This is a genomic window from Paenarthrobacter sp. RAF54_2, from assembly GCF_052113945.1.
Lineage (GTDB): Bacteria > Actinomycetota > Actinomycetes > Actinomycetales > Micrococcaceae > Arthrobacter.
The window spans coordinates 1-115,343 of sequence record NZ_JBFRDV010000013.1; the positions used below are offsets into that span (position 1 = coordinate 1).

The following is a 115,343-nucleotide window of genomic DNA, read 5'->3' on the forward strand; positions in this document are numbered from 1 at the left end:
TCCCTATCCTTGGCCTCCAAAAGGTCCGCGATGTTCTGATGAGGGTGCACTATGGCTTTCGCCCGGGGATGGGAGATTTCCAGGTTCATGATGCACATTATTGATTCAGCGGCTAGGGTCTCGTAGATCTTGTTGAGGCGGCTATTCTCGGCTCCTGCAACAAAGGCTTTGTGGAATTCGAGATCCGTGCGAGCGATGGCTTGCCAATCTGACTTGGCGGCTTGCATCGCCAAGTCCCTAATGATCCCGTTGAGAACCTGGCAGGTCTTCTTGAGGTGCTCCTCCGGGCCATCTAGCAGTGATTTCGCGGCTGCCATCTCTATAGCTTCTCGCGCAAAGTAAACCTCTGTGACATCTTGTGGCGTGAGCTCGCGGACGAAGACCCCGCGGTTGCGTTGACTGACTAGGAGCCCTTCTTGGCATAGCCTTTGCAGGGCCTCCCGGAGGGGTCCCCGCGACGTTCTGAGGTTGGCAGCCACCGCCGATTCATTGATCTGCTGCCCCGCGCGGAAGTTTCCCTCAACGATTTGATCCCGCAGATAAGCGGCGATTAGCTGCGCTGTGGGCCTTTCCTCCAGCACGAGTACATCGTCAACGCTCATTGCTCTCCTCTAAGGCCAAAGTAGTAAGTCCAATTATCTCGCGACTGAATGTGAACTGTCAACAATCTGCGAAGGGCGTCTCTCTTTGCGCATTTTCGAGCACCGTTGACCGGAGTTCCTGGGATTTGCCGTCAGGAACGTTCTTGCTGAGGGTGACGCTGTAGAAGCAGCAATTGTGTTGGGTTACGTCAGACTGGGGTGTATTTCAACTTCGGTGTTTTGCCGATCACCGCCAGCAACTCCTCCATGATGACTTCTGCACCAAGTGCCCCATTCCGAACAATGGATGGACATCTCGCGGTTCCTGGCGGCAAACAGCTGCTGACGCTTGGTGGGCTGCCTGTGTGGTACTCAGCGGGCGACACAGAACCCCTAAGTCGAGGGCCGGACACTACAGCTGTTCCGGACTCCAGCCCGACCATGGGATCTACACCTAAGTTGGACCTACAGCGCCGAGCCAGGCTGTGGGGCCATCGACAAGATATTGAGCTCTGGCCGAATTACAAACTTGCGGCGCCGCTGTCGATCGTTCACAGCTATCCAAGGGGACTGTCTCTAGTTCCTCTGTCAAGCGACGAGGATGAGTGTGCTGCGCGGGGGACCCAGGACGTTGTCGTAGGGGCCCACCAGCGTGGTGGGTGCTCTGGCGAATAGGATCGGCTCATTGGGGCCGGTTGGCGGCTTCGGCTGCGTGATCAGGGTAGTTGAGGCTGATACATGAGATGTGGTGGGGCCGGGGGACCGGCGCTCCGAGGCGTTCCCGGGGCGAAAGGTGTTCGTTCATCAGCGCGCTGTCGACTGGGGTTTTGGAGGCGGTCGAGGTCGTTATCGGGGGAGAGGGATTTGTCGAAGTCGTTGATGTCGTTCGAACCATCGAGATACTGGGTTTGGTCGACCCTGACGACCGGACGCTCTGCTCGGGACTCGCCGATGTGCTTGAGGTGCATGTAATCTCCCTTCGGGCATTGCAGGGTCCCTGGTTTGACGCCTATTAGGCTTCCGGGTCCGGGATGCCGGCAGGGGCACGCGGAGCCATGCTCCGTGAGCACAGGACTCCGGCGAGGAGAGCGGCAGCGGAAGCCGCGATAAACCAGCCCGTGCGGTGGAGGCCGTCATCGCTAATGATCGGGCCGGCAGTCAACTGGAGCGCGGCTATAGCGAGATTGGCGCCCATAAACTGGACCGTGCGGTACATGCCGATGGCTGCGCCGACCTCGGCCACGGACGTGACAGAGTTAATAAGATTCTGGTTGCCAATGTTGTTGAAGCCGTTCGGGATGCCTAAAACTGCGGCTACGAGAAGCAGCACCACCAGCGGAGCGGTGGATCGCTCGACCACTGCAAGCAGCACGCCGCCGACGAGCAGCCCGCACGTGCCGATGACTAGGGTGCGACGGACACCGAAAAGCCGATAGGTACGTGAGCCAGCCATTGTGGAGACCATGCCGACGAGGGCCACGGGAAGCATTGTCAGTCCCGCCTCGATGGCAGTCATCCCTCTCACGTACTGCAACCACTGCGGAATACCAAAGTAGATGCTGTAGAACGTCGTATACGTAAGAAGCGTGCGGCACAGCGTCGCGCTGAGCGCATGGTTGCGGGCCAGGGCCCGGACATCGATAAACGGCTCCGGTGCCCGTCGCTCCCGGGCCACAAACAATCCCAGTACCGCGGCCCAGACCGGCAGCATCCACCAGCCGGGATCATGGCCCAGAGACAACAGAAACAGCATCGTAGACGTAACCAGCAGCACGAACAGCGCGATGCCCGGAAGGTCGAGCGTGTACAACAGCTGCCGCCCCGAATTTGGTTCACCGCCGGCAAAGCCAACGTCGGCACGCATGACCGCGACAGCGCTAAGGACGACTAGCGGCAGGTTGACCCATAAGATGGATTCCCACCCGAATGTTCCCACCAGCAACCCGCCCAAGGTGGGGCCGAGTGCCGCGAATGACTGACTACACAGCACCAATGTCATGATCGCGGTACGCGGCTGTAATCGATAGTGGTCCGCGTAGCTGCGGACCATGGTCATTGCGTTAGGCATATGGGCCGAGATCCCCATTCCCAGCACGACGTAGGCACCGACCAGCCATCCGACGTCGGGTGCAAACATCCCGGAGACTGAGCCGACTGCCACAAGCGCGAGGCCAGCCAGATACACCCGGCGTGCCCCGAACAGTGCACCGAGCCTGCCGGCCATCGGGGCCGTAACGGCGGTCGCGATGTACATACCCGAGATCACCCAGGAAATCCCGGAGGACGATCCGAACTGTGCAGCAATGCCCACGATCGCCACCGCAATCATCGACGAGTTCAGCGGCTGGAGAACACTGGCAGTAGCTACGGCACCGCTCACTTGGAACGGAACGGGGCGGTCTTGCGCGTCGGTGACGGTCACGATCGCACCTGGAGGTTTCCAGGGTTTCGATGATGTCGGCGGTGGACCAGATGGGAGCCGTTTCGCTGGAAAGTTGGAGGATGTGGAGCATCTTGGCCAGGCTGCCGGCGCTGTCCGTGGGTGCGGTCATCTCGATCGTGCCAGTCGATGATCATTTTTTCCTTCACCATCTGGGTCTGTGCCCTTCTATCGCGGGACTTTGCCGGAGCGGCGGTGGAACGCAGATAAGCCACGTAAAATAAGTCTCACAATACAGGATATCGTACTGTGCTTCGTGGAATCTGCAGTGCTCATCCGCTGCCGACATCCTGGGCTTTAGCAGATGGAGGCTCACGCCGTGGCTGCGACAAGTTCGCCTCAAGATTGCGGGGCGGCGTCGGATCGCATTCCGCCGAGTTCACGCGAACGGGCACGGGCGGGGCGCTGTTCCAGAAGCCGGCGGGGCCATTTCGCTACCGCGCGTGCTTCGAAACCGCCCCGGGCAATGTCGCCAATAAACGAGCTATTGACCTAGTCCCATATTGCAGGATATTCTTCAAACATATTCCAAGGGATTGTGTGCGCCGTCACTCTCGGACCGCAGGCATTTATTGTCAGCTGTGTCCGGCAGAGTCGGCGTTTTTCCCCGCTCGAGGGCTTCCGCCCGCACCGAGGAGGGGCAGTTCCCCATACCGATGTGTTCGCGCCAATGTGGGCCGAACACCAAGTCAAAAGGTAGTGAAACGCATGTCCGAACAGTGTCGATCGAACCCGTGCGAAACTTGTGCTGCGGGCACAGCAGACCACCCTCGTTTAGTGGGGATTATCCCGGAACGGGCCTTACTCCCCGTCAGTCGTCTGAATCCCACAAGTTGCTCTAATCTGCCGGCCACCATGCAGCGACAGGGTGGTGTGGGCTGATGAGCACACACGTTGCTGCGGGCGTACGGCTCGATAATCTGCCGATCGGCAAGTTTCACCGGCATCTGATGGTGCTGGTCGGCCTTGGCATGTTCTTTGACTCGTTCGACAACACGCTTTCATCCGCGGTTCTCGCATCGATGCTGCCCACCGGCTTCTCGACTCTTGAGCTGAACTCGCTCTTCCTGTCGTTCACGTACGCCGGCCTCGCGATCGGTGCGGCCTTTGCCGGATGGCTCAGCGACCGGTTGGGGCGAGGCTTCGCCTTCCAGTTCAACCTGGCGCTTTTCGGAGTCTTGGCTGTGGCTGCGGCCTTTGCACCCAACATGGAAGTGCTCATCGGTCTGCGATTCCTAATGAGCATCGGGATGGGTGCTGAATACGTGATCTGCTACGGCATGATCACCGAGTTCATCCCGCGCAGCCGTCGCGGCCGGTACCTGGGCGTGCTCGGAATCTTCGCTGGGCTCGGCGTCTCGTTGTCCTCTCTCATCGGCTGGCTGGTCATTCCTATCTGGTCCTGGCGTGCAATGTTCATTCTGGGCGGCGTGGGCGCACTGATCACCTGGTGGCTGCGGCGGGGTATGCCGGAGTCACCGAGGTGGCTGGAGTCGCGCGGACGGCACAAGGACGCCGAAGCCGTCTTCGAGAGGATCGCCAGGGAGTCGGGCCTTTCGAGCCAGGAGGTCAGCTCGGCCGCACCACAGATAGCCAACCTCGAGAACGAAAAGGCGGAGTGGGTGCCGTTCAAGGTGCTGTTTTCGCGACTTGTCATCCGGCGGACATTGGTTGCTTTGCTTCTGACCATCATCAGCCTGTTCGGTTCGTATACCGTCACCGGTTGGATTCCGACGTTCTTCGTGAAGCAGGGGATGACCGTGTCTTCATCGCTGGGGTTCAACGCGGCCATCATGTCCGGCTACGTCCTGGGACCGATCGTAATCCTCTTGCTCGCCGACCGCCTCGGGCGGCGCAACATCATCATGACGTACGGAACGCTCGCGGCAATCGTTGCCGCCATCTACCCGTTCATGAGGGAGCCTGCGCTGATCATCGCCATCGGCTTCATCATGACCTGCATGGTCTCGTCGTTCCTGACCCTGGCTCTGGGAACCGTGCCGGAGTTCTTCCCCACCGCCTTCCGTTTCCGTGGTGGCGGCTTCGCCCAGACAGTCGGTCGCATCTGCGTCATCTCATCCCCCTTCGTCGTCCTGTGGCTGTTCAACAGCCTTGGCATCATCGGGGTGATCCTGACCCTCTCGGGCATGTACATTCTCGTGACCCTTGTCGTCGCCGCTGCCCGTGTGGATACGTCCGCTGAGGCGTTGGCGCAGATCGCCCCGAACGGTGACACCGCTGATGCCCCGACGGCGGACGCAGTCCCGCATAATCCACAGCGATAGTCGGGATCCCGTCCTCGATCCATTGTTATCGGTTCATCCGGCGTGCGGGCCCTGCGGCCCGCACGCTGAACACCGGGCCGACCGGGCATGGGCCGTGTACCGGGCTGGAAAGGTAGCCCGGGGACGTCCCAGCCGGTCCAGAGAAGGCCCGTACTCCTTCAGCTCCGCAAGCGGGAACGACTGCCGGCTCATTTGGCCGGTGCCCGGGCGCTTAGGGGCAGCAATTCCGTTGCCTGGTCACACACGCGGCGCCGTCGGCGCTGTCCATGTTCTGATCATCGAAAGCGTTAAAAATGAAAGCCGTTGTTTTCCTGGGTGAGAATAAGCTCGAAATCCGTGACTACGCCGATCCGGTACCGGGGCCGGATGAAGTAGTGATCCGTATGAAGGCCTCGGGCATGTGCGGGAGCGACCTTCATCACCTGCACGGGCCGGCGCGCTCCGGAGCGGAGTTAGTAATCGAAGGGCACGAACCGTGTGGCGTGGTCGAGCTCGTTGGTGAGGCCGTGCGGCCTACCGAGGCCAAGGTTGGAGACCGGGTCATGGTCCATCATTACGACGGGTGCCGTACCTGCCAGTTTTGCCGTTCCGGATTCACCCAGTACTGTCCGAACGCCCGCACAGTCTTTGGCGGCCTGGACGGCCACGGCGGACACGCGGATTTCATGAAGGTCCCGGCGCATGCACTCATCAAGCTGCCCGATTCACTGTCGTTTAAGACCGGTGCAGCCATCTCGTGTGGTACCGGGACGGCCTTCGGAGCGATCAAGAGGGTTGAACTGTCCGCTGATGAAACCGTCGCCGTCTTCGGTCAGGGGCCCGTTGGGCTCAGTGCCACCATGCTCGCCAAGGCATTCGGGGCTCGGGTCATTGCGGTTGACGTCGAACCCTCCCGGCTGGAAATGGCCAAAAAATTCGGTGCCGACGACGTCATCAGTTCCGCTGAGCAAGACCCCGTGACCGCTATTCGTGAACTGACCCGCAACGGCGCCGGCGCAGACAAGTCCATCGAATGCAGCGCCAACGCCAGCGTCCGCCGCCAGGCCGTCCAGGCGGTCCGGCCGTGGGGAACCGCGTGCATGGTCGGAGTGTTCGGCCCGATCGAACTGGACAGCCAGGAACTCATTCAACTGCGCAAGACCGTCGTAGGCTCACTGACTTTCAGCAAGAACCAGCAGGAGGAATGTGCCCTGTTCGTCGCCGAACGCGGCCTGGACGTCGAGTCCCTGTTCACGAACGAGTTCCGACTTGAAGAGGCCGAGAAGGCCTATGAGTTGTTCGATCAACGCAAGATCGGCAAAGGCGTTTTCATCTTCAACTGACGGAAGTCAACGGTCATTGGAAGGAAAGTCATGACCACAACCCAGCCGGACGTCGCCCCGAACGAGCAAGCCCAAAGCTTCTTGTCCCGCGACGTGCATCATCTCCTCATCGACGGCCAGAGGTTCGCGGCCGCATCCGGAGAAACACTGACCACAACCAACCCGTCAACCGGTGAGGTCCTGGCCCGGTTCGCCGCCGGCGGTGCGTCCGACGTCGACCGGGCCGTCCTGGCCGCACGCAAAGCGTTCAACGGCCCGTGGAGCACCTGGACACCCTACGAGCGCCAGGCCTTGCTCACACGCATCGCCCAAGTCCTTGACGAAAAATTCGAGGAACTGATCCAGATCGAGGCCATGGACATGGGCGCGCCACTGTCGAGGTTGCGTAACACCAAACCCGCCCTGATGAAGATGCTCTCGTTCTTCACCTCGCAAGCGACCAGCATCAGCGGCGAGACGCTGATGAACGGTATCCCCGGCAATGTCACCACGATGACACTGAAGGCCCCGGTCGGGGTCATCGGCGGCATCATCCCGTGGAACGGTCCACTGAACAGCCAGTTCTGGATTATCGGAGCTGTCCTGGCCAGCGGGTGCACCGCCGTGCTGAAGCCGGCTTCCGAGGCATCTCTGTCGGTGCTGCGTGTTGCCGAGATCCTCCTCGAAGCCGGAACACCGGCCGGAGTCATCAATGTTGTCACCGGCTCCGGCAGCTCAGCCGGACACGCCCTGGCAGCCCACCCTGACGTGGACCGCATCGCTTTCACCGGATCGACTGAGACCGGCCGCCGCATCATCGAGGCCTCGACCGTGAACATCAAGAAGCTGCAGCTTGAACTGGGCGGTAAATCGGCGGACATCATTTGCTCGGACGCTGACCTGGATAAGGCTGTGCCAGGGGCGGCGATGGGTGTGTTCGCCAACTCCGGCCAGATCTGCTTCGCGGGCACCCGGGTCCTGGTCCAGCGGCCCATCGTCGAGGAATTCACCAGGCGGCTGTTGGAGTTCATGGAAACCCTCCGGGTCGGGAACAGCCTGGATGACAACGCCACGATGGGGCCGGTCATTTCGGAGAACCAGCTGGACAGTGTGCTCTCCTACATCGATATCGGCCGAAACGAAGGGGCCGAACTTCTCATGGGCGGCCAACGGCTCGGAGGCGACTTTGAAAACGGCTACTTCATGCAGCCAAGCGTCTTCGGGGGCGTGACCAACAAGATGCGGATCGCCCGCGAAGAGATCTTCGGCCCCGTCCTGTCAATCATGCCCTTCGATGACGTGGACGAAGCGATCGCCATCGCCAACGACAGCGAGTACGGCCTCGGAGGAGCAGTCTGGTCCGAAAACCTCTCCACTGCTCTCCGCGTGGTCCACGGCGTTCATACAGGCACAATGTGGGTCAACTGCTACGGCTACATCGATCCACTCGTCGGGTTCAGCGGCACCAAACTCAGCGGCTACGGATCCAAGGGAACTACCGCCCACATGGACAACTACCTCTACACCAAAAGCGTCTACGTGCAACTATGACCTGCGGGGCTCGAGTGCCCGTGGAGCAGGAAGAATGATGCATCACCTCGTTTCCTAGGTATTCCCCGAGCACGTTCCGCAAGCCGGTACACTCTTGCGCCAGCGTGCACTCTGCTTCGTGACACCGTTGCAGGGGCGCCCGCTGAGCGCAACCGAGGCCCAGGGGTGGCCTTTCGAAATGAGGACCGGCATAGTCGGGGTTGGTCGAAGTTCCGCATAGCGGGCCCACCCAGGCTTCCCGTGTGCTGCCGCTGGAACCTCCTGTTCGCAACCGTGACGTTCCGGCACCCCTACGCCAACTGCATTGAAGCGCTACCACCTCCGAACCTAACGAAGTCGAGTCTGGCCGGCAGGTGCCCTTTCCGAGGGCCGGAGACTACGACTGGACATAGGACGGCGGGGGCTGAACCGATGGCGATCCATTCTGTATTGCTTCGCCCGGCTGTGGTTTTAGGATTCCTGACCGGGCTCGGTCTGGCGGGTGTCTGCTTTGCGGAGAATGACCAGGCGGCAGCCATAGTCAGACATTGGGACCAGCGGTGAGATGCCCAACCATGCCCATGTCCTGTTTCCTCTGAGCGTGGCGGGGAACAGCGCCGGCGTGGTGGCCTGGATTGATCGGCAGGTTCAGACGTCAACGGCCACAGGTATCAGCGTTGCTGTGGCTGTCTTCCAAGCCGCTGGGGTTTAGCTGCGGGTGGTCCTGGCCCGCCTTGGCCGGCTTAAGTGGCGGCATTGCCAGCACTGCCGCCACTGCGAGGATGCCTGCTGCCAGTGCCGCATAAAACGCGGCGCCTGAAGCGGCCACGATGGAAGGCGGGTCATCCGCCCCTGACGACGTGTTTGCGTAAACCGAGTTGGCTATGGCGCCGAATACAGCCACGCCGAGGGCACTGCCGATGGACCGAGCGAACATGTTTGCACTGGTCACGACGCCGCGCTCATTCCAGGGGACGCTGGACTGGGCAGCGATGAGGGTGGGGGTGGCCACCAGCCCCAGTCCGAGTCCGACGACGAAGCAGCTGAGGGCGATCAACGCCACGTTTGGAGCAGCCGCGGTGAGGGCCAGCACCAGGAGGCCAGCAACGGTGACGGAAATACCGATCAGTGCCGTTGCCTTGAATCCGATACGCAGGTAGAACCGGCCGGCCTGCGAGGCGCTGATCGGCCACCCGACGGTGAGAGCAGCGAGTGCCAGGCCGGCTATCAGGGGCGACGTGGACAAGGCGCCTTTCAGGTAAGTGGGCACGTAGGAGGTCAGCCCGATCATGACGGCTCCGACGCCAACGGAAACCAGTGCTGTAGTCCTAAGAAGCGGGCGGGACACCACCCACGACGGCAGGACAGGCTCGGCTGCACGCCGCTCCACCAGGAGAAACATGAGCAGGAGCAACAACCCCACGCTGAGGACGCTGATGCTCACGGGTGAAACCCATGGCCACGCCTGACCGCCCTGGAGGAGACCAAGAATCAGCAAGCTCAGTGATACCGCCAGCAGGGCCGCGCCCACGTAGTCCACGCGGTGCTTGATGCGCTCCACATTCTCATGGAGGGTCCGGAGCAGCATCCACCCTGCCAACAGGCACAGGGGAATGTTGACCAAGAAAATACCGCGCCAGATCCCTAGAGAGGAGAAGATACCGCCAAGGGTTGGCCCCACCACTGAGGAGACCGCCCACACGCTGGCCAGGTAGCCCTGGACTTTGGCTCGCTCCTGCAGTGAGTATATGTCGCCGGCGATGGTCATCGACACTGGCAGCACCGCACCGGCGCCGAGTCCTTGCAGGGCCCGGAAAGTGATCAGGGTGGGCATGCTCCACGCAGTGCCACAAAGGACGGAACCCAGCAGGAACAGTCCGATTCCCGCCATAATGATCGGCTTGCGACCTACCATGTCTGACAGCTTGCCGTAGATGGGCACCGAGACTGCCTGGGCAAGCAGATAGGCCGAGAACAGCCAGGGGAACGATGCGAATCCGCCCAAATCACTGACGATGGACGGGACGGCCGTGGCCACGATGGTGGAGTCAATAGCTACGAGCCCCGTGGCCATCATCAGGGCGATGAGAATCGGCCCTCGTTCGGACCGAAATCCTACTGCCTGTTGGGTCACGGACATGTGCTTCCTTTCAGCTGGTAGAGCGCGAGGGCTACTCTCATCGGTGGTGGTGGGGATGTGCACATAGAAGAGTCGCACTGCTACTGCTCTGCGACGTCGTCATCTGGTCTGAACTGGGTTCTTCGACCGGTCCATCTGCACCCGGTATGTCATGAAGAAGAGCGCAGTGGCTGCAGCTCGTCCTCCCCATCACTTTCCCGGATTAGAAGGTGTTGCTGAGCTTGCGGGTGACGTCGGCGAGTGACTGGTCGTCACCCACGTTTCCGGCGAACACGATGTAGGGGATGCCCTTGGCGGGGCCGTCCACCGGTTCCCAGAGGCTGACGATGCCGGGAAGCATGGGGCCGCGGACAATGGCGTGGCGGATCTCGAGGCCGTGCGCGGCGACGTCCGAGGAGGTGATGCCGCCCTTGGCGATGACGAACCGGGGCGGGAAGGTCTTGAGCGTGCGGTTGACCACGGCGACGACGGCGGCGGAGACCGTGCGGGCGATCCGCAGGCTTTCGGCGGGGGAGTCTGTCTTGATTAGCAGGCGGCTGGTGTGGACGATGACGTCGCCTCCGTGGAGGGCTTCGACGACCTTGTCCACGGTCCGGTCCAGGTGGGACGCGGCTTCTGCTTCGCCGGCCAGGAGCTTTTCGACGTCGATCTCGATGATGCGCGCGGCGCTGTGCTGTTCGGTCAGGGCCTTGAGCTGGCGGGTGGTGACTCCCACGTGCGAGCCGACCACGATGAGGCCGCCGGCCTTGGACGGGATGTTGCTTGCGTAGGCTCCGGTGAGCTCGGTCCGGATTTCCTGGCCGATCCGGGCGCGGCAGAATGGAGGGCCTACCCGGTACAGGAGTTTCTTGCCGCGGCGTTCTGCTTCTTCTAGCCCCAGGGACAGAGCGCGGAGATCGTTTTCCGTAACGATGTCGGCCACGATCGGAGTGGAGTCGGCGGCGCCTTCGATGGCGTCGGCGATGGCCTTTTTGGAAATTGCGGGGTCCTGCACTGTGGCGCCGGCCCGGATGATGTTGAGGTCCAGGACGATGACGGAGTCCGCTGCGAAGCGCCCGTGTGACTTTTCCTCCACGTAGTCGGCCATAACGGATGTGGCGAAGCCGAAGGTTGCGTCCTTGGCGAACTCCGTCTCGGAGACCGGGGTCAGTGTCCCGGCGGATTCCCCGGTGCCGCGCGTGTAGTGGACGCCGCCGACGGTGACGCGGCCGGCGTCGGGAAATGCCGGGACCAGGACCACGCCGTCGGTGCCCTCGCCACTGACCTTCGCGACGGTGGCGGCGATGACGTCGGGTTCCAAGGGGTAGTGGCCGCGGAGGGTGGAGTCGCTGCGGCTGACAAACCCCAGCCGGAGCGTGCCCGGGGAGCCGGCAGCGGCGAGGGCGTTGCGGACCACTTCCTCATTGCGAACGGCAGCTTCGGCGGGGTCCAGGCTGCGGGTGTTGGTCAGGACATAGACGGCCGGCTTGGACTGGCCAAAAGCCCAAACGAAGTCCTCGACGTCCCACCGGGTGAGGACGGGGAGATCGGCCACCGACTGTGTACCGGTTGGGTCGTCGTCGAGCACCACCAGCACGCGGGGGCTTGTTTCCGAGGAGGCTTTAACAGCGTCGGCCACGGCCTCGGCCGAAATGGGCAGTTCAGCCGGAAAGGCGGCTAGTACATCTGCTTCGAGGATCACTTGCACTCCATTGTGTGAAGGTGTTGATTGCATATTTGCAGGATGCTTCTGCATTCCGGAAGAACATGGCCTTCAGCAAAAGCTGCCATAGGTCAGAGCCTTCGATCGAATTCGGTTAGGTACAGGCTTCTGGACGCCAACGGGCGCCACGGGTGGTGTTCGTATTGCCCGTTCGTAGGCGGTGTTGGGTCTAGAAAGTGTGCAGCACCACGCGGAGCAATTCAGTCGGTTCGATGGCTACTGAAGTCACGACCGCGAGATCGCAAGGAATCCCGGGTTGAGGTCTCCGCCAAGGTGTAGATCCGTGGTGAGGTAGATCAGTTGGGTGGCGCGTTGAGCAAGTAAGGTGAGAGGGAAATTGCGTTCAGCATCTCTTCACCCTAGAGGCCGTATTCCCCGGCGTTGTGGATGCATAGAACCATGAGTACTTGAAGGCAGCCTAAGACCCCGCGGTAATGGATCCCAGGCAGTGGTTTGCCGGCGACACCTACCTTGACGCCTACTATTCCGGCCAGCACCGTTGGCTTGACCGGCTGCACCTGGAGGACTTTCCTCCAGGTGCACACACTGCTGGCACATCGCGCCGATACAACAGGACCACCACTGCGGCGAAAGTCGTCAGGGTCTTCCGGCCTTTATCTTTGACGAAGGCCAAGGCAGTCTTCTGCTTCGTCCACTCCCCGCTAGCGTGGGGCCACGTTCCCTAACTTCCAGCAGTCACGGCGTCCTTTTGGAGGGTCGCCATGTATTCAAGCACGATTTCGTCGAAAGAGTTCTCTGGTTCCAGACCGAGGCTTCGCGCGCGCCGCGTCTCGAACGCAGATGGCCAACTTCCGACGATTGCCATAATTGCCGGATCCTCGTCCCAGCGAACGAGGGCACCGGCTTCCGGGCCCGCGAGCCGCGTGAGGGCATCCACCATGGCGCGCGGTGTCGTTGTAAGGGAGGGAAGGTTCATTGCTGTTGTGCTGCCCCACTCCTTGGACGGTTTTGCCGCAGCTGTCAGTATGCCTTCGAGTGTTTTGCGGGGCGAGGACACTGCGATGGGAAGGTCGGGAGGCACGGGGCATGTCGAGCTCTCACCATTGAGCGGTTCACGGATCATGCCCGAGATGAAGCTTGACGCTGCCGCGTTGGGTTTCCCGGGGCGGACGGCTACGGTCATGAGTCGCACACTCCGGCCGCGGACGAATCCCTTCCGGGTATAGTCGGCGACAAGCTGCTCGCCGATGAACTTCTGAACGCCATAGCTGGACTGAGGACGCGGCAGCGTGTCATCATCAACGACGCCGATCGGGCCGAGGTGAGGGTCGGCCCCGTACACAGCGAGTGAGCTTGTGAACACCACCACCGGCGGGTTGGCCATCGCGCGCCCGGCTTCCAAAAGGTTGCGGAGCGCGTCGAGGTTCGTTGACATTCCCAGGTCGAAATCACTCTCTGCGGCGCTGCTGACTACACCGGCGAGGTGAAAGATGACATCTGCTTCGCCTAGCGCGGCGGCCGCTGCATCAAGATCTCCCGTAAAGACCTCCGCCCGCGGGTCTTTTACGATGTCGGCCATCGGTGGAAACAGGTCAACGAGGACCAGCGAGTCAAGGGTGTGCATTTCCCCGTCGATGTCCACCGACTCGGCTGCGAGGAGTTCTTTGGCGAGGGCAGTACCGAGAAAGCCTGCGGCCCCAGTTATAACGATGCGAGCGTTTGTGGTGGTCATGTCTTCCTTTGGTGACGATGGCGAGTCAATTGAACATGTCGGTGGGGATCTCAAGTCCGCCGATGTTTTCGCACGATGCGATGGGCACTCAGCTGCTGTGTAGTTCCAACCTTTGCGGTAAGGTCTCGCGGCGTTCCCCGCCGCTTATCACTTGGCTTGGCTGTCCTCGTACAGTTCCGCTGCGCGGGCACGTTGGGTTGCGAGTTCAATCATGAGGTCAAGGTTTGGTGTAGGTACCTGTGCCAGTTCGGCGAGGTCGAGGGGCACGCGGAACATCGCGTCGATCTCCATGGGCCGGTTGGCCAGGAGGTCTTGGGCGATACTTTGCAGGTGACCGGACGTTGACAACTTCTGGAGCCCTTCCTGAGGGTCTCCAGGTTCGCACCCCAAGGCACGGGCGATGGCTGCGCCTTCGTCGGCCATGGCTTTGGCTGTTCCAGCTATGGCAGGCTTATCAAGCACGTTTTTCATGGGCGACGCTGTGAGGACGGCGAGGGAGCCGCCGATGAGATTCATCAGCAGCTTCGTCCAGATGGCGTCGCGGATACGCGAGGTCACCGTAACTTCGAGACCACTGGGGTTGAGGAGCGAGGCCAATTTCTCGAGCCTCGGTTCCTGCCGACCGTCGGGACGGCCGACCAGCAGCCTGTTTCGGGGGTTGCCTGCGCGGATAACGCCAGGGGCGATCACACTACAGGCAGTGTAGGCGACTGCACCCACGGCGCGTTCCGGGCCGATGTGCTCCCATAGGCTGTTTTCTGGGTCGATGCGTCGCAGCTGCGTGCCGTCAAGATTGCCCCCGTGGGCATGGAAATACCACCAGGGGATACCGTTCATAACGAAGAGAACCAGGCTGTCCTCGTGCAGAAGACCGGCAACGTCCTTGGCGATGACGGGAAGGGCCGGGGCTTTAACGGTAACGATGACGATGTCCTGGGGTTCCAGATCGCCGGGCTGGTCCGTCGCGAAGGGGTGTGAGACCAGCGTCCCTTCGTGGGTTTCCACCCGCAGTCCGTTCTGGCGGATGGCGGTGAGATGGTCACCACGGGCGATAAGCGAGACTTCGGCATCGCTGCCGGCGAGCCTGCCGGCTATATGGCCGCCTACGGCTCCTGCGCCATAAATGCAGATTTTCATGGGTAATCCTTGTCGTCGTGTAGCCGGATTGGTTAGTCGAATTGCTTTCGCTTCTGTGCGGCGGCGCCGCTCAGCATTGAGATGTCATTGCCCGTGGAAACGAAGCCGGCCCCCAGGTCCTGGTATTTGCGGATCAGGTCCGGGCGTCCGCCGAGCCCGCCGATGCCTACAAACTTCCCGTTTTTGCGGCAGGAGTCGATCACGTGGAGGAACGCGTCATGCACCTGGGGGTGGTCCATTTCGCCTGCTATTCCCAGTTCCACGCTCAGGTCACTGGCGCCTACGAGGAGCATGTCGATGCCCTCCACTGCGGCAATGGCCTCTGCCGCCTCCAAACCGGCCCGTGATTCGATCATGGCAACTGCCATGGAGGCTTGGTCGAGCTCCCTTACGACTTGATCTGCTGGAAGCGTCTGGTAGTGCAGCTGCGGTGCCGCGCCGGCCAAAGAGCGTTCCCCCCACGGGGCATGCTTTATGGCGCGGACCAGGGCGCGCGCCTCATCCGCGGACTGTACGCCGGGAACGATGATTCCCATGGCTCCGGAATCCATGACCCTGGCTATTAGGGATGCATCCAGTCCTGGGACGCGGACCAAGGGGGTTACCCCTAGGGAATTGCAGGCCATGCAGATTTGGCCGGCAGCCTCAAGGGAAAAACTGCTGTGCTCCATGTCAACGTAAATGGAGTCGAAGCCAGCCGTGCGGGCGATGGATGCGATGTCCACCGTCCGCACCAGCCGAACTGTCATTGAGTAGACAGGTTCCCCCCGTGACAGTTTTTCCTTGACCGGATTACGGAGCAGGGGTGTGGTTTCGGTAGTCATGATGTAGCAGCTCCTGAAGGAATTGGATGTTCTAGCCGAACAGCTTCGGCAGTGCTTGCGCTTCGTCCCCGAACCCGTAGATGGACTTGATTTCGAGATATTCTTCGAGTCCAAACCTGCCCATTGATCTTCCAATCCCGGACTGTTTGTATCCCCCCATGGGCGTGTAGGAATCAGTTGGCGCGCCGTTGTAGCTGACTCGTCCGGCACGGAGACCGTTCACGATGCGGTGAGGGTTGGTCCTTTCGCCACCGAAGACATAGCCACCGAGCCCATAAGGTGAATCGTTGGCGATGCGCAAGGCGTCGTCCTCGTCACGGTAGGGAATCACAGCCAGCACCGGCCCGAAAATCTCCTCCCGGGCGATTGTCATCTCGGGTGTGACATTAGTGAACACTGTGGGCTGAACGAAGTACCCTACATCCAAGCCGTCAGGTACCTCGAGGCCGCCGGTTGCGAGGACGGCGCCTTCGTCGATCCCGCTCTTGATGAGGTCCCTTATGGATTTGTACTGGTCCGCGCTAACGACCGGCCCCATCGTTGTGGAGCTCTCCAATGGGTCGCCCAGTCGAAAAGTGCGGGCCTCATCGACGAGAAACGGGACAACTTTATCGATTTTGCTCTCGTGGACCAGCATTCGCGCAGGAGCATGGCATGACTGCCCGGCATTGAAGAAGCAGCGCTGGATGGTCCAGCGAGCAGCCTTTTCGAGGTCTGCATCAGGCAGTACTACGTTGGCTGATTTGCCCCCCAGTTCCAGCGAGACGCGCTTCACGGTGTCTGCCGCGGCGGCCCCTACCTGCCTGCCAGCGGCGGTGGACCCGGTAAACGAGACCATGTCCACGAGGGGGTGGCGGGACATTGTGTCGCCTACTTCGCGCCCGGTTCCGTTCACAAGGTTGAACACTCCAGCCGGCACGCCGGCTTCATGCAGTACCTGGGCAAACAGTGTGCCGCTGGCGGCGGCGTTCATGCTGGGTTTGGCGATGACGGTACAGCCGGCAGCCAGGGCGTAGATCACCTTGATGACGCCGGTTTGGACAGGCCAGTTCCAAGGTGAAATGAGAGCGCACACTCCGATCGGCTCCCGACGCACAATAGCGTCGCCGATGCTGGTCTCAAACTGGTAGTCGCGCAGGACCTCCCGGGCCACCTTCATGTGGTCGGCCGGGCCGTTGACCTGGGCACGGTTGCCTACCGGGATACCGACTTCGCGTGCAATCAGCTGTGAGAACTCATCGGCGTGGGATTCGTAGACATCGATGATCCGGCCAATCAGTGCCATGCGTTCCGCCACTGATGTTGTGGAAAAGCTTTCGAAAGCTCTTCGCGCGGCGGCCGCCGCCAGGTCCACGTCGGCGGCAGTGCCTATTGCGACCTGGGCGAAGGGTGCTTCTCGGGTGGGATCGATCAGTTCCACATGGCGCGGTTCGGTGGGCTCAACCCATTGACCGTCGATGTATAGATGCGGGTACTGCAACATGTCTAACTCCTCCTCTGGCTGTCGAATGTTGGGTGGTCAGCTGCTGTGGGTGTAGCCGCCGTCGCAAGCGATGGTCTGGCCGGTAATGAACGCCGACGCCGGAGTGGTGAGGAAGAACATGACGCCCACCAAGTCCGTGGGCACCATTCCTCTCGGAATGCACTGCTGCGATGCGGCCCGTTCGCGGACTTCGATTGTGGGATTGACGGTGCGCTCTACTTCCGTGGCGATCATGCCCGGCCGCACACAGTTGACAGTGATCCCATAGCTGCCGAGCTCGCGAGCCAACGCGTTCGTCATGCCGATCAGTGCGGACTTTGATGTGACGTAGTGGAGGTAGTTGGGCACGCCGCGGGTCACCGAATCAGACGAAATGTTAATGATGCGCCCGAAGCCCGCTTTACGCATATGGTCAGCCACCGCACGTACGCACAGGTAGCTGCCTGTCACATTGACCTTGAGAACCTTTTCCCACTGTGAGAGCGGGATTTCATCGAATGGGCCCTTTTCGATAGCCGCAAAGATCGAGGCGTTGTTGATCAGTACGTCGATTCGGCCCCAGATGGTGATCACCGAATCCACCATCGCCTGGACGGAAGCCTCATCTGCCACGTCCACCTGAACGGCGAGACCTTTCCCGCCTGCGCTACTGATCTCGTGTGCCACTGATTCAGCTTTGTCGAGGTTCAGATCGGCAACAACGGCCAAGGCTCCAGCAGCCGCAAATTGGCGTGCCAGCTCTCTGCCGATGCCTTGGGCGGCACCCGTGATCAACACGACCCTCCCTTCAACGCTAAAGTCCCGGGCAGCTGCCGGCACACCGGAGTCGAAAGGCGTATGGGTAAGGGGGGCTGTCGTCGTCATAGTCGATCCTCGAGGCGTCGCGTGTGGGCGTGGAATGGGTCGGAGCAGTGAAAGGGGCTGGCATAGGAGCGCCGGCTGAGCAGTCACTGACTCCGTGGCGGCGCAATCCATGCACCCATCTGCGGGTGTATGTCGACCGCCCGGAAAGGTGGGCAACTTGGGCGTAATCACCCTGTGGAATAGACAATATCCGAATATACGGGATTACGTCAATAGAAAATCGATGGTGTGATTCTCATCGGGACGTAAAGCAGGATGTGGATGCCCTTAGGTAGGACCTACCGCTTGTTGAGAAAGCAGGAAATGGCCACGAAAGCGTAATCGCGGGTGCTGCCCAGCGGATTGGAACGTACCCGAGGGAAAGCCGGATCTGGAGCACTCGCGCACCAATTGCGGTGGAAAGGACCCTAAATGAATACCCAAGAACGACGTTCGGCTACGGAACACCCTCGAAGCATTGGCAAATGGTGGCTGTAGCGCGAAAACCATGCCGTTGACGGGCAGGTGCCTGCAGCCGGCACTCCATTGAGAGTACTCAGCGTCTTACGAGGATCTCGCGTTTTGAAGGAGGCGTTCGGATATTGTCGCGGCCGCCGCCTTGACGGCCAGCACCGCCTGCTCCACGTCGACGTCCCGTCGCGCTTGCTCATCCCAGGCGAAGCCGACGCTGCTCATGGCAGTTTTCTGATCGGTGAGAATAGGTGCAGCAACACTGTAGACGCCGGGGTTAAATTCGCCCATTGTCAAGAGATAGCCGTTCTTCTTGATTCCACCGAGCGTTTTGCGGAACTCGCTCCAGTTACCACCGAGCCCCGCATTCTGAATTTCTTCACTGTAACGCGGATAGATTGCCTTCAGGCGGTGGTGCGGAAGGTAGGCGAGAATGACCTTGGACACTGACCCCTTAAACAGTGGGCGTCGCTGCCCGCGGCTGAAACGGTTTACCGGGCTGTCGGACGCCCGACTTTCCGCTACGCAAAGTACTGAATCCCGAAAGGCGGTGCACAACGTCGCTGAGTGGCCAATCGTGTCGACCAAGTCCTCGAGGACGCCGCGGGAGGCAAGCAGTAGCGGATCCGTCTCCCGGATCTGAAGGTCCATCTCGATAATCCGTGGGCCCAGACTGTAGTACCCGTTACTTACAGTCGTGAGAAGCCCCGCATCGTGCAGGGTCTTGATATAGCGGTACCCAGTGGACCGCGATGTCTCCAGCGCCTCGATAAGATCGGCCGTCGACCAGATGGGGTGCTTTTCAGTGAAAAGGTCAAGGATGTTCAGCATTCTTGCAAGGCTGCCTGCGCTGTCGGAAGCTACTGCCGTCCCGCCGACGGCAACCTCGGAATTAAGTTCACTCATCAGTGAATCCCTTGCCTCCTCTGTCTGTGGTGCGCCCTATCCGGTCCCGCCGCTGCGGCCAGAAAACCGATCTAAGGGTTAAACTCTCACCATACAGGATATCGGTTATGCATCTTTGTCACCACGTGTTGTTCTGCGCTCTCACCACGACAGCAGAACAAGACCCCGCTTTTCGCTCCCGCCGGCAGATTATCGACGCTCGATACGCTGAACGCCGTTTCTGGACTTGGAATCTCTATGAGTCCGGAGAAGTACGGCGTCAGCGGTTGTAGGCGGGCATCGGGCCGCGGAGCGAGGTGCCCACGGCGTCGCAGGCTTCGACGACGTCGGTCGGCAGTGGCCCGGCGGCCACGGCGACGATATTGGCGCGAAGCTGCTCCACCTTGGACCCGCCGAGCAACATCGACCCGACGCCGTCGCGGTAGGCGAGCCAGCGCAGGGAAAGCTCGGCCAGGGAGACTCCGGCGTGCGAGGCGATGTGCGACAGCTCGCCGATCGCGTCGAACAGCTGTTTGTCCCAGTACCGCTGTGTGTAGATTTCAGCCATTTTCGAGTCACCGAAGCGGCCCTCGGCGGGTTTGACGTCGAAGCTGTGCTTGCCGGTTAGCAGTCCGCCGCCCAGCGGGTTGTAGACCATGGTGTGGATGTTGTGGGTGGCGGCGAACTCGAAGTATTCCTCTTCCAGCCGGCGGCCCACCAAGTTGTAGAGCTGCTGGGCGACGACGGGCCGCGGCGCGCCCACTTCGTCCGCCGTATAGATGACGTCCGCGATCTGCCAGGCGGCGAAGTTTGACACGCCCAGGGCGCCGATCTTTCCCTCAGCAACGAGCTCGGCCACAGTGGACAGCGTCTCGGAAAGCGGTGTGGCCCGGTCCGGCTGATGCAGGTAGAACAGGTCGATGCTGTCTACGGCCAGCCGTCGCAGGCTGCCTTCCACGCTGGCCCGCAGGCCAGCCGAGGAGAGCGGCGCATTCGAGCCGTGGTCCGCGTGCTGGATGCCGGCTTTGGAAGCCAGAATGACGCCGTCACGCTTTCCCTTCAGGAGGCGGGACAACATCTCCTCGGTGACACCCCCGACGTAGGCGTTGGCGGTATCGATGGTGGTGATGCCGGCGTCGAGTGCTTCCTCCACCATCCGGCCGGCGGTGGCCTCGTCGGCGGTGTCGCCGAACATCATGGTCCCCAGGACCAGCCGCGAGATGGGGAATTTCAGGCCCTCCACCCCGGCTCCTTCGGACTGCATGCTCATTTTTTGGTTCCTTGCTGTCGCTGTGTCGTGGGGTCTTGCCTAGTGGAAGGATCTTCCGCCGTCCGCTGCCAATGCTGCTCCCGTAACATACGAGGATTCGTGGCTAGTGAGGAAAAGAATGGTTCGGGCAATCTCGATGGGATCGGCCAGGCGGTTGAGCGCATAGTTGCCGACGTTGGCCCTGAACCCGTCTGCCATTGCAGTATCCACCATGCCTGGACAAACAGTGTTGACCCGGACTTTGGGGGCCAGTTCCGCAGCCAGTGCCTTGGAGAGCGCCACAACCCCGCCCTTTGACGCGGCGTAGGCCGTAAGGCCAGGCGCGTTTGGCAACAGTCCGGCTGCCGACGCGATCGTAACAACCGTCGCGGACGGTTCCTGTACCAGCCACGGTATGCTCGCGCTGACCACGTTGTATGTGCCCGTGAGGTTAATGTCAATAACCCTGCGCCAGTCCTTGGAAGACACCTCGGACGCCAGCCCTTGGAACATGATTCCGGCCGCATTGACGACGCCGTCAATCCCGCTCAGAGCTGCGGCAGCTTCTCCAACTGCACCAGTAACTGCCTCGTCGTCAGTTAGATCCACCGGAAAAGCCCAACCAGCAAGCTCCTCGGCGACAACCTGGAGATTTTCTTTGTCACGGTCCAGGAGGGCAACGGATGCCCCTTCCTGGGCAAAGAGCCGGGCCGTGCTTCGTCCAATTCCGCCTGCTGCGCCGGTGACAACAATCCTGCGTCCTTGCAGCCGCTTGCCCGGCTGGTCTGCGTGGTCGTTCATACTCATGCTCCCTTGTAGATTCCTTTTACATTGAATGGGCCCGCCGCGAAGGCGGGGAACTTTCGCTTCCCGGCGCGACGGCCTGGAGTGCTGGGGGCCGGAGTCCAGCACAGAATTGGGCAATAGACTTTGCTGGGCCCTTCCCAGCCGTCGGGTATCGCCTATTCGCCTGCGCGCTTGGGAATCTCAATCCCGTGAAGCACGCCCATGCGCTCAAAGTGGCCGTAGATGCGGTCCACGTAAGCACCGAAATCGGGCGATTCGACGAGTGCGAGTGGCCGCGGGCGAGGCAGGTCGACGGCTATCTCGTCTACTACTTGGCCTGGAGTTGGGCTCATCACGAAGATCCTGTCCGACAGTCCTACTGCTTCTTCCACGCTGTGGGTAATGAAAATGACCGTAGGTTTGTTGCGTAGCCAGAGCGCTTCAAGGTCAGCGCGTACTTGGAGGCGTGTGAGTGCGTCAAGGGCGCCAAATGGTTCATCGAGCAGCAGCACGGACGGCTCGTGCACGATAGTGCGGATGAGGGATACCCTTTGCCGCATTCCGCCGGACAGCTGCCGCGGATATTTGTCCATGGCTTTTTCCAGATGAAGTTGCTTGAACAGCTCTGTGGCACGCACCCGTAGCGCCTTTTTATCCAAACCGCGGATATCTGCGTGAATCAGCACATTTTCCATAGCCGTACGGAAATCCAGGAGGAGATGGTCCTGGAAGGCAATCCCAATGTCCGTGTACGGCTTGTTTACGGTTGTACCACCAATGCGGATAACTCCTTCTGTTCGGTCCAGGAGGCCGGCAGCCATGAGCATCAGGGTGCTTTTGCCGCAGCCGGAGGGGCCGACGATCGATATGAATTCACCTGGCCTGATATCCATGGTTACCGGTTTCAGGGCCTCAAAGGAGGTTCCTTTCGAACTGTTGAACGTCTTGCCAACACCTTCGATGGAGATGGGAACGCCCGCAGTCCTTTGGTGCAATACGGTGTCGCTCATTTGTAATGCCTTTCTCTTGATTGAGGACGTGCAGATTCTCCCGGACCACCGGTCTCGGGGATCGGTAGCCCGGGTATAGAACCTATTTGCAGCTGCGGAGTTCCGACTCTGGCGGAAGGTAGTCGTATGAGACCGCTTTTGAGAAGTCGAGAGGAGCTTTCAGGAGTTTGGAGCGGGTAAGCTGATCGTTGGTGTGTTCCCAGCGGTCGGGTTCAGCGCGTCCGAGGAATTTTGCGTTGGCTTCACACATCAGGGGAAGCAGCAATTTCAGTTCGTCCCGGACTACGTTGTCACGGGAGTCGGGCTGAAGTTGTTTGACGGCTGTGACAGCGCGCTCGGGATCGTCGATAGTGCTGGACCAGCCTTTCAAGCTGGCGGCCACAAACTTCTTCACGGCGTCCGGGTGGCTTTCGGCAAAACTCTTGGTGGTGAAAATCGAGTGGGCGACCGGGGATACGCCATAATCCTTAAACCAGAAGTTCTGGACTTTCGCGTTCTGCTGTTCTAGCGAGACTACCGTGTCATGCCCGCCTACCATGGCGTCAATGTTCTTTTGAAGGAGGGCTGCCGGCAAGGAGGCAAAGGGAAGGGTCGAGATGGTGACGTCGTTTTCGCTCAATCCATTTAGTTGAAGGAAGAGCGGAAAAAGGAAAGCGTGCGCGCCGCCCTGGGAGAGGCCGATGGTCTTGCCCTTGAGGTCCTGGACGGACTTGATGCCTGACTCCTCGAGGGCTTGGATAGCGATGTTTGTCACTTGGTTGTCGGTGGCCACGATTACTAGGGGTGCGCCCTGTTCGATCTGCTGGCTGATGGCGACGGCGTCGGCAACGCCCATGTCGGCCTGGCCGCTTGCCACAAGCTGAACCGCCGTGCCTGAACCTGTACCCTGTTCAATTTTCGCATCTACACCGGCGTCCTTGTACAAGCCGTCGGCTTGGGCAACTGCGAAGCCAGCTGTTGAGGCCGACCAGGAAAAGTTCATTTGGAAACGCACGGGTGTTCCAGTGCCGGCGCTGTCTGAAGCGGCAGGAGCTGAGCAGCCGGAGAGCATCAACGCTCCCGCTGCCAAGGCAGCTGTAACCAGTGCAGGAATGCTTCGTCGCATTTTTAGTCCTTCGGATCGTTTCTGAATTGCCTAATGTCTCGGTTGGTGGGCTGGAGGCCTTACCTTGTGGTTTGAGCCGGCCCGGCTTGTCTTGCTATGCGGAGCGGCGCTGCCAGGGAGTGAGCAGCCATTCGATTGCCTCGACCAGGTAGTTGACGATCACTCCGATGACGGTGAGGATGACCAGAATCGCAAACATATACTCGGTATCGAATGCGCCGCTTGCGCGCAAAAGCGCGTAGCCCAAGCCGCTGTTGGATCCCAGGAACTCGGCGACAAGTGCGCCGGTGATCGCGATGGTGGCCGAGGTCTTGATGCCGGAGAAAATTACCGGCAGTGCTGCCGGGAACCGAAGTGACCAGAAGGTCTGCCACCTGCTGGCACCCATCGACCGGGTCAGGTACAGGAGCCGGTCGTCGAGGATGCGGAAGCCGCTGATGCTTGCCATCAGCAGGGGGAAGAACGTTATAAGGATCACCAGGCCGATTTTGGTGTTGATGCTGAACCCGAGCCAGACCAGGAGCAGCGGCGCTACTGCAATTTTTGGCACAAGCTGAAGGATGATGACCTGCGGGTAGAGCAGCTGCTTTGCAGTCCGCGATAGTGCAATTAGCAAGCCCAGAGGTACGCCTATCACGATACTAAGAACCAGGCCGACAACGATCACGACGAGGGTCGACTGGGTATGCGTCCATAGGCTAGCGGCGTCGTGTACAAGCCGTTCGATTACATCGACAGGCCCGGGCAGCAGATAGGCGGGAATCTTAAACAGCTCGACTACTGCAGCCCACAGGGCAAGGATTGCTACGAAGACCAGCAACGGCAGTGCCGACCAGGCGACTGAACCAAGGCGGCGCCGTGTCGCGGCGGCTTTTCGTTGCTCGGGTTTGGGCGCATCCAGAGTTGGCCGAGGGCTTACGGCAGACTCTGTATGGGCAGGACGGTCAACCGTCAGGTTTTTCCTTTGCATGAACCTTCTCTTCCTTGAGCGGAACGCGAACCAATATCTGAGCCCAAGGCGCGTGGCGGGTTGCTATGCCTCGACTGCTGATGAAGGGTGAGATTCGTAGGGCCTATAAGCCCTTGGAACAGTGACTTCCTGAAGAACGGGGAGCGTCTTCTGTTGAACCGGGTGTGGTGTGTCCGTAATCACTTGAAGCTCGATGATTGAGAATATCCGGCATTATCGGAATTAGTCAACAGGGTCCGCGTGATTCGTTCGGGACATCCTTCAGGTGCAGTGCCGCCTGCTCGCGCTCGACCGCCCCAGTGCCCGGGTCCCTGATCTACCCTCCCGCGCGGTCCTCCCGCTGCGGCGCCGGACGGTCCATGCGGCCGATCTTGCGACTAATTCATACTATTTACAATATCCAGAACTGTGAGATAGTGTTCACAAAGGCGCCCGGTTCGGCACGAATGCAGCGGCCGGGCCGGGCGCCAATCCATCGGCTCCCGTCGGGGATGACATCAAATTTTTGTGAAGGAGCAGGATTATGCGCGTCAGCAAAGCAGCCGACACCGGCAGTGAAGCGGTCGGGACCATGCGTGAAGGGAAACTGGACCAGAAACACCTGTTGTTCGGTGAAGATGGGTCGCCCAACAATTACGACCTGAACATCGGTGTTACAGGCAGTGGTGGGTGGGGTACCCCCCGGCACAGGCACACCTTTGACCAGATCCGTTACGTCATTGAGGGTCGCTTGCCTTACACGGAAGAGAACGTGCTGGAGCAGGGCTGGGTCGGTTATTTCCCCGAAAGCGTCTACTATGGGCCCCAGGCCCGCGCCGAAGGCCTGCGGACGATGGTCCTGCAGGCTGGCGGCGCGAGCGGCCAGGGCTATCTGAGCGCCGCGCAGCGCGAAGCGGGTAACGCCGAACTCGCCAAGACCGGTGAGTTCAAGAAGGGTCTCTACCACTTCACGGACGCTAGTGGCCAGCCCCAGACGCTTGATGGTTCGCAGGCAATTTTCGAGCACGCCACCGGCCGTAAGCTCGAATTCGCAACCCCGCGATACGAAGACGTCATCGCCATCAATCCTGAGGCTTATGACTGGCTCCCCTCAGGTGATGAAGGTGTCTCAGAAAAGTGGCTTGGAACTTTCACTGAGCGTAAACTGCGCACGGGCTTCTTGCGTCTCGAACCCGGTGCTGTTTACCGCGCCGGCCAGTTCCCCTCCATCGAGATCCTCTTCCAGACCAAGGGTCAGGTCACCGCGAGCGGTGAAAAGTACGGTCCGGAGACCGGCTACGAATTCCTCGCCAACGAAGGCCCGGTCCCCCTTGAGGCCATCGAACCCACTGAGTTCCTCCGCGTAGTGCTCCACACTTTCTAAGTCGATCGACGTAGGGCGGGGCCCATGGGGCCCCGCCTTTCGTTGACCGGCGATTCCCTGACTTACGAGAAGGAACTCATTGTAATGACTGATGCCTCCAGTGGCGCGACGCTGCGCGACCAGGAAATGCTGCAGGGAGACAGCGCCAACGGCACCGCTTCGATGCAGGTTAGTGGCGACCCCGTCAGCGGGGTCTCCGCTCCAGCTACTGTGCTGCTGAGGAAACTCGCAAAGGCAGGAGTTTCAACTGACTCTTCTTCACGCAGGCGTGCTGAATATTCCTACGACGCCTCGAACTACCGTGTCGAACCCCTCGCGGTCTCCTTTCCCCGGAGCGTTGATGATGTCGTTGCCGCCGTCGCAGCGTGCCGGGAGAGTGGTACCTCTATCATTGCCCGGGGCGGCGGCACGTCCATGGCCGGCAACGCTATCGGCCCCGGTCTCGTCCTGGATTTCTCGCGGCACATGAACCAGGTCCTTGCCATCAATGAAGAGGCGGGAACGGTGGAAGTCGAGCCCGGCGTCATACTCTCGGTCCTGTCCCGAGAGGTGGAGCGGGCTACGGATGGCCGCTGCACGTTCGCGCCCGATCCTTCATCCAAGAACCGCGCCACCGTCGGCGGAGCCATTGGCAACGACGCCTGCGGCAACCACTCTGTCCGTTACGGCCGGACCTCGGACCACGTATCCGAAATTGACGTCGTCACCTCCGATGGAGCTCTGCTTACGGCGACCGAAACAGGACTGCGTGCCACCGATCCCACAGACTCCTTTTCCGCCGCCAGGGCAGACGCGCTCTCGGCGTCGCTGACCCAGCTGGCACAAGAGAACCTGAGCACCTTCCGGCTGGAACTCGGTTGCATCCCCCGCCAAGTCTCGGGCTATCACTTGGAAAATCTACTGCCCGAGAAGAAATTTAACGTCGCCCGCGCCGTCGTCGGCTCCGAGGGCACCTGGGCCGTAGTCGTGGGCGCCCGCATGAAACTCGTACCAAAGCCAGCCGCAGCCCTGCTTGTCTGCCTCGGCTACAACGACGTCGTCGACGCCGCACGCGACATCCCCACCATTCTGGACTTCTCGCCTGCCGCCGTCGAAGGCACCGATGAGGCCATTGTCGCGACCATGCGACGCCGGCGCGGTGCCGACTCCGTCCTGGGCCTGCCCAAGGGGAAGGCCTGGCTCTTCGTCGACCTTGACGGCGATGACCTCGAATCAGTGCACGACCAAGCCGAGCTGCTGCTTGCACGGCTCGCCGCAAACAGCCGGCTCGTAGACGGCCGTGCCGCCGCAGACCCCGCCGAACGTGCCTCGCTCTGGCGTGTGCGGGAAGACGGGGCGGGCCTGTCCTCCCGGTTGGCTTCGGGCGGCGAGTCGTGGCCGGGATGGGAAGATTCCGCCGTCGCACCCGAGAAACTGGCCGACTACCTCGGAGACCTGCGTGAACTCCTGGCCGGACACAGCCTCACCGGGGTTATGTACGGGCACTTCGGTGCCGGCTGCATGCATGTGCGCATCACCTACGATTTGCGCAGCGAGGAAGGCCGGAAAGTCTTCCGCGCGTTCACCAGGCAGGCCGCGGAACTTGTTGTCCGGCACGGCGGGTCGCTGTCCGGCGAGCACGGTGACGGCCGTGCCCGGTCCGAACTGCTGCCTCTCATGTACTCGCCCGAAGTAATGGCAGCCTTTTCCGAATGCCGCCGCCTTTGGGACCCGCTGGGCATCCTCAACCCAGGCTCCATGACGAACCCGGACCCCATTGATTCACACCTCGCTTTGGAGGGAATCCCCGACCGGGAATGGCGGACGAGCTTCGACCTGCGCCCGATCGCTTCCGCGGGAACCAACCCATGGGTGCACGCCGTACAGGGCTGCATCGGCGTAGGAAGATGCCGCGCAGACAGCGGCGGGGTAATGTGCCCCAGCTACAAGGCGACCCGCGATGAGAAAGATTCAACCCGCGGCCGCGCCCGCGTCCTGCAGGACATGGTCCGCGGCGCCCGCACGGTTGAAGAGGGGTGGAAATCCGAAGAGGTGCGGGAGGCACTGGACCTGTGCCTGTCGTGCAAGGCCTGCTCCACGGACTGTCCCGCAGGGGTGGACATGGCCACCTACAAATCCGAATTCTTCGACCACTACTACCGAGGCCGACTGCGCCCAATAGCGCACTTCTCCCTCGGCTGGCTCCCGCGCTGGCTCAAGCTCACAGGGCACATCTCCGGGCTGGTCAATGCCGTCCTGGCGACGCCGTTGGGGAAAATCATCTCAGCAGCAGGTGGGCTCACCACCAAGCGCGCGCTTCCTCGCTTCGCAGGGGCGGGGGAGTGGCGGCGGGGAGTCGCCGCCGCCGGCGTCCTTCCTGCAGGCCAGGCCCGCGCCGGGAACTCCATAGTCCTGTTCGTCGACACATTTACGCGCGGCTTCCGGCCGGAGGTCGCCGGTGCTGCCGCCCGCGTCCTCGCCGGATCCGGCCGGACCGTCGAATGCTCGGCCGATGCCTGCTGCGGTCTGACCTGGATCTCGACCGGCCAACTGGGCACCGCGAAGCGGCTGCTGTCCAACGCCGCGGAAGCCCTCGACGACGGGACCGACCGGCCGATCGTCGTCGTCGAGCCCAGCTGCGCAGCGGCTCTCCGGAAGGACTTGCCCGAACTGGTTCGCACCGAGCAGGCCAAGCGCGTCGCAGCGCGAATCCGCAGCTTCGCCGCGTACACCGCCGACCACGTGGCAGCAGGCTGGATGCCGTCCCCGGCAAACCCCGTTCCTGAAGAAGCCGTGCTGCAGACACACTGCCACGAGTACTCGGTCTTCGGATCCAAGTCACAACGCAAGATGCTCGAGGCAGCCGGCGTAGCCAATGTTGTCGATGCTAACGGCTGCTGCGGTGTTGCAGGGAACTTTGGCTTCGAAGCAAACCACTATGACGTGAGCATGCAGGTCGCAGAGAATGCGCTCGCACCGGCTCTCAGAGCCGCCGGCCAGAGCACTGTTGTCCTGACTGACGGCTTCTCCTGCGCCAGGCAGGTAGACCAGCTCGATCCAAGCAGACCAGGCCTGCACCTCGCCCAAATCCTCGACCCGGGAACGGCCATGGCCGCCACCGCCGCTACTACCACCAGAGACCACCACACCAAGGAAACAGAGGAACTCTCATGACCACCAATGTCAGCGGCCTCAGCATCTCCGGGCGAGCACCCGAAGTCATAGCCAAGGTCAGCACCGGCGTCTTCATCGACGGAGAGTGGGGAGAAGCTGCCTCCGGCGCCCGCTTCAAAGTGGTTAACCCGGCGACCGAGGAAGTCATCGCCACCGTCGCCGACGGCGGCCCCGAGGATGCACAACGTGCCATCGAAACAGCAGGCCGTGTGCAGAAAGACTGGGCCAAGACCAGCCCCCGCGAACGCAGCGAAATCCTGCGCCGCGCGTACGACCTCGTCATGGCCCGCCAGGACGACATCGCCCTCATCATGACCAGCGAAATGGGCAAGCCTCTAGCCGAAGCCAAAGGTGAGATCGCCTACGCCGCCGATTACTTCCGCTGGTTTTCGGAAGAGGCTGTCCGGATAGGCGGTGACCACACGACATCCGGTGACGGAAAGACCCGCGTCCTTGTTTCCCGCGAACCTGTTGGACCCGTTGTTCTCGTCACGCCGTGGAACTTCCCGATCGCCATGGGCATGCGCAAGATCGGGCCTGCCATCGCAGCTGGCTGCACGATCGTGTTCAAACCCGCAGCTTTGACCCCCCTCACCTCCCTGGCGCTCGTCGATATTCTTATCGAAGCCGGACTCCCGGCAGGCGTCCTCAATGTCGTGTGCACGACCAAGGCATCCTCGGTGGTCTCACCCTGGATGTCCAGCGGCATCGCCCGCAAAATCAGCTTCACAGGCTCTACCGAGGTCGGTATCCGCCTTCTCGAGCAGGCAGCCAAACACGTCATGCGGTCTTCTATGGAACTCGGGGGCAACGCCCCCTTCATTGTCTTCGAAGACGCCGACCTCGACCGAGCTGTCGAAGGCGCCGTAGCGGCGAAAATGCGCAACATGGGCGAAGCATGCACGGCCGCAAACCGAATCTTCGTCCAGCGGCCCGTCGCCGAAGCATTCGCCCGGCGCCTCGCCGCGCGAATGGGCTCCCTTTCGATTGGTGATGGCGCCGAACCCGGCACCGACGTCGGTCCGCTCATCGAGGAAAAAGCCCTGAGGAAGGTCCAGGAGCTTGTCGACGACGCCGTCAAAAAGGGTGCGAAGGTCTTGACAGGCGGCAAACGTCCAGACCGGCCGGGCTACTTCTACGCACCCACCGTTCTCTCCGACGTTTCACCCGAAGCCGACCTCATGACCGAGGAGATCTTCGGACCCGTGGCACCCGTCATCCCGTTCGACACCGAAGAAGAAGCCATCACCAAAGCAAACGACACACCCTACGGCCTCGTGGGCTACCTCTTCACCCAGGACGTGGACCGCGGCTTCCGGGTGGGCGAGGCCCTGGAGGTCGGCATGCTTGGGCTCAACACCGGCATCGTCGCCAACGCAGCCGCACCATTTGGTGGCGTCAAAGCATCAGGCATCGGCCGCGAAGGCGGCAAAGTTGGCATCGATGAGTTCCTCGAATATAAGTACATCGCCGTCCCACGCCAATAATCAGTGCTCCCGAGGTGCTGGAAATGACTGAAACCAATCTCCCGACCACCGTGGTGCCGTAGCCAAGAGTGTGTCAGTTAGGAAGATCACGTTGAAGGAACATGCGAATATCAGCCTGTTGCCTGAACCATCCCGTCTGAAGAAGGCATTCGTTCCGGTATCGAGCAAACCGGAGTCGCGGCAAAATTGGGGCAGCCTTCGGCCGGGCGACCGTGTCACCGTTTCAGAATCCCCGCAAAACRTCTTCCAGGCGATCGTTGATGTTCTGACCCAGGATTCAGCCGTTATTTGGGTCCTTCCTGAAGCCCGGCAGTTACCTCACCAAGCGCATCAAGCTGATTGCCCTTAGGAAGGTCTTGCCATTATCCCATACTGTGAGATATTCTGTGAACTGCGGGTAAGGGCCCTGTTTTGCGCCAAGTCCCAATCTTGCGTTCGCATCCCCTCGGATCCTTGGCCTTTTCAAGGTGCCATGGACCGAGTCTTCATTTACCTGAAAAGGGACATAAGCATGTCAAAAAAAATTGCAATCCTGCATACCAGTTTCGTTTTTGTTTCAGTCGAGCCAATAATTAATGACCTTATTGCTGAATTGATACCCGATGCTGAAGTCCTGCATTTCGTAGACTCAGATGTATTAGCCACGGTTGTGCGTGAAAACGGGATTTCGGATCATAGCGAAGCGCGGATGGTGCATCTGGCGCAAGCGGCCGAAGAAGCGGGCGCCGACATCATTTTTTCTGCCTGCTCCTCTCTAGGCCCAGCGCTTGACGCCGCGGCCCGCAAGGTTCACACGCCGGTTGTTAAAATTGACGAGGCGATGGCAATACGGGCTGCTGCCGAGGGCAACCGGATTGGCGTCCTGGCTACAGTGCCAACAACCCTTGGACCGACCTCGGATCTGATCCGGACGAAGGCGGGCGAGATCGGGCGCGACCTCGCCATCGAAACGAGATTGTGCGATGGGGCCTTCTCCGTTCTCATGAGCGGAGACCGGGGAAGACACGACGACATGGTCATCGAGCAGGCGGTAGACCTCGCGAAGCAGGTGGACATGATCGTGTTGGCGCAAGCATCGATGAACCGCCTTGCTCCCGTCCTCGAGGAAAAGACAAAGATTCCGGTGCTCTCAAGTCCACGCCTCGGCGTTGATTTTCTGGCTCGTCGCGTCGCCGAGCTTTCCCCGTGACTCTTCGTACCAGCCATGGCCGTGCATTCAGGCTGTAAACCATACCCGCATGAGGAAAAAGAGCTTCTTGCGGAGAACGACAAAGGACGGAATAGCGTGTTGACTGAAGATCAATTATCAGATCGGGCACAACAGTTGAAGGCTTTGCACGAAAGCCAAGAGATCCTTCGGCTTGTCAACGTGTGGGACGCCATCAGTGCCTCGACCATCGCTGCGTTGCCGGAGACGAAGGCCATCGCGACTGCCGGCCACTCCATCGCTGCGATGTATGGTTTTGAGGACGGCACGATGCCCTTGGAATTGGCCCTAGCCGGGATCAAAACGGTCATAGGAGCGGTTGACCTTCCTGTCACAGCGGACCTTGACGATGGTTACGACAATCCGGCAGAGACCATCCGGCAGGCTATCGGTCTCGGCGTCGTGGGAGCGAACGTTGAAGACCGTCTTCGGCCTTTTGACGAAGCAGTTGCCCGCGTGCAAGCCATCGTCGCCGCGGCCAATGCAGAGGGCATTCCGTTCCAGTTGAACGCCCGTACTGATGCCATCATGTTGGGCGGCGGGCGCCCCATCCAGGAGAGCGTTCAAGACGCTGTCACACGTGGCCGCGCATTCCTGGATGCAGGGGCCGCGTTGGTGTTTGTTCCAGGAGCGCGCACCCGCGAGGTCATCGAACCTCTGGTCGAGGGCCTTGGCTGGGGGAAACTGTCTGTGGGCGGTGGAGCCCCCGGATCGCTTCCTGCCGCCCAGATGGAAAAACTTGGCGTAGCCCGAGTTTCGTATGGTCCTTTTACTCAACGTGTCGCTCTGCGCGCGCTTCGGGACCTTGCAACCGACCTGTATGCGAAAGGTGTCGTTCCCAACGATACCCCGCAACTAAATTAGTGCATGGCGCGCGATGTCCGCACTTGCCTCACTCAACATTGAACGGCTGCGCTTCTTACATTGGGTGACTTTTTAGCCCAGGTGGGCCCCGACATTTAGCCCTGAACGGCGGGGGTCCCAGCTCACGACAACTCATTGTCTGGCCGGATATTGAACTGTGCTGGAGCCGGCGGCAATTTCGGCCACGGAATTGGCGCCGGCTCTAACCTCTTTCTTTTAATCGCAGTGCTGCTGTGTAGCCAGCCTGGGACATCGTCCTGCGCCAATCACCCGGACCTCCGCCACGGTGCCAGCACGGAACGTCGCTGGCACCGCTGACATGGCGGCCATTATCGCCGGCGAACGCAATCAGACAGTGGTTGAGTAACTGGCGCGGGCGAGCATGGACAGCGTCTGCTTCGGTAGGACCAGGCCCCAAACGATAGGTGTCCCGCGGCTGGGCACCGACTCTATCGGCTGGCGCTGCTGCACCGACGGCTTTCCTGTCGCCTTTCAACGCACTCACGGCACTCCTGCGCACCCCATGTTTTTGGAATGGACGTCCGGAAGCCGAACTGGCACAAATCACCGAGGCCGCGCCCCTGCCTCAGGGAACAGGGTTTGGGCCCGTCACTGCCGCCGCCTGTTTAAGGCCGGGACATTGAAGACCTCCGCCAGCTTAGACAGCTGCTCGGAGGTCTTCAATGTCGTCCAACAGTAGGTCAGCGCTGTACGAAAGTGTTGGCAGGTGCGTTGTCATCGGTTGAGATCATGATGCTCTTGGTTTCGAGGTATTCGTTGATAGCCTCGATTCCTTGCTCCCGTCCCAGGCCGGAGCCTTTCATTCCCCCAAACGGCACCATGTAGCTGTATGAACGGTACGTGTTAACCCAGACTGTCCCCACGTGGAGTGCTTTTGACATCCGCATGGCACGTCCGATGCTCTTCGTCCAGACACCGGCGACAAGCCCGTAAGCAATGTCATTACCAATCTGCACAGCCTGTTCTTCATCCTCAAACTCGATGATTGAAAGGACCGGCCCGAAGACCTCTTCCTGGGCAATGCGCATATTGTTTGTCACATCTGCGAATATGGTCGGCTCGATAAATTGACCGCCGGTCAAGCCAGGGCCAGTTGCCGGCTTTCCCCCAAGTATGCATCGTGCCCCGTCGGCCTCGGCGATATCGATGTACTGGAGGACCTTCTGGTACTGCGGAGGAGTGGCAATGGGACCGACATTGGTCTGTGGATCCATGGGATCACCGAGGCGGATGCTGCGGGCGACGTGGAGGAGCTTTTCGGTGAAGACCTCCTTGACGGAACTGTGAACAAGAAGGCGGGAGCCTGCCGTGCACATCTGGCCAGCGGCTCCAAAAATTCCTGACACGACGCCGGCAGCGGCCAAATCGAGGTCGGCGTCCTCGAAAACGATGTTCGGTGATTTTCCACCTAGCTCCAGGGACACCCGCTTCATCGAGCGCGCGGCCGTCTCGTATATCTTTGCTCCCGTTGCGTCAGAGCCGGTGAACGTAATCTTCGAGACCGCGGGATGCTCAACCAGCGCCGAACCCACTTCGGGTCCTAGGCCGGTGACAACATTGAATACGCCATCAGGGAGACCGGCCTCCTTCAACAGCTTGGCGAATTCAAGGGTGCTGGCAGAGGCAAACTCGGATGGCTTGACCACGACGGCGCAGCCAGCTGCCATCGCGGGGGCGCTTTTAACAGTGGCGAACCACAGTGGCGAGTTCCAGGCGGTCAAAGCGGCAACGACGCCGATGGGTTCGCGAGTTGTAAAGGCGACGGTGTTAGGTTTCGCCACTGGAATTGAGGCACCCTCCACCTTGTCTGCCAGACCAGCGTAGTAATACCAGCAGTCAGCGATAGCCTCCAGTTGGCCGTGCATTTCGGCAAGCAGCTTTCCATTATCGCGTGCTTCGATCTCCGCCAGCTGCTCCGCATTCTTGGCGACGACGTCCCCAATGTTCCGCAGAATTTTACCGCGGCCGGATGCAGACAGAGTAGCCCAAGGCCCCGTTGTCATGGCTCGGTGGGCAGCGGTAGCAGCGCGGGTTACATCGTCGCTGTTGCCGCGGGCAATCTGGGCCCACGGCTCACCCCGATAGGGATCAATGGTGTCGAGCCAGAGCCCACCTTCAGGATCAATCCAATCGCCGTCGATATAGTGCTGGTACTTAGTCACTCGTTTGCTCTCCTATGAGTTGAGTCTTGCGCACGTGCATGTCCTGACCTGGCGGGTCCAGTGTGATTTTTCGGCGGGCAAGTTAGCGCCGTGTTCGCAGATTCAGGATATCCCATATTGTAGGATACTTATAGCCATCTCGCGCAAGGAAATATTGCAAATTTCTCTCAGTTGAGGTCACGTTCGCACCGCTCGTTAGGGTCGGCGCCCCGCCCGTTCGTCAGGATCGAATGGCGAAGCTGCAGGTTGCTTCCTGCCACGTCGAGGATTTGCCGTGGCGCGAATGAGCTCCCTGGCCGTTCGCGCAAGCCGATATCTCGCCCCTGACTGTGGATTCACGCCTGCGGCAAGCGTAGCCTCAGCAGGCGATCGTCGTGCGCGCCGGAAGTCCAAAGCCCCCTGAGGCTCTTCACCTGGCCGATGCTGTCGTCCTTAAAGGAGCTGTATGCCTGGCTGGAATGCTGATGCTGCTGCCTGCCCGCTGGAGTCCGGTTCGATGACGTTGGTGGAAGGTTCGTCCTTCTGCATATCGTCGCGAAATGGCGATATTCATCCGGAGTATCCCCACGGTGTCTTTTACGAGGACACGCGGATCGTGTCGGGTTGGAACCTGACGATAAACGGTGAGCCGGTGGAGCCTTTGGCGGCCACCTTGAAGGAACCGTACAGGGCCCTATTTGCGGGACGCGTGCGAGGATCGGACGGCCATGTTGAGACCCCGCTTGTTGTTGAACGCCTTCTGAGGTGGGTGCTGGAATCCCGGAACGGATCACCCTCCGCAACTACTCGACGTTTCCAGCCCGTTGCAGGGTCAGTCTGAGAGTCGAAGCAGACTTTGCTGACCTCTTCGAGGTGAAGGAAGCAAGGTTCCACCGGCGTTGGGACGAATCACGTGAGGCAACAGCAGAAGTGCTGACCATAGGGGCATCCTGGCAGGACATCCGGAAGCATGTGGTCATCTCGGCGCCTGGCGCTGAGTCATCCCCGGACGGAATTGCCTACCGCATTGTAGTTCCGCCGCATGGATTTTGGAGTACACGCATGAGTGTCGCTCCCGGCGCCCACGCGCAAGGGCAGGGCGCGCAGTTCATTCGCAGGACGAAGCCCTTTTGGAGACGCGACCCCGCCTGACTTGGCCGATAACCGATGTTCTGTCGTCGGGACGGTCGGAGGGTCTTGTCATGATGCTCATTGTCTTCTCCGCCATGTTAACAATGAAGGAGGTGCAGCCCTCGTGTTGGATGTCTCATCGTTCTGCCGGGCGGAGTGTTGCCGGATTTTGGTTTGTTCGACCGATCGGTGTGAGTCGTGCCCTGGCCGCCGCCTCATCCCGGCAGAAGGCTCCAAGCGGGCGAAAATGCTGAGACTTAGCAGGCGGTCTCTAGTGTGTGCCGGCTCCCATTTTGCTGGTGCCGATCCGAATGCGCATAGCAGCGTCGGGTCCTTTTCTTCGGTGGCGGTGGAGCAAAAAAGAAGTGTGAACAATGTCCACACTTTCCGCTCCGGATTGGCCCGTATAGCCGCCGGACTGGCCCGTATTCCGCATGTTTTCGGGAGTTCCCAGTGTTCGCAAGGCCTTGAATCCCGTTCGAGTCCCACCTCGGGCACTGTGTTGTCGCAGGTCAGGGGCCTATATGGCCCCTGACTGTTGACAAAACCCCCAAATCTGTTGGCACGGATCTAGCATTTTTATGTGGCTAGTATCCGGAAACGCGTCAAAAAGGACGGCTCTTCGTCCTTCATGGTGGTCTGGCGCGACCCCAAAATCCGGAAGCAACAGGGCATCACTGTCGACTCCGCGCATGAGGCTGAAACTCTGAAACGGTTGCTCGATGCGAATGGACAGTATTTCGAAATCGCGCAGCAAGCACTGCTGGACAACAGGGCGAAAATTCCGACTGTTGGCGAATTGATCCAGGAGCACATTGACCTGCTGGTCCGGCCGACGAGCGGGACCGTGAAGACCTATCAGACCATGCTCGACCTCCATGTGAAGAAGGTCATCGGTCACGTCCCTGTCGACAAGCTCGACTACCGGATGATCGCGTACTGGGTGAAGTCGATGATGGCCAAAGGTCGGTCATCCAAGACGATCAAGAACGTCCACGGGTTGATCTCTGCATCCATGAACACCGCGGAGATGCTGGGGTACATCACCCGCAATCCATGCCGGGGTGTGCGGCTGCCCAGCGTTGAGAAGGCCGAGGACGAAATGATGTTCCTCACCCACGCCGAGTTCGGGTTGATCATGGACGGCTGTAAACCATGGCCCTGCTCTGGCTCGGACGGCAGTGGGAGCCACCCGATCGCAGACATGGGGAACGAGCGGTCTCGGCTTCATCGCAAATTCGCGATGTGACACAGTTCCTACAGGCTGCATGTGAAGAATCGGCCCGGCAAGCTGCCGGACAGAACAGACATGATCATCCCGGGAGCAGACAAAGGACCGGTTCGCGTCATTGTCCGGCAGATGCCGAAGGAGTTACCGCTGTCCTTCTGCCGGAGCGGGGACTTCTTGAAGGCCGGATAACAATTCCAAGCTCATAGCAATTGTGGATATTCGCTCTTCCACGCTGGCGTTTGGCGCAGCGGCTACTTTAAGGCCGCGAAACCCTGTCTGTTCTCCCGGTCCTGCGGCGAGGAGGCATTCCTGGATCCGTCCAGCCGTCATCAGGGAGAGGGGCTCCAGCAGTCCGTCCGACGGTCCGGGCGAACTCGTCTCCGTGCCTGGGCCGGATGCGGCAGGAGCCGGGGGGACATGGACGTCTGCCCATGCAGGCCCGAAGCGTGTGTCTGCGTATGCGCAGCCGGAAAGAACGACTCCTGCCAGCAATCCGGCATCGCGGAGGTACGTGATGTGGTCAAGTGCGGCCTCCGGTCTCCGCTGCTCAATGACGGAACGTCCCCAATTGATGGACATGCCCACGGTGCCGCCGGATGCATTGGCGCGATGAACCGTTTCGGCTTCAGCTTCCAGGGTCAGGAAGCCCTTGGAAGGCGTTTGGCCAGCAACGTAAGCGTCACAGTGTTCGAGGACAACCCGGGCTCCCTGCCAGTCCCAGGAGCAGATCTCGGCCAAGGATTCGTTCAAGGCGGTGACTGCGGCTTTGCCGCTGGAGGCCACAGGGGCTGAGTGGATTTCCACCGCCGTGACGGCCGGGCGTCCAACTCGTGAATTCAGCCTGGTCACGGCCTGCAGGGCTTCATGAACGAATCCAATGGCAGCGCGGCGGCCCGCTGTTGAGGTGGACGCCAGGCCGAATGCGGGGTCTGCTCCGAGCCTGGCCATGGTTCCGGGGATGGTTGTCACCACATAATCTGCGTGTTCGGGAAGCTGCTGAAGGAACCAGTCCTCGTCGTCCTTATGAAGGGCTCCGGTGAACGGAACTTCCAGGCCAGCGACGTTTGGCAGCGCCAGAACAGATTTCAGGAATGTTCCTTCGGCGACCGGGTCCCACACAATCAGGCTTGGTGCAGCTGCATACGCTCCGATGAAAAAGGCATTTTGTTCGTAGTGTTGAGGCATTGTCGCTCCACGTTTTAGACCGGGCGAGGGGTGATGTGACGAGCTGAACGGGAGGTGTTTACTGCAGGTAGCGGAACGCGCTCCATGATGCTGTGGCAATCAAGCAGCCGCGGCGGTGCCGTGCGGCGAAGCACGGTTGCCTCACGGGACCCATCTTGAAGACTGCCTGGCCGCCGCAGCCAAGGCATACCAACTGATGCCGACGCCGCGCTTGCCAGGACCAGTCTTTCGCCCCGTATTCCAAGGCGTCCCAGTCCGTTCCGTCCAACAAACTCAGCGCGCGTCTCATTGCTGGCGCCAGGAGGCAGAAGGATTGTGTTCAACGGCTGACCGGTTCATGGGCCCTCAGCAACGGCAGTTCTTCGCGGCGCGGAAGGCCTTCCCAGTCGCCGGGGACGAGGCAAACGAATGCGCCGGCACTTGCCGCGGTCTCCAGCCGTTTCTGCGGCTCCATTCCGCTAACCAATTCAGCCAGATAGCCCGCAACGAAGGCGTCACCGGCGCCGACGGTGTCCACGGCATCGATGCGTGTGGCCTCTTGGGAGAATTCGGTGCCATCAATGAGTGCAAACGCTCCGGCTGCGCCCAGCTTGATGATTACCTGGCCAGGGCCCAGCGATGCGATCCTTCGGGCGGCCATCTCAGCGCCACTGCCATAGGGTGCTGCGCCTACGGCGAGTTCAGCCTCCTCAAGGCCGGCAAAGACAATATCCACTAAGGCGATGATGTCCCGATAAGCGCTTCCAGCGGCTGCTTCGTCCCAGAGCCGGGAACGGTAGTTCAGGTCGAAGGACACGGGAACGCCGGCCGCCCTGGCGGTACCAATGGCATAGTGAAGCGTTATGGCGGCTTGTGGTGATAGCGCGGGGGTTATGCCGCTGACGTGGAGCAGCGCGGCCCCGGAGATGAGTTGTTCATCGACATCGTCCGGGGCGATACGGGATCCTGCGCTGCCTGAGCGGTAGTACATGACTTTTTGGGAGGTGGACGTCCGACGCTCCTTGATCATCAGGCCCGTGGGGGCTTCGTGATCCACAGTGATGCGGACATCCACGCCTTCAGCCCGGATCTCCCGTTCCACGAGTTGACCCAGGGAATCGTCACCGACCCTGCCACACCACACTGATTGGACGCCCAAGCGTTGAAGGCCGATCGCGACATTTGATTCCGAGCCTCCTATGCCCAGGCTCATGCTTGATACATGTGCCAAGGGTCCGGGTTGGTCCGCGGCCATGAGGGCCATGGTTTCGCCCAACGTGACTACATACGGTCTGCGCTTCATGCGGCAGCACGCGCTTCGTCAACGAGGGCTCGAAGGCGACGCGCCCTGTCCGTCAGTTCTCCGAGGTCCCCGCCGCTGAAGGCATCACCCAGCAACGGGCCTCCCAGGCTGACTGCCAAGGCTCCGGCTTTGATCCAGGCTGGGACGTCCTCGATCTCTACCCCGCCGGAGGGAACCACTTGGATGTCCGGGAAAGGGCCACGCAGTTGCGGAACATATGCTGGACCCACCGCGGATGCGGGGAAGATCTTGACGGCCGTGGCGCCCAGTTTCCAGCTGGCATGCAGTTCGGTGGGCGTCAATCCACCGGCAAAGATGGGGACGTCCCGCTGGACGCACGCAGCGATGATCTCGGACTGGGTCGTGGGGGTCACGATGTACGCGGCGCCGAGGTCCAACGCCGTTTCGGCGTCAGTGGCCGTAGTTACCGTTCCGACGCCGATTTCCACACCGTCGCCGAATCGATCCCGCAATAGTGGGAGTTCATCGAAGACGCCTGGTGTGCTCAGCGTCAGTTCGATGCTCAGCACACCGCCCTGCTGGAGTGCGTCGATCACCGGAGCATACTCCCGTGCGTGCCGGGCCCGAAGGACAGCGACGACGCCGGTATCGCGGAGCATCGCTGACAGGTCCGGACGGATGGGAATCTCCTTGGTATCGAGCTGGAGCATGATGTTCCTTCGTGGTGTGGGGTGATCAGTCATGGGTGATCAGTCAACGAGCGCTGGGGTGCTAGGCGTCGGTGGCGGAGAGCTGGTTATTTACGACCATTGTTTGGAGAAGGGGCCGGTTTGGGCGGGCGTCCTCGGGATCGGTCAGATCCCGGTTCAGCGTTTCCGGGGACATCCGTGTGGCAATGAAGCTTACGGCCATGGTCAAGGACATGTAGATGGCGATCGGGATCCAGGAGTTGCTGAACATTGCCAGCAGGCCTGCGCAGATCATGGGAGCGACGCCGCCGCCGATGATGGAGGAGAACTCCCGGCCCAGGGTCACGCCTGCGTAGCGGTAGCGGCTGCCGAAAATCTCGGGGAAGTAGCTCATATGTACTCCGACCACGCCTTGGCAGGCGAGCATGAATCCGATGATGATGACCATGACGATTGCTGCCGGGGAGCCCGTTGTCAACAGCAGGAACGCGGGGGCGGGGAAGAGGATCAGGGCCCCGGTAATGAGGGAAACAACGCGCCTGCGTCCGATCTTGTCGGACAGGATGCCGAAGGATACTGCCGCCACGCCACCGCAGAGTGAACCGATGAGAAGTACGGGTGGAATGAATTTCGGGTCGGTGCCCACGACGGTGATGAGGTAGGAGGCCATGAAGACTTGGATGGTGTAGGACTGGGTGCTGACGCCGAAGTTCATGAGGATGACGCGCAGGACGTTGGCCTTGCCGTTCTTGGCGACTTCCTTGAGCGGTGCGGGCGGGACTGTGCGGGTTTGCTTGATTTCTTCAAAGACCGGAGACTCGTCGAGTTTGCGCCGGATGACAAGGGCGGCAATGGTGACGAAGATGCTGGAGAGGAACACGAGCCGCCAGCCCCAGGTGAGCATGTCGTTCGGTGCCAGTGCTTGGGCGGCGATCCATACGAGGGCACCTAGTGCGGTACCGGCTGCCGCGCCGACCATGATCAGTGATGCAAAGCGTCCCCGGGTACCTGGAGCAGCCGACTCTGTCAGCAATGTGGCACCTCCGGATTGTTCTGCGCCGGCGCCGAAGCCTTGGGCGGCCCGGCAGACACACAGGAGGATCGGTGCCAGGAGTCCCACTTGGTCGAAGGTGGGCAGCAGGCCGATGACCAGCGTTGCGCCGCCCATGAGCAGAAGGGTTACAACGAGGATCCATTTCCGGCCCAGTCTGTCGCCGAAGTGGGAGAAGAATATTCCACCCAGGGGCCGGAAAAGGAAGCCTACGGCGAAGGTGGTGAAGCTTGCGAGGAGCGCGGTCGCTGGGGAAATGTTGGGGAAGAAGAGTTTGCTGAAGACCAAGGCCGAGGCCGTGCCGTAGATGACGAAGTCATAGAGTTCCAGCGTGGTACCGATGAGACCTGCGACGGCGGCCTTCCGGACCTTGGTTTGGTCCACGGGCGTTGGTGGGAGGTTTGCTGCTGTCGTCATTTCCATACTCCTTTGAATGGATGTTTCTGTGATGCTCTCCGGCGGCATCCGTGCCGTGCGGGGGTGTTTAGTAGCTGATCAATACTTTGAGATTGCGCGGATCGTTGACAGGAGCCGTGAGGGCCGCTGCTGCGTCGTTGAGTGGATAGGTGGCCGTGATGATGGACCGCAGGTCCACTTTCCCGGATACGGCCAGGCCGATCGCCGTCGGGAACGCGTTGGCGTACCGGAACGCCGTCACAAGGTCGATTTCGTAACGCTGCAGGTAGCCAAGCGGAATGCCGTCTACTGTGGGCCGGGCTTGCCCGACCACCGTGGCGCGGGCGCCCGGACCCAGTGTGTGGATGCCATCGACGAGTGCGCGGATGTTTCCGGAGCATTCGATGAGGCGGTCCATGTCTTTGAGGTCAAGTGGTTCCGTGGAGGTGTTGATGGTGCGTGTTGCTCCCAGCCGGGCAGCGACGGCGAGCCGGTCGTCGTTGACGTCCGTGACAACGATTTCGCTGGCGCCCTCGGCCGCTGCGACCTGGGCCACGAGAAGGCCAATGGGTCCGGCACCAGTGACCAGCACCCGATGCCCGCTCTGGACCTGCGCGCGTTCGACGGCCCAGACCGCCACGGCGAGTGGCTCGATCGCGGCTCCGATTTCGGCTGGTACGGCTTCAGGTAGCGCGTGGAGGGTGGCGTCGGCCACCACCACGTGGCGGGCAAAGAGCCCGTCCGTGGGCGGGGAACCGAAGCAGATTCCAGTTGGGCACACGTTGTAGCGGCCGGACAGGCATGCCGGGCACTCCCGGCATGGCATGGCCGGTTCGATGACGACGGCGGTACCGACGGCGGTGCGGGCCTTTCCGCCGGCGGCAATCACCACGCCGGCGCCCTCGTGGCCGAGGATGGTGGGTTGGCCAAGGACGTTGCTGCCATTGCGACCCTCTGCGAAATAATGCATGTCGGAGCCGCAGATTCCACCGGAACGCATCTCCACCAACACGTCGTTCGGGCCAAGCGGTTTCAATTGTTTGTTCTCGATGCGGATATCGCCGGCGCCATGCAGGACGGCTGCTTCGGTGGTCGTTGGCAGATCCGTGCGATGTTCCGAAAGGATGGTTTGGGTGTTCATGGGGTGCTCCGGTGGGCTGCGTGGGGGCGGGATGTCGGATTGCCGGCATCGGCGATGGCGGCCAGTGGGCCGTGGGAATGCAGGATGTCGATAAATTCGCCGGTGCGTTCGATGAAGTCAGTGCGCTCGGCAAGTTCCTCGCCGAGGAGATGGTGATCGGCCAGGACACTTTCGGCCAGCTCATGGCCGGAGCGGGACTGGGCCGCCAGACCGGACAGGAGGCGACGGGCGGGATCTTCCATGGCATCTGCATGTTCCCCGGGCTCGAAGCCACCCAACGGTGCGAGGCAACTCAGGTAGGCCGCTGTGGTGAGTGCCAGAAGCTGCGGCATGGTCCCGGCGTCGAGCATTTTCAGCGCCGGCAGCGGAATACGCTGCCTGAGTTTCACCGAACCGTCGGAACCGACTTGGCTGGTGCGGTGGCCCAAAGCCGAGTTGCGCCAGCGTGAGAAGAGTTGCTCCTCGTAGGCGCCGACGTCCACCCCGGCGGGAACGTTGACGCTGGGCAGGTACTCGTCGCGCAGCACCGTACGGGCTGCCTGTTCGATGTGGGCCTGCGCTACCGATTCAGGGATAGTGGCGGCGCCTGAGAGTGCACCCAAGTAAGCGATCAGGGAGTGGGTGCCGTTGAGGAGCCGGACCTTGAGCTGTTCATACCCGGCGACATCGTTGGAGAAAACAGCACCTCCGGCTTCCCACATGGGCCGGCCCGCTATGAAGTTATCTTCCATGATCCACATGGAGAAGGGTTCCGCCGGGACCGGGATGGCGTCGATGTAGCCGCGTTCTTCCGCGACAAGGGCTCGGTAGTGTTCGGTGGTGGCCGGTACAATCCTGTCCACCATCGATGACGGGAAACTCGCATGGGCATCGATCCATGCCAGCGTTTCCGTTGCTTCGGCAGCTGGCAGCCTGGAGGCAAATTCGCGGACCAGCCGCTGTGTATGGTGGCCGTTGTCCGCCAGGTTGTCGCAGCTAAGGATCGTGATGGGTTCTGAGTGTGTGCGGGCACGGTGTTGAAGTCCGCGGAGGATTTGGCCGATCGGCGTCTTGGGCGCGGTGGCATTGAGCAGGTCGTGTTGTACGGCCGGATCGGCGAGGTTCAACGATCCGGTGGAGGGTGAATAGGTGTAGCCGTTCTCGGTCACGGTGAGGGAGACAATCCTGGTCACGGAATCACCGATGGCAAGAGGCACGCGCTCCGGATCCTTGGCTGCCACAAAAGCGTCGGTGTGTACCCGGGGGATCGAAAATCCCGAGCCTTCGGGGGAGATTTCCACCACGGTATAGAGCATGTCCTGGGCGTGCATGGCGTCCGTGACAGTCGAGGACCGGCTGGAAACGCCGATGATTCCCCAGTCGCCGCCGCCGGCTTTAATGGCCGCGTCGGTGTAGACGGCCTGGTGGGCGCGGTGGAAGTTGCCAAGACCCAAGTGGACGATGCCCGCAGGAGGGGCGATGCGGCTGCTTATGAGGCCAGGTGTGCCCAGCGAGAGTGGTGGGGTCTTTGGGGATGCCATGGTTTACCAGTCCTTCATGGAGCCGTCGAGCTCACGGGCAATCGGCAGGTAGGCCTGCTTGTACGGGAAGCGGGCGGCGGCCTCTTCGTCCACCTCTACGCCGAGGCCGGGTTCGTCGCCTGGGTGCAGGTACCCGTCCTCGAAACGGAAGCTGGAACGGAACACCTCCGACACGAGGGGGTCGTAGCCCATGTACTCCTGGATGGCGAAGTTGTATGTGGCAAGGCCGAGGTGCAGCGAGGCGGAGAGATTGATGGGGGAGACATCCGAGGGACCATGCGGTGCGCCCTTGATTTGGTAAACCTCGGCAAGGGCGAGGATCTTGCGGACGTGGGAGATGCCGCCGGCATGAACCACGGCAGTGCGGATGAAGTCGATGAGCCGCTCGGTGATAAGTAGTTCCGCGTCCCAGATGGTGTTGAACACCTCACCTATCGCCAGCGGAATGGTGGTCTGCTGGCGGAGCGTCCGCAGCAGGCGCTGGTTCTCGGCGGGCGTCACGTCTTCAAGCCAGAAGAGATCCACGTCCTCCAAAGACCTGGCCAGGCGGGCCGCTTCGGTGGGGTTGAGCCGGTGGTGGACGTCATGCAGGAGTTTCAGTTCAGGGCCAACATGGTCTCGGACCGCGGAAAGTACCCTGGGGGCGTGGCGAAGATACGCCGAGGTGTCCCAGTCCTCCTCCACTGGACCTACGCCGCGGCCCGCCGGCTCGTAACCCGCCGCGCCCTTGGTGACGCCGTAGACCTTGTCCAGGCCGGGAACGCCGGACTGGGCGCGCACGGCGCGGAAGCCCTGCTCACGGCGCTCGTCAACGGAATCCAAAAGTTCAGGCAGGTCCCAACCGGTCGCATGCGTGTACGTGAGGATCTTGTCTCGTGCGGCGCCGCCGAGGAGCTGGTACACGGGGACGCCGAGGGCCTTGCCCTTGATGTCCCAGAGGGCGAGGTCAATGGCGCCGATAGCGGCCATGGTTACCGGGCCCCGGCGCCAGTAGGCGCCACGGTAGAAGTACTGCCAGGTGTCTTCGATACGGTCCGCGTCCCTGCCCAGAAGGGCGGGTGCAAGGTGGTCCCGCAGGTAGCTGGCCACCGACAATTCGCGGCCGTTGAGCGTGGCGTCGCCCCAGCCAACCAGGCCGTCATCGGTGGTGATTTTGAGGGTGACGAAGTTGCGGCTGGGGCTGGTAACAAGGACGTCGACGTTGACGATTTTGCGGCTCATTTGGAAATCACCACATTCTTGAGAGGTTCGCCGTTGGACAGTCTGGTGACGTTTTCGGCGATTTCGAGGGCACGATTTCGGAAGGTTTCCGCGGTAACACCGGAGGAGTGTGGAGTCATGATGACGTTGTCGAGTCGCCCGAAGGGATGGGTTGACGGCTCGCCGCGACCGTCGGTCCCGGGATACTGGTACCAGACGTCGACGGCGGCACCCGCGATACGCCGATCCTTCAGGGCTTCGTAGAGGGCGGCTTCGTCCACGACGGGTCCGCGGGCCACGTTCACGAGAAGCCCGTCCGGGCCGAGATCATCGAGTTCGGCGGCCCCGATGATTCCCGCCGTTTCTTCTGCCAGCGGGATGCTGATGACGAGGACTGTGGATTCGCTGAGGGCTTCGCCGAGCCGTTTGGTGGTACCGGCCCAGCGCAGGGCATTGGCGTTGGCGTCGATATTTCCATTGCGTGTTATGGCGATTCCTTCGGCGCCGAATGCCTTTAGCAGGTTCCACGCTGCGCCGCCGATGTGGCCGAAGCCGAGGAAGGTCACCACGGCGCCACGAAGAGTTTCTGGCTGGCTGATGGAAGTCGAATAGACCGACGAGGACCACACACCCGACCGGAGGGCGGCGTCCTGGCCGAGCAGGTTCCGGCGGAGGGCAACAAGCACAGTGGCCACGTGTTCAGCGATCGAGCTTTCGTGGTGAAAGGTATTCGCGCAGACAACACCGGAGGGTAGGGCGTCGGCCTCGATGCCGTCGTAGCCGGCGCCGCCAACGTGGACCAAGCGAAGGTTCCGCGCCGCTGCGCCCATGGCGCCAGTGAAGCGCGGGCCGACGTAAACGTCTGCGTCTTTGAGGTCTGTAAGCACTGAATGCTCGTTCCAGCTCTCATGCCAGGAAGTGACTGATCCTTCGGGCAGAGCAGCTTCGAAGGTGGAGCGGTGGGGCAGCAGGTTGGGGTCTGCGATGACGATTCTCATGGTTACTTTCCCTGGAGGGCTTGGTTTGCTGTGCGTGCGGCAAATGTTGAACCGCGGACGATGAGTTGGGAGCTGAGGTGGACAGCTTCGGTGGCGGTTGGCTTTCCAGCCATCTGCTCGAGAAGGAGCTCAAGGCCAAGGGCGCCGCTTCGGTCGATGGGGACCCGGACGGATGTCAGGCCTGGTTCGGCCGCAGCGGCAATGTCGAGGTCATCGACGCCCACAACACTGATGTCTTCGGGGCAGTGATAGCCCAGCGTGCGGGCTCCGGCCAACATGCCAATGGCAACGAGGTCGTTGTAGGCGATGACCGCCGTGGCGCCGCTGGCGACGACAGAGGCCGCAGCCGCCAGTCCGCCGTCGACCGTGGCATTTTGGTTCCCGACCGTGACGAGATCAATGCCCCAGTCGGAGCAGAACTGGGTGATCGCGGCCAGGCGCTGGCGGTTGGCCCACGATGACGCAGGGCCTGGGATGTACGCGATTTTGCGATGACCCAAAGCGTGAAGGTGCTCCACGGTCTGTCGCAGCCCCTCACCGGCCTCCATCAGGACGCAGGCGGCATGCTCGGCTTCACCGTTGATGACGACCAACGGCGCGTTGCCTGCCAAGGCGTGGATCTGGTCCGAGGGGAGGCGGGGCGAGCACAGGATGATGCCGTCAACGCCGGTGGCGAAACTCTCAAGATGTGCCCGCTCCCTGGAGGAGGATTCCGACGTGTCCGCCAGGACCATGCGGTGACGGCCATGCCAAGCCTGGTTCTGGATTGCCTTGATCAATGCAGCGAACACGGCGTTTGAGATGTCCGGAACTATGACGCCAAAAGTGCGGCTGCCGTTCACCCCGGGAATCTCGTAGCCCAGCTCATCCGCTGCGGCCATCACCTTCAGCCGCGTTTCCGCGGCCAGCCGCCCTGGATCCCCGAACGCCCGCGAAGCCGTGGCCAGTGATACGCCAGCGAGCTTTGCGACGTCCGTGAGTTTTGCCGACATGAGTCCTCCAGGTGCTCCATTGAAACCTTGCCCCTCCAGTATGGAAAGAGTTGTACAAGATTGTCAAGAGTTTTCCATGACGTGCACCACAGTCCTTGGAGCCGCTCGTGAAGTGCAGGCTGGGACCGGCAGTTTCGGAAGCTGCCCGTGGAGGCGGCCTCATGTCAGCGGGCTTCTTACACGAAGCGAGCGCCGCATTTCTGCGACGCTCGCAGTACTCGAGTTACCTATACGGACTGTGATTGCCTTCCGGTTAGGGCATGTCGAGTTGGGTTTTGTAGGCGGTGTCTCTATTGGTGTTCCAGCCGGCGATGATGCCGGCTCCGAGCATTTGGTCGCTGAGCCTGGCGAAGCGGTAGCCGGGGTCTGTGTCGAGGGCGAGTTGCATGTATTGGTGGGCTTTGCTGCCTCGGCCTTGCCACCAGTTGATGTAGCCGATCGTGGTGAGGAGGGGTGCCGCGTGCTGGGGGCTGGTTCTCAAGCGACGCAGGAGCGCCGAGCGAAGTTTCCGGATCGGTTCCGGCGCAGAGCGCCCTGGTTGCGCGGAGGTCCCGCCTGGCCATGATCGGAATATCAGAATGACAAACAGCGATGTTGCTTCTGACCGTCCATGGACAGGCAGGGGAGTCACGGCATGACGAAGCCGCCCAACTCTCCGGATCGGCGGATCGTGCTTTGCGGATCGTCTCAACCGTTGCGGAAGGGCGAACTGCTTTGGCGCCGACATATGCGCCGTTAGCGGCGGTCTAGTGTCCTGGGATCTTCAGGCTTTGGGGGATCGTTCGACTGTCCTGCGTGGGCGTCGCGCTGAGGTTTTAGTCCGGGACGAACGCTGCGGCGTTGGAATTGAGCCACTCAGGTGCGAGGTCATATTCGGCCGCCATGTCATCGACAAGGGCGTCGACGGCGGCCTTGTCGGCGTAACTGGCGTTAATATCTGCAGTGGGGCGGTTGCCAATCCCTTGAAGGACGAGTGCGGCTCCGCCGACGAGTTTGATGTCGCCATGGACGCCTTTGGCGTGCAGGCGCCGGCCGAGTTCCCGGAGGAGAGCCCGTATTTGCTCGGCGTTGAGTTCCCCGCCGCTCATGCGGTGGCCAGGCTGCGTTCGCGGATGTAGACGTTCATGGCCGCGAGCTCCTGTGGCGTTTCGGACATGGTGAGCTGCTTCATGGGTTCACGGACGTGCCGGTAGGACTCGGCGGGCATCCATGGCTCGTTGAGGGGTTTGATGCGTTTGGTCCAGGATGGTGCAGGTTGGCCAAGGCGGTGTGCGGTGTACTTTGTGATACCGGCGAGAGCGGCTGACCAGTGGGGTTCCTTGAGCCGCGGACTGCGCTGGAGCAGGGGCTTGCCGGCTTTGAGGGAAGCAGTGGCATAGTCGGCAAGCATTTTGATGGCGAACTCGAAGTCCCGGTCCGCGAGAAGCTGTGTAAAGGTTTGGGCGTAGTCGCGCCGTTCCGGGTCGTAGTCCCTGCCCCGGGGCAGGGGGTCTGTGGCTTCCAATGACAAGCCGAGCGCCGCAAGAACCGCGAGGGATTTGCCGAGTTCGGCACGGTCATGGCCGGCTTCGAGGTCCATGAGAAACTTCCTCGAGACCCCTGACCTGTCAGCAAGGGTCTGCTGCGACAGTCCGCGGTCCTGGCGCCGGGCACGGATGAGGGTGCCTACTGCGGCAGGGGTGTTGATGCTGGTTCCTGATGTCATGCCGCCTCCCTTGTCAGTTCCAGCATGTCACCGAACGGTGACATGCGCTGTATTCGTTGCTGGCCCATTCTTGGCACGCGAGGAGTCGGTCATGTCTTTTTCTGATGGATGCGCGATGAATGGCGAGGATCACTGCCTCGTGCACCCGCCGGACTGCCCCGCATTCCGCATGTTTCCGCCACCTCCCAGTGTTTCCAAGGCCTGGAATCGCCTCCGAGTCCCACCTCGGGCACGGCAGGACCCCCCTGTACGGGGGGTGCTTTCAACGGCATTCAAAACCTGACGAGTGCGTTCATCTTATGAGCCCCGCCGGTCCCCAGCTCGGGGTGCGGGGTGCGGGGGTCAGGGTCCTGGCGTATGAGCCCTCCCCTTGTTGAGGTGTGGATCCTTGGACTTGCTTTCTTCTGGGCGCGCCGGAGGAAAAGACTGACCAACTTTCATTGCTAGGACAGCTCACGGACAGTTATTCTTCGAGTGTGGAACTGACCGTGACGGCGGTGCCTGACGGAGACAAGGTTGTCTTCCCAAACGATTACCGCTGACTCGTACATTGCCGTCTTCCAAGTAGTCGCTGCTCGCGAGGCAGCTCAGTTAGGTCTTTCGCGCTCGCCGAGGTACCTGGCCCGGCGTTTCGGGCGGCATGATTGCCGCCGTCAGGGGTTCACCCGTGCCGCTTACCGAACGCATGGTCTCCGCCCGATGGGTGATGCGTTTCTCTGCAGAATCGTGAGGAGATCACCCTGTTAGTAAAAGTCCCTGATCAGGCGTCTGAAGCGGTCGACGACGCCTGCGGCACCTGACTGCACACGTCAGTGGACGCCAGCGCTGTCTAGCGGAGGATCGTTTGACAGCGCAGTGGAGCATCCTTGGGTGGTCGTGTTGAAGCATGGCTTCACGACGTCGGATGGCTGGTGCGGTTTTCGAAGCTCCCTGCGGGCATTCGCCATGCTGAGGGACCACCGGGACGCTACTGAATCCCGTCCATATGTTGAAGCTCAGTGATAAGGCCACGTTCGTTCGGTCGAATCTGACGACTTGGTTTTCCACGAACTGCGGATCCTGGCCTGCCCGGGCTAGTCGAATCAAAGGACCAACCATGCAACGCATCATTTCCTCCCGGCCCCTCGCGCTGCTTGCGGGCCTATCTCTTGCAGTCGCCGGATCCATCGTGAGCCTGCTCCCGGCAGCCGCGCCCACGGCAGCTGCGGTACCTTTGGCCACGGACCGGATTGTCAGCACGCACCAGAGCACCCCTTCGACACGAATCGTCTCGCCCGCCTTCACGACAAGTCAGACGAACGAACTCCTTATTGCCTTCGTCATGTCGGACGGGCCGCAAGCCCCGGGGGAGGCTTTCTCCTCGGTCGTCGGTGGCGGCCTCTCGTGGCGGTTGCGCGAGCGGACCAATGCCCGACCGGGCACCGCGGAGATTTGGCAGGCAGTCGCGCCGACCGTACTGACGAACGTCACAGTTACGGCCACCAACTCGGGTTCGTACCAGTCGTCGATGACTGTTGTCACGTTCGTCGGCGCGGATTTGGTCACTGACGGCGCTGTTGGAACAGGAAACGCCGCTACGGGGGCGCCCAACGCTTCCCTGACCACATCGCGGGCAGGCTCATGGGTGTGGGGAGCGGGAAATGACTGGGACAAAGCCACTGCCCGTACGGTCGGCGCCGGGCAGACAAAGGTCGACGAGTACCTCTCAAGCCAAGGCGACACGTTCTGGGTCCAGCGCCAAAGCGCGATAACGACGGCGGCACCTCCTACCGTGGTGGCGATCAATGACACAGCACCCACAACGGACAGGTGGAACCTCTCCGTCATGGAAATTCTTCCAGCCTCGACGGCAACAGGTGACACCACCGCGCCGGTGATCTCCTCCGTATCTGCCGGCACGCCCAGTTCCAGCGGAACAACCATCGCCTGGGCCACCGACGAAGCGTCCAACTCGCAAGTGGAATACGGCACGACCACGGCATACGGCCAGAGCACACTTCAGAATTCCGCGCTGCAGACCACACACTCGCAGGCGCTGTCCGGGCTCTCGGCCAGCACCCTGTACCACTACAGGGTGAAATCCGCCGACGCGTCAGGCAATCTGGCCGTCTCGGGCGACGCGACGTTCACCACGGCGAGCGGGTCCGGCACGGACCCGTCAGTGGTCGGCTCGTGGGGCCCTGTCGTCGGTTGGCCGGAGGTGTCCATCCACGCGGCGCTGACACCTGCCGGCAAGGTTCTCACATGGCAAGGCGACTTCTCCCAAGGCGGCCAGCAGTACCTGCTCGATCCGGCGACAGGCAACTACACCCAGGTACCGAGCGCCGCCGTCGATCTTTTCTGCGCAGGGCAGGCGGTCCTGTCCGATGGCCGAATTCTCGTCGTCGGCGGGACCTCGACAAAAGGTGGACTGGGTATCCGCGATGTGACGGCCTTCGACCCGGTCACGGAAACCTGGCAGACCCTGGCGCCTATGAACCACCCCCGGTGGTACCCGACGGCGACGACGTTGGCCGACGGGCGCGTGCTGGTGACCTCGGGTTCGAACGCCAGCTTGCCGGACCTCGTGACCATTCCGGAAGTCTATTCACCCACCACGAACTCGTGGACCGACCTGACGGGCGCGAACCGGAGTATCCCGTATTACCCCTTCATGTATCAGCTGCCTGACGGCCGCGTCCTCCAGGCAGGGGCGTCCGAACAAGCCACTTCGACCCTTGCCCTGAATGTGTCCACGCAGCAATGGACCACCGTGGACTCCCGTGTCCTGGACGGCGGCTCGATCGCGAACTACGCGCCGGGCAAATTCATCAAGGCCGGATCCGCCTCGGACGGTGGATTCACGGGGCAGTCCACCAATACCGCCTACGTCCTGGATATGAACGCGCCAAGCCCTTCGTGGCAAGCGACGGCTCCCATGGCGTTTCCCCGTAGCTTCGTGAACTTGACGAACCTGCCCGATGGCTCAGTCCTTGCCACCGGAGGCGGAACGGACAAATCGGGTCAGGATGTCACCAAAGCCGTGATGCAGGCCGAGGTCTGGCAACCGGCCGCGGGAACGTGGAGCTCCATGGCGCCGATGTCGGTGCCTCGCCTCTACCACTCGGTGGCCGTTTTGCTCCCGGACGGTCGGGTCTTCGTATCCGGCGGTGGCGGGGACGACGGGGTCACGGACCAGAGAAGTTACCAGATCTACTCCCCGCCGTACCTCTTCAAAGGCCCGCGGCCAACCATCTCCAGCGTACCGGGCAGCGTCCAGTACGGTTCGACCGCATTCATCGGAACACCGGACGCGACCCGGATCCAATCGGTGTCCCTGATCAAGACAGGATCCGTGACCCATGCCTTCGATCAGAACGCGAGGGCCTTGAACCTGAACTTCTCGCAAACCTCCGGCGGTCTTAACGTCCAAATGCCTGACAACGGCAACTACGCCCCTCCAGGGTATTACCTGCTCTCGATCATTGACGGCAATGGTGTTCCGTCCACAGCCGGCATGGTCCGCTTGCCGGCACCGGGCCAGGACACCACCCCTCCAACGGCGCCTGCGGGCCTGGCTGCCTCTGCCTCTGCCGGGCAGATCGCCTTGACGTGGACGGCCAGTACAGACAACGTGGGTGTCACCTCATACAGGGTTTCGCGCGACGGAACCGTGATCGGGACTTCGCCGTCGACCAGCTACACCGACAGTTCGGTGGTCTCAGGGACGACGTACACCTACACAGTTGCCGCCCTCGACGCGGCAGGCAATGTCAGCCCGCCGTCGAACACGGCCACGGCGCAAGCCGTCGCAGCACCTCCCGGCGTCACGGTCGACAAGATCGTCGCGGTCCACCAAGGCACCAGCACGACGACGATCAGCGCCTCGGGTGTGACAACCACCGGCTCCAACGAACTCGTCCTTGCCTTCATCAGTTCGGACGGACCAAGCTCCGCGAATTCAGCCCGGATAGCGAGCGTTGCCGGCGCAGGGCTGACCTGGACACTCCGACAAAGAACCAACACGCAACCAGGCACCGCCGAGATCTGGCAAGCGGTCGCCCCCGGCCCCCTTTCGAATGCGACCGTCACCGCCACACAAGCCTCGGGCAGTTGGCAAACCGCCATGACCGTCGTCGCCTTCCGCGGGGCAGACACCACGCCAGGAGCAGCACTGGGTGCGAACGCCTCCTCTGGCGCGCCGACGGCCACCCTCACCACCACCAGGGCCGGTTCCTGGGTTTGGGGCGTCGGCACGGACTGGTCCAACCCGGTATCCCACGCGCCAGGGCCGAATCAGACCCTCGTTGACCAGTTCCTGGCGCCAGCGGGAGACACGTACTGGGTCCAACGACAGAACTCCGCCTCACCGACGAACGGCACGCCTGTGACCATCAACGACACGTCCCCAACAACCGACCGGTGGAACCTCGCGATCATCGAAATTCTCGCCGCGCCCTAGACCTGGGCGCGACGACGCCATCCCGTTTGAATTCGTGGGTGCCAAGGGTCTCCTGGCCCGCCGCCCGTTGGAAGGCATAGAGGACCCCAGAGGGATCATCGTGTACCTCGCCGACCGGATCTGACCTACGCAGACGCGGCGCAACTCACGACTTCGCGCTGAAGATACTTCCGCGGAGCCCTGCTTTGGTGACTTTCCGTTACTCCCGAATGATGTTGTACGTGTCACATATATTTGCTTCCGGCAGCGTGCGGCCACGATCCTTGCAAGACCTAGTTTTTTAAGCGCTTGTCAGAGCGTGCCCAATGGAGGACACAATTTATGACTAACGTTCTTTGGTTTTCTGAGCTTGGCTTGTCCGACCTTGACCAGGTCGGCGGCAAAAATGCATCGCTCGGGGAAATGGTCCGGAATCTCGCCTCTGCCGGGGTGAAGGTTCCGGGCGGTTTCGCGACGACGGCGGACGCTTACCGGCGCTTTCTGGCGGAGTCAGGCCTGGATGCACGGATTGAAGGCATTCTTGAGGGCCTGGACAGCGGCGACGTGACCGCTTTGGCCAAGGTCGGCCAGGAAATCCGGACCCTGATCCGTGAGACGCCGTTCCCCGCCGGTTTCGAAGACGACATCCGCACCGCCTATCAGCGCCTGACCCAGGAGCATGGCGGGGACGTGTCGTGGGCGGTACGTTCCAGTGCCACGGCAGAGGATCTTCCGGATGCTTCGTTTGCGGGCCAGCAGGAGACGTTCCTGAATATCCGCGRCATCGGGAACATCCTGCTCGCCATCAAGGACGTGTTCGCGTCACTGTACAACGACCGGGCCATTGCCTACCGCGTGCACCATGGCTTCACCCACTATGAAGTGGCGCTTTCGGCTGGTATTCAGCGGATGGTGCGTTCCGACGTCGGCGCTTCCGGTGTGATGTTCACCATGGACACCGAAACCGGCTTCACTGACGCTGTCTTCATCACGTCCTCGTACGGTCTGGGGGAGGCCGTGGTCCAGGGCGCTGTGAACCCGGATGAGTTCTACGTGTACAAGCCGGCCTTGGCGGCCGGACGGCCCGGCGTGCTCAAGCGCGGACTGGGGGACAAAGCTGTGCAGATGGTCTACACCGATTCCGACGAGGTTGGCCGGACTGTTGACTTCATTCCGGTGCCCCAGGATTTGCGGTCCCGTTTCAGCCTGACCGATGCCGAAGTTGAAGAGCTTGCCCGGCATGCGGTGGCTATCGAAGCGCACTATGGGCGCCCGATGGATATCGAGTGGGGCAAGGACGGGGTGGACGGAGAGCTGTACATCCTCCAGGCTCGTCCCGAAACCGTGGAATCACGCAAGGCCGCCGGGACCACTTCCCGATACACCCTTGCCGAGCGCTCCACGGTGCTGGTGGAAGGCCGCGCCATTGGGGCGCGGATCGGTGCCGGGCAGGTCCGGGTGCTGTCCTCGATTGACCAGATGGCCTCGTTCCAGGAAGGCGATGTCCTGGTGGCAAACATGACGGACCCGGACTGGGAACCCATCATGAAGAAGGCCGCAGCAATCGTCACGGACCGGGGTGGGCGTACCTGCCACGCCGCCATCATTGCCCGCGAACTCGGCATTCCCGCCGTCGTCGGCACCGGGTACGCATCCCAGATCCTGAAGGACGGCATTCCAGTCACCGTTAGTTGTGCCGAGGGAGAGGCTGGGCTGGTCTACGACGGGTTGCTGGAATATTCGCTGCACGAAACCAGCCTGGAGACCATGCCGGAGGCTCCAGTGAAGATCATGATGAACGTTGGCACTCCGGAGCAGGCGTTCAGTTTCGCCAAACTTCCCAACCATGGTGTTGGCTTGGCCCGGCTTGAGTTCATCATCAACCGGCAGATCGGCGTCCACCCCAACGCCCTGCTGGCCGTGGCCGGCGAGATCGAACGCCCTGCAACCCTGGATGACTTCACCGTCCGGCAAATCCAGGAGAAAACTGCAGCCTACGACGGTCCACGCGATTACTACATCAGGCGCCTGGCCGAGGGAATCTCGACCATCGCCGCCGCATTTGCGCCTGAGCCGGTCATCATCAGGCTCTCGGACTTCAAGTCCAACGAGTACGCCAACCTCATGGGTGGTCCTGCGTTTGAACCGGAGGAAGAGAACCCCATGATTGGGTACCGGGGAGCGTCCCGGTACCTTTCTGCAGCCTTCCGGCAGGCCTTCGAACTTGAATGCGAAGCACTGAAGTACGTGCGCAACGACATGGGTTTGACCAACATCAAGCTCATGGTTCCGTTCGTGCGGACCCTGGAGGAGGCCAGCGGTGTAATCGACCTGCTGGCCGCCAACGGGCTGCGCCGGGGCGAGAACGGTCTGGAGATCGTGATGATGTGCGAGTTGCCGGCCAACGCGCTCCTTGCCGATGAGTTCCTCGAGTACTTTGACGGCTTTTCCATCGGCTCCAACGACCTCACCCAGCTCACCTTGGGCCTGGACCGTGACTCCGCTTTGGTGGCCGAAGGCTTCGATGAGCGGAACCCGGCCGTGACCAAACTGCTGGAAATGGCGATTACGGCATGCCGGGCCAAGGGCCGCTATGTGGGGATCTGCGGCCAGGGACCCAGCGACCACCCGGACTTTGCCGAGTGGCTCCTGGGACAGGGCATCAGCTCGATTTCACTGAACCCTGACGCCGTCACCGAGACCTGGCTGCGGCTGGCACGCACCACGAGCACCGCGGTCTAAATGGCAGAGCATCACAGCGTGGGGGCGGGTTCACCGCCCGCCCCCACGGTGTTCTTCCTTTCGGACAGCACCGGGATTACCGCCGAAACGCTGGGCAACACGCTGTTGACCCAGTTCCCCGGTCAGCGGCTGGAACGGCGGACCATCCCGTTCATCACCACTGTGGAGCAGGCGCGTGACGTTGTTGCCTTGATCGACAAGGTGGCGGCCACCGGCCCGGTTCCCATCATCTTTTCGACGGCGGTCGGGCCTGACATCCGTGCCGTCCTCGCCCAAAGCCGTGGCCGGCTTTTTGACCTGTTCGGTACCCACATCGGCCAGCTCGAAGAAACGCTCGGCGCCGCGGCCAACGGCAAGCCCGGCCAAGCCCACGGCGTAGGAGACGCCGTCCGCTACCAATCCCGCATGGCAGCCGTTGAATACGCCATCGAACACGACGACGGTCAGTCGCTCCGTGCACTCGAGCGCGCCGAATTGATTCTCATCGCCCCGTCCCGATGTGGGAAGACTCCCACCACCATGTACCTGGCCTTGCAGCACGGCATCCTGGCCGCTAACTTCCCTTTGGTCGAAGAGGATTTCGACAACATGGCGCTCCCGAAGCCAATTCAGCCATTCGCGGGCAAGTGTTTCGGACTGACATCCCAGCCCGTCCGTCTGAGCCAGATCCGTCAGGAGCGACGACCCGGCAGCAACTATGCATCCCTGAACCAATGCACGTTTGAGTTGCGCAACGCCGAGGACATGTACCGGGCCAACAACATTCCTTATGTGAACTCTGCCTCCATGTCCGTGGAAGAAATTTCCGCCACGGTCCTCCAACGCATGCAACTGCATCACTGACGGGACAACGGCGCGAGTGACTCCCGTCCGGCGATGAGTCCGGCGACGTGCCCGGCGTCCCTGCCGACCCCACCCACGAGGCCCGATGTCAATCCGTATTGGAACGGCATGCCCACGAAGAACAGTCCTGGCAGTTGTTCCACGGCGCCCCGGGAGGTGAGCGGCCAGCCGTCTTCGTCCGCCGGAAGGCCTCGGATCCAGCCGAAGTCCGGTTGGTAGCCGGTGGCCCAGATCACGGTGGAGACTTGCAGTGTTGCGCCATCATCCAGAACAGGTTGGCCTTCACGGGTGCCACCCAGTCGTGGCAGGCGCGTGACTCCCGCCGCGTCGAGCTCTTGGGTTGAGGCCCGGATCAGCGGGGCGCCGTGCCTGGTGAAGCCGATCGCGACTTTGCGTCCGATGGGGGTTGAACGGGTCAGCAGCTTGTGGATGAGGAGCCACCAAAGCCCGCCGGCGTATCGCGTCACTGGATCCGGAACGTGGAATGGGGGAGTTCCGGCGACATAGGTGCGGTGCGTGGGCGCGAGCTCCAGGGCGATTTCGACGCCGGAGGTACCGGAGCCGACCACCAGGACGTCCCCGGGCGGAACTGAGTCCGCGTTCTTGTATTTTGCTCCGTGCATTTGCTGGATGCTGGGGTCAAGATCCGCGGCGAAGCTCGGAATCCTTGGCCGCGCATTCGGGCCCGTGGCAACAACAACGTTCTTAGCCAGGATCGGTCCCTCGCTTGATTGGACCCGGAACAAGCCGTCCTCGCGTTCGATGCCATCGACCTGGACACCATGACGTACCGGAAGTTCCCAGTTCGAGGCATACGCCTCGAGGTATCCGGCCATCGCGTCTTTGCTGGGAAAGCTGCCTCTAGCGGCCGGAAATGGCAAACCGGGGAGCGAATCGTGCTGTGCCGGCGTGAAGAGGCGCAGTGAATCCCAACGGTTCCGCCACACGTCGCCGACGCGCGGATGGGAGTCCAGGATGAGGAAGTCTTGGCCACGTTTTTTCAGATGGAAGCCGGTGGCGAGCCCTGCCTGACCGGCACCCACAATCACGGTGTTAAGTGGCTCAATGCTGTCCATCGCGAAGCCTCCTGAAGAGCGAATTCCGACTTGATTAGAATACCATTCCAGTCATTAGAATGCTATTCTTTTTCTGTGGAAATCCGGCACAATGACAGGCGAATAGCTCAAGCTGCCGCTACCAAAGCCGCCGTGGTGGAGGCCTCTCGTCAGCTGTTTCTGAGCAGGGGATACGTGGCCACCACTGTCGGGGCTGTTGCCGAGCAGGCTGGTGTGGCAATCCAGACCATCTACAACTCCGTGGGCAACAAAGCCGCATTGCTCTCGGCTGTGGTTGACGCTACGGCTGCAGGCCCGGATGCCTCCCGCTCCGTTCCGGAGATTATGCGCGAACGGACAGCGGCCGCCGCTGACGCAGCGGCAGTTATTGCACTATTGGCCGACTGGTTTGCCGAAGTTCATCCGCGGAGCAGTGAACTATTCAGCGTGATGAGGCAGGCTTCCGCCGTCGATCCTGAAGTGGCCGAAGTGCTGCGGGACCGGGCCGAGCTCCGGCTACGGAACTATGCCGAGGCGGCGGCTGCGCTCAGGAAACGCGGGGTGCTTACCTCCGGAATGAGCGACGAGCAGGYCGCTGCGGTGATCTGGTCGGTGGGTCACCCGGACACCTACAGATCACTGGTGCTGGATTTCGGTTGGGAGCCGGAACGGTACCGGGATTGGGTGCACGCAGCCCTGAAAGCCGCCCTCGCCTAGCCAGGCAGACTGGCGCCAGCTTCTCAGATGGACGCCTTCGCCGCCGACCCTCGCCCCACTGACTTGAGTCAGCCCAAACACAATGGGCGCTGCTTGCTGGCCCTCTGTTGAAATGAAGCATCTAACGATGCGTCACATAAGGTAAACCGTCAGGTAGCTCTCGGGATTCTCGAAGCGAATGATCTTACGGTTCGGGAATGCTTACAAAACCTCAGCTCATCAACAGCGGCATCGGGGTGGCCGTCGTCGGCATTGTCGCCGGCGCCTTTTTTGTGTTGGACGGCGTGCCGCAACCGGCCTCCAACACGGCAGTCCGTACCGTCGCGATCGGCGCAGCGGACCTCACTGCTGTGTCCACCGCAAGCGGTAATGTTTCGCCCGCAAGTACGACCGTCATCAACGCGCAGAATTGCACCGGACCGATCGCCACGGTCTCCGCAGTGACGGGACAGCAAGTTACAGCAGGGCAGGTGTTGGTCACCATTGATCCGACCAACGCCCAGAACGCGCTTGCTGTTGCCCAGGCCCAACTGGATTCCGCCGCGGCGCAGGCGAACCAGCAGCAGGCATCAGCCAACAACCAAGTAGCTGCGGCAAACCAAACTCTGGCCAATGCCCAACAAACGGTCGACCTGGACGCGGGCCAGCAGGCCACTGCCGTGGCAGGGGCGCAGACCGCGGTGAACAATGACAATGCAGCTGTTGCGTCTGCTCAAACCGCTGCCAGCGCCCAGCCGAGCAACCAACAGGCCCAGGCCGCCCTCAGCGCCGCCCAGGCCCAGCTGGCGAAGGACAAGCAGGCACTGACCCAGGCAGTCAACCAGCAGGCCAGCTCGGCACTCAAGGACAAAGAGCAGGTCGCATCGGCCGCGACGGCGCTCAACGCCGCGAAAAGCGGGGGTGGCGTGACCGCCAATACCACCTCTGCCCAAGTCGCCGTCGACACTGCCACCAAGAACCTGGCGTCCTGCTCCCTCGCGGCCCCGGTTAGTGGGACGGTCACCGCCGTCAACGCGGTGGTTGGTGGCAACGCCGGCAGCAGCGGCGGCTCATCCAGCTCCGCCTCCTCAGAAGCATCCAATGGATCCGGCACCACGGGCAGCGTGTCCAAGGATGCCACAGGAACATCGTCCTCCGGGCTCATCACGATCAGCGACACCGCACATCTGCAGGTCATTGCCAACTTCGCCGAATCGGACATTGCCGCCATGAAGGCCGGTGACTCCGCGACCTTCACGTTTCCGGCCCTCAAAACCGACCCCGCCGCGGCACCGGTAAAGGGCACGATCACGGCGATCGCCCAGAACGCCACCACCACCAACAACGTAGTCAGCTATCCAGTGACCATCTCGATCAATAATCCCCCGGCTGACCTCCGGCTCGGGCAGAGCGCGAACATCTCCGTGACCACTGCGACCGCCAAGAACGCCCTGGCGGTGCCTTCGCTGGCAATTACCACCACCGGAGCCACGCAAACCGTCAGCGTCCTCAAGGACGGGACCCCCACCCCGGTGACCATCACAACGGGGATTACGGATAACGGACGCACCCAGGTGCTTACCGGCCTCAGCGCAGGTGACCAAATTGAACTCCCGGCCATCTCCTCCACCTTGGACACCACCGGGACCACGGGACGAACCGGTGGCGGCACCGGCGGGTTTGGTGGAGGCGGCGGGTTTGGCGGAGCTGGAGGCGCCAGTGGCGCACGTGGAAACGGCGGGTAAGCAACAATGAACGACGCCGTCATCGAACTGCAATCCGTGAGCAAAATCTACGGCAAAGGCGAGGCCGAAGTGCGGGCACTGGACTCGGTCAGCATCTCCATTCACCGCGGCGATTTCGTCGCCATCGTCGGGGCGTCGGGCTCCGGAAAGTCCACCATGATGAACATCATCGGCTGCCTCGATGGGGCCAGCGACGGTACCTACCACCTCGATGGCATTGATACCGGGACTCTGGATGAATTCCAGTTGGCGCAGATCCGCAACAGGAAGATCGGCTTCGTCTTCCAGAACTTCAACCTGATTCCGCGTACCCGCGCCGTGGACAACGTGTCCATGCCCCTCGCCTACGCAAAGGTGCACCGCAAGGAACGGCGTGAACGGGCCCTGGCGGTACTCGATTCGGTAGGACTGGCCTCCCGAGCCGACCACAAGCCTTCACAGCTCTCGGGCGGGCAACAGCAGCGCGTTGCCATCGCCCGCGCCCTCGTGACCAACCCGGTACTGCTCTTAGCCGATGAACCAACGGGAGCATTGGACACCAAGTCCTCTCACGAGATTCTTGACCTGTTTGAATCCTTGCACGCCAGCGGACGGACCATCGTGATGATCACGCATGAAACCGACGTCGCGGCACGCGCCAACCGCGTCGTGCGGTTCCAGGACGGCCACATCATTGAGGACTACAGGCTCCGCGACGTCCACGGGCACCCGGAAGCGACGACGGTACCAGCATGATGATCGCCGAATCCGTACGCTTCGCCCTGACTGGGGTGATGGCCAACAAGATGCGCTCTATTCTCACGACACTGGGCATCCTGATCGGCATCGCATCCGTCATCATCCTGCTGGCCGTGGGCGCAGGAACCTCGAACGCCATCAAAGCCCAGATCGGCAAACTGGGAACGAACGTGCTGACCGTAAGCCGCCAAACCACGTCCGGGGGCCGCACAGTCGGGGGACAGGCAGTCACTGGGCCACGGTCCCGGGGCACCAATCTCACCGTCCAGGACATGGCAGCGTTGACTGATCCTGTCATGGCTCCCGACATCGCGGCGACAGCCCCGGTTGTCACTGCCCAGAACGTCACCAGCACGTACCAGGACGCAACCCATACCGTGGCGACCTTCGTGGGGACCACGCCGTCGTACTTTGCCATTTCGAACGACACCCTGGCAGCGGGCTCCTACTTCAGTGACGGCGACGCCGGCAGCGGCACCGCAGTGGCCGTGATAGGCAATACCGTGGCACAGGATCTGGTAGGCAGCTCAGCGACCTCGGCGGTGGGGCAGACCATCGCCCTCAACGGACAGAACTTTGTGGTCTCCGGAGTCTTGGCCCAGAAAGGGTCCTCGGGACTGAATGATCCGGATGACCTTGTGGTCATCCCCTACAGCGCCGCCCAGGACAAGTTCACCGGATACTCGCCCTCCCTGGCCTCCATCACTGTCCAGGCAAAGTCAGCGGACGTGATGAACCAGGCCCAGAACGAGGTGCAAATGATCCTCGACGCCAGGCACAATGTCACCTCTGCCAATCGTGACTATCAAGTGCGGAACCAGGCCCAGATCCTCACCACCGCCACCACCACCACGGCCACGCTGACCGTCCTCTTGGGCGCCGTAGCCGGTATCTCGCTCCTGGTTGGGGGGATCGGCGTCATGAACATCATGCTCGTCACGGTCACCGAACGTACCCGCGAGATCGGCATCCGCAAAGCGATCGGGGCCTCGAGGGGAAGCATCGTGACCCAGTTCCTGATCGAATCATTCATCATTTCCATGATCGGCGGGGTGCTCGGCATTGCTGCGGGCTACGTCGGCAGCGCCTTTCCCGTGATGGGAACCCAACCCGAGGTCCAATGGTGGACCGTGTGGCTCTCATTCCTGGTGTCCGCAGCCATCGGCCTCATTTTCGGCATCTACCCGGCCAACAAAGCGGCGAAACTCCGGCCAATCGACGCCCTTCGATACGAATAACCGGCCCACTTCCCCCAGCACGTCCAAGAGAAAATCCCAACAGGAGTCCCACATGTCCTACCCAACGCCCGAGCCCGGTTCCAACAACCAGCCAGAGCCACACCAGCTCGATAACGAACGTCCCACCGCCGGACAGCAAACCGCCGGACAGCAAACCGCCGTACTGCACGCCACCGGCCAGGAACCCACCGCCCAAGGTTGGGGACAGCCCCAGACATCGGAGCCGTTCGTGCCAAAGAAGCGGTTCAAGATGGGCCGCCTGACGCAGATCCTCCTCGCGGTGCTGCTGGTTGCCATCGGTTTCTTCGCCGGCGTCGGCGTCACTAAGGCAATGGATGCGGGACAGGCCCGTCCGGGGCGGGGCCAGTTCCAGAATTTCAACGGCGGCCAGGGGCGGAACCGCCAGAATGGGTCCCCCACCAACGGGGCCTCGCCGAGCGCCATTCCCTCGGCGCCCACCACAGCGGCGCCGTAATCACCTACGTAACTGTTACGTTCGCAGGGAAGCGGAGCCACGGTCGTGAAACACAGACAAATTGTTGCTGTTTCCTCCGGCGGGTCAGGACCTTAGAAAAGGGCCTCGGCCACGGCCCCTGTCACTTGGTGGATGACCTCGGTGCGCTCGGGGACGCTGCTTAGATCCTGACCTTTGGTGTAGACGAYAAGGGCGTAGGCGCGGCCATCCTTGTCCAGGACGCCGGCGTCGTGCAGTTCTCCGCCCAGCTCGCCGTACTTGTGGAACACGGTGACGCCGGCGGGAACGGCGGCGGGGATGAGCGTCTCATCGTTAGTGTCCTGCATGGTAGATAACAGTTCAGTGGTGTCCGCGGCATTGAGCAAGTTCCCGGAGTAGAGCCCGGCAAGGATGCGCGCCATGTCCACCGGGGCGAGTGTATTGCTCTCGGGGTCGTACTGCACGCCCAAAGAATTCGCGTACGCCGTCAGCTCCTGGTGGCCGACGGCATTCATAATCAGCGACCAGGAGTCATTGTCGCTTTGCTGGATCATTGCCTTCAACTGGAAGGACGCGGGATAGGCTGCCAGGGGCTCGTCCAGGGATGCCCCGCCGATTTCAACAAGATGGTAATACGCTTCCGCGGCCAGGACCTTGGCGGTGCTGGCGGCCTCAAAGGGCTCCTCGACCCCGTATTGATGGACGTCCTGCCCGTCGGCTCCGGCCGACACATCCATGAGCGCCACCCCGATCTGATACTCCGGGTACGCGTCGATGATGCCGTTGATCTTGGCGTCCAAGGCCGGATCAATGACGTCGACTGTTCCGGGGACAGCCGCGGCGGATGGAGCTGTGCTCCTCCTCGCAGCCGGTTTATTCGTCGTGCCACCCGGCCGGCCGATAGACGTCGAATGGGCCTGCGCGGCCGAGTGGACGCCGACAGGCAGCGCCACGGCCAGAAGAATCGCGCCCGTGGCCATTATGACCACCCGGCGGCGTCGAAACGTCAGGGAGCGGAGGCGCGCGTCGCCCATCCGGGGAGACTGTCTCCCAAGGGGCCGGGGTGTGAGTTCTTCCACAGTCGGTACGATAGCCACGGAACCTATGTCGGAGCTTTGAACTGGCTGTCAGGGGGATCTGGCCCAAGGGATACCCGCTGTCGTGCCCTACGGCTACCATCGGGTATGCGCAAGCGACTACGCGGACGAAAGCACCGACAATCCACTCAAACTGGCTGACGTACCCCGGTAATTACCGCAAGCCAACCGCATGCCGGTGGAAGGAGGAAAGGTGTCGTTTTTTCAGCTTTCGCTGATCGCCGCGGTCGCGCTACTGGGACCGCTGCTGGCGCTTCCCCGGAGATGGCATTTCCCCGTCGTTCTGGGGCAGTTACTGGCTGGCATCGCCATCGGGCGTACGGGTTTGGGTCTGGTGGACTCCTCGGATGCCACGTTCACCTTTGTGGCCGACGTCGGGTTTGCCCTCGTCATGTTCGTCGCAGGAACGCATGTCCCAGTGCGGGACAAAGCCATCCGCCCGGCACTGGGCGCGGGTGCGCTGCGTGCCGGCATCGCCGCAGTGTTGGCGGCCGTCGTCGGAATCGGCATTGCCTTTGCCTTCGGCACCGGACATGCTCCTCTTTACATCGTTCTGCTCGCGTCCTCGTCGGCAGCCTTGGTCCTGCCGATCGTCGATTCGCTGCGGCTGAGGGGACCACAGGTTTTGACGACGACGGCGCAAGTGGCGGTGGCGGACATCGCCTGCATTGTGGCGCTTCCGCTTGCTGTCGACCCATCCAATGCGCCGAGGGCAGCTGCAGGGGCAGCCGTCGTCGCGGCGTGTGCTGCGGTTTTGTTCTTCGTGCTTCGCTGGCTGGAGCGCAACGGCACGCGCGCACGGGTGCATGCCGTGTCCGAGGACCGGAAGTTCGCCCTGGAGCTGAGGGTCCAACTTGCCGTGCTGTTCGCGCTCTCCGGACTTGCTGTGGCGGGTCACGTGTCCATCATGCTGGCCGGGTTCTCCTTCGGCCTGGTGGTCGCAGCGGTGGGCGAACCCCGGCGATTGGCTCATCAGCTATTCGCCGTCAGCGATGGCTTTCTGGGGCCAGTGTTTTTCGTCTGGCTTGGCGCATCGCTGGATCTGCGCGCCCTTGCCGGAAGCCCCAAAATGCTTCTCCTCGGGATTTGCCTTGGTCTGGGTGCCCTGCTGGTCCATGGAAGCCTGCGGCTATTGGGCCAGCCTCTGCCGCTCGCGGTGCTTGCAGCGTCCCAGTTGGGAGTGCCGGTTGCCGCGGCAACGATCGGCTCCCAATTGCATTTGTTGGCGACGGGAGAAGCCGCGGCCATTATCCTCGGAGCCCTCATCACCATCGGGGCGAGCACCGCCGCAGGCTCACGGGCCGCGCGCACGTTGACGCAGCCCGGCCCGGCGCCGGCGGGCAACGCATCCGGGGGCGGCCCGACCTTGGCTGCGTAGTTCGCCTGGGCTGGGCAACTTCCGCCAGTCCCTGAGTTCCGTGCTGTTGCCGTGGCGTGAGGCCAGCGTCCGCTGGCCGTTGCAGAACAACCTTCGGGGCGTGACGCTGTATTCGGCAATGATCACGCCGGTGGTGGTTGCGATGCTGCGTTCCAACTTTAGGTCCGTACGGGGTCCTTCCGGGAAGAGACGGGTTCCTGATCCGAGCACGATGGGGTGAATAGGAAGTGCGTATTGATCGATCAGGCCTGCGGCGTGTAGCTGACGCACTAATTTACCGCTGCCCATGATCATGAGGTCGCGCGGGTAGCGGTTCTTGAGCGCGGCTACGGTCGAAACTGCATCTCCGACGAGGAGTTCGCTGTTGGGGTACCTCAGTTTGACGTCAGGGTTGTGTGAGACGACGAACTTTTCTGACCCCACCAATACGTCGACGAATGGGTTGGGCCCCATGGAGGTCCAGTATCCGAGGACGTCGTCGTAGGTGCGGTGGCCAAACAGGAGGCTACCCCCAACGCTCATTCCCTCGCCGGCATACTTCATTGATACGTCGTCCTGGTATCCATCGGCCCACCCGCCGTGCGCGAACGCGTCTCGTGTGTCTTCATCGGTGCGGCCGGGTCCCACTAGGGGACACTGCACAATAACCGATGTCTTGCCGGACTTGAGCTGCGCCCGGTCAAGGATCCACCATCGGACGCTCAGAACCAGTTCAGAACATCTTGCATTAGCCACATGACCAAGCCGAAGAGTAGGAAGATCGGCATTAGGTATAACACCCAGAGGCCGTGAATCTTCCGCTTTGTCATGCGAGGCTCCTTCCGTTGACTGCGAGTTTACCCAGAGCCGCAGCCCGAACTGCCGATTGAGTGCCCATAAGCCGGTGGCTATAAGGACGCTTCAAAGCGCACGGTCAGAGCCTGTTGCCTCATTGCAATACCTCCGGGAAGAGTAATACGTTGCCTCATTTGAAGCCTCCGGAAGAGTGGCTTCGTTGCCTCGTTGAAGAACCTACGGATTGCCTAGCCGTTCCAGGCTCGGTTTACGGGTTTGAGTGGTGCTGGTTTCTTGACTAGGGCCAGTGTTTCCAGCTGTCCGGTGAGCGCCAGAATCTGACGTGAGAGGGCTCCGGGCTTGATGCGTTTGAAGGCGCCGGCTGGCACGAATCACAGCAAAGCATTGCAAATGACGAATCTAGAATCTACACTCTAGGGAACGACCAGATGTGGTCGAGCTCACTGAGAGGGAAAGCAATGTCGCTTGCACTTGCCGCGTTGTCACACGCGCCATCATTTGGGAACGTCGATCCCGGGGGAACGATCTTCGCCGAAATGAATGAAGCCCTGGGAGAAGTTCGCTCATTCGTTGAGGACTTCGCCCCGGACGTTACCGTCATCTTCGGCCCGGACCACTTCAACGGTGTGCTCTACTCGATGATGCCGCCGTTCGCCATTGGTGCTCAGGCTGTCGGTGTTGGCGATTACGGAACCGGCGAAGGCCCCCTCCCTGTCGATTCCGAGACTGCCCGGGAACTGCACGCGCTCACCATTGCCCAGGGAATCGACATAGCTCGTTCGGAGCGTCTCCAAGTTGACCACGGCGTCATGCAGCCGTTGGAATTCCTGTTTGGCTCGGGCTTCACCAACCCGTTCGTTCCCGTATTTGTGAACGCCATCGGCAAGCCCCTTACCCCCATGGCCCGGATCCGTCTGATGGGTGAGGCGTTGGGTCGCGCTGCCCAGCAACTGGATAAGCGCGTTCTCCTTGTGGCCTCGGGCGGGCTCTCCCACAACCCGCCGATTCCCGAGTACGACGGCGCGCCCGACCCTGTCCAGCAGCGTTTGGTCTCTTATGCACCGTCTAAAGAAGACCGTGCAGCCCGCGAAGGAAAGATCATTGAGGGCATCCAGGCTATTGCGGACGGCCGCGCATCCAGCGCACCCCTTAATGAGGAATGGGACCAGAAGCTGATGAAGGTGTTCCGTTCGGGCTCGCTGAGCGACGTGGACGGCTGGGACAACGACGAGTTCATTGCCGAAGGCGGAAGCGCAGCACATGAGATGCGTTCCTGGATCGCGGCTTTCAGCGCATTGTCGACGGCGGGCGACTACAGCATGGTGGTGGACCGCTACTGGCCGGTTAAGACCTGGGGTGCCGGCTTCGGTATCACAGCTGCTGTTCCCCAGAACGCATGACCCAGGTAACCATGTGGGGCGAGATTGCCGACCTTCCCCACACCCTTGAGTATGTTCAAGTAGGACCATGGCGGACGCGGGTCCTTACCGTGGGCGCCGGACAGCAAACCCTGGTCCTCCTCAATGGCACCAGCGGGCACATCGAAGCGTGGACCCACAACATCCGTGCGCTGGCGCAGAATTACAAGGTCATCGGTTACGACTACCCCGGGCATGGCTTTTCAACGTTGGCTGAAGCCGACTTGGAAATCCCGGACTACGAGGCACATCTCCTGGATCTCCTGGACGTGCTGGGCCTGGACAAGGTGCACCTCCTGGGCGAGTCCCTCGGTGGGTGGATCGCTATCAAGTTCGCCGCGCACCACCCCGAGCGCCTGCACACCATTGTCCTGAGCGCTCCCGGCGGCCGCATGGTGGGCCCTATGTCCATGGATCGTGTCAGCCCAGTGAGTCGCAAGGCCGTGGAGGACCCCAGCTACGAGAACGTCAAGGCACGGCTCCAAGTGGTCATCCACAATCCCGAACAGATCACGGACGAGCTGGTGGAAGTACGCCGTGCCGTCTACGGCCGGCCGGGCTTCATCACCTCCATGGAGCACATCATGGCGCTCCAGGTTCCGGACATCCGCGCCCGGAACCAAGTGACCAAGGAAGACTACGCTGCCATCCCGGTGCCGGCCCTGCTCGTGTGGACGGACCATGAGCCGACGGGCGGTGTGGCAACGGGCGAGACCCTGGCGGCGGCAATTCTGGACGGCGAATTCGCGCTGATCCGCAACGCCGCCCATTGGCCGCAGTGGGAGGATCCCACGAAATTCAACGAAAAAGCACTCGACTTCCTCAGCAGAAAGGCGTGATGAAGATGTCGGACATCATTACGGAGATCGCTGATGATCTCTACAAGGCGCGGACAACGCGCACCCCTATCGAATTCGTTCGCCACCGGCTACCGGAGAAGGACAAGGACGCGGCCTACCGCATCTCCGAGCTGGTTACCCAGCAGCGCGAAGCCGCGGAAGGCCGCCGTCGCGTTGGTCGGAAAGTTGGCCTGACCAATCCTGTGGTCCAGGCGCGTGCCGGCGTGGACGAGCCTGACTACGGCATCATCCTGGACAACATGGTCTTCGAGTCCCCGGTTGAGCGGCCGTCGTCAGCGTACTTCCACCCCAAGATCGAAGCCGAGCTGGCGTTCGTCCTGAAGTCGGACATCCTGGATCCGGACCTGGCATCAGTGGAAGCGGCCATCGACTATGTGACGCCTGCAATGGAACTGGTTGATAACCGTTACCACAGCTACAAGATGGGTATCGTTGACACGATCGCTGACAACGCGGCCTGCGAAGGAATTGTCACAGGTTCGGTTCGCATCCCTTACGGCGAAGTCGACCTCAAGCAGGTCGAGATGGTCCTCTACCGCGGCGACGAAGAGTTGACGCGCGGCGTTGGCGGAAATGTCATGGGCGATCCCATCCATGCAGTCCAGTGGTTGGCAGATACCTCGTTGAGGATCGGCAAGCCCCTCCGTGCGGGAGAAATCCTGCTCTCCGGATCCATCGGATTGATCGTGGACTGGGATCCCAACATTACGTACTCGGCGAAGTACTCGCACGGGTTCGGAGACGTCGTCGCGCACCTGACGGAGGCCGTCCATGCATAAGGTGACGATCGAAACCCGGGTGGCCATCGAGGCACTCGTCGCGGAATTGCTGTGGCGCCTCGATCACGGCAAGGCGGACACAACCTGGGAGCTATACACGGAAGACGCTGTATCCACCGGCCCCTTGGGCGACATGGATGGCCGTGACGCCATCAAGGCCTGGGGCGAGCGTCGCGCCAAGGTCACGGGAGTTGTGGGCCGCCACCTCATCGGCGGCATCCGTTTGGAATGTGTAGGCGGGGAGCTCCATGGCTGGACGCAGTACCTGACGTTCCGGGACTCCTCGGAGAACCCGCTCATGCCTGCCAGCGTGGGTGAATTCCGGGAGGTCTACCGCGAGGTAGACGGGGAATGGAAGATCGCGCGACGCGAGATCAACCCCATATTCGGCGGAATGAACGCTGCCGCCCACGCCAAGCGCCTGACGGAAAGCACCGCGAAATGAAGTGGGAGAGCCGCGGCGGGCGGCCGCCCGCACTGTTGCACCAGGCAATCCCTTCCCTCTCCGTCACGGAGTGGGCGCTGGCTGCTGGATACGACGGCGTGGTGGTCGACCTGCAGCACGGCGAAGTGGGGCTGGAAGCAGCCTGCACCATGCTGCGGGCCACACCCCGCGATTCCGCCTACAGCTATGCCCGGGTAGGAAGCCTGGATCCGGCCCCCATCCTTCGTCTGCTGGACAGCGGTGCACGCGGAATCATCGCACCTACCATCGAGTCGGGGGAACAAGCGCGAATGCTGGTAGAAGCCACCAAGTACCCCGGTGTGGGCAACCGTAGCCTCGGTCCCAGCAGGCCGTCCCTTTATAAGGGAGAGTCCTACACCGAAGCGGGCAACCGCGCCGTGTCCACCATCGCCCAGATTGAAACAGTGGCCGGCCTGAAGAACGCGGAAGAGATCGTCACGACTCCCGGCCTGGACTCCATTTACGTCGGGCCGGCGGACCTGGCCGTGTCCTTCGGCCTTCCGGGCAGGGGCGACTGGGAAGACGGACCCGTCCGCGAAGCCATAGTCCAATTGGCTGCCTTGACGAGGGAACACGGCGTGACTCTGGGCATCTATTCTGGCTCCGGTACTTACGCAGCCGACCTTCTTGACCGGGAACTCGTCGACTACGTCGGCCTCGGCATTGACCTCGTCTTCCTTAGCCGTGCGGCTCAGGAATCCATCAAGACCCTGAGGGGCCCAGAATGAGCGACCGCAAGGACGTAATTATCATCGGAGCCGGTCCGGTCGGTTTGACCCTCGCCAACCTCCTTGGCCAGTTTGGCGTCAACACCGTGGTCCTTGAAGGCCGCGATGAACTCATTGATTACCCGCGTGCCGTCGGCATTGACGACGAGGCGCTCCGGACCATGCAGACCATCGGTTTGGTGGATAAGGTGCTGCCGCACACGGTGCCTGACCAGAAGATCCGGATCGTCAACGGCGACCGCAAGGTGCTGGCGGAAATCAATCCCACCACCCGCGAGTTCGGCTGGCCCCGAAGGAACGGCTTTATTCAGCCCCTGGTCGATAAGGCCCTGCTCGAAGGCCTGGCGCGGTACCCCCATGTGGAGGTGCGTTTTGGTTGCCGGGTGGACGCTTTTGAATCGGATTCCGACGGCGTCAGCGCCACGGTCAGCATGCCCACTGGACAGGGAAGGGTTACCGGCAGCTACGTCGTGGGTTGCGACGGCGGCCGGTCGCTGACCCGCCAGCACCTTGGGCTGGCATTCGAAGGCGAAACCCGATCGACGCGCGGACTCGTGATCGACGTCGCGAACGATCCCATCGGCACACCGCATGCAGTGTTCGGTGGAGACCCCAGTCGCGGCTACGCAACGCTCAGCCTGCCCCACGGCATCCGGCGCTGGGAGTTCACGCTGTTCGAAGGGGAATCGGAAGAGGTGGCCGAGGATGATGAGTTCGTGTTCTCCCTCCTGGCCCCCCACGTTCCCGATCCCGCGCGCCTGAACATCATCCGCCGTCGGGTCTATGCCCACCACGCCCGCGTCGCGGAGAAGTTTCGTGTGGGACGTTTCCTGCTGGCGGGCGATGCGGCCCATGTCATGCCCGTTGTGGCTGGACAGGGGTGGAACTCCGGCATCCGGGATGCCTTGAACCTGGGCTGGAAACTCGCAGCCGTGGTCCACGGCAAAGCCAGCGACCGCCTGCTTGATTCCTACGAAGACGAACGCCGTGAACACGTCAAGGCCATGGTGGCTTTGTCGCTGAACATGGCAAACCTCGTGACGGACCACAACAGGCTGCGCACGGCCGTCCGCGATATGGCCGCCGCCGTGGTGGACCGGCTTCCCAAGGCCCGCGCCCGCCTGAACAACCAAGGCTACAAACCCATGCCTAAGTACGATCACGGCATTGTGGTTCCGTCGAAGGTCCCCACGTGGAAGTCTCTCCCGGACAGGGAAGACGCGCCGCGTACGGTGGGAACGTTGTTCCCACAGCCCACAGTCCGCAACGAGGAAGGTATGTCGGTCCTGTTGGACGACGCCACCGGCCAAGGGTGGCGTGTGGTGGTCTGGAACAACGATCCCATGGCGTTCGTCAGTGAGTCTGATGCGGAGAAGCTTGGGAGGCTGGGCGGTGTCCTTGTGCACGCAGTGCCGGCCACGCAGCTGCCGTGGGCCAAAGCTGCTGCCGCGCCTGGCGTGCGGGTAGTGGGCGACGAAAGCGGCGTTCTGAAGGCTTGGTTCGACGAAAGGCCCTTCTCTGCGATCATCGTGCGGCCCGACCATGTGGTGGCTGCTGAGTGCCTTGCACAGGAACTCAGCGGCGTTTTGGGCAAGGTTTTCAGCGTGGCCGACGTCACATTATCGCCGCAGAACGCATAACATGATTAAGAATGCATAATCCATTGACAAAGGCTTAATCCGCAAAATACTGTTGCTGCAACTCGCCAGCACAGGCAGTAAGGCGGGAAGGCCCGCCCAACGTTCACTCAAGGGAGAGCGAATCTCATGAACATCAAGAAAGCCCACGCAGCTATGGTTGCTGCCTTGGGCCTGGCACTGACCCTCAGTGGCTGCGCATCAGGATCTGTGGACGGTAGCACTCCGGCAGCAGCAGGCAGCACATCCGAGGGACTCACCAAGGTCACCTACGGTATCTTCCCGTCCAACACCGTTGCAGCCATGCAAGTGGCCATCGACAAGGGCTACTTCAAGAAGCAGGGCATCGACCTGGAGCTTGTGGTTGGAGCCGGCAGCAGCGCGGCCCAGCTGCCTGCGCTGGCGTCCGGCGAACTCGACTTCATGTTGGCCAGCCCGGTCACGGCGCTGACGGCAACAACACAAGGCCTGGACGTCCGCATTGTTGAGGGCGTCACCCAGAACGACCCCAAGATCGTGGAAGACTCCACGGCAGTGGTTGTTGGAGCCTCATCAACCATCAAGTCGGCCCGCGATCTTGAAGGCAAGAAGGTCTCGGTGAACGCCCTGGGAAGCATCGGCGAGATCGGCATTCGGGAAGCTGTAGCCAAGGATGGCGGCGACCCGAAGAAGGTGACGTTCGTTCAGTTGTCCTTCCCGGAGGTTGCAGCGCAGATCGAGGCTGGCCAGATCGACGCCGGCATGGCCGGTTCACCCTTCATGCAGCAGGTGGTTTCCAAGGGCGGCAGGGTAGTCAGTGACTTCATCCAGGAGGCCGGGCTGGGTTCGAACGAACTAGTGACCATTTCCAGTGGCAAGCTGGTGGAGGGTGACTCCGATAAGGTGAAGCGCTTCACGGCGGCCATGAAGGAAGCCCTGCCTTTCCTGACGGAGAACAACGACCTGATCCGCGATGCAATGCCGGCCGCTTTGGGGACGGACCCTGCAGCTGCGAAGAAGGCCCAGCTCTCTCTCTACAACCCGGACATCTCAAAAGAAACCATCCAGCTTTTCGCGGATCTGCTCGTCAAGTACGGCATCGTCAGCACCAAGCCGGACGTTGACAAGGTGATCTGGAAGCCATAACCCGCTGTTGTCGGGGCCGCTGGCCGGCCCCGACAACAAATTTCATCGCAACAACCGAGAGCAGAAACCGTGGAAACACAAACTCCGATCCTGAGCCGCGTGGCTGTGCGCTCCCTGCCCACGCGGGAACAGACAGTGCGGCGTGCTGCGCAGTGGGCTGCTATTGGGCCGTATGTCCTGGGTGTCGCTGGCATCCTCGCCGCACTTATCGTCTGGGAAGTCTTCTCAGCCTTCGGCCCGGTCAGCCAGCACCACTTGCCACCACCATCGGTGGTCATTCCAACATTCCTCACAAACTTGACCTTCACCCAATTCTGGATCACCGTCGGCCAGACCATGTGGGCTTGGTTCCTCGGACTCATCATGGCCATCCTGGGTGGCGTAGCGGTTGGGCTCCTTATCGGTTCGAGCAAATTCCTACGGTCGGCGACCCACACCACCATCGAGTTCCTCCGCCCGATTCCGGCTGTCGGCCTGATTCCTTTGGCTGCACTGCTCTTTGGCCCGAGGATCGGCGCCGAGCTACTGATCGTAGTTTACGGTTGCTTCTGGATCGTCCTGATCCAGGTCCTGTACGGCATCACGGACATTGACAAAGTTGCTGATGACACAGTGCACACCTTGCGCATGACCTGGCTGCAGCGCGTGCGGTACCTCGTTCTCCCCACGCTCCTGCCGTACCTGATGACGGGCATCCGGCTTGCAGCTACTGTCGCCTTGATCCTGTCCATCAGCGCGGAGCTCATTGTCGGTACACCGGGGATAGGACGTGCGGTCGCCCAGGCCCAGCTCAATGACAACCCGTCGGCGATGATGGCCCTCATCATTACGTCAGGTCTTTTGGGAATCGTCGTGAACCTGATTTTCCGTTTCGTCGAGCGAAAAGTGCTCTTCTGGCACAGCTCCGTCCGTTCGGAGGTGGCGGCATGACCGTCCTCAAGCGTTTGGGCATGTGGCTGGGCCTGCCGGTCATCCTCATAGTCATCTGGTGGGCGGCAACAGCGCAGGGCGTCAACTTCTTTGTCCCCAAGCCCGACAAACTGGCCGACACTTTTGCCAAGGTGTGGTTCAGCGAGAAGTTCTTCAGCGACGTCCTCCCGAGCATGGGGCGGCTCCTGATCAGCCTCGCAATCTCCCTGGTGCTCGGCGTCGCCCTCGGAATTGCAATCGGCCTTTCCCGCAGCTTGCGGTGGCTCCTTGAGCCGTTGCTTGAGTTCATCAGGGCGGTGCCGTCAACCATCCTCATCCCGGTCCTGCTCCTGCTCATCGGTATCAATGACACGATGAAGGTGACGGTGATCGTCCTGGGCTGTCTTTGGCCCATCCTGTTGAATACGGTTGAAGGCGTGCGTAACCTCGATGAAGTATTGAAGAACACTTCGCTGGTCTACCGGCTCCGTGGCTTCAACCGCATGCGTTACCTGGTGCTGCCCGGAGCGATGCCGCTCATCATGGCCGGCATCCGGCACAGCCTCGCCGTGGGACTCATCCTGCTGGTCGTTTCGGAGATGTTCGCCTCGACCGACGGTATTGGCTACTCGATTATTAATTTCCAAAACCGCGTTGCAATCCCTGAAATGTGGAGCGGCATCGTCCTGCTGGGGATCATAGGTGTGTTGCTCTCGGTTGCATTCCAAGCGATCCAAAAACGGGTTTTGGGATGGTACTACGGTCTTAAGGAGGCCTCCAATGACGGCTAACAAGTCGGACGTCCGTCTCAGTGTCCAGCAGGTCCGGAAGGTCTACGGCGTAGGCTCCCGCAACGAGGTGGAGGCCGTCAGGTCACTCACCTTCGATCTCCATGCCGGTGAGTTTGCCTGCCTCGTGGGTCCTTCCGGCTCCGGAAAGACCACACTGCTGAAATGCATTGCCGGCCTGCTTGAACCAACCTCCGGTGAGGTGGTGCTGGACGGCAAGCGCGTCTCCGGTCCAGCCGAGGGCATGGCGGTGGTATTCCAGGAATACAGCCGCAGTCTCTTCCCCTGGCTCACTGTGGAAGAGAACGTCGGGTTGCCTCTGAAGACCTCCGGTGTGCCGAAGGCCGAACGCAAGGCACGTGTCAATGAAGCGCTGGAGGCGGTCAGCCTTTCCCACGCGACCAAGAGCTACCCTTGGCAGCTGTCCGGCGGCATGCAGCAGCGCGTGGCCATCGCCCGGGCTGTGGCATCCAACCCGAGCGTCCTGCTCATGGACGAGCCGTTCGCGGCGGTTGACGCTCAGACCCGTGGCGAGCTCGAGGACTTGGTGCGGGACGTATGGAAGCGCCTGAACATGACCATCCTCTTTGTCACCCATGACATCGATGAGTCCGTGTACCTGGCGGAGCGCGTCCTGGTCTTGTCCAGCTCGCCGACCATTGTCCAGGCCGACCTCCACATCGACCTTCCGGACGTCCGCAGCCAAGCAGACACCAGGTCCCTTCCCCGCTTCGGCGAACTGCGCCACGAGATCTATGAGGAAGTGCAGTTTGCCAAGATCAACCCCGGCGGACAACGCTCTGCGACGCGCGGGGAGTTGAACGCATGAGCCCCCGGGCAGGTGCGGATGTCAGCAGCAACGGCAAGACCGAGACCGGCAAGCGTCGCCGCGTCCACCAATCCACACCGGAAAATGAACGCGCCATCCTCGAAGCTGTGCTCCAGCTGGCCGTGAAAGTCGGCTATGAAGGCACCACCATGGCCGAGGTGGCCCGGGTTGCCGGCCTGCCGATCGGTTCGGTCTACTGGCACTTCGAAAACAAAGAGGGCCTGTTTGCTGCACTGATCGACTATTGTTTCGAAAACTGGCAGACCCGCCACCGTGGACCGGAGAACAGGGCAATCCTTCGTACGAGTATCGCCGGGTCCGCCGCCAATTCGACTGATCCCGAGCACGCACAGGAAGCGTTCTGGATCATCGGCCTGCTCTTTGCCTTGGAGAAGCGGCTGGCAGGAAACGCTGCCCGCCAGAAGTACCTGGAAGTGCGCGAGCAGATGTACGAACTCATGGTTGAGGCCGTCACTCCGGGGCTCCCGGAAGCGGCCCTGCGCGCCAAGCCTGATCTTGCACGGAAAGTCGTCATGCTGGGGCGCGCCCTGACGGACGGTTTCTACATCTCGGCCTCGGCAGGTGACCAGATTGACTTCGCCGAAGCGGCAGAACTCTCGGCGCTCGCCATGGACAGGCTCGTCCAGCACTACGCCGAGCTCGGCGAGGCGGAGGACAAGGAGTGAACGCACCAGTCAAGGTAGCGCTGGTGGTAGGCGGTGGCCGCGGAATCGCGGGTGCGGCAGCCAGGGCGTTGGCTGATGACGGGTACAAAATCGCAGCCCTTTCTCCCTCCGGCAGTGCCATGGAGTTGGCACGGAGCCTCGGCGGGGTGGGCGCGGTTGGTTCGAACCGTTCCGTTGTGGACCTGCAGTCAATAACCGACTTGGCGCTGGAGACTTACGGGCGGATCGACGTCGTAATTAACAGTGCCGGCCACGCGGCCAGGAAGCCGGTGCTTGAGATCGGCGACGACGAATGGCTCGAAGGCTACGAGATGTACCTTATGAACGTTATCCGCATGGCTCGAATTGTCACTCCCCACCTGCTTGCCGCCGGCGGGGGATCGGTTGTGAACGTTTCCACCAGTTCCCCTTTTGAACCGAATCCGAACTACCCGGTGTCCGGCACTTTCCGTGCCGCCCTGGGGTCGTTCACCAAGCTGTATTCCGACGAGTACGGTCCGTTCGGAATCCGAATGAACAATGTCCTCCCGGGCTTCACCAAGGAGAACCCCGGTATCGTGCCGGCTGAATGGACCGCCCGGATACCGCTGCGCAGGGCTGCCAGCTCCGGGGAAGTGGCCCGCGTCATCCGGTTCCTCGCAAGCGAGGAATCAAGTTACATCACAGGCCAGAACATCCGTGTGGATGGCGGCTCGTCCCGCTCCGTGTAGGAGCTGGGCATTCAAAGAAAGGTTTTAGCTATGGCAGTTGGTGTGATTGCCGAGATGGGCTATCTCGCAATGCGAACCAGGGACTACGACGAGTCCCTTGAACTGGCCACCGATGTCCTCGGCCTGCGTATGACGCTGAACGATGACAACCGTGCCTACCTGTCCGCTGCGGACCGCCATCACGAGCTGGTTTACGTAAAAGGCGAAGAGGACGGAATCGACCATATCGGCCTTGTTGCGGACAGCCCGGAGGGGCTGGAAATCATCCGCAAGCGCCTGGAGGCGGCTGGGTTCCCCATCCTTACCCGTAGCCCACTCGAGCGGGAGATCGGTGAAGGCTTCGCTGTCCTGGGTCCGGAGGGATACGTCTACCACGTCTATGTGGGGATGAAGGACTTCCGTCACGGTCCTGCGTCCTTTGGTCCAGACCGGTATGGCCACATCAATATCCATCCCCAGAACCCCGCCGTCATGAAGGACTTCCTGGTAGAGTTCTTCGGCTTCAAGGTTTCCGACGTCATTGGCCAGGACTTCGCGTACTTCCTGCGGTGCAACCCGGATCATCACGGTATTGCCCTCATCAAGGGCCGCGGTTCCCTGCACCACCACGCGTGGCAGACCCAGTCCATCGCAGACCTTGGCAGGCTGGGTGACAGGTTGTTCGCCAAAGGTCGTCGGTTGATCTGGGGTCCCGTGCGCCACGGAGCGGGACACAACATCGCGGCCTACTACGTCGAGCCCAACGGCACTGTGGTGGAACTGTACACGGATCTGGAGCAGATCCACGACCTCGACCGTCCTCCCATCGAATGGGATCAAGACGACCGGACTTGGTTCAACCGCTGGGGCGTCTACAACGGCGAGGACTTCCGCTTGCACGGTGCCTTCCCCATCGCGTTGAACTAGTAACGGGCCGGGTTGCCCTTACTCCTTGGGCAGCCCGGCTTCGGCGGCGGCATGGAACTCGGCTTCTTCGATCACATCGATCGTGCGCATGTAGTGCTCACGCAGAAGCTTGGTGGCCGTCGGAGCATCGCGGGCAATGGTTGCCTCGAGAATGGCCCGGTGCTCGGCCTCGATGTCCCGGGTTTGGGCGCGCTTGTCCGGAGCGGTCCAGAGGCGGTACAGGGCGGTAGCCTCGCCCAGGGTGGCGGCGAAGTCCTGCAATAACGGGACGGGGCAGGCTTCCAGCAGCTTTGCGTGGAACTCCTGGTGGGCCAGGAACCATTCAACCGAAATATGGTTCGGGTCCTCGGTGGTGCGGCGCGGAGTCCGCTCCAGGCGGTGGTGCACTGCAAGAAGATCGGACTCCCAGGCAACGTCGCCCTGTTCGATGGCCAAGGTCAGGCCATACTCCTCCACACGGCAACGAAGTTCACCCAGGCCGCGCAGTTCTTCCAGGGTGTATTCGGAGACGAAAAAGCCTCTGTTGGGGCGGAATTGCAGCAACTTTTCACCAGCCAAACGCACCAGCGCTTCACGGACGACAGTGGAACTGGCGCCGTACCGCTTGGTGAGCTCACCAACCTGGAGGTTGGTACCCGGGGCCCACTGGCCAGCAAAGATTTCGGCCCGTAACTTGCCCCGGACCACTTCGCTGATGGTTTCTGCATTCGCTTGTCGTGCCATGGCACAAGCGTACACTTACGCACTCATGGATCGAAAGTACATTATTGACTCAAGAATGCATTCTTCGTATAGTTCAAACACCGGCAAGCCCGGAGGCAATGACGCCGGCACAAGAAAGGATTCACATGCGCTACGCAAGTTACTTGAACCAAGAAGGCCAGCCCACATGGGGCCTGGAGGCCAACGGAGAACTGCTGGACCTTGGTCCCAGTGGCGCCAGCCTCAGCCCCTCGCTGCAGTCGGCCATCGAGGAAGGCCTGCTGTCAGCTCCCCTGGAGGGGGACAAGGCGCCGGTCCAACCGGTTGAAGGAACCACCTTCCTCCCCGTCCTGTCAGCACCCGGCAAGGTCATCTGCATTGGCGTCAATTACCGCAGCCACCGGGAGGAAACCGGACGGGACGAGCTAGGCAAGCCCACCGTCTTCGCACGCTTCTCTGACACCCTTGCCGCCCACGGCGCAGACCTGCCGATTCCCGCAGAAAGCTCCATGTACGACTACGAAGGCGAAGTCGCACTGGTGATCGGAGCCCACGCGGACCACGTCAAGCCGGAAGACGCGTGGAACTACATCGCCGGCTACGCCGCGTTCAATGACTTCAGCGCCCGCGACTGGCAGCGCCACACGGGTCAGTGGACCCCCGGCAAGAACTTCCCACTCAGCGGAGCCTTCGGCCCCTACTTCATGTCCGCCGAGGAAGTCGGTGACGTCACCGAGCTCGTGGTGGAAACCCGTGTAAACGGCGAGGTCCGGCAGCATGCCGCCGTCGCTGACCTCATCTTCGACATCCCCGCCATCATCGAGTACGTCACCGCGTTCACTCCGCTGGCTCCGGGCGACGTCATTGTTACAGGTACGCCCGGCGGTGTGGGGCTGTTCATGGAGCCGCCAACATTCCTGGTCCCCGGTGACGTGGTTGAGGTTGAGGTCGGCAAGCTCGGCACCCTTCGCAACGTCCTCGTTGCTTAAGAATGCGTGGAGGTAACACCATGGAGGACTTCGAAGTTGCGGTCGTGGGGGCCGGCCCGGTTGGACTGACGGCGGCGCTGTTGCTTGCCGACGGCGGTGCACGCGTTGTGCTGCTCGAAACCGCCACGGCGCCGATGGACCTGCCGCGGGCCATCAGCATCGCTGACGAGACCTTCCGGACGATGGACCGCTTGGGCCTCGCGGAAGCGCTGATGGCGGAATCGCTGCTGGGAACCGGCAGCCGCTACTTCGGGTTGAATGACAGGCCCCTTGCGTCGTCCACGCCTGTTCCCTCCCGCATCGGCCATCCTGCGAAGTCGCAGTTCGACCAGCCCGTGCTGGAAGAGCTGCTGTGGAACAAGGCCCGGAACCACCATGGGATTGAGTTCCTCGCCGGTGCCCAGGTAACTTACATCAGCCAGAAAGCCGACGGTGTGAGCGTCGGATTCGACTCCGACGCCGGCGCCAGCGCCGGCACCGTGACGGCGTCCTGGCTTGTTGGGGCGGATGGTGGTCGCAGCCTTATCCGCGAGAGCCTGGGCATCGACCTGGTGGGTTCCACCCAGCAGGAACGATGGATTGTGGTGGACTTGCTCAACATCCCCGGGGCACGCGAACCCTTCGCCGAGTTCCATGGCAATGGGATCCGTCCCTACGTCCTGGTTCCGGGAATCAAGGGCCGCCTGCGGCTTGAGTTCATGCTTTTCGATCACGAAGACGCGGACGAAATGACGTCCCCGGAGAAGATCCTGGAGCTGTCCAGACCCTTCCACCCGGAGCTCCGCACCGAAGACGTCAGGCGTGCTGTGGTCTACGTAGCCCATCAGCGGCTGGCACGCACCTACCGTTCGGGACGCGCGTTCCTGATCGGGGATGCGGCACACTTGATGCCTCCCTTCTCCGGACAAGGGTTGAACGCAGGCCTGCGGGACGCCCTGAACCTGAGCTGGAAGCTGCTGGAAGTGCTCCGCGGGGTAGGCACGGACCGCCTCTTGTCCACTTACGAGTCCGAACGCCGCACCCACGCGGCCAAGATGGTCAAGGTTTCACGCCGGACCGGTGCAGTAGTCATGGCCGTCGGCCCTTTCCGGACCAATCTTCGGGATATTGCTTTCCGTACGGTCAGCCTGATTCCCGCTGTGCATAGGTACCTGGGTTCGATGCGGTTCATCACGCCGCCGGACTACCGCAACGGTGTGGCCATCAAAGCAGATCGCGACGTTGATCGTCGAGTCGCAGCCTGGGTGGGTCTTGCCCTCAGCCAACCGGCCGTAGTCGACGAGGACGGATCGACGGCGCCACTCGACTCACATCTGGGGAGCGGGTGGGCGCTCATCACACTTGGGGCAGGTGTCGCCGAAACGTCAGCCGCCAGCCAGTTCTGGTCCCTGCTCGGCGCTCGCCGGATCACGCTCACTGGGAATTCCCACGCGACTCGCCGGAATCGTGATGAGCAGGTCCTGGTGGATGCGGGGCGTGTTCTCGCGCTTCCCGGGTTGGCCACACGCCACACCGTGCTCGTCCGTCCCGACCGTTACGTCGCTGCCGCGTTCACCGAGCAAAGTGAGCAGGCCGTGATCAACAAACTGCGTTCATACGTCCATCCGCTGTCGCGGCCGTGACGAATCAAGGAGGAAAAATGCCGAGCATGCAGGAAACGAGGTCTGAGACGATGCGGTTTGACGACCTCTACTGGCAAACAAATTCAGAGCCGATCGTCGAGGACGACGTCGACCTGGAAAAGATCGTCGCCCAGGCGGAACTTCCTGTCCTGCTCGCCGCCCTCGCGGCGGCGCTCGGCGATACCTCTTTCCTCAGCAGCGATCTGCGGCCTCCCTTGACCCTGGTGGATACCCAGCCTCATCCACACGGGGGCATGTCACCGGATCAGCAGGAACGTGCCAAGGCGCTGGCTTTGGAGGGCTTGCGCAAGCTGCGGGACAAGGAAATCACCAGCGTTGACATGCTGGAGGACGACGCAGTAGCTGACCTCCTCGGCTTCCTCACGGGCGGCCGCGAGCACTGGCACGCGTCGCTGAAGCATGAACTCGACCTCGCTGCGGACAAGGGCGGAGCTCCGCAGTGGAGTTTTGACGAGGTCGCTGACGGACGCGACTTCCCGGTGCTGATCATCGGTGCCGGAATCGCCGGGATTGCTGCTGCCTACCGCTATTCGCAGGCAGGTGTGCCCTTCACCGTGGTGGAGGACGCACCGACCCTGGGCGGGACCTGGGCCAAGAACACGTACCCGGGCGTCCGCCTCGATACCCCCACGTTCGGATATTCGTATTCCTTCGCCCAGCGTGGTGACTGGCCACACCAGTTCGCGGAAGGGGGAGACGTTTTGGATTACGTACGTGACGTGGCCGAGCGTGCAGGCGTAGTGGAATCCATCGAGTTCTCAACCCGTCTTGTCCGCTTGCTATGGGACGAGGAATCACGCACTTGGCAGGCGACCACCCGCCATAGCGGCGGCGTGGAGCGGGTGCGCACCTTTGCCTCCGTCGTAAGTGCCCTAGGCCAACTGGACCGGCCCAACATCCCTGACTTCCCTGGGGCTGAGCTGTACCACGGCGTGACCATGCACTCGCAGGAGTGGTCGCACGACGTCGACTACCGCGGCAAGCGCGTGGCAGTCATTGGCACCGGTGCCAGCGCTTACCAGATTGTGCCCGCGCTGGCTGACGAGGTCTCCGGGCTGGTGCTCTTCCAGCGCAGCGCGCCGTGGATGCTTCCGGCTCCGAATTATCACGACGGCGTCAGCGACACCTTCACGTGGTTGCGACGCAAGGTTCCCCACTACGCACAGTGGTACCGCCTGTGGGTGACGATTCAAGGCATCCCGGGCCGCATGCACACGGTGACCGCCGAGGACGGATGGCAGGGTGCGCCGTTGAGTGTTTCGGCCAAGAACCAGGAAGTCCGTGAAGTGCTGATCGACCGCTTGAAGGAGCAGTTCGCCGACCGTCCGGAACAGTTGGAGACCGCCATCCCCAACTATCCGCCGGGAGCCAAACGGATGCTGCGTSACAACGGGGTGTGGGCCGCTGCCCTCAAGTCCGAGCGCACCACCGTGGTTACCGCCGGGATAGAGCGGTTCTCCGAGAAGGGGATCATCGATAAGGACGGCGTTGAACATGAGGTGGACATCGTGGTCTTCGCCACCGGGTTCAAACCCTCCGATTACCTCGACGAGGTGGAGGTTGTTGGCCGCGAGGGTGTAGAGATCCACGATTTCTGGAAGGGCGACGCCAGGGCCTACAACGGCGTCACTGTGCCCGGGTTCCCCAACTTCTTCCTGATCTATGGCCCCAACGTTGGAGGAGTGGTGGCGGGAAGCCTGCACTTCATGATCGAGCGGGCCGTCGAGTTCTCCCTGAAGGCCGTCCACGAGCTTCTGCAGCGTGGCGCCTCCGCAATCGACGTCAAGCCGGCGGCGCTGGACCGCTTTGTGGAATGGGTCGACGCCGGAAATCGCCGGATGGCTTGGGGGCAGACCTACGTGCGCAGCTGGTATCAAAACGCGCATGGCCGGGTTTCCCAGGTATGGCCTTACACAAACGTGGAGTACTGGGAGGCAACCGAGACGGTTAGGGCTGACGATCACGAGTTCCTTGCGTGAACTCACAGCTCACGTTTCCGACTCTGCAAGGTGAAGTCCGCGCACATCTGCATGCCCGTGTGATCGACGCGCGCGGCATACGCTATGGAACAGCGGGAGATGGCCCCCGGTTCGGTGAAGTCGGCCAAATTCGGTCAGCCGAAGTACAAGGCGGGCCCGCCGCTTTCCCGCAGTCGCCAGGTGTGCTCGACAGCCTGCTGGGCCCTGCCCTCGGCGAACTCAGGCAGCAGGAGGCCGCGTTCACGCTTCGGGTCCAGGCCCCGGCCGACGCCCACCGACTGCCCGTCCTGTTTTTTATCCCGGGAGGCGGCTTCACGACAGGTTCGGGCGAGAGCCGGTGGTACAAGTCGCAAGAGCTCGTGCGCCAAGGGCGCATCGTCCTCGTCACAGTGAACTACCGTATCGGTGTACTGGGGCACTTCGGCCCGCTCGAGGACCCAGTCGAGTCAAGCAAGCCGATTCGCGATCTGCAGGCTGCGCTGGGATGGGTAGGGGAGAGATTTCTTCCGCGGTGGTACCGTCGCACGCAACCCGATCTTTGTGCCGACAAGGTCGCACGGTTTCTCCGCGGTGCCTTGACGAAAGATCCTCGAACAGACGTCGTCGAGCAGGACACCCACGACGTGGCTCGGCTTCGCGATGTGGCGCGAAGGACGCATCGCCCTTGGCGTCCTCGGCTGGTTGGTAACGAAGGCGCGGATGGTGGTGAACCCCGAAAAGCTCTCGCTGTGGGCTCCGGAAGCATAAGCGCTGCCCTCGACCTCCCACCGTGCGGCACTGCATCGTCCTGTCGATGAACGCACGATTTCACCGTGTGGAGAAAGGACGGCCAACACGGATGAGTCAAGTGAACATCGGCAAGCAGCACCCCGGCGCGTATCAGGGGCTGATGCAGCTGAACAAGACGATTATGGAGAGCGCAACCGATTCCGTCTTGGATGAGCGTCTGATCGAGCCCGTGAAGATCCGAGCGGCCCAGCTCAACGGGTGCGCCTTCTGCTTCAAGCTGCAAATCCGGGACGCCATCGAGCAGGGCGAAACTCCCGACCGACCCGCGGATGTGCCTGTCTGGTGGGAATCGCAGTACTTCTTAGAGCAGGAGCGCCGCGCTGCAGATCGCGGGCACGTCACCCTGCTCAGCGACTATGGGAGGGTTCCTGAGCTCAGCTTCCCCGCCGAACACTAGGTTTGGAAAAGTGTCAGGGCCCGCAGCACTTTCAAACCGCCCAGACACCGCGGTTCAGTTGAACTTATTAGGCTCGCCGGTGGCGGCGTCGGTGATCTCATAGACGTTCTCCTCCGACTCCGACGCCCTCCACTTGGTGCCCGGCAAGAGCAGGTTGACGAAGAAGTCGTTGCTCAGGACCTGTGGCTTGTCTGTCAGCATGCCGTGGCTGGAACCGCCCAGGTTGGTGCCCAGGGCGCGCATGCCGCCTACCAGTGCCGTCATCTCCGGTGCTGTGAGGTCCAGCATGTAGGCCTTGTCCAGCAGCAGGGCCTCGGGCGGGAGCTTCGAGCCGGGCCGCAGGTAGTTGCGGAACCCGTCAGCTTTGGGCTGCAGGTACTGGAAGGATTCGACGTCGGTCTGCTCCTGGGCGGCATCGGTGCGTCCCGGCCGGAATGGCACGGTGATGGGGAACCCGGCGTCGGCAGCGGCCTTTTCCACCGCGGCGGCACCGCCGAGGACGATCAGGTCTGCAAGGGAGACCTTCTTGCCGCCAGCCTGCGCAGAGTTGAACTCCTCCTGCACCCGTTCGAGCACCGGAAGAACGGTTGCCAGCTGCTCCGGTTCGGAGGCTTCCCAGCTGCGCTGCGGCTCCAAGCGGATCCTTGCACCGTTGGCGCCGCCGCGCCGGTCCGTTTTGCGGTAGGTGGCTGCCGAGGCCCAGGCCGTACCCGCGAGCTGCGGGATGGTCAGGCCGGAGCCCAGCAGCTTGGCCTTCAGCGAAGCGATGTCCTGCTCGTCGATCAGTTCATGGTCGACGGCGGGAACGGGATCCTGCCACAGCTGGGCTTCCGGAACCCACGGGCCCAGCATGTGGGGGCCAACGGGTCCCATGTCGCGGTGCAGCAGCTTGTACCAGGCCTTGGCGAACGCCAGGGCGAACTCGTCCGGGTTCTTGAGGAAGCGGCGACCGATTTCCTCGTAGACGGGGTCGAAGCGCAGTGACAGGTCCGTCGTCAGCATTGTGGGTCGGTGCTTTTTCTCCGCGTCGTGCGCGTCCGGGATGATATTCGGAGCATCCTTGGCAACCCACTGGTGAGCACCGCCAGGGCTCTTGACCAGTTCCCACTCGTACTCGAACAGGATCTCCAGGAAGCGGTTGCTCCATTGGGTTGGCATGTCCGTCCAGGTCACCTCGAGGCCCGAGGTGATGGTGTCCGCGCCCTTGCCACTGCCGAAGGTGCTGAGCCAGCCCAGGCCCTGCGCCTCCAGGTTGGCGGCCTCCGGTTCGGGACCCACATGCGCATCGGCGGGGCCGGCGCCATGGGTCTTGCCGAACGTGTGGCCGCCGGCGATCAGCGCGAAGGTCTCCTCGTCGTTCATCGCCATGCGCTTGAACGTCTCCCGGATGAAGGCGGCAGCAGCTACCGGGTCCGGGTTGCCCATGGGGCCCTCGGGGTTCACGTAGATCAGGCCCATTTCGGTGGAACCGACGTCCTCGGACATCTGGCCTTCACCGACGTAACGCTCATCACCGAGCCAGGCGTCTTCGGGGCCCCAGAAGATCTGCTCGGGCTCCCACACGTCCTCGCGGCCAAAGGCAAAGCCGAAGGTCTCGAAGCCCATCGATTCCAAGGCGACGTTGCCGGCCAGGACCAGCAGGTCGGCCCAGGAGAGCTTCTGGCCGTACTTCTGCTTGACCGGCCACAGCAGTCGCCGGGCCTTGTCCAGGTTGGCGTTGTCCGGCCAGCTGTTGAGCGGCGCGAACCGCTGGCTGCCGTCGCCCGCTCCACCGCGGCCGTCATGGACTCGGTAGGTGCCGGCCGCGTGCCAGCTCAGGCGGATCATCAGGCCACCGTAGTGGCCGAAGTCCGCCGGCCACCAATCCTGCGAGGTAGTCAGGACCTCGGTGATGTCACGCTTCAGAGCCTCGACGTCGAGCTTCTGGAATTCCTCTCGGTAGCTGAACGACGGGTCCAGCGGATTGCTTGACTTGCCGTGCGTGTGCAGCACGGAAAGGTCCAGCTGGTTGGGCCACCAGTCCTGATTGGTCCGCGGTCGGTGGCCTTTGGGCTGGGGGGAATCGATCGCCGGGTTTTCACTTTCGCTGCCCTGGGCCGTGGCGCTGCCATGGGCCACCGGGCATCCGCCCTCCACCTTCTGGTTCAAGCCCTGCGCGCTCCCGGGAGTGGGGACTGGGGGATGTTCTTGGGGATCGGTCATATTCTTCTTCCTTTCATCTGGCCGAGGTCGCCGTCGGCTCGGTCCGGTTCAAAGTTTCCTATTGCGCCATAAACGCGCGTCTGGGGAGAGCCCATCGGGAGGGACCGTCCCGTGCCTGCCGCACCGAGAAGACTTGTGTGACAGTACCCCCACCCGCGTGCTGTTCCGCAATGATCATCGAGTCTCGCCGTAGGCAACAGCGTGGGCTTAGGGTTCGTCTATTGTCAAACATATTCTTTGCTCGTTACGCGCTTCTTGTCGGAGCTTCTTCACGTTTCCGTCCCATACATGACACTGTTGCACACCAACGTCACAGTGTCCTTCCCGGTGCACGCTAGGAACTCAGGGGGCCCGCGGGCGGGTGGTTCCCGATGCCTAAGACCCGCTCCGGCGCGCAGCGCCAATCAACGGCCGGATAAGGACCAAGAATTCCCAGGCTTCAGGCCGGGATAGAAAATCCCCTCGGTTCTTTTCCGTTTTCCTGCTGACCGTGCAGAAAACCCGGAACCAACTGATGCGTGTACTAGGCCGCTTGGTGGTGGGATCATGGGGCGTGGTCCAGAAACCTGACGACGGCACTGTCTCTGGGTACTCACCCCTGGCCGCTGCCCGGGAAGCCCTGACAATTCTTCTTCATAACCATGAGATGCTGATCGGAGGTAAACGTCGAGGGCAGCTGAAGCCAAGCTTGAACAGCGACTTCGGAACTCCAAACCCACGCTGGGTACTTCTGTTGAGTGGTCCGAAGAGACCGGCCAGCCCGGGATGCGTACTTTGTGGACCAGATTTTGCAACACTGACCCGAATTAAGCGCCGCTGTTAGGAATTCCACGACCATGAGCACCAGGCCTGCACCCGCTACTCAACACACTCCCGGCGCGGTCATGCTCGGATGCGGCCGCCGGGAACGGGCCCGCATATTACTCGCGCTGATCCTCCCTCAGGAAAGTCATCTGGAGGACCGGAACACTACGCCCCGAAGCTAACTGCTACCGAGCATTCAGGCGCGGGAACCAGATCCAGACCCTAGATTCTCGCTGGCGAACGAGCGCACATTCTTGGCCTGGATCCGCACGTCCTTGGCGCTGCTCGCGGTTGGAGTCGCGGTGAAGGCATTCAGACTGAGCGCAACATGACTTCGAGGTCCTTCGTTGAAGACCCTGGTTTCGACTCGCGGCCGTAAAACGGGTGCAAAGAACGCGGCGAGTTCGGTCGTTGCGGTGAGCGGCAGGATGTTTGCCACGTATTGGTCAGGGCGGACAATCACTATGAGGCCTCCGCGGTTGAGGCCACGCAGCTCGAAGATGTCCGCTGTCGGGTCTGTTGCGTAAACCTTTTCGTAGTTCGTGAGCCGGAACGGACCGACTTGAGGTTTGAATACTGCGGGAACGGCGTTGATGTCGACGCCTGTGTGATCCTGCTGGTAGATCACTTTGACGTCGAACCACGCGTCAGGGTCGGCCCCCGACGGAGTGGCGGCAAGGGGGGAATCCGGCGAGTTGGTGATCCAGTTGGYGAACCGCTCGGTAGGCGAGTCGGCGCTGTGCGGCGCCGAGTCTGCGAAGACGTAGATTCGCCAGCGGCCGTCGGCCTTGGCGTGGTGGCCGAGGTGTACTCGATTGGCATCAGCGACTCGCACTACGGGTGCTGACTTGAAGCGCTTGCCGATGGTGAAGGCGGGGGCCAGGCGCTGGTGTTTGGCGGTGGCCACCAGCATGGACGGCGCGTACTCGGTAGTGAACCCCGCCGGGAATTCGGCGGTGCGGACGTAGAAGTCCTCCAGCTCGGAGGGGTTTTCGAACTCCTCCGGTTTCCTGGCCATGAGGGTGGACCACTCTTTGTCGAAGTCGATGAGGTTCTTTGCCACTACCTGCCGCTCGGCGGAGTAGGTGGACAACAGGCTCTCCGGACTGCGGCCCTCAAGCACGTGCCCGAGCTTCCAGGCCAGGTTGAAGCCGTCCTGCATAGACACGTTCATGCCCTGGCCTGCTTTGGCGCTGTGCGTGTGGCAGGCGTCGCCAGTGATGAACACTCGGGGCATTCGGGTCCCGCGGTGCTCCGGCAGAACGTCGTCGAACCGGTCCGTGAGCCGGTGGCCCACCTCGTACACGCTATGCCAGGCGACATTGCGGACATCGAGGGTGTAGGGGTGGAGGATCTCGTTCGCCTTGTCGATGATTTCCTCCACGGACGTGCTGCGCACTGCGCCCTTGTTGAGGGGCTCTACCTCGCCGAGGTCAACGTACATCCTGAACAGGTGGCCGCCTTCGCGCGGGATCAGCAGGATGCTGCCGCCCGTTCCGGACTGGATTGCGCATTTGAGGCGGATATCTGGGAAGTCGGTCACGGCCAGGACATCCATGACGCCCCAGGCATGGTTGGCCTGGTCTCCAGCGAGGGCGCAGCCGATGGACTCACGCACCTTGCTGCGTGCACCGTCCGCACCCACGACATATTTAGCCCGGACTAGGCGCTCCTGCCCCGCATGCGGTCCGGAGGTGCGGACGAGGGTCACGGTGACGGGGTACTCACCCTCGTCCGAGACGCTCAGGGAACGGAACTCAAAGCCATAGTCAGGGGACATCCGTGTGGGCGAATTGGCCATGAACTCGGCGAAGTAGTCCAGCACGCGGGCCTGGTTAACGACGAGGTGGGGGAATTCGCTGATGTCGGCGGGATCATCCTGGGTTCGGGCAATGCGAATGATGCGCGAGGAGTCCGCGGGGTCGGGCTTCCAGAATGCCGTCTCGGTGATCCGATATGCCTCGGCGGTGATCCGCTCGGCGAATCCGAAGGCCTGGAACGTCTCTACTGTGCGGGTCTGAATGCCGTCGGCCTGGCCAATGGCGAGCCTCGCGGGACGGCGCTCCACGATGCGCGTGGCGACACTTGGGAATTGGGACAGTTGCGCGGCCGCAAGCATGCCGGCGGGCCCGGTGCCGACGATCAGCACGTCGACCTCGTTCGGAAGTTCAACTGGCCGGTTGATTCCCACTCCTGCTGCCGGCTCGATCAGGGGGTCCCCGGATACATAACCGTGATGGTGAAACTGCACAGGAAATTCCTCACTTCGTTGTAAGTCGGTCAGCGTCGAAGCTCTTCAGAACTGGACGCGCTTGATGTACTCGTTCAGCTGGGTTTTAGCTTGTCCGTGGGGACTGCTGTTCCATTGACGCAACGAGGCGATGGCCGAATTCTTTGGCCACTTGGAGATGCTCGGGTTTCATCGTGCAGGATCTCAGGACAGTGGTGTAGTCGCTATCAACTGCGATCCAAGGATGGTTCCTCGCGAGCCACTTGCTGTCGACCCGATACAGTGCCAAGTGCCATCCGTCTTCGGCCAAGGCCGCGAACGCATCTTCTGTTGCCGCAGATATTTGCCCGGTGGTAGGACGTCGAGGGAAGGCGCAAACGATGTCAAGTTCGGGTTCGACCACGAGTTCGGCGCCGTCGGCGGCTCTGATGATGTCAGCTATTTGCAGCGCGGCCTTTCGGCCGTCGGCGATAATCGATCCCATTCCCTCGCGTGACAATCCCAGAGCTTCAACCGTGGTCCAAAATGCTGCCGCAGACGCTCCCGCTCTGGAGCACTCCAGACTGATCTCCCCAAGATGTAGGTCAGAAGAAGTGAAGTAAGTGTAGGGGGAATCGTGCGAGTAGAGCCTGCCGACAGATGGGTCAGCGAAGAGCACAGATCCGCATCCGTACGGTTGAAGTCCGTGCTTATGTGGATCTACGACGATTGAATCTGCCCGGCGTATGGCCAGGAAGGGGGCAGGATCAACCAGCGGGTCGGGACCAGTTGCCAGGAGAGTGTGGAATCCTCCGTAGGCCGCATCGATATGCAGCCGAGCTCCGAACTCGGCTGCCAGGTCCGCGGCCTCATGGACCTGGTCCAGTGCACCAAGACCCGTCGTGCCCAAAGTGACGACAACGGTCCCGACCCCGCCTTGCGCGAGCCTGGTCCTGAGATCTGCCATTGAAAGACGGCCGAAGTTGTCTTCCGGAATGGTTTCGTGTTGGGTTCCGAGCAACCGGCACATGCGCTCGTGCGTGTAGTGGGCGTTCGTTCCGGACAGTATGACTTTGCCGGGATGCAACTCCCTGGCAACCCAGAGTGCCTCAAGGTTAGCGATGGTGCCGGAAGATGTCAGATGGCCCAGATGTTCCTCATAACCGAACATTGCCGCGAGTTTGGCCACGACTTCCTTTTCCAGGACCGCGGTCGCCGGGCCTCCGTCCATGGCATGGTTGTTCGGATTGATCAATGCCGAAATGGCCTGCGCAACCCAAGCCACAGGGTGCGGAGGCTTAAGGAGTTGTCCGATGTACTTCGCATCCCCGTATGGATACATGTTGGCCAGCCGTTCAACCAGGGAAGAAAGGGCAGCTGAGCCTGATGAGTCAATTGTTGGTCCTCCTGCCCACAAGGTGGCGTGCGCCTCCAAGTCTTTGGCGCGCTGCCTTAGTTCCGCGATTACGGTGTCGTCCAGCCGGACGTCTTGAGCCCTCATAAGTTTCTCCTGGCGGTTTAGTTGGTTCGGGGAGTTGGGTGGTGCAGCAACAGCTTGCGCAGCAGTTCGGCCAGGATCGAGGCTTCCGTTTCGGTGAGTCCCGCGGCCCAGGCCTGCTCGCGCTGGTTGGTGATCTGGCAGAGATCGGCCACCATTTGCTCGCCTTCATCTGAAAGCTGCACTAGCGTCTTGCGCTTGTCTTTCGGATCCGGCGCTCGGGTCACGAGCCCGGACTTCTCCAATGTGTTGAGCAAGCTCGACATCGAAGCCGTTGAAACGCTGGACAGCCGGGCCAACTCGTTTGGGTTGACTTGGCCTACGGACCTAATGGTGAACAGCAGGCGGTAGCCGGCGAAACTGATGCCCATGGGACGGTGCACCGAGACTTCCATGTCTGTGGTCATACGGTTTGCGGCGCGGATGAGATTGAAGCACAGCGCCATGGCGGGAGAATCGACGTCCGGGTACAGCTCAACGGCAGCGGCATGGGCGAGCGATTCATATTCGGTGGACCCGATGCGCTGCATCTTTTGGGCGTTAGCGCTCATAACGGAAGCTCTCCTCGTCGGGTGGCGCGTTCCACCACGGCTGCAGCAATCACATTTTCTCCAAGAAAAACCAAAGGGACGATAACTATTTGCTAGAAGTCTAGCTTAATAGTGCGTGCCGGGCTAGCTCTGACCGTGGGTAGTTCCATGCATAGACGTCTTCTGGAACCGCGCTGGGAATGAACGTCGTGCGCGGACGTCAATCCAACCCAAATTCATTGTCAACTCGATTTGTTAGATATCTAGCATGGTGGACAATGTCAGGCTGGGGAAATTCTTGGAACTCACGGAAGCGGAGTTAGAGGCAGCACACCAGTTGCTCAACGTCTCGATAGGCTGAGGGAGCATGCGACGATGCTCTCTTCGGTGAACTTGGGGGGAGACTTAGAGGACCACTAGTGGTGGACCGTAAACACATGGAAAATGTTCATCACACGCCAGATACTCATCGTTGGTGGAGGCCAGGCAGGAACTGAACAATGAGAGTGGGACTGCGACTACAGGGAACCAGCTGCCGGAGCGTTGTGCTGGACGGGCGGACTGTAGTTTCCGCCGCTCGGGAGGTACACGCGGGCAGCTTGCAGGAAGCATTGGAATTGTCCCTGTCAGGGCTCCGTCGGGAGTTCAAGTCAGGCATCACGGAGATCACTGCCAACGTCGGGCGGGTCTTGGCGGAGCGGAAACTGGACGACGTCGTGGCCATCCGCATCTCGCCCCGTCCCCCTGCGGACGCCTTCCACATGACAGTGCTGCCACCTCTTGTTGAGCCTGCAGTTACCCGGACAGTTCATGTCCGTGGTGGTCACGACCTGCGGGGAAGGCCTCTGGCCCGGTTGGGCATGGAGGGGTTCCTGGCCGATCTCCCCGGCATCCTCTCCGGTGGCGTACGGAACGTGGCGATAACTTCCGTCGGTTCGACGTCGTCAAGGGACCATGAAACGCGCATAGCCGATGCCATCCTCAGCAACGACAGAGATATGCGGATCAGTATTTCCAGTGACTTCTATTCCAGTGTTTTCCGAGACCGGGACTACACCGCCATCCTCAATAGCGCCCTGATGCAGACGGGGGAAGAGCTGGCTGTCATGCTTGAGGAGGCAGGGCGGCGTCAGTTCCCGACTACTCTCTTGTCGTTTGCAAAGAACGACGGCGGCCGCGCACCTCTATCACGGCTGGCCCTGACGCCTGTGCACGGGTTGCGCGTCGAGTCCGCGATGGGAATCCTTGGAGCGGCCACGTTGGCCGGGATCCCCGAAGGGGAAGTCATTCTCTGCATGGAGGCTGGGGCCACCGTGGGCCACCTGCACGGAGGCCTGCCCTTCGCCAGAAGCCTCATTCGCCAAGGATTTGACGCAAGCCTCGCGAGCAACGCCGCCATTCTTGAGCCGTACACCGCCCACCATCCGGTTCGCGCAGACATTCCCTCCGTGATTGCCGACCTCCGCGGGCGCCAGGACACCGCTCTGCCCTTCGGGCTGGTGCCCACTCTGCCGGCGGCCCAGGACGCCGCGCTGGTAGGCTCTGCCGCGGCGCCGCTGACAGCTTGGATCGACAGGCTCGAGACCGTCAGCGGCCGGGTTGACCTGAAACGCGTACAGAACCTCGCCGAAGACGACGCCCACTCAGCGGCGGTCCAGTTAGGCGCCAGCCCCGGCCAAACCCACATCATCGAATCGAACGTCTATGCCATGCCCTACGGCAACCCCGGAATCGTTCGAATCCGGGTCCAAGCGGCGGGAGAAACCTCCGCCAACGAAGAACACGTGCCACCCACAGCCGCGCGGGGAGCCACCCCATGAGTACCGTACTCACTACCGAGGACGTCCGGAACCTCCGCACCGGGGCCCACTTCCTGACCTGCACCATCGATCCGACGGCGATCTACATCTACGCAGAAATGATCCAACGGGCGATGGAGGACCGGTCATTGGAACTCATTACCGTCGACGAACTTGCTCCCGACGATCTGGTGGTGGCGGTCGGAATGGTGACGCAGGGCCTTTTCATCGCCGACATGCCTCCCGTGGGTGATGAGTTCCTCGGCTGCATCCGTGCCATCGAGGCCAGTCTCGGCCGCTCGGTGCGGGCGATCTATTCGCTCGCTGCTGCCAACATCAACGGAATCGTCCCACTCATGGTTGGGCTGCAGTCTTCGCTGCCCGTCATCGATTCCGACCCCATGGGCCGCGTCTTCCCCTTGATCAGCCAAACGACGCTGAACATTGGAAACGTGGCGATCGGCCCTGTCGCGCTCATGGGGGTAACCGGGGAACGGGCGCTGGTTGAGGTCCAAAGCGCGCAGCGGGCCGAAACGCTGGTGCGCGCACTGGTGACCGAACTCGGCGGCTGGGCAGCCACCGCCATGTATCCGTGTTCCGCGCAGCAGTTGATGGAGCATGGCGTCCATGGCTCCATCAGCCGAATGATCCGGATCGGGCAAATCCTCGACGCTAGCACCCCCGTCGAGAGAAAGCTGTTGTTGCTCGCCGACCTCCTCGGCAGCACGCGCATCGCCCGGGCACGCGTGAGCCACATCGAAAGCCTCTCCCGGCCCACAGACCTGGGCCTTCCGGCGCAGCCCTCCAGCCTAACGCTGGAAGACGAAGGGACCGGACGCATCGTTCGTCTTGAAATCCAGAATGAGATCCTGCTGGTCCTCGTGGACGGTGCGGTAACAGCAGCCGTCCCCGACATGGTGACGCTGCTCAATTCCGAGCAGGGCACGGTGGTCAACATCGACGACGTCCAGGTTGGCGACGTCATGGACATTCTGAAGATCACGGCAGCCCCGCAGTGGTACACGGAGGCTGGGCTTGATCTCACCGAGCCAAAGGCCTTCGGCATTCCGATCGTTCACCCAAGGCGGCGACATGCGTAGATCGAAAAATGAATCCCGGCTCGATGTCGCCGGCCTATTGGCGCACGGCTCCCTACGTGGCACCGCGCCGCTATATCTCACACCATCCAGCGGTTTGATAGAAAGTGTTGTTCTGGTCTCCCAACTTGAGGCAATCCGGCAGGTGCGGCCCAATACTCTGGTCGTCCTCTCCTCAGAGATGGGAGCAGGGGGCTGGTTGGTGTCCGCGGCGCTGCGACAGGCCTGGGAGCGCAAGGCCAGCGCCGTCGTCGTGGCCGGCAGCGCCTATGCAAGCGCGGCGGTCGGACTGGCCGAGCGGTTGGGCATCACCTTGTTGGCCACGGACGGGGACCCTGCAGCACTGGCCCTGGCATTGGCGGCCGAGATAGGAGCGGCCCTGTCAGTTGTCGACGCGGAACTGGCCAGGGTCGCCCGGGCAGTGGCAAAGGACACCACGCTCGGTGATGTCCTCAAGACCATTTCCAAGGAGCTGGACGGGGTCGGAGTTTCCTTGGAGTACGACGGCGTGGTGCTGGCCTCCGCCGGAATGCCTCCACGGGAGACTGACGAAGTCATCAGCGTGGAAGTCGATGAGGCCAAAAGCACCGTCCGTTTCACCCTCATGGCCCGCGTGCCGACTTCCGGCGTCCACAACCTGCGGCTGGTGCACTCTATCCTTGAGGTGGCCACCCCCGCGGTGAAGGCTGCCTGGCTGTTGGAGGACCTATCCAGCACTGCCCGGGCGGTTCCCACAGCGGCGATCGCCGGGTTGGATCAGGATCCCCAGGCATCAGGGGCGGAGTTCGAGGAAAAACACCGACAACTGCTGAACCATTTGGGCTGGCGGGAAGGGGAGCCGTACGTTGCCGTGTGGTTCCGCAGCGGGCAGGGCCAACACCATCGGCCCGAGCTAACGGCCGTGTTGCGCCTGCTCTGGCGCAAGACCGCAGTTCGCAGCCCCTTGGCGGAGGTTCAAGGCGGTTGGCTGACTCTCGTACCGGCCGGGGATCAAGACCCTTCGACCCAGCTCGAAACCCGAATCAGGACACGTCTGGGGCCGGCTCTTGCCGAGCTTGGCATGGTGGCGGGACTGTCCCGATGGAAAGAGGATGCCCCGGTGCTGGCATCGATTGTGCGTGAGGCGCGGCTGGCGGCTGAGTCCGCCCGGTCAACGGGGCCTGGCACGGTTCTGGGCTTCGCCAGTCTCGGGGTGGTCGCCGCCACGACGTTCGTCGACATGGACGCCGTCGCGCTCGTGGCCGAAATAACACTGCCGCGACTGATGACCTCCCCGGACCGCGACGTGATCATTACCGCGCTGGCGTCCTTCCTCGATCACCGCGGCTCTGTCAGCCTCGCTGCGAAGTCCCTCAACCTGCACCGGAACACCCTCCAGGCCCGGCTTAACCGGGCAAGGGAACTCGGTGTCCCGCTCGATATCCCCTCTGAGCTGCTGTCCGTCCACCTCATCGCCAAAGTGCTGCGGCGATCCATGCCAGACAAAACGACTTCGGAAGACTTCCTCGAAAACCAGGAAGGACTCGGCTGAGTTTCCAGTTTTGATTCCTTCAATTGCTGGCGAACCCCCGAGGAGACCCTCGCCTGCGTCGACGGGGGGATGTCAAGGCAAGCGAGGGTCTCGGGTTACCTCCGCCCAAAGATGCTGTAGGGGGTGGAGGGGCTCGGTGACGCGGCGGCAATCGGCGTGACGAGCAGTGCAATGTATTTACACGGACACTGCGGTCATTGACACCATGTGCTGTGGCTCGAGAGCCGGGAAGAACCGCTGGCGTTCCTGGGCCGTAGGCCCGTCGTAGCCCAGGCGCTTGCTGTGCGTCCAACCGAACCGACGGACCGAGTCGACGAGCTGCTCGGCATGTTTGAGCGGGGCCACAGTCGCGTCGATCACGGGTACGCCAATTTCCTCCTGAACCGTTCGGAAGAATCCGAATTCGGCCGTGCAGCCGAGGATAACGACGTCTGCGCCGTCCTGCTCCACAGCCTTGCGGGCTTCGGTCATGATCCGCTTCTCCGTGAGTACCGGGTCCGCTTGGAAGTCATCGACGCCCATCTCAAGCACGCCCCATGAAGCAAGACGCTCTGATGCGCCGCAACGATGGACGTTCTCGGCCATCTCGGGAATCCACTTTTTCCGGCCGACGAGGATGGAAAATCGCTCTCCCAGACTGCCGGCGATGCTTAGGGCCGAGTGCGCCGGGCCCACCACCACCATGCGATCGGTGATTTCACGTGCCGCCCGCAGCGCCGGGTCGTAAAAACAACCGATGACGGCGGCGTCATAGCCTTCTTCTTCCGCCCACCGCACCGTGCGCAACAGCTGTGGAAGCATGAGTGCTTCGAAAGCGTTGTATTCCACATGGGAGGGGCCCTCTCCCTCAAGGGAGACGACGTCAACCTCGGTGCCGGGACGGACTATCTGGCGGAAGGATTCCGCCATCGCCCGGTTGTACACGTCGGTGTAGAGCGGGTTGATCCATAGGATTCGGACGTTCTGCGAGAGAGCGTCGAGATTGTCGGTGGGGGTGATCATTCCAATTCACTTCCTTCGGTTTCGGGCAAGAACAGGCCAAGGACGACTGTGGCAAACAAGAACATGTTGATAAACAGAATTGTCGAGGTAGCTCCGGTGGCGGATGCCAGGAGGAAACCGACAAGACTTGGTGCGACCGTATTTGCGACGCGCTGACCGAAAATCCCGAACCCGTAACCGGAGCCACGAAGCGCGGAGGGATAAAGCTCGCCCATCCACGTGTCCCAGACACCCCAGGCTCCCAGGGCGAAGAACGCCAGAGAGAACATGCCGATATACATCTCGGTCTCGGTCGAGGCTGTTCCGAAGAAGAAACCCCCGGCAGCCGCCGCGAGGACGTAGATCGTGAATATCCATTTACGGCCAAAGCGTCCGGTCAGGTAGGACGCCGTCATGTATCCGGGGATCATGAGGACGGCGCTTAGGGCGATGAAGGAAAAGCTTGATGAGGCGCTCAGTCCTCGCCCTTCAAGCAATGTTGGCATCCACGATTGAAGTCCCCAGTAGCCCCAGGAGAAGGTGAAGTTGATGAGGACCTGAATGATCGTTATCCGGCCCATTCGCTTTTTGAAGAGGCCCCAAATGGACTGCTTCTCGTCCTCCGCCACGGTGAAAATGGTGCCGCGGGAGATGCTGGCTGCCCCCAGACGGTCAAGGACATCATGCGCGTCTTCGTTCCGCCCCCGCCTCGCGAGCCAGTACGGGGATTCTGGAACCACCTTGTACAGAACGATGCCCCACAGGCTGGCAAGTGCGCTAACGGCGATGACCCAACGCCAGCCGTGCCCTCCGATGAGAGCAGCGGTGCCGAGGGCGGCCAGGATACCAATCGGCCACCCCGCGGCAAGATAGACAGTCGCCCTTCCGCGGACCTTAACAGGGAGCAGTTCTTCAAAGTAGGGGAAAGTCACAGTGAAGACGCCGGAGAACAACAGCCCGGCGAGGAAGCGGGCCACCGAGAGGATCTCAAAGTTTGGTGCGAAGCAACTCAGGAGGGTGAAGACACCATAACCGGCGAAGCTCCAGGCGCATGTGGCTTTCCGCCCGATCCGGTCAGAGATGGGCCCCCAAATCAGCGACCCTGGGATCATACCCAGGAAGAGTGCCGAGATGGCGATTCCTACCTCCGTCATGCCGACCTGCAGGCTGGTAGCCAGATCACCAGCAACATAGGTGAGCATGAGCATTTCCCAGGCTTCGATTGCGAAGGCGAAGAAGAGGACCGCGCAGATCTTTAAGTGGATGGACCCGAAAGGCATGTCGCGGAACGCGTGCCCTACGGCCATGGAGCGAGGTGGGCTCGCCGTCCCGGGCGCTTGCCCTGAAATGAGTGGGTCGATACTGGACATGTCTTGACCTCCGATATTTTGGACGGGATAAGAAGTACACGCAGTGATTCTGTGCACGGAGAACAGTCCGGATATCAAGGAAGTCACCTCGGAGCAGCTCATCCAAGCCTCCACTCGGAGCAGGCCGTCCTAGCCTCCGGCCGAGTGATTGCAATCACAGTACAAACGAGGGGCGCTCAGGCAGTGTTCACTTTGCACTTTTTTGATTCGCCCGTTTGGGCGTAAAGCACTGCCCTTCTCAACGGGCACCGCTCAGTCGAGGTGGAAGAGGCTTGTTGCGGATCTGAGCAGGGCGTACCTGCCAAGCGCCTTTATGCACTCTGCCCGTTCAGCCATAGCCAAATCATGCAGTATGCCCACCTGACTGGTGGGCTGCATATGTAGCGTGATCTCTCACACACCGTTCCATTCCAGAACCATGAGGAGAAACACATGCCGAACTACAGGGTGTCGATGGATATCGGCGGAACCTTTACGGACATTGTGGCGTACGACCAGGACGCCGGAACCTACGCGGCTACGAAAGCGTCCACCACGCCGGGGAACTTGAGTGCCGGAGTAATCTCAGGCCTCGAATCCATAGTTGATGATCTATCGGACATCGATTTCCTGGTGCACGGCACTACCCAGGGCCTGAATGCATTCCTGGAACGTCGGGGGGTTCCCGTGCTACTGCTGGCCACGGCCGGCATCGAAGATACCTATCACATTGCCCGTGGCCCCCGTCTTGAGCTCTACAATGCCCAGTACCGCAAGCCTGCCCCGCTGGTCGAGCGCAAGGACGTCATCGGCGTCGGTGGCAGGCTGGACAGTCAAGGCCAGGAACTCGTGCCCTTGGACGAACTGGCAGTCCGCCAGGCCGCACGCCGGGCAGTGGAGGAGGGCTACGGCGCCGTCGCCGTTGCATTCCTGTTCAGCTACAAGAACCCCTCACACGAACTCAGGGCCCGCGAAATCCTGATCGAGGAACTCGGCGAAGACTTCACAGTCTCCCTTTCGCACGAAGCAGCCAAGGAATGGCGCGAATACGAACGCACGTCTTCCGCCGTCGTCGAGGCCTACACGGGACCGGTGGTACGCAACTACCTCCTGGACTTGGAAGAAAAACTCGCTGACCGGGGAGTGGAAGCCCCGCTGCACATCATGCAGTCCTCGGGCGGTGTGCTCACGGCCGAGTCCGCCCGTAAGCGTCCTCTGCAGACACTGCTTTCGGGCCCGGTCGGCGGTGCCATGGGCGATGTCGAACTGGCGGGTGTCTCGGGAAACCGCAATCTCATCGGCGTGGACATGGGCGGCACATCCTTTGACGTTTCCTTGGTGGTTGACGGCAAACCGGATGTCTCCACGGAGGCCCACCTTGAAGGTCTGCCCATGCTCATGAGCGTTGTCAACATCCACACCGTCGGCGCTGGTGGCGGTTCCGTCGCTTGGCTCGAAGCCGGCGGCCTGCGTGTCGGACCGCGTTCTGCAGGAGCAAACCCCGGACCGGCCTGCTACGGCCGCGGCGGGACGGAACCCACCGTTACCGACGCCAACCTGGTGCTCGGCAGAGTCGACCCCGACTGGTTCGCCGGCGGACAAGTCGCCTTGGACCGTGAAGCCGCGATAACAGCCCTGAAAACAGTAGGTGACCAGCTCGGCCTGGACCCCATCGCCATGGCCGAAGGCATCTGCGACGTCGCCAACTCCCAGATGGCGCAGGCCATCCGGACCATTACCATCTCCCGGGGTATCGAACCCCGCGACTTCTCCCTCGTGGCCTTCGGTGGAGCCGGACCCATGCACGCCGTCTTCCTCGCTAAGGAACTTGGCATCCCGGAAACGATCGTTCCCCGCTTCCCGGGCGCTTTCTCGGCCTGGGGCATGCTGCAAACCAACATCCGTAAGGACTTTTCCGAGCCCTACTTCTACCTCGACGAAGACATCGATGTGGCAGACATGGCCGGCATCCTGCGCTCGATGGAGGTCGAGGGCCTGTCGTCACTGGTCTCGGAAGGGGTCCCGGAGGAAAGCCGCGCCACGACGGCGTCCGTGGACGTCCGCTATCAATCGCAGGAGTTCTCCCTCAACGTTCCGCTGACGTCCGCTGACGAACCCGAGTCTCCAGACTTCGTCGCAAACCTCGCTGTTCGCTTTTCCGCGATGTATCACGAGCGCTACGGCCACTCCAACCTCGGCGCCCCGATCGAAATCGTCACGCTGCGGACGCAGGCCGTCGGTGACCTTGGCCGATTGGAAGCTCCCAGTCACGTCACTGCACAGGGTTGGGAGTTCAAGCACGAAATCCGCCGTGTGGTCTTTGACCACGTCGAGCACAACACCGTCGTGGTCCGCCGGGACGACCTCGGCGCCGGCCACACATTCGAAGGGCCCGCCATCATCGTGGAGCAGACCGCCACCACCGTGGTTCCCCCCGGGTTCAACGTCAAGGTCGACGAGTTCGGCTCACTAATCATCCGCTCTGAAGATGTCGAAGGAAACTGAGGTACCAAAAAATGACACTTGAAGCAGTCAAAACCCTGGATCCCGTCACCGTGGAAATCATCCGCAACGCTCTCACCAGCGCAGCCGATGACATGAACGCCACACTGATCCGTTCCGCCTACTCACCCATCCTCTATGAGGGCGGGGACTGCGTCGTGGCCCTCCTGGACACCGAACACCGCGTGCTCGGACAGTCCGCCGGCCTGCCGCTGTTCCTCGGCAACCTCGAAACCTGTTCGATCGCTGTGGAGGAGATGTATGGCCGCGCGGTCTGGCAGGAGGGAGACATCTGGATCCTCAACGATTCATACCTGGGCGGCACCCACCTGAACGATGTGACCCTTTTTGCTCCTATTTTCGACGAAGGCGCAGTGGTCGGATTCGCGGCCACGCGTGCTCACTGGATGGACATGGGATCCAAGGATGTCGGCGGCTCGATGGACTCGACGGATATCTTCCAGGAAGGCTTCAGGATGGGGCCTGTGAAGCTGGTCGAAGCCGGAATCGAGACTTCGGTTGTGGAGCTGATCCGGACCAACGTGCGTTTCCCCTACCAGACCATTGGTGACATGCACGCGATGATCGCAGCTCTTCGGATGGGGACCACCCGGATGAAGGAGCTCGTGGGCAGGTACGGAATGGAGCAGCTGGATGCCGCCAGGGATGAGATCTTCCGCCAAACGGAGGAAATTGAGCGTGCGACGGTCCGCAATATCCCGGACGGGGTCTACGAAGCCGAGGGTTTCCTGGACAACGACGGCATCAATCTGGACACTCCCATTTCGATCAAGCTGCGGATCACTGTAGCTGGCGACACCGTTGACTTCGACGTCACCGAATCGGCGGACCAGACCACGGGTCCGGTTAACTGTGGTGCCGCCCAGGCCGTCTCGGCACTGCGCGTGGGCTACAAACTCCTCGTCAGCCCGGAGTCCAACTCCAACGGCGGTTCCTTCCGGCCAATGACCACCCAGGTTCGGTCCGGCTCAGTGCTCGGCGCCGTAACGCCAGCTCCGTGCCAGTGGTACTTCTCCCACCTTGGGTTGCTGATCGACCTCGTCTCAAAGGCAATGGCCCCTGCCATGCCGGACCGCGTCGCCAGCGCCAGCCACGGCGACTCAATGATCATCACCGCTGCCGGTTTCGACGCCCGCTTCGGCCGGAACTTCGTCACAATGGAGGCAACTCTGGGCGGCTGGGGTGCCTGGCAGGGCACGGATGGGGAATCAGCCATGATCAACAACGTCAACGGCTCCCTCAAGGACCTTCCCATCGAGATGCTGGAAACGCGCTACCCGTTCCGGATCAACGAGTACTCCATCCGCCCCAACTCCGGGGGCCCCGGACAGTACCGCGGCGGCAACGGCGTGGTACGCGAATACGAATTCCTGGCCGACTGCGTGGTCGGACTCTGGTTCGAACGGTCAAAGACCCCCGCTTGGGGGCTCTTCGGCGGATCAGACGCCCAGGGCCCGGAAGTTGTGATCAACCCCGGCCGCGCTGATGAGATCCGCACGCTGAAGGCGAACGCCCACAAGATCAAAGCCGGCGACGTCGTCCGCCTCGCCGTGGGAGGGGGCGGCGGCTTCGGAGACGTCTCCAAGCGCTCCCGCGAAGACATCACCCATGACATCGTCAACGGCTTCATCACCGAGGACTTCGCCAAGACGCACTACGGCTACTAAGCAACGCCAGTGGATGGGTTCCCATCAAGAGAAAGAAAGGACTTTATGAGTTCTCAGTTTGAATCCTTTGACGACGTGTACGCCCACGCCCGGGAAGCAGTCGGCGTCACGCTCTTTACCGCCTCCGTCATTGCCGATAATGGCGCCAGTATGGCCCGCGTCTACACCACACATCCGGATGTCTATCCGGTGGGCGGGAGGAAGACCCTTGCGGGGGACACGAACCGGCTGTGGCTGGAGCAGGTGATCAATGGACAGCAGCCGTTCCTGGGGGCGGACAAGGAAGCGGTCCGCACGTTCTTCTTTGATTCGGCAACCATCGAGTCACTGGGTTGCGGCGCTATTGTCAACGTTCCGGTCGTGAGCAACGGCCAGACTATCGGATCGATGAATTTCCTCGGCCCTGACGGCACTTATGACCAGAGTTCGGTGGACGCAGCCTTGGAGGTCGCAAGGCGGTCTGTCCATCTGCTCGAAGAAGCCCTTACCACCGCCAACTAGCTCCTTCGCGGGCGGGCACCATTGGGGGCCCGCCCGCGAAGGCAATACGAAGGGAACAACACGTGACCACTTCCGGAATTCTGACAGTACGGAACGCCCTGATCTTCGACGGCGAATCACCTGACCTGTTTGAGGGCTCTATCAGCATCCGGGACGGCCGGATTACAGCCATAGGGCGGGAGGTGGATGAGACCGATGTCGTCCTTGACGCTGGCGGCCGAACCGTGATTCCAGGACTTATCGATGCGCATTTTCATGCCTACGCCCTTAGCCTGACGTCCGCCAGGAACGAGACGGGTCCACTGAGCTATTCCGCACTTGCCGGCGCAAGGCGCCTCGCGGCTGCACTGCTCCGCGGCTTCACTGCGGTTCGTGACGTTGCCGGTGGGGATATTGGCCTTGCCAACGCCATCGAGGAGGGTCTGTACCCCGGGCCACGCTACTTCTTCACGGGCCCGGCGCTAAGCCAAACAGGCGGCCACGGCGATATCCGGGCCGCGAACGACGGGGGATGTTTCCATGGCGGGCACATGTGCGAAGTGGTAGATGGCGTCGATGACCTGCTGCAGGCCGTGCGTCATCGATTCCGCACAGGTGCGTCCGCCATAAAGCTCATGACTTCAGGAGGGGTCGTTTCCCCGGTCGATCCGATTCGGATTCCGCAGTACAGTGCGGAGGAAATCCGCACTGTCACGGAGGAGGCTTCCCGCCGGGGCAGCTACGCCACGGCTCACGCCTACTCGCCCGAGGCCATCCGCCATTCAGTACTTAACGGGGTTCGCTGCATCGAACACGGTAACCTGCTGGATGCGGAAACCGCCCGGTTGATGGCCGACAACGACGTCTATCTGGTCCCCACCTTGGTGACCTACGAGGCCATGGACCGGCGTGGAGAGGAAGTCGGCCTCACCAAAGTGGGAGCGGAAAAGAACCGGGAAGTGCTGGAGGCCGGGAGGAACGCCGTGGCACTGGCCCGAGATGCCGGGGTCCGGATTGGGTTTGGAACAGACCTCATGGGTGAGCTGGAGGATGAGCAACTGGCCGGACTCCGCCTGCAGTGTGAAGTTCTTGGCGTCTACGCCGCACTCCGGTCGGCAACATCAACCAACGCGGCCTTGCTTCGGCGTGGTGACCTTGGACGCATTGCCCAGGGGTCCTGCGCAGACTTGGTGGTGCTGGACGGTAATCCCTTCCACGAACCCTCGGTCCTCTGGGACGAAAGCAGGACGCGTACCGTCATTAAGGACGGGCAGATCATCTCCGCCGGTGCCCTTCCCGGCGTGGCGGACATGCCGTGAGCAAACCGATCCATATTAATGGCCTCCGGAGCGTTGCGGCTCAAGACATCATCGGCTGAGCATGTCGAGATCGACGAGTTTGGCAATAAGGTTCCTTCCGTCACGCTAGCGAGTCAACCCGCCTTACCTTGACGTGTGCTGGCGGGAGTCTCATGCTTGGTACCTGATTGCATAGAGCCGAAATGGGGCCGACTGTGAACATCACCCGCACCACGCCGATGCTAATCCGGTTTCGTTATCCGATGGCCGCCTTTGCAGCCATGCTGTTGATGCTCGTCGGCGTCCCTGCGGAGGCCGCGATATCCCCCGAAACAGGCAATGACGTCTCATGGCCGCAGTGCGGCAAGGCGCTGCCTAAAGGCCAGACCTTTGGAATTGTTGGCGTCAACAATGGCACCGCCAACACGACCAATCCGTGCCTCGCGACCGAGCTGTCCTGGGCCGGTTCATCGACTGGCGTTACCGCCCAACCCAAGGTCGCGCTCTACGTAAATACTGCTAATCCGGGATCGGCCGGCTCCTGGTGGCCCACGAGCAACAGTTACGGCGGAGCTACTGTGAGCAACCCCTACGGGCAGTGCACGAGTGGATCTTTTGGGGCGGCCTGCTCGTATATGTATGGGTATGCCAAAGCATATGACGATGCAAACATCCGGGGCGTGAGCACTCCCGGCTCATACATCTGGTGGCTTGACGTCGAAACGGGCAACAGCTGGTCCGCCGACAAGGCTGCCAACCGCGCGGATCTGGAAGGAATGGTGGCCTATTTCGCAGGCATCGGTGCAACGACCGGAATCTACTCCACCACCAGCCAGTGGTCGCAAATAGTGGGCACAGTTCCGTCGTCAAGCCCGCTTTACACGGCCAGAAGCTGGCTTGCCGGCGCGAGTTCGCTGACGTCGGCCAAACGTATGTGCGCCGCTGCGCCGCTGACAGGAGGAGGCAAAGTCACCCTTACCCAGTATGTCTCTCGTGGCTTCGACTATGACTACTCCTGCGTCTGAATCCGGCAAACCTCTCCGATTCCGTCTCCAGCGTCCCGTGTGAACTGCCTCGTAGAGGGAATGCCGGCACGGTAGCGGCACGGGGTTCTCCCGCTTAAGGCGACGTGACTTCACACTCAGCAACTACCCGATGGTGCGATGGCGACCGTTTTCAAAGGAGAACCCGGAGACTCCATGGCGGAGGAACAGCATGAGGATCTGCTGACTCAGGCGCAGTTGCTGGATGAGATCGGCCAGTCGGTGATCGGGATGGACAGCCACTGGCGGATCACTTACTGGAACCGCGACTCTGAGTGCACGTCCAGCAAGTGACGCTCCACACGATATAGCTCTTGAGTTGTAGAACGCCTGAGTTCTACCATGGATTCGATGTGGAATGTTGACGTGGGACTCGTTGAGACGTGGCTGTTAGATCTTGACCAAGACTCCTATGAGCAGATAGTTGCCGCATTGGAGCTTCTCGCTGAGCGCGGACCTCAACTTGGTCGACCGTTGGTCGACACAGAGGTTCGTTCACGGCACAAGAACATGAAGGAGCTGCGGCCGGGATCCAGCGGGCGTTCGGAACTGCGAATCCTGTTTGCCTTTGATCCAGAGCGGCGGGCGATCCTGCTTGTCGCTGGGGACAAAGCGGGCAACTGGAGCAAGTGGTACAAGACGAACATTCCGGTTGCTGATGACCTGTTCGATTATCATATGAGGATTCTGAAAGGAGGCGCATAATGGCGAAGTCCATGGAGGAACTACTGGCAAAGCGTCCTGTTGACCGGGCAGCTGTGAATGCCCACAAGAAGCGCATGCTCGATGAGGTACGGGCCTACCGGCTTCGGGAGCTCCGCGAGGCCTCTGACCTGACACAGGTCGAGCTGGCCGACCGCCTGCACGTCAGCCAGAACAGGGTGTCCCGCATCGAGCACGGTGACATTGATCGCGCCCAGGTCGACACTTTGCGAAAGTACGTCGAGGCCTTGGGCGGCCGGCTGCGTGTCGAGGTTGAGCTAGGCGATGAACGAATCCAGATAGCATAACGAAAGCGACTCGAAGACGGCTCCGCCTTGACGGGTCCTGCCCGTGCCGGCCCGCGAGGTGGGAAATGCGGGAGCAGGAGGTGCCTAATTTCTGTACCTTGGGCTCCGGGTTCTCTCATGCTGCTGTCGGACGGGCCCCGGCTCCATATGTTTCCTGTGGAGGCCAGTGTTTCGGGGTCCGAAATCCCGTTCGAGTTCCACCTAAGCAATTGCCTCGGCAGGTCAGAATAGTTTCTTGCCGCTAGTGCGGTATGTTACTCGCATGACAAATAGGGAGGACTTATCGCACTGTCGACCTCCAGCGCCTAAAAAGCATGAGCAAATAAACTCTGTTGAGAGGTTCGGCATCTCTGTCAAGTTTCCTGGCGTCTGCGGAATTTGCGGAGTGACGTTCGTTCAAGGTAGCAGGATCTTCAAGTTGCCAGAATCGCGCCGTTCTCATGTGAACCCATGGGTCTGCGGCGGCTGTCGCTACCCTGAGAACCGCTCTGAGCCGACGCTCGAAGAGGTGTTCGTTAAACTGAACCACCGAAACCACACCGGGCGCACACCCGGTCTCAACCGACACGACGTTGGACATTTACTCACCCTGCATAGCACCCTCACTGACGGGGCTGCGTCCGCCTTTGAAGGCATGCCAGCATTGTCTAAACTCCGACGAGCCCATGCAGAACGAGTTTCGGCGAACCTCAATCGGGCTGAACTCCTGGACCTCCTCGAAGGGTTCGTTCGACACGGCCTGATTAAGCGCGTCGGACGCAGCCGCTACTATGTCATCCCCTCGAAAATCGGGTCGGCGGGTTCCTAGATGCCACGATCCCGGAGCCGCCACCGGTGACCACAATGGTGGGGGAGGGGAGCCGAGCGAGCAGCCCAGCTCATGCGGCCTCTTTCTCGGTATTGGACCGATGCCAGCCCAGCACGCAATCTTCGGCCACAGCGATCAAACAGCACCACGAACCCACATAAATGCCATCGACCTGGACTTGGTCATGGACCTCGCCCGTGACCGGAATCTTCGGGGCGATGTTCCAGCACCATGTTGTGTGGCGCCGGAAGGAACGGGCAGCGCCGAACGAGGCTGCCAAAAACTGATTCGACGTGTCCAGCAGCCAGCCCAGAAACGCATCCAATTCAGCCCGGCGGCTCACATCAGGACTCACCAGGGCGGCCCACCCCGCACTCCAGGCATCGGTAACGGTGCTTACCGGCACCCGTTTTTCCCGTTCCGAACCATCCCGCAGCCACAAATCAAACATTCCAGAGACATGCAAGCACCCCAGCTACCCTAAGCATCAAAAGCTTAGCTACTCCGGATTTTCCGCGCGATCACTGGAAAGCAAGCTCGTCCCATACACACGTTTTGTCCTATAACCCCTGCCCGTCAGCTGGACACAGCGGCGTCGCCGGGTCATTGGCATCAGCGTGGTGTCAATGGTCTGAAGCGTGTGGCCCTGGCGCCGGCGGGATCCTCGCAGAAACAGCTGTTCGAGTCCGGTTCCATGATTTGTACAGGGCTGTGCAGCATGTCGCCGACGAACACCGCCCGGTCAGAACCGGAGTTGAGGGTGAGGACTGAAGACCCGGGAGTGTGTCCCGGCGCAAGATCCAAGCGCAGGTTCTCGTCGATCGTGTAGCAGTCCTCCCACAGCAACGTCAGGCCTGCTTCGTGTACGGGCGCGACGCTGTCCTCGAAAACATTCTGATTTCCCCGACCGAGCAGCGGTTTGTAGCCGTTGGCGGGGTTCCAGAAGTCGAAATCGGTTTTGGGCATCAGATAGGTGGCGTTGGGGAAACGTCCGGCCGTCCAAGTACGTGTTCCACCCGACGTGGTCTATGTGGAGGTGTGTTCACCACAATGTCCACGTCTTCGGCCCGAACGCCCGCACGAGCGAGGTTACTCAGGAAATCTGTGTTGAGGTGGCTCCAGACCGGYGCGTAATGCCGCTCCTTGTGGTTGCCGGCTCCCGTGTCGATGAGAATGTTCTTTCCCCCGCTGCGCAGCAGCCAGGTCTGGATCGCTGAATTGACGATCTGCGTCTCGGAGTCCAGGAAGTGCGGCGCCAACCATGAGGAGTTGTCCTCCCATGCCTGCTGTGAGCTCTCCGGGAAGAATGCCTGTGGTGTCATGTCGACGGGTCCGTAGTATTCCCAGACCCGGGTTATGGTCACATCGCCCAGCGTAATCTGGTCCATGATTAGTCCTTAGTTCTTGAAACGGTACCGCTTGTCGCCCGGGAGGCACCCGGCGCAACCGAGCCAACGGTGTCCTTGAATCTTGACCCGTTGACGTGTGCGCGCGGTAGACGTCAGGTGACTGCATCCAGCACCAAGATCAACCGTCGACAAGGACTTGCGGCAGACCAGGAACCGCGTGCAGCTTTAGCCCTTGCTGAAGATCAAGCTGACATTCTGACCACCAAATCCGAACGAATTGGAGAGTGCTGCGGGAGATGTTCCGCGGCGTTGTTCGGTGACCACGTTCAACCCGATCCCGGAGTCCACGTTTCCATGGTGAAGATTGCGGGTGGGAGGGATGACTTCCTGTGCGACGCTTCGGATTGCGATGATGGCTTCGACTGCGCCGGCGGCCCCGAAGAGATGTCCCAGGGAAGCCTTGGGTGCAGTCACCGGAATGGTGTCGCCGAAGATGGCCTTGATGGCTTTTGCTTCCGCCAGGTCCCCCACGGTGGTGCCGGTCGCGTGGGCATTGACGTGGCCGACCTCCGCTGGGCTCATGCCGGCGTCGCTGAGTGCTTTGGTAATGGCGGTGATCTGGCCTTCGCCGTCGTCCGCCGGTGCCGTCATGTGGAAAGCATCGGAGGCAATGCCGACGCCACGCAGGACCGCATGGACAGTGGTACCGCGGGCCGTGGCGTGCTCGGCACTTTCCAGCACCAAAATGCCAGCGCCTTCGCCCAGGACGAAGCCGTCCCGGTCTGAGGCAAAGGGACGCGACGCAGACGCGGGATCCGCTGCAAGTGTTGAGAGGGCCCTCGTTTGCAGGAAGGCAGCGACGGTGAATGGCGTTATCGCGGCTTCAGCACCGCCTGCAATGACCACATCAGCTTCGCCGGAACGGATCAATCTGGCGGCGAGGACAATTGCTTCGGCACCCGAGGAGCACGCCGAGACCGGGGTGTATGAACCTGCCTTGGCGCCGTATCGGATGCTGAGAGCCGCGGCGGGTCCGTTGGCCATGAGCATCGGTACTGCCCGTGGGGAGACGCGGCGCTGGCCGCGGTTTTCCAAGGTGTCGTCCTCCCGGAGCAATGTGCCGATTCCGCCCACACCTGTTCCTACCGCGACGGCCAGTCGGGTGCCATCAACTTGGGGCGAACCGGCATGTGCCCAAGCTTCTGCTGCGGCAATCATGGCGGCTTGCTGAACCCTGTCCAGTCTTTTGGCTTCGACGGCGTCAAGTCTGGTGGCGGGGTCGGTAGCCATGGGTGCGGCGATGGTTACGGGAAGCCCGCTGCCCTGCAACATATCCTGCCCGACATCCCGCACGCCTGAACAGCCCTCAAGGAGGGCGGCCCAGGTCGTGTCGACGGTGCCTCCCAAAGGCGTTGTGGCGCCTATTCCCGTCACAGCAATATCTCGTGCCCGCATGGCAACTCCTTTTCTTGTATGACATACAAGATATGCACATAGTTGTATGAAGTACAATTTCTTGCATGGTCACAGAACGCAAGGGGAAACGTCTTCCCGGGGGTCCATCGCAAGCTCGTGGTCACTCGACCAGGGGCCGGATCCTGGATAGCGCGGTAAAGCTTTACCTGGCCAACACCTCGGGTGAGGTGAGCGTGGCAGCGATCGCTGCCGATGCCGACGTATTTCCCAACCAGGTGACCTACTACTTCGGTTCCAAAGACTCGCTCTTCATCCACGCAGCTTTCCTGGCATTGCTCCACGATGCGGAACGCGTTGAGGCGATCGGCCACAGTGCAGGGAGCCCCGAGTCATTTCGAAGGAACATGGCCCGCACGGTACTGATGCTCCCGTCCATGCCGTTGGTGGTGCGCGCCTTGGCAGTGGGAACATCCCGGCCTGCTCGGGCCGCTGTGGTGGATCAGCATCTGAATCTGCTGTTCCGCCAGTCTGAGCGCTATCTTGCCCGTCTCATGAAGCAACGGCACTGGGAAGTGCAACGACCCATGCCGGCGGAAACCAGGACGTTTTGGAGTGCAGCCTTCGGAGCGACCCTCCTCTCGCAAGCCGGCGCCACGGGATCGGGGAGTGACGTGGACCTGGCCGGAACGCTGACGGTTCGAGGCGTAAGTCCGGGGGAGAACTCCTATCGCGCGGGCACGACGACGATAACATAGCCTCGGGGAGCCCGGCCACTGACAAAGGGGATGCACGCCCGTATGCGGATGTGCATCCCCTCGCCGTGGGGACGGGTGTCAGCCGTTGATGACCTGGGGAACGCCCAGGGCTTTGAGGCCTTCGACGCCGAATTCGAGTCCGTAGCCGGATTGCTTGGCCCCGCCGAAGGGGATGCGTGGATCCACCGCTCCGTGCCTGTTGATCCAGACGGTCCCAGCTTCCAGCTTGGCCGCAACCTCGCGTGCGGCGGACAGGTCGGAGGACCACACCGAGGCGCCGAGTCCGACGTCGAGGGCGTTTGCTTTTGCCACGGCTTCGTCCAGGGTGCTGTACCGGATGATTGGCAGGGCAGGGCCGAATTGTTCTTCGGCCACCAGCGGGTTGTCGTTATCGATGTCAGCCACCAGAGTGGTGGGGTAGAAGAAGCCAGGCTGTTCACGATCAGGGTTGCCGCCGATCAGTACGCGGGCACCGGATGCTTTCGCTGCCTCTACGAGGTCGTCGACCACGTTGTACTGCGCCTTGTTTTGCAGGGGTCCCAGGACATTGTTTTCGTCCAGGCCGTTCCCCATCGGCATGGCCTTGGCAACGGTAATCAGTTCTTCGCAGACGGCGTCGTAAATGGAGTCGTGAACGTAGAGCCGCTTAAGGGCGGCGCAGGTTTGCCCGGTGTTGATGAAGGCACCCCAGAAGAGGTCTTCGGCAATGGCCTTCGGATCGGCGTCGGGTAGGACGATACCGGCGTCGTTGCCGCCCAGTTCCATGGTGAGCCGTTTGACGGTATCTGCCGATGACTTGATGATTGCCCTGCCGGCTGCAGTGGAGCCGGTGAACATGAGCTTTCCGATAGCTGGGTGCTCGGTGAGGCGGGACCCGACGCCGCGATTGCTGCTCAGAACGGCGAGCACGCCCTCGGGCAGCTCTTCGTTGATGACAGATACCAAAGCCAGGACGCTCAGGGGCGTGTTCTGGGAAGGCTTCACAACCACGGCATTGCCCATGCGAAGCGCCGGGGCAATCTGCCAGACCGCGATCATCATTGGCCAGTTCCAGGGGCCGATGGCGCCAACGACGCCGATGGGGCGGTAGTGAAGTTCGGCCCGGGTTTCGCCGTCGTCCACCACGGTTTCAGTTTCCAGCGGCAGCGCTGCAGTGGCGCGAAGCCACGCCACGCAAGCGCCAACTTCAAAACGGGCATTGGGACCGTTCAGGGGCTTGCCCTGCTCACGCGAAAGGAGTTGAGCGAGCTCTTCGGCGGAACGCTCGACGGCGGCCGCGGCCTTGAGCAGGGCGGCCGACCGCTTCTCATGTCCGGACGCAGCCCAAGCCGGCTGCGCGGCAACGGCGGCAGCTACGGCAATCTCGAGGTCATCGACGGTGTGGATCGGGGCCTCGCCGACAGGCTCGCCGGTAGCAGGATCAAAAATGGTTCGGCTGGCCTGGCCATGCGCCGGTGCGATCCGGGAAAGCAGTGAGTCGTAGGATTCCAAGTGAGTGCTCCTCTGTTGGTAAGGATGGTCCACGGCTGAAGCGCGGAAGGTTGTCTGTCAGCTAAAAGTGCACAGAGGGCATCGCAGACCGTGCTGTGTAGCCAAAATCTGCCACCGACTTTGCTTAGTGCTTGTGTGTGTCCTGGGGGTATTCGGTGGTGTTCAGGACGGTCAGTCGTGAGTTGAAGGGCAGGACTACTGGTTCTGCCGCAGGATCGTCCCAACCGAACATGCGGCCGATGGATCGTTCTTCCCGCAGGTCAACCAGCAGCACGGCTTCTACCGTCATGACCTTTTCGGTCCAGAAGAAGATGAACAGATTTTCGGCCACGTCCCAGGTCATGCAACGATCGGTATCGGCAAGTCCGGCTTCGCCGCCGCGGACACAGTTCCAGGTAAAGGTGCCTGGGTTCAGGTAGATGTGTTCGTAGGTCTCGACGTCGCTGTAGCGGTAGAAGATCCGCTTGCCCACCAGCTCGGGCGATCGCTGGTGCAAGACATCCGTGCCGTGGATGTTGGTCTGGCTGAATTGGGTGGTGCTGCGGGTCTTGCCGTCGACAACCTGGAACGTGGACGAGCCCCTGGTTACGGCGCCGGTGTTCCTGTCCATAACAATGGTGACGTTCTCGGCGTCGACGCCTTCCCCGCGGACGAAGTCAACGATGAAGATGTCCGGACGGGCCTCGATGGCCTTGTAGTTTGCCGTCCCGCTGGTTTCGCTGTCGGGGCCTGAATTGATCCAGATAACTGTGGAGGAATCCTGGAAGGAATACTCTGCCGAACTGCCGCCTTCGGCAGGGATGCTGAGTGTGGTTCCTGACAATGCCGGAGATGCCGGCAGTGTCTGGTCTCCGAATCCGTCAAGCATTGTCGAAACGGGGGGCCATTTGTTCTCTGGGATGTAATCCTGAATTTCGGCGGAGCTCATAGGTGTTTCCTGTCTTTTTAGTGATTTCGTTTGTGGGAGTCTGGGAATTTGCCGGGGGACTCAGACAATTTCCGCGGCGTAGTCGATGGACGGCTTTCGCAGGCCTCGGGCCCAACCCGCCACGAAGAGTAGCGGGATTCCCAGGAGCAGCCACCTTGCGATCCCTCCGGCGCCGCCGAGCAGGACATCGTAGTTGTCCAGGGTGAGGTAGCCGACGACGATGAAGGCGAGGAAGGACAATGCGGGCGCGATGACCGTGACCCAGATGTTGTCCCGGGTTCCTTTCCGGGCGAAGTAGACGACGATGGCCGCGGATGTAACGAGCAGTATGGAGATGAATCCAGCAGTGCCCAACGCGACGAACCATGCAAACACTGTGGTGATGGGGTCCGCCCCTGCCAGCAGGAAGATACTGATGATGACCAGGACGACGACTGCGTTGATGAGTCCTGCGAATGAGGGGGCTCCGGTCTTGGAGACTGAGGAGAGTTTGGCCGGCAACGCGCCGGCCCGGCCCAGTGCGAACAAGTATCGGGAAAACATGTTGGACAGGCCCAAAAGCATGGCGATAAAGCTGGTTACCACCAGGATCTGCATGGCTATGCTAAGCCACGTGCCAGCGCTTGATTCTGCGAGCTCAAAGATCATTCCTGAAGGGTTCTCAGTGGCAACGGTCTGAATGTTATCGATGCCGATGGCTCCACTGATGGCCCAGGTGGACAGAGCGTAGAAGACACCAATGAAACCGATCACCAGGTAGGCCGCCCTGGGAATGGTGCGGCGGGGGTTTTTGGCTTCCTCGGCGAAGACCACGGTGGCTTCAAAGCTGGTGAAGCAGGCGAAAGCGAACAGGAGCGAGATGCCCAAACCAGGCCCAAAGATGCTGGAGCCGGTGAACCCCTCAAACGTGAAGACTCCGAACCCTTTTTGCACGATGAGTGAAACAACCAGAGCGGCCACCACCAGGGTTTCGCCGAGGATCAGGACGCCGAGAACCTTCAGGCTCGCGTCTACGCCACGCATCGTGAGGAAGGTAGTGATGGCAAGGATTGCAACAATCCAAAAATAGACGGGGAGGCCAACGCCGGTCAGGCTTTCCACGAGCTGCTGCGCAAAGACACCGAACTGCGACCATAGTCCAACTTGAAGGCTGAGGTAGGTCAGAATGGCGATTCCGGCGCCTCCTGTTGCCCACTTGTTTCCCAGGCCCTTCGCGATATAGGCAACAAAACCACCAGCGTTGGTGATGTGCTGGCTCATCCTGAGGTAGCCAACAGAAAACAGAGCGACCAACAACGCGGCGATTGCGTAGATGACGGGTGTCCCGGGGCCGCTCGCTGAGAAAAGGACGGGGCTCGCGCCGACGACTGCAGCCATGGGCGCCGCGGCTGCAATGGCAAAAAAGGCAACGGCGATGACGCCCAGCTTGTTCGCCTTCAGGCGGACGGGTGGAGTGGTTGATGCGTGCTCATCGAGTCCAAGACTTGCCGACGTGCGGCTTGATTCTTGATTCATGGATTGGCTCTTTCATAGTGCCCGGCGCAACGGGCCAAGTGATGGGGAGATGGTGAAGCCTGCATTGCGCGCCTATGCGCAGTGCGAGAAGAAGGTCGATCGATGCTGCGTAGGACAGACAGCCCTTTGAGTGATCCTGCCCACACTCCAAACTATACAGATGTATAATTTCGAGTGTCAAGGGTCGTTTTTGGGCAGCGGCGGACCGCTGATCTCGGTGTATTGGCGAATTACCTACGGCTGCGATGGGATGCCGGTAGGGCGCTTGATTCGATCGGGTGGGTTCGTGATCTTCAGGTAGCCGAATCTGCGGCCGACGGTGACAGTCCCTGCTGCAGCAGCACCCCATGGACTTCCTCAAGGGAT

98 protein-coding genes and 2 pseudogenes (1 of these 100 running past the window's edge) are annotated in these 115,343 nt (G+C 61.5%); 53 read left to right on the forward strand and 47 right to left on the reverse strand.

Annotated elements, in window-relative coordinates; genetic code table 11:
- The coding region (locus AB4Y87_RS14035) for a GntR family transcriptional regulator (RefSeq protein ID WP_442004940.1) at nt 1–602 on the reverse strand (602 nt) is incomplete at its 3' end.
- Nucleotides 603–1,408: 806 nt separating this feature from the next.
- Between AB4Y87_RS14035 and AB4Y87_RS14040 the strand changes: the two genes are divergently transcribed.
- Entirely contained in the window at nt 1,409–1,597 is a 189-nt protein-coding gene (locus AB4Y87_RS14040; protein ID WP_442004941.1) for a hypothetical protein, read from the forward strand.
- Here AB4Y87_RS14040 and AB4Y87_RS14045 read toward each other — a convergent pair.
- Entirely contained in the window at nt 1,594–3,003 is a 1,410-nt protein-coding gene (locus AB4Y87_RS14045) for an MFS transporter (RefSeq protein ID WP_442004942.1), read from the reverse strand. The two genes, AB4Y87_RS14040 and AB4Y87_RS14045, sit on opposite strands and share 4 nt — an antisense overlap.
- An 899-nt stretch (nt 3,004–3,902) precedes the next feature.
- Between AB4Y87_RS14045 and AB4Y87_RS14050 the strand changes: the two genes are divergently transcribed.
- From AB4Y87_RS14050 to AB4Y87_RS14060, 3 genes are all read left to right on the forward strand, one after another.
- Nucleotides 3,903–5,306, forward strand: a complete 1,404-nt coding sequence (locus tag AB4Y87_RS14050; protein WP_442004943.1) for an MFS transporter — start codon at nt 3,903–3,905, stop codon at nt 5,304–5,306.
- Between the two features lie 293 nt (nt 5,307–5,599).
- Nucleotides 5,600–6,628, forward strand: a complete 1,029-nt coding sequence (locus AB4Y87_RS14055) for a zinc-dependent alcohol dehydrogenase family protein (protein ID WP_442004944.1) — start codon at nt 5,600–5,602, stop codon at nt 6,626–6,628.
- 30 nt (nt 6,629–6,658) lie between these two features.
- On the forward strand, nt 6,659–8,158 hold the full coding sequence (locus tag AB4Y87_RS14060; protein WP_442004945.1) for an aldehyde dehydrogenase family protein: 1,500 nt from the start codon (nt 6,659–6,661) through the stop codon (nt 8,156–8,158).
- A gap of 634 nt (nt 8,159–8,792) precedes the next feature.
- Here the strand turns inward: AB4Y87_RS14060 and AB4Y87_RS14065 are convergent.
- Together AB4Y87_RS14065 and AB4Y87_RS14070 are read right to left on the reverse strand one after the other, a co-directional pair.
- Nucleotides 8,793–10,277 (reverse strand): MFS transporter, encoded by a 1,485-nt coding sequence (locus AB4Y87_RS14065; RefSeq protein WP_442004946.1) that lies wholly within the window; start codon nt 10,275–10,277, stop codon nt 8,793–8,795.
- 202 nt (nt 10,278–10,479) lie between these two features.
- Entirely contained in the window at nt 10,480–11,958 is a 1,479-nt protein-coding gene (locus AB4Y87_RS14070; protein ID WP_442004947.1) for a four-carbon acid sugar kinase family protein, read from the reverse strand.
- 455 nt (nt 11,959–12,413) lie between these two features.
- On the opposite strand from AB4Y87_RS14070, the gene AB4Y87_RS14075 reads away from it, so the two are divergent.
- Entirely contained in the window at nt 12,414–12,665 is a 252-nt protein-coding gene (locus tag AB4Y87_RS14075) for a hypothetical protein (RefSeq protein ID WP_442004948.1), read from the forward strand.
- On the opposite strand, the gene denD is transcribed toward AB4Y87_RS14075, so the two are convergent.
- The 11 genes from denD to AB4Y87_RS14130 all read right to left on the reverse strand — a co-directional run bounded on the left by denD (nt 12,662) and on the right by AB4Y87_RS14130 (nt 24,435).
- Nucleotides 12,662–13,672 carry a D-erythronate dehydrogenase gene (denD, locus tag AB4Y87_RS14080; RefSeq protein ID WP_442004949.1) on the reverse strand — a complete coding sequence of 337 codons (1,011 nt, stop codon included), beginning with the start codon at nt 13,670–13,672 and terminating at the stop codon, nt 12,662–12,664. The genes AB4Y87_RS14075 and denD overlap by 4 nt on opposite strands.
- Before the next feature lie 147 nt (nt 13,673–13,819).
- Complete coding sequence (locus AB4Y87_RS14085; protein WP_442004950.1) at nt 13,820–14,809, reverse strand: ketopantoate reductase family protein; 990 nt, start codon at nt 14,807–14,809, stop codon at nt 13,820–13,822.
- Between the two features lie 32 nt (nt 14,810–14,841).
- Nucleotides 14,842–15,633, reverse strand: a complete 792-nt coding sequence (locus AB4Y87_RS14090) for an HpcH/HpaI aldolase family protein (RefSeq protein WP_442004951.1) — start codon at nt 15,631–15,633, stop codon at nt 14,842–14,844.
- Nucleotides 15,634–15,664: 31 nt separating this feature from the next.
- Entirely contained in the window at nt 15,665–17,116 is a 1,452-nt protein-coding gene (locus AB4Y87_RS14095; protein ID WP_442004952.1) for an aldehyde dehydrogenase family protein, read from the reverse strand.
- A gap of 36 nt (nt 17,117–17,152) precedes the next feature.
- Entirely contained in the window at nt 17,153–17,980 is an 828-nt protein-coding gene (locus AB4Y87_RS14100) for an SDR family NAD(P)-dependent oxidoreductase (RefSeq protein ID WP_442004953.1), read from the reverse strand.
- 543 nt (nt 17,981–18,523) lie between these two features.
- Nucleotides 18,524–19,336: an IclR family transcriptional regulator gene (locus tag AB4Y87_RS14105; RefSeq protein WP_442004954.1), complete on the reverse strand. Its 813-nt coding sequence runs from the start codon at nt 19,334–19,336 to the stop codon at nt 18,524–18,526.
- 259 nt (nt 19,337–19,595) lie between these two features.
- Nucleotides 19,596–20,585, reverse strand: coding sequence for an aldo/keto reductase (locus AB4Y87_RS14110; RefSeq protein WP_442004955.1), 990 nt, complete (start codon nt 20,583–20,585; stop codon nt 19,596–19,598).
- A 39-nt stretch (nt 20,586–20,624) separates the two neighbouring features.
- Nucleotides 20,625–21,365, reverse strand: coding sequence for an SDR family NAD(P)-dependent oxidoreductase (locus tag AB4Y87_RS14115; protein ID WP_442004956.1), 741 nt, complete (start codon nt 21,363–21,365; stop codon nt 20,625–20,627).
- Between the two features lie 161 nt (nt 21,366–21,526).
- Nucleotides 21,527–22,360, reverse strand: coding sequence for an ABC transporter ATP-binding protein (locus tag AB4Y87_RS14120; RefSeq protein WP_442004957.1), 834 nt, complete (start codon nt 22,358–22,360; stop codon nt 21,527–21,529).
- Between the two features lie 82 nt (nt 22,361–22,442).
- The gene (locus AB4Y87_RS14125; protein WP_442004958.1) at nt 22,443–23,465 is read right to left on the reverse strand and encodes an ABC transporter substrate-binding protein; all 1,023 of its coding nucleotides are present in this window, start codon (nt 23,463–23,465) and stop codon (nt 22,443–22,445) included.
- 94 nt (nt 23,466–23,559) lie between these two features.
- Complete coding sequence (locus AB4Y87_RS14130) at nt 23,560–24,435, reverse strand: ABC transporter permease (RefSeq protein WP_442004959.1); 876 nt, start codon at nt 24,433–24,435, stop codon at nt 23,560–23,562.
- Nucleotides 24,436–24,958: 523 nt separating this feature from the next.
- On the opposite strand from AB4Y87_RS14130, the gene AB4Y87_RS14135 reads away from it, so the two are divergent.
- The 5 genes from AB4Y87_RS14135 (at nt 24,959) to AB4Y87_RS14155 (ending at nt 32,509) form a co-directional block, all read left to right on the forward strand.
- Nucleotides 24,959–25,798, forward strand: coding sequence for a hypothetical protein (locus tag AB4Y87_RS14135; RefSeq protein ID WP_442004960.1), 840 nt, complete (start codon nt 24,959–24,961; stop codon nt 25,796–25,798).
- A 162-nt stretch (nt 25,799–25,960) separates the two neighbouring features.
- Nucleotides 25,961–28,951 (forward strand): FAD-binding and (Fe-S)-binding domain-containing protein, encoded by a 2,991-nt coding sequence (locus AB4Y87_RS14140; RefSeq protein ID WP_442005135.1) that lies wholly within the window; start codon nt 25,961–25,963, stop codon nt 28,949–28,951.
- Nucleotides 28,948–30,438, forward strand: a complete 1,491-nt coding sequence (locus AB4Y87_RS14145) for an NAD-dependent succinate-semialdehyde dehydrogenase (protein ID WP_442004961.1) — start codon at nt 28,948–28,950, stop codon at nt 30,436–30,438. The genes AB4Y87_RS14140 and AB4Y87_RS14145 overlap by 4 nt, the downstream gene beginning before the upstream one ends.
- Before the next feature lie 511 nt (nt 30,439–30,949).
- The gene (locus AB4Y87_RS14150) at nt 30,950–31,627 is read left to right on the forward strand and encodes an aspartate/glutamate racemase family protein (protein WP_442004962.1); all 678 of its coding nucleotides are present in this window, start codon (nt 30,950–30,952) and stop codon (nt 31,625–31,627) included.
- Nucleotides 31,628–31,726: 99 nt separating this feature from the next.
- Complete coding sequence (locus AB4Y87_RS14155) at nt 31,727–32,509, forward strand: isocitrate lyase/PEP mutase family protein (protein WP_442005136.1); 783 nt, start codon at nt 31,727–31,729, stop codon at nt 32,507–32,509.
- A gap of 701 nt (nt 32,510–33,210) precedes the next feature.
- On the opposite strand, the gene AB4Y87_RS14160 is transcribed toward AB4Y87_RS14155, so the two are convergent.
- Nucleotides 33,211–34,692 (reverse strand): aldehyde dehydrogenase, encoded by a 1,482-nt coding sequence (locus AB4Y87_RS14160; protein ID WP_442004963.1) that lies wholly within the window; start codon nt 34,690–34,692, stop codon nt 33,211–33,213.
- 445 nt (nt 34,693–35,137) lie between these two features.
- On the opposite strand from AB4Y87_RS14160, the gene AB4Y87_RS14165 reads away from it, so the two are divergent.
- The 3 genes from AB4Y87_RS14165 (at nt 35,138) to AB4Y87_RS14175 (ending at nt 37,051) form a co-directional block, all read left to right on the forward strand.
- The gene (locus AB4Y87_RS14165; RefSeq protein WP_442004964.1) at nt 35,138–35,512 is read left to right on the forward strand and encodes a glycogen debranching N-terminal domain-containing protein; all 375 of its coding nucleotides are present in this window, start codon (nt 35,138–35,140) and stop codon (nt 35,510–35,512) included.
- Nucleotides 35,437–35,823, forward strand: coding sequence for a glycogen debranching N-terminal domain-containing protein (locus tag AB4Y87_RS14170; protein ID WP_442004965.1), 387 nt, complete (start codon nt 35,437–35,439; stop codon nt 35,821–35,823). Before AB4Y87_RS14165 ends, AB4Y87_RS14170 begins: the two co-directional genes overlap by 76 nt.
- Nucleotides 35,824–36,385: 562 nt before the next feature.
- Nucleotides 36,386–37,051, forward strand: a complete 666-nt coding sequence (locus AB4Y87_RS14175) for a hypothetical protein (RefSeq protein WP_442004966.1) — start codon at nt 36,386–36,388, stop codon at nt 37,049–37,051.
- 123 nt (nt 37,052–37,174) lie between these two features.
- On the opposite strand, the gene AB4Y87_RS14180 is transcribed toward AB4Y87_RS14175, so the two are convergent.
- From AB4Y87_RS14180 to AB4Y87_RS14235, 12 genes are all read right to left on the reverse strand, one after another.
- Nucleotides 37,175–38,218: a DUF4862 family protein gene (locus AB4Y87_RS14180; RefSeq protein WP_442004967.1), complete on the reverse strand. Its 1,044-nt coding sequence runs from the start codon at nt 38,216–38,218 to the stop codon at nt 37,175–37,177.
- Between the two features lie 319 nt (nt 38,219–38,537).
- Nucleotides 38,538–39,500, reverse strand: coding sequence for a sugar kinase (locus AB4Y87_RS14185; protein ID WP_442004968.1), 963 nt, complete (start codon nt 39,498–39,500; stop codon nt 38,538–38,540).
- Nucleotides 39,497–40,171 carry a bifunctional 4-hydroxy-2-oxoglutarate aldolase/2-dehydro-3-deoxy-phosphogluconate aldolase gene (locus tag AB4Y87_RS14190; protein ID WP_442004969.1) on the reverse strand — a complete coding sequence of 225 codons (675 nt, stop codon included), beginning with the start codon at nt 40,169–40,171 and terminating at the stop codon, nt 39,497–39,499. Before AB4Y87_RS14190 ends, AB4Y87_RS14185 begins: the two co-directional genes overlap by 4 nt.
- 61 nt (nt 40,172–40,232) lie before the next feature.
- The gene (locus AB4Y87_RS14195; protein ID WP_442004970.1) at nt 40,233–41,618 is read right to left on the reverse strand and encodes an MFS transporter; all 1,386 of its coding nucleotides are present in this window, start codon (nt 41,616–41,618) and stop codon (nt 40,233–40,235) included.
- Nucleotides 41,619–41,685: 67 nt separating this feature from the next.
- On the reverse strand, nt 41,686–42,738 hold the full coding sequence (locus AB4Y87_RS14200) for an NAD(P)-dependent alcohol dehydrogenase (RefSeq protein ID WP_442004971.1): 1,053 nt from the start codon (nt 42,736–42,738) through the stop codon (nt 41,686–41,688).
- Nucleotides 42,735–44,258, reverse strand: a complete 1,524-nt coding sequence (locus AB4Y87_RS14205) for a mannitol dehydrogenase family protein (RefSeq protein ID WP_442004972.1) — start codon at nt 44,256–44,258, stop codon at nt 42,735–42,737. Before AB4Y87_RS14205 ends, AB4Y87_RS14200 begins: the two co-directional genes overlap by 4 nt.
- 3 nt (nt 44,259–44,261) lie before the next feature.
- Nucleotides 44,262–45,479: a D-mannonate dehydratase ManD gene (gene manD / locus AB4Y87_RS14210; RefSeq protein ID WP_442004973.1), complete on the reverse strand. Its 1,218-nt coding sequence runs from the start codon at nt 45,477–45,479 to the stop codon at nt 44,262–44,264.
- Nucleotides 45,476–46,456: a 2-hydroxyacid dehydrogenase gene (locus tag AB4Y87_RS14215; protein WP_442004974.1), complete on the reverse strand. Its 981-nt coding sequence runs from the start codon at nt 46,454–46,456 to the stop codon at nt 45,476–45,478. Before AB4Y87_RS14215 ends, manD begins: the two co-directional genes overlap by 4 nt.
- Before the next feature lie 2 nt (nt 46,457–46,458).
- Nucleotides 46,459–47,448 carry a LacI family DNA-binding transcriptional regulator gene (locus AB4Y87_RS14220; RefSeq protein WP_442004975.1) on the reverse strand — a complete coding sequence of 330 codons (990 nt, stop codon included), beginning with the start codon at nt 47,446–47,448 and terminating at the stop codon, nt 46,459–46,461.
- 253 nt (nt 47,449–47,701) lie between these two features.
- Entirely contained in the window at nt 47,702–48,175 is a 474-nt protein-coding gene (locus AB4Y87_RS14225) for a DUF4192 family protein (protein ID WP_442004976.1), read from the reverse strand.
- A gap of 88 nt (nt 48,176–48,263) precedes the next feature.
- Nucleotides 48,264–48,536: a hypothetical protein gene (locus AB4Y87_RS14230; protein ID WP_442004977.1), complete on the reverse strand. Its 273-nt coding sequence runs from the start codon at nt 48,534–48,536 to the stop codon at nt 48,264–48,266.
- The gene (locus tag AB4Y87_RS14235; RefSeq protein ID WP_442004978.1) at nt 48,533–49,153 is read right to left on the reverse strand and encodes a helix-turn-helix transcriptional regulator; all 621 of its coding nucleotides are present in this window, start codon (nt 49,151–49,153) and stop codon (nt 48,533–48,535) included. The genes AB4Y87_RS14230 and AB4Y87_RS14235 overlap by 4 nt, the downstream gene beginning before the upstream one ends.
- A gap of 1,096 nt (nt 49,154–50,249) precedes the next feature.
- Between AB4Y87_RS14235 and AB4Y87_RS14240 the strand changes: the two genes are divergently transcribed.
- The 3 genes from AB4Y87_RS14240 (at nt 50,250) to AB4Y87_RS14250 (ending at nt 57,158) form a co-directional block, all read left to right on the forward strand.
- Nucleotides 50,250–53,594, forward strand: a complete 3,345-nt coding sequence (locus tag AB4Y87_RS14240) for a galactose oxidase-like domain-containing protein (protein WP_442004979.1) — start codon at nt 50,250–50,252, stop codon at nt 53,592–53,594.
- 321 nt (nt 53,595–53,915) lie between these two features.
- Nucleotides 53,916–56,315, forward strand: a complete 2,400-nt coding sequence (gene ppsA, locus AB4Y87_RS14245; protein WP_442004980.1) for a phosphoenolpyruvate synthase — start codon at nt 53,916–53,918, stop codon at nt 56,313–56,315.
- Complete coding sequence (locus AB4Y87_RS14250; RefSeq protein WP_442004981.1) at nt 56,316–57,158, forward strand: pyruvate, water dikinase regulatory protein; 843 nt, start codon at nt 56,316–56,318, stop codon at nt 57,156–57,158. It begins immediately after the preceding gene.
- On the opposite strand, the gene AB4Y87_RS14255 is transcribed toward AB4Y87_RS14250, so the two are convergent.
- The gene (locus AB4Y87_RS14255) at nt 57,152–58,234 is read right to left on the reverse strand and encodes a flavin-containing monooxygenase (RefSeq protein WP_442004982.1); all 1,083 of its coding nucleotides are present in this window, start codon (nt 58,232–58,234) and stop codon (nt 57,152–57,154) included. The two genes, AB4Y87_RS14250 and AB4Y87_RS14255, sit on opposite strands and share 7 nt — an antisense overlap.
- A 75-nt stretch (nt 58,235–58,309) precedes the next feature.
- Between AB4Y87_RS14255 and AB4Y87_RS14260 the strand changes: the two genes are divergently transcribed.
- From AB4Y87_RS14260 to AB4Y87_RS14280, 5 genes are all read left to right on the forward strand, one after another.
- Nucleotides 58,310–58,930 carry a TetR/AcrR family transcriptional regulator gene (locus AB4Y87_RS14260; RefSeq protein ID WP_442004983.1) on the forward strand — a complete coding sequence of 207 codons (621 nt, stop codon included), beginning with the start codon at nt 58,310–58,312 and terminating at the stop codon, nt 58,928–58,930.
- Nucleotides 58,931–59,127: 197 nt separating this feature from the next.
- Entirely contained in the window at nt 59,128–60,654 is a 1,527-nt protein-coding gene (locus AB4Y87_RS14265; protein WP_442004984.1) for an efflux RND transporter periplasmic adaptor subunit, read from the forward strand.
- A 6-nt stretch (nt 60,655–60,660) separates the two neighbouring features.
- Nucleotides 60,661–61,389: an ABC transporter ATP-binding protein gene (locus tag AB4Y87_RS14270; RefSeq protein WP_442004985.1), complete on the forward strand. Its 729-nt coding sequence runs from the start codon at nt 60,661–60,663 to the stop codon at nt 61,387–61,389.
- The gene (locus AB4Y87_RS14275; protein ID WP_442004986.1) at nt 61,386–62,630 is read left to right on the forward strand and encodes an ABC transporter permease; all 1,245 of its coding nucleotides are present in this window, start codon (nt 61,386–61,388) and stop codon (nt 62,628–62,630) included. The genes AB4Y87_RS14270 and AB4Y87_RS14275 overlap by 4 nt, the downstream gene beginning before the upstream one ends.
- 52 nt (nt 62,631–62,682) lie before the next feature.
- Nucleotides 62,683–63,105, forward strand: coding sequence for a hypothetical protein (locus AB4Y87_RS14280; protein ID WP_442004987.1), 423 nt, complete (start codon nt 62,683–62,685; stop codon nt 63,103–63,105).
- Between the two features lie 92 nt (nt 63,106–63,197).
- Here AB4Y87_RS14280 and AB4Y87_RS14285 read toward each other — a convergent pair whose 3' ends face one another.
- Entirely contained in the window at nt 63,198–64,118 is a 921-nt protein-coding gene (locus AB4Y87_RS14285; protein ID WP_442004988.1) for a serine hydrolase, read from the reverse strand.
- Nucleotides 64,119–64,374: 256 nt separating this feature from the next.
- Between AB4Y87_RS14285 and AB4Y87_RS14290 the strand changes: the two genes are divergently transcribed.
- On the forward strand, nt 64,375–65,559 hold the full coding sequence (locus tag AB4Y87_RS14290; protein ID WP_442004989.1) for a cation:proton antiporter: 1,185 nt from the start codon (nt 64,375–64,377) through the stop codon (nt 65,557–65,559).
- On the opposite strand, the gene AB4Y87_RS14295 is transcribed toward AB4Y87_RS14290, so the two are convergent.
- The gene (locus tag AB4Y87_RS14295; protein ID WP_442004990.1) at nt 65,476–66,294 is read right to left on the reverse strand and encodes a dihydrofolate reductase family protein; all 819 of its coding nucleotides are present in this window, start codon (nt 66,292–66,294) and stop codon (nt 65,476–65,478) included. The two genes, AB4Y87_RS14290 and AB4Y87_RS14295, sit on opposite strands and share 84 nt — an antisense overlap.
- A 518-nt stretch (nt 66,295–66,812) precedes the next feature.
- On the opposite strand from AB4Y87_RS14295, the gene AB4Y87_RS14300 reads away from it, so the two are divergent.
- From AB4Y87_RS14300 to AB4Y87_RS14360, 13 genes are all read left to right on the forward strand, one after another.
- Complete coding sequence (locus AB4Y87_RS14300) at nt 66,813–67,754, forward strand: 3-carboxyethylcatechol 2,3-dioxygenase (protein WP_442004991.1); 942 nt, start codon at nt 66,813–66,815, stop codon at nt 67,752–67,754.
- Nucleotides 67,751–68,611 (forward strand): alpha/beta fold hydrolase, encoded by an 861-nt coding sequence (locus AB4Y87_RS14305; protein ID WP_442004992.1) that lies wholly within the window; start codon nt 67,751–67,753, stop codon nt 68,609–68,611. Before AB4Y87_RS14300 ends, AB4Y87_RS14305 begins: the two co-directional genes overlap by 4 nt.
- The gene (locus AB4Y87_RS14310) at nt 68,611–69,411 is read left to right on the forward strand and encodes a 2-keto-4-pentenoate hydratase (RefSeq protein ID WP_442004993.1); all 801 of its coding nucleotides are present in this window, start codon (nt 68,611–68,613) and stop codon (nt 69,409–69,411) included. Before AB4Y87_RS14305 ends, AB4Y87_RS14310 begins: the two co-directional genes overlap by 1 nt.
- A complete protein-coding gene (locus AB4Y87_RS14315) occupies nt 69,404–69,856 on the forward strand; it encodes a nuclear transport factor 2 family protein (protein ID WP_442004994.1) in 453 nt (150 codons plus the stop codon). The genes AB4Y87_RS14310 and AB4Y87_RS14315 overlap by 8 nt, the downstream gene beginning before the upstream one ends.
- Complete coding sequence (locus AB4Y87_RS14320; RefSeq protein ID WP_442004995.1) at nt 69,853–70,605, forward strand: HpcH/HpaI aldolase family protein; 753 nt, start codon at nt 69,853–69,855, stop codon at nt 70,603–70,605. Before AB4Y87_RS14315 ends, AB4Y87_RS14320 begins: the two co-directional genes overlap by 4 nt.
- A complete protein-coding gene (locus AB4Y87_RS14325; RefSeq protein WP_442004996.1) occupies nt 70,602–72,245 on the forward strand; it encodes a bifunctional 3-(3-hydroxy-phenyl)propionate/3-hydroxycinnamic acid hydroxylase in 1,644 nt (547 codons plus the stop codon). The genes AB4Y87_RS14320 and AB4Y87_RS14325 overlap by 4 nt, the downstream gene beginning before the upstream one ends.
- A 126-nt stretch (nt 72,246–72,371) precedes the next feature.
- Entirely contained in the window at nt 72,372–73,367 is a 996-nt protein-coding gene (locus AB4Y87_RS14330; RefSeq protein WP_442004997.1) for an ABC transporter substrate-binding protein, read from the forward strand.
- Between the two features lie 69 nt (nt 73,368–73,436).
- On the forward strand, nt 73,437–74,297 hold the full coding sequence (locus AB4Y87_RS14335; RefSeq protein ID WP_442004998.1) for an ABC transporter permease: 861 nt from the start codon (nt 73,437–73,439) through the stop codon (nt 74,295–74,297).
- Nucleotides 74,294–75,067 carry an ABC transporter permease gene (locus AB4Y87_RS14340; RefSeq protein ID WP_442004999.1) on the forward strand — a complete coding sequence of 258 codons (774 nt, stop codon included), beginning with the start codon at nt 74,294–74,296 and terminating at the stop codon, nt 75,065–75,067. Before AB4Y87_RS14335 ends, AB4Y87_RS14340 begins: the two co-directional genes overlap by 4 nt.
- Nucleotides 75,057–75,893, forward strand: a complete 837-nt coding sequence (locus AB4Y87_RS14345; RefSeq protein ID WP_442005000.1) for an ABC transporter ATP-binding protein — start codon at nt 75,057–75,059, stop codon at nt 75,891–75,893. The genes AB4Y87_RS14340 and AB4Y87_RS14345 overlap by 11 nt, the downstream gene beginning before the upstream one ends.
- Entirely contained in the window at nt 75,890–76,579 is a 690-nt protein-coding gene (locus tag AB4Y87_RS14350) for a TetR/AcrR family transcriptional regulator (RefSeq protein ID WP_442005001.1), read from the forward strand. The genes AB4Y87_RS14345 and AB4Y87_RS14350 overlap by 4 nt, the downstream gene beginning before the upstream one ends.
- Entirely contained in the window at nt 76,576–77,289 is a 714-nt protein-coding gene (locus AB4Y87_RS14355; RefSeq protein WP_442005002.1) for an SDR family oxidoreductase, read from the forward strand. The genes AB4Y87_RS14350 and AB4Y87_RS14355 overlap by 4 nt, the downstream gene beginning before the upstream one ends.
- Before the next feature lie 30 nt (nt 77,290–77,319).
- Nucleotides 77,320–78,195 carry a VOC family protein gene (locus tag AB4Y87_RS14360; protein ID WP_442005003.1) on the forward strand — a complete coding sequence of 292 codons (876 nt, stop codon included), beginning with the start codon at nt 77,320–77,322 and terminating at the stop codon, nt 78,193–78,195.
- 18 nt (nt 78,196–78,213) lie between these two features.
- On the opposite strand, the gene AB4Y87_RS14365 is transcribed toward AB4Y87_RS14360, so the two are convergent.
- Nucleotides 78,214–78,918, reverse strand: a complete 705-nt coding sequence (locus AB4Y87_RS14365; protein WP_442005004.1) for a GntR family transcriptional regulator — start codon at nt 78,916–78,918, stop codon at nt 78,214–78,216.
- A gap of 125 nt (nt 78,919–79,043) precedes the next feature.
- Between AB4Y87_RS14365 and AB4Y87_RS14370 the strand changes: the two genes are divergently transcribed.
- From AB4Y87_RS14370 to AB4Y87_RS14380, 3 genes are read left to right on the forward strand one after another with little or no spacing between them, the layout of a single operon-like run.
- Nucleotides 79,044–79,886: a fumarylacetoacetate hydrolase family protein gene (locus AB4Y87_RS14370; protein WP_442005005.1), complete on the forward strand. Its 843-nt coding sequence runs from the start codon at nt 79,044–79,046 to the stop codon at nt 79,884–79,886.
- 20 nt (nt 79,887–79,906) lie between these two features.
- Complete coding sequence (locus AB4Y87_RS14375) at nt 79,907–81,508, forward strand: FAD-dependent monooxygenase (protein WP_442005006.1); 1,602 nt, start codon at nt 79,907–79,909, stop codon at nt 81,506–81,508.
- 17 nt (nt 81,509–81,525) lie between these two features.
- A complete protein-coding gene (locus AB4Y87_RS14380) occupies nt 81,526–83,508 on the forward strand; it encodes a flavin-containing monooxygenase (RefSeq protein WP_442005007.1) in 1,983 nt (660 codons plus the stop codon).
- 134 nt (nt 83,509–83,642) lie between these two features.
- On the opposite strand, the gene AB4Y87_RS14385 is transcribed toward AB4Y87_RS14380, so the two are convergent.
- The gene (locus tag AB4Y87_RS14385) at nt 83,643–83,783 is read right to left on the reverse strand and encodes a hypothetical protein (RefSeq protein ID WP_442005142.1); all 141 of its coding nucleotides are present in this window, start codon (nt 83,781–83,783) and stop codon (nt 83,643–83,645) included.
- 3 nt (nt 83,784–83,786) lie between these two features.
- Here AB4Y87_RS14385 and AB4Y87_RS14390 point away from each other — a divergent pair.
- Nucleotides 83,787–83,945: pseudogene (locus AB4Y87_RS14390) on the forward strand (carboxylesterase family protein); the annotation flags it as partial.
- A 401-nt stretch (nt 83,946–84,346) separates the two neighbouring features.
- Nucleotides 84,347–84,694, forward strand: coding sequence for a carboxymuconolactone decarboxylase family protein (locus AB4Y87_RS14395; RefSeq protein ID WP_442005008.1), 348 nt, complete (start codon nt 84,347–84,349; stop codon nt 84,692–84,694).
- 54 nt (nt 84,695–84,748) lie between these two features.
- Here AB4Y87_RS14395 and katG read toward each other — a convergent pair whose 3' ends face one another.
- Complete coding sequence (gene katG / locus AB4Y87_RS14400) at nt 84,749–86,896, reverse strand: catalase/peroxidase HPI (protein ID WP_442005009.1); 2,148 nt, start codon at nt 86,894–86,896, stop codon at nt 84,749–84,751.
- A 1,058-nt stretch (nt 86,897–87,954) separates the two neighbouring features.
- On the opposite strand from katG, the gene AB4Y87_RS14405 reads away from it, so the two are divergent.
- The gene (locus AB4Y87_RS14405; RefSeq protein WP_442005137.1) at nt 87,955–88,032 is read left to right on the forward strand and encodes a DUF202 domain-containing protein; all 78 of its coding nucleotides are present in this window, start codon (nt 87,955–87,957) and stop codon (nt 88,030–88,032) included.
- Nucleotides 88,033–88,076: 44 nt separating this feature from the next.
- Here the strand turns inward: AB4Y87_RS14405 and AB4Y87_RS14410 are convergent.
- The 3 genes and pseudogenes from AB4Y87_RS14410 to AB4Y87_RS14420 form a co-directional block, all read right to left on the reverse strand.
- Nucleotides 88,077–89,951: pseudogene (locus AB4Y87_RS14410) on the reverse strand (FAD-binding monooxygenase); the annotation flags it as partial.
- Nucleotides 89,952–90,036: 85 nt separating this feature from the next.
- Nucleotides 90,037–91,410, reverse strand: a complete 1,374-nt coding sequence (locus tag AB4Y87_RS14415) for a pyridoxal phosphate-dependent decarboxylase family protein (protein ID WP_442005010.1) — start codon at nt 91,408–91,410, stop codon at nt 90,037–90,039.
- A gap of 17 nt (nt 91,411–91,427) precedes the next feature.
- Complete coding sequence (locus tag AB4Y87_RS14420; protein WP_442005011.1) at nt 91,428–91,958, reverse strand: MarR family winged helix-turn-helix transcriptional regulator; 531 nt, start codon at nt 91,956–91,958, stop codon at nt 91,428–91,430.
- 479 nt (nt 91,959–92,437) lie between these two features.
- Here AB4Y87_RS14420 and AB4Y87_RS14425 point away from each other — a divergent pair, with 479 nt between their 5' ends.
- From AB4Y87_RS14425 to AB4Y87_RS14435, 3 genes are read left to right on the forward strand one after another with little or no spacing between them, the layout of a single operon-like run.
- Entirely contained in the window at nt 92,438–93,757 is a 1,320-nt protein-coding gene (locus AB4Y87_RS14425) for a hydantoinase/oxoprolinase N-terminal domain-containing protein (RefSeq protein ID WP_442005012.1), read from the forward strand.
- On the forward strand, nt 93,754–94,836 hold the full coding sequence (locus tag AB4Y87_RS14430; RefSeq protein WP_442005013.1) for a DUF917 domain-containing protein: 1,083 nt from the start codon (nt 93,754–93,756) through the stop codon (nt 94,834–94,836). The genes AB4Y87_RS14425 and AB4Y87_RS14430 overlap by 4 nt, the downstream gene beginning before the upstream one ends.
- Nucleotides 94,829–96,364 carry a PucR family transcriptional regulator gene (locus AB4Y87_RS14435; RefSeq protein WP_442005014.1) on the forward strand — a complete coding sequence of 512 codons (1,536 nt, stop codon included), beginning with the start codon at nt 94,829–94,831 and terminating at the stop codon, nt 96,362–96,364. Before AB4Y87_RS14430 ends, AB4Y87_RS14435 begins: the two co-directional genes overlap by 8 nt.
- A 177-nt stretch (nt 96,365–96,541) precedes the next feature.
- Here AB4Y87_RS14435 and AB4Y87_RS14440 read toward each other — a convergent pair whose 3' ends face one another.
- Nucleotides 96,542–97,366, reverse strand: coding sequence for an aspartate/glutamate racemase family protein (locus tag AB4Y87_RS14440; protein WP_442005015.1), 825 nt, complete (start codon nt 97,364–97,366; stop codon nt 96,542–96,544).
- Complete coding sequence (locus tag AB4Y87_RS14445; protein ID WP_442005016.1) at nt 97,363–98,715, reverse strand: MFS transporter; 1,353 nt, start codon at nt 98,713–98,715, stop codon at nt 97,363–97,365. The genes AB4Y87_RS14440 and AB4Y87_RS14445 overlap by 4 nt, the downstream gene beginning before the upstream one ends.
- 432 nt (nt 98,716–99,147) lie before the next feature.
- Here AB4Y87_RS14445 and AB4Y87_RS14450 point away from each other — a divergent pair, with 432 nt between their 5' ends.
- From AB4Y87_RS14450 to AB4Y87_RS14485, 8 genes are all read left to right on the forward strand, one after another.
- Nucleotides 99,148–101,199 (forward strand): hydantoinase/oxoprolinase family protein, encoded by a 2,052-nt coding sequence (locus AB4Y87_RS14450; RefSeq protein ID WP_442005017.1) that lies wholly within the window; start codon nt 99,148–99,150, stop codon nt 101,197–101,199.
- A gap of 11 nt (nt 101,200–101,210) precedes the next feature.
- Entirely contained in the window at nt 101,211–102,884 is a 1,674-nt protein-coding gene (locus AB4Y87_RS14455; protein ID WP_442005018.1) for a hydantoinase B/oxoprolinase family protein, read from the forward strand.
- Nucleotides 102,885–102,929: 45 nt separating this feature from the next.
- Entirely contained in the window at nt 102,930–103,385 is a 456-nt protein-coding gene (locus AB4Y87_RS14460; protein WP_442005019.1) for a GAF domain-containing protein, read from the forward strand.
- A gap of 62 nt (nt 103,386–103,447) precedes the next feature.
- Nucleotides 103,448–104,683 carry an amidohydrolase family protein gene (locus tag AB4Y87_RS14465; protein WP_442005020.1) on the forward strand — a complete coding sequence of 412 codons (1,236 nt, stop codon included), beginning with the start codon at nt 103,448–103,450 and terminating at the stop codon, nt 104,681–104,683.
- A gap of 218 nt (nt 104,684–104,901) precedes the next feature.
- Nucleotides 104,902–105,687 carry a hypothetical protein gene (locus AB4Y87_RS14470; protein WP_442005138.1) on the forward strand — a complete coding sequence of 262 codons (786 nt, stop codon included), beginning with the start codon at nt 104,902–104,904 and terminating at the stop codon, nt 105,685–105,687.
- A 174-nt stretch (nt 105,688–105,861) separates the two neighbouring features.
- Nucleotides 105,862–105,999: a hypothetical protein gene (locus AB4Y87_RS14475; protein WP_442005021.1), complete on the forward strand. Its 138-nt coding sequence runs from the start codon at nt 105,862–105,864 to the stop codon at nt 105,997–105,999.
- Between the two features lie 57 nt (nt 106,000–106,056).
- Complete coding sequence (locus AB4Y87_RS14480; RefSeq protein WP_442005022.1) at nt 106,057–106,410, forward strand: type II toxin-antitoxin system RelE/ParE family toxin; 354 nt, start codon at nt 106,057–106,059, stop codon at nt 106,408–106,410.
- Nucleotides 106,410–106,715, forward strand: a complete 306-nt coding sequence (locus tag AB4Y87_RS14485) for a helix-turn-helix domain-containing protein (protein ID WP_442005023.1) — start codon at nt 106,410–106,412, stop codon at nt 106,713–106,715. The genes AB4Y87_RS14480 and AB4Y87_RS14485 overlap by 1 nt, the downstream gene beginning before the upstream one ends.
- A gap of 878 nt (nt 106,716–107,593) precedes the next feature.
- Here the strand turns inward: AB4Y87_RS14485 and AB4Y87_RS14490 are convergent.
- The 4 genes from AB4Y87_RS14490 to AB4Y87_RS14505 all read right to left on the reverse strand — a co-directional run bounded on the left by AB4Y87_RS14490 (nt 107,594) and on the right by AB4Y87_RS14505 (nt 110,327).
- Nucleotides 107,594–107,965, reverse strand: a complete 372-nt coding sequence (locus tag AB4Y87_RS14490; protein WP_442005024.1) for a hypothetical protein — start codon at nt 107,963–107,965, stop codon at nt 107,594–107,596.
- Nucleotides 107,966–108,135: 170 nt separating this feature from the next.
- Complete coding sequence (locus AB4Y87_RS14495) at nt 108,136–108,489, reverse strand: MBL fold metallo-hydrolase (RefSeq protein ID WP_442005025.1); 354 nt, start codon at nt 108,487–108,489, stop codon at nt 108,136–108,138.
- Nucleotides 108,489–108,911, reverse strand: coding sequence for an MBL fold metallo-hydrolase (locus AB4Y87_RS14500; protein WP_442005026.1), 423 nt, complete (start codon nt 108,909–108,911; stop codon nt 108,489–108,491). Before AB4Y87_RS14500 ends, AB4Y87_RS14495 begins: the two co-directional genes overlap by 1 nt.
- Before the next feature lie 186 nt (nt 108,912–109,097).
- Nucleotides 109,098–110,327: a beta-ketoacyl-[acyl-carrier-protein] synthase family protein gene (locus AB4Y87_RS14505; RefSeq protein WP_442005027.1), complete on the reverse strand. Its 1,230-nt coding sequence runs from the start codon at nt 110,325–110,327 to the stop codon at nt 109,098–109,100.
- A gap of 65 nt (nt 110,328–110,392) precedes the next feature.
- On the opposite strand from AB4Y87_RS14505, the gene AB4Y87_RS14510 reads away from it, so the two are divergent.
- Complete coding sequence (locus AB4Y87_RS14510) at nt 110,393–111,043, forward strand: TetR/AcrR family transcriptional regulator C-terminal domain-containing protein (RefSeq protein WP_442005028.1); 651 nt, start codon at nt 110,393–110,395, stop codon at nt 111,041–111,043.
- Nucleotides 111,044–111,121: 78 nt separating this feature from the next.
- On the opposite strand, the gene AB4Y87_RS14515 is transcribed toward AB4Y87_RS14510, so the two are convergent.
- The 4 genes from AB4Y87_RS14515 to AB4Y87_RS14530 form a co-directional block, all read right to left on the reverse strand.
- Nucleotides 111,122–112,534, reverse strand: coding sequence for an aldehyde dehydrogenase family protein (locus tag AB4Y87_RS14515; protein ID WP_442005029.1), 1,413 nt, complete (start codon nt 112,532–112,534; stop codon nt 111,122–111,124).
- 124 nt (nt 112,535–112,658) lie between these two features.
- Nucleotides 112,659–113,462, reverse strand: coding sequence for a MoaF C-terminal domain-containing protein (locus AB4Y87_RS14520; RefSeq protein ID WP_442005030.1), 804 nt, complete (start codon nt 113,460–113,462; stop codon nt 112,659–112,661).
- A 60-nt stretch (nt 113,463–113,522) separates the two neighbouring features.
- Nucleotides 113,523–114,977, reverse strand: a complete 1,455-nt coding sequence (locus AB4Y87_RS14525; RefSeq protein ID WP_442005031.1) for an APC family permease — start codon at nt 114,975–114,977, stop codon at nt 113,523–113,525.
- Between the two features lie 293 nt (nt 114,978–115,270).
- Nucleotides 115,271–115,343, reverse strand: partial view of a TetR/AcrR family transcriptional regulator gene (locus AB4Y87_RS14530; protein WP_442005032.1) — the 3' portion only. It continues 524 nt past the right edge of the window; only the last 73 of its 597 coding nucleotides appear in the window; its start codon lies off the right edge, out of view; it ends in the stop codon at nt 115,271–115,273.

What these genes read in the sequence shown, in the direction of transcription:
- AB4Y87_RS14050 (WP_442004943.1), top strand. Translation starts at nt 3,903, where the DNA reads ATGAGCACACACGTTGCTGCGGGCGTACGGCTCGATAATCTGCCGATC.
- AB4Y87_RS14055 (WP_442004944.1), top strand. Translation starts at nt 5,600, where the DNA reads ATGAAAGCCGTTGTTTTCCTGGGTGAGAATAAGCTCGAAATCCGTGAC.
- AB4Y87_RS14060 (WP_442004945.1), top strand. Translation starts at nt 6,659, where the DNA reads ATGACCACAACCCAGCCGGACGTCGCCCCGAACGAGCAAGCCCAAAGC.
- AB4Y87_RS14065 (WP_442004946.1), bottom strand. Translation starts at nt 10,277, where the DNA reads ATGTCCGTGACCCAACAGGCAGTAGGATTTCGGTCCGAACGAGGGCCG.
- AB4Y87_RS14075 (WP_442004948.1), top strand. Translation starts at nt 12,414, where the DNA reads ATGGATCCCAGGCAGTGGTTTGCCGGCGACACCTACCTTGACGCCTAC.
- denD (WP_442004949.1), bottom strand. Translation starts at nt 13,672, where the DNA reads ATGACCACCACAAACGCTCGCATCGTTATAACTGGGGCCGCAGGCTTT.
- AB4Y87_RS14085 (WP_442004950.1), bottom strand. Translation starts at nt 14,809, where the DNA reads ATGAAAATCTGCATTTATGGCGCAGGAGCCGTAGGCGGCCATATAGCC.
- AB4Y87_RS14090 (WP_442004951.1), bottom strand. Translation starts at nt 15,633, where the DNA reads ATGACTACCGAAACCACACCCCTGCTCCGTAATCCGGTCAAGGAAAAA.
- AB4Y87_RS14095 (WP_442004952.1), bottom strand. Translation starts at nt 17,116, where the DNA reads ATGTTGCAGTACCCGCATCTATACATCGACGGTCAATGGGTTGAGCCC.
- AB4Y87_RS14100 (WP_442004953.1), bottom strand. Translation starts at nt 17,980, where the DNA reads ATGACGACGACAGCCCCCCTTACCCATACGCCTTTCGACTCCGGTGTG.
- AB4Y87_RS14105 (WP_442004954.1), bottom strand. Translation starts at nt 19,336, where the DNA reads ATGAGTGAACTTAATTCCGAGGTTGCCGTCGGCGGGACGGCAGTAGCT.
- AB4Y87_RS14110 (WP_442004955.1), bottom strand. Translation starts at nt 20,585, where the DNA reads ATGAGCATGCAGTCCGAAGGAGCCGGGGTGGAGGGCCTGAAATTCCCC.
- AB4Y87_RS14115 (WP_442004956.1), bottom strand. Translation starts at nt 21,365, where the DNA reads ATGAACGACCACGCAGACCAGCCGGGCAAGCGGCTGCAAGGACGCAGG.
- AB4Y87_RS14120 (WP_442004957.1), bottom strand. Translation starts at nt 22,360, where the DNA reads ATGAGCGACACCGTATTGCACCAAAGGACTGCGGGCGTTCCCATCTCC.
- AB4Y87_RS14125 (WP_442004958.1), bottom strand. Translation starts at nt 23,465, where the DNA reads ATGCGACGAAGCATTCCTGCACTGGTTACAGCTGCCTTGGCAGCGGGA.
- AB4Y87_RS14130 (WP_442004959.1), bottom strand. Translation starts at nt 24,435, where the DNA reads ATGCAAAGGAAAAACCTGACGGTTGACCGTCCTGCCCATACAGAGTCT.
- AB4Y87_RS14135 (WP_442004960.1), top strand. Translation starts at nt 24,959, where the DNA reads ATGCGCGTCAGCAAAGCAGCCGACACCGGCAGTGAAGCGGTCGGGACC.
- AB4Y87_RS14140 (WP_442005135.1), top strand. Translation starts at nt 25,961, where the DNA reads ATGCAGGTTAGTGGCGACCCCGTCAGCGGGGTCTCCGCTCCAGCTACT.
- AB4Y87_RS14145 (WP_442004961.1), top strand. Translation starts at nt 28,948, where the DNA reads ATGACCACCAATGTCAGCGGCCTCAGCATCTCCGGGCGAGCACCCGAA.
- AB4Y87_RS14150 (WP_442004962.1), top strand. Translation starts at nt 30,950, where the DNA reads ATGTCAAAAAAAATTGCAATCCTGCATACCAGTTTCGTTTTTGTTTCA.
- AB4Y87_RS14165 (WP_442004964.1), top strand. Translation starts at nt 35,138, where the DNA reads ATGCCTGGCTGGAATGCTGATGCTGCTGCCTGCCCGCTGGAGTCCGGT.
- AB4Y87_RS14180 (WP_442004967.1), bottom strand. Translation starts at nt 38,218, where the DNA reads ATGCCTCAACACTACGAACAAAATGCCTTTTTCATCGGAGCGTATGCA.
- AB4Y87_RS14185 (WP_442004968.1), bottom strand. Translation starts at nt 39,500, where the DNA reads ATGAAGCGCAGACCGTATGTAGTCACGTTGGGCGAAACCATGGCCCTC.
- AB4Y87_RS14190 (WP_442004969.1), bottom strand. Translation starts at nt 40,171, where the DNA reads ATGCTCCAGCTCGATACCAAGGAGATTCCCATCCGTCCGGACCTGTCA.
- AB4Y87_RS14195 (WP_442004970.1), bottom strand. Translation starts at nt 41,618, where the DNA reads ATGACGACAGCAGCAAACCTCCCACCAACGCCCGTGGACCAAACCAAG.
- AB4Y87_RS14200 (WP_442004971.1), bottom strand. Translation starts at nt 42,738, where the DNA reads ATGAACACCCAAACCATCCTTTCGGAACATCGCACGGATCTGCCAACG.
- AB4Y87_RS14205 (WP_442004972.1), bottom strand. Translation starts at nt 44,258, where the DNA reads ATGGCATCCCCAAAGACCCCACCACTCTCGCTGGGCACACCTGGCCTC.
- manD (WP_442004973.1), bottom strand. Translation starts at nt 45,479, where the DNA reads ATGAGCCGCAAAATCGTCAACGTCGACGTCCTTGTTACCAGCCCCAGC.
- AB4Y87_RS14215 (WP_442004974.1), bottom strand. Translation starts at nt 46,456, where the DNA reads ATGAGAATCGTCATCGCAGACCCCAACCTGCTGCCCCACCGCTCCACC.
- AB4Y87_RS14220 (WP_442004975.1), bottom strand. Translation starts at nt 47,448, where the DNA reads ATGTCGGCAAAACTCACGGACGTCGCAAAGCTCGCTGGCGTATCACTG.
- AB4Y87_RS14225 (WP_442004976.1), bottom strand. Translation starts at nt 48,175, where the DNA reads ATGTCGGCGCCAAAGCAGTTCGCCCTTCCGCAACGGTTGAGACGATCC.
- AB4Y87_RS14230 (WP_442004977.1), bottom strand. Translation starts at nt 48,536, where the DNA reads ATGAGCGGCGGGGAACTCAACGCCGAGCAAATACGGGCTCTCCTCCGG.
- AB4Y87_RS14235 (WP_442004978.1), bottom strand. Translation starts at nt 49,153, where the DNA reads ATGACATCAGGAACCAGCATCAACACCCCTGCCGCAGTAGGCACCCTC.
- AB4Y87_RS14240 (WP_442004979.1), top strand. Translation starts at nt 50,250, where the DNA reads ATGCAACGCATCATTTCCTCCCGGCCCCTCGCGCTGCTTGCGGGCCTA.
- AB4Y87_RS14250 (WP_442004981.1), top strand. Translation starts at nt 56,316, where the DNA reads ATGGCAGAGCATCACAGCGTGGGGGCGGGTTCACCGCCCGCCCCCACG.
- AB4Y87_RS14255 (WP_442004982.1), bottom strand. Translation starts at nt 58,234, where the DNA reads ATGGACAGCATTGAGCCACTTAACACCGTGATTGTGGGTGCCGGTCAG.
- AB4Y87_RS14265 (WP_442004984.1), top strand. Translation starts at nt 59,128, where the DNA reads ATGCTTACAAAACCTCAGCTCATCAACAGCGGCATCGGGGTGGCCGTC.
- AB4Y87_RS14270 (WP_442004985.1), top strand. Translation starts at nt 60,661, where the DNA reads ATGAACGACGCCGTCATCGAACTGCAATCCGTGAGCAAAATCTACGGC.
- AB4Y87_RS14275 (WP_442004986.1), top strand. Translation starts at nt 61,386, where the DNA reads ATGATGATCGCCGAATCCGTACGCTTCGCCCTGACTGGGGTGATGGCC.
- AB4Y87_RS14280 (WP_442004987.1), top strand. Translation starts at nt 62,683, where the DNA reads ATGTCCTACCCAACGCCCGAGCCCGGTTCCAACAACCAGCCAGAGCCA.
- AB4Y87_RS14300 (WP_442004991.1), top strand. Translation starts at nt 66,813, where the DNA reads ATGTCGCTTGCACTTGCCGCGTTGTCACACGCGCCATCATTTGGGAAC.
- AB4Y87_RS14305 (WP_442004992.1), top strand. Translation starts at nt 67,751, where the DNA reads ATGACCCAGGTAACCATGTGGGGCGAGATTGCCGACCTTCCCCACACC.
- AB4Y87_RS14310 (WP_442004993.1), top strand. Translation starts at nt 68,611, where the DNA reads ATGAAGATGTCGGACATCATTACGGAGATCGCTGATGATCTCTACAAG.
- AB4Y87_RS14315 (WP_442004994.1), top strand. Translation starts at nt 69,404, where the DNA reads ATGCATAAGGTGACGATCGAAACCCGGGTGGCCATCGAGGCACTCGTC.
- AB4Y87_RS14320 (WP_442004995.1), top strand. Translation starts at nt 69,853, where the DNA reads ATGAAGTGGGAGAGCCGCGGCGGGCGGCCGCCCGCACTGTTGCACCAG.
- AB4Y87_RS14325 (WP_442004996.1), top strand. Translation starts at nt 70,602, where the DNA reads ATGAGCGACCGCAAGGACGTAATTATCATCGGAGCCGGTCCGGTCGGT.
- AB4Y87_RS14330 (WP_442004997.1), top strand. Translation starts at nt 72,372, where the DNA reads ATGAACATCAAGAAAGCCCACGCAGCTATGGTTGCTGCCTTGGGCCTG.
- AB4Y87_RS14340 (WP_442004999.1), top strand. Translation starts at nt 74,294, where the DNA reads ATGACCGTCCTCAAGCGTTTGGGCATGTGGCTGGGCCTGCCGGTCATC.
- AB4Y87_RS14345 (WP_442005000.1), top strand. Translation starts at nt 75,057, where the DNA reads ATGACGGCTAACAAGTCGGACGTCCGTCTCAGTGTCCAGCAGGTCCGG.
- AB4Y87_RS14350 (WP_442005001.1), top strand. Translation starts at nt 75,890, where the DNA reads ATGAGCCCCCGGGCAGGTGCGGATGTCAGCAGCAACGGCAAGACCGAG.
- AB4Y87_RS14360 (WP_442005003.1), top strand. Translation starts at nt 77,320, where the DNA reads ATGGCAGTTGGTGTGATTGCCGAGATGGGCTATCTCGCAATGCGAACC.
- AB4Y87_RS14365 (WP_442005004.1), bottom strand. Translation starts at nt 78,918, where the DNA reads ATGGCACGACAAGCGAATGCAGAAACCATCAGCGAAGTGGTCCGGGGC.
- AB4Y87_RS14370 (WP_442005005.1), top strand. Translation starts at nt 79,044, where the DNA reads ATGCGCTACGCAAGTTACTTGAACCAAGAAGGCCAGCCCACATGGGGC.
- AB4Y87_RS14375 (WP_442005006.1), top strand. Translation starts at nt 79,907, where the DNA reads ATGGAGGACTTCGAAGTTGCGGTCGTGGGGGCCGGCCCGGTTGGACTG.
- AB4Y87_RS14395 (WP_442005008.1), top strand. Translation starts at nt 84,347, where the DNA reads ATGAGTCAAGTGAACATCGGCAAGCAGCACCCCGGCGCGTATCAGGGG.
- katG (WP_442005009.1), bottom strand. Translation starts at nt 86,896, where the DNA reads ATGACCGATCCCCAAGAACATCCCCCAGTCCCCACTCCCGGGAGCGCG.
- AB4Y87_RS14415 (WP_442005010.1), bottom strand. Translation starts at nt 91,410, where the DNA reads ATGAGGGCTCAAGACGTCCGGCTGGACGACACCGTAATCGCGGAACTA.
- AB4Y87_RS14420 (WP_442005011.1), bottom strand. Translation starts at nt 91,958, where the DNA reads ATGAGCGCTAACGCCCAAAAGATGCAGCGCATCGGGTCCACCGAATAT.
- AB4Y87_RS14425 (WP_442005012.1), top strand. Translation starts at nt 92,438, where the DNA reads ATGAGAGTGGGACTGCGACTACAGGGAACCAGCTGCCGGAGCGTTGTG.
- AB4Y87_RS14430 (WP_442005013.1), top strand. Translation starts at nt 93,754, where the DNA reads ATGAGTACCGTACTCACTACCGAGGACGTCCGGAACCTCCGCACCGGG.
- AB4Y87_RS14435 (WP_442005014.1), top strand. Translation starts at nt 94,829, where the DNA reads ATGCGTAGATCGAAAAATGAATCCCGGCTCGATGTCGCCGGCCTATTG.
- AB4Y87_RS14440 (WP_442005015.1), bottom strand. Translation starts at nt 97,366, where the DNA reads ATGATCACCCCCACCGACAATCTCGACGCTCTCTCGCAGAACGTCCGA.
- AB4Y87_RS14445 (WP_442005016.1), bottom strand. Translation starts at nt 98,715, where the DNA reads ATGTCCAGTATCGACCCACTCATTTCAGGGCAAGCGCCCGGGACGGCG.
- AB4Y87_RS14450 (WP_442005017.1), top strand. Translation starts at nt 99,148, where the DNA reads ATGCCGAACTACAGGGTGTCGATGGATATCGGCGGAACCTTTACGGAC.
- AB4Y87_RS14455 (WP_442005018.1), top strand. Translation starts at nt 101,211, where the DNA reads ATGACACTTGAAGCAGTCAAAACCCTGGATCCCGTCACCGTGGAAATC.
- AB4Y87_RS14460 (WP_442005019.1), top strand. Translation starts at nt 102,930, where the DNA reads ATGAGTTCTCAGTTTGAATCCTTTGACGACGTGTACGCCCACGCCCGG.
- AB4Y87_RS14470 (WP_442005138.1), top strand. Translation starts at nt 104,902, where the DNA reads ATGCTAATCCGGTTTCGTTATCCGATGGCCGCCTTTGCAGCCATGCTG.
- AB4Y87_RS14475 (WP_442005021.1), top strand. Translation starts at nt 105,862, where the DNA reads ATGGCGGAGGAACAGCATGAGGATCTGCTGACTCAGGCGCAGTTGCTG.
- AB4Y87_RS14480 (WP_442005022.1), top strand. Translation starts at nt 106,057, where the DNA reads ATGTGGAATGTTGACGTGGGACTCGTTGAGACGTGGCTGTTAGATCTT.
- AB4Y87_RS14485 (WP_442005023.1), top strand. Translation starts at nt 106,410, where the DNA reads ATGGCGAAGTCCATGGAGGAACTACTGGCAAAGCGTCCTGTTGACCGG.
- AB4Y87_RS14495 (WP_442005025.1), bottom strand. Translation starts at nt 108,489, where the DNA reads ATGCCCAAAACCGATTTCGACTTCTGGAACCCCGCCAACGGCTACAAA.
- AB4Y87_RS14505 (WP_442005027.1), bottom strand. Translation starts at nt 110,327, where the DNA reads ATGCGGGCACGAGATATTGCTGTGACGGGAATAGGCGCCACAACGCCT.
- AB4Y87_RS14510 (WP_442005028.1), top strand. Translation starts at nt 110,393, where the DNA reads ATGGTCACAGAACGCAAGGGGAAACGTCTTCCCGGGGGTCCATCGCAA.
- AB4Y87_RS14520 (WP_442005030.1), bottom strand. Translation starts at nt 113,462, where the DNA reads ATGAGCTCCGCCGAAATTCAGGATTACATCCCAGAGAACAAATGGCCC.
- AB4Y87_RS14525 (WP_442005031.1), bottom strand. Translation starts at nt 114,977, where the DNA reads ATGAATCAAGAATCAAGCCGCACGTCGGCAAGTCTTGGACTCGATGAG.